The following is a 113,451-nucleotide window of genomic DNA, read 5'->3' as shown; positions in this document are numbered from 1 at the left end:
AGTTGGCCGGGCAATATTCGCGAGCTGGAAAACGTGATTCACCACACCTTGCTGATCTGCCGCAACAGCGTGATCGAGCGCGACGATCTGCGCCTGTCCAACCTGCGTATCGAGCGCCAGGACGACAGCCAGCACGGCATCGACAACAGCGCCGAAGCGTTGCTGGCGCGGGCCTTTCAGAAGCTGTTCGAGGAACAGGCCGGTGCCCTGCATGAAAAGGTCGAGGATGCGCTGTTACGCGCCGCTTACCGCTTCAGCCATTACAACCAGGTGCACACCGCCAGCCTGCTGGGCTTGAGCCGCAACGTCACGCGCACGCGCCTGATCAAGATCGGTGAGCTGGCGGTCAACAAGCGTCGACCAGGGGGTAACCTGCAGGGCGAGCGGATGCTGCACCTATCCATTTAAACGGCAGTGCAAGGCATCGTCATGGCTGCGCTCAAAGCTGCGCAGCACCTGGAACGAATCAAAAGTCACCGCCCTGGCCTGGTGCACCCGGATCAGCGTCCAGAACTCCTCGCCGCCTTGCTCGAAGCGCCTGAAGGCCGCCTCGCCATCTTCACGAGATTGCCATTGCAGGTAGTTGAGCACCCGTCGCCCATCGTCGCTGACCTGTACGCTTGCACGCACAAAGCCGGCGTGGCTCTCGGCCAGTCGCTCGCTCCGGACGGTCAAGGCCGCCACCAGGGCAGATTGCTGGCGAGGGTCGATCTGGAATTCGATCAATTGCGTGAAGCTGCGATTCTTCTCTGATACCTGCATGAACAATCCCCTTTCTCTGTAGGCAGAATCTTGCGATCCAGTGCCACGCAGGGTAAAACCTCTACTTAAGTCAAGGTCAAGCGATGAATCGGAGTTTGTATGCTCAACAAGGAACTCACGGTTGGCCAATTGGCGGCCCGTAGCGGCGTGGCCGTCACCGCCCTGCATTTCTACGAGACCAAGGGGCTGATCAAAAGCAATCGCAACGCCGGCAATCAACGACGCTATCCACGGGATGTGTTGCGGCGGGTCGTGGTGATCAAGATCGCTCAACGCCTGGGCATTCCGTTGGCAACCATCGGCGAGGCGTTGCAGGCATTGCCCGATGGCCGTACGCCCACGGCGAAGGATTGGGCGCGGCTATCGGCACGCTGGCGGGAAGACCTGGATGAGCGGATCAACAAATTAATACTGCTGCGCGACAAGCTCAACGGCTGTATCGGCTGCGGGTGCTTGTCGATGGATGCCTGCCCCTTGCGCAACCAGGATGACCAGCTCGGTGAGCGCGGGCCCGGGGCGCAGTTGCTCGAGCCCAGTTGAGTCTGCTCGTCGGAACGCGCGCAGCCCTTGATTGACGTGGCCTATAGTGAAACAGCCGTACCTCCATAACCACAATCAAGGAGATCGTGATGAGCGTAAAAGCTATTCCCGAGGGCTATCACAGCGTGACGCCGTACCTGGGCATCGACAAAGCGGGCGAAGCCATCGATTTCTACAAGAACGCCTTTGGCGCTACCCAGGTCATGCGCCTGGACATGCCTGACGGCCGCGTCGGCCATGCCGAACTGCGCATCGGTGACGCGGCGATCATGCTGGGCTCTCCCTGTGAGCAGATGGCCCTGCGTAGTCCGAGTGAACACGCCAGCGTCGGATTGCACCTGTATGTGGACGACGTCGACGCGCAGTTCAAACAGGCCGTGGCGGCGGGCGCAACGGTGCTGTCCGAGCCGAGTGACCAGTTCTATGGCGACCGCTCCGCGAGCGTAAAGGACCCCTTCGGCCACCTCTGGTTCCTGGCCACGCACAAGGAGGACCTGACCGAGGAACAGATCCGTCAGCGTGCGATGGAGATGTTCGCACAAGGCTGAGCAGCCGTGGGTGGTACAACTTAATGCGGGAGGGAGCTGCTCCCTCCCCCAGGTGGCGATCAATGTGAGGGCGGTGTGCCTGACACATTTTGCCGAACTCGGTAAGCCGTGCACGCAAGCCACAGCGTCATCACCACCAAGGCCGTCAGCGGTAGCCCATGGAACAGCACGATTACTTGGGCCGGCGTCCAGGTTAGATAGAACGGCCCGACCACCAGCATGCCCACGCCGAAGCCCGCCATCTGGATCAGGGTCAACAAGCTGAACAGCGGCAGGCGCAAGCTATCCGGTTCACTTTGCGCCCGGGAGACCAGCGCCACCTCGGACAGCCCGTCCCCCAGCCCCGCCCACACCACCAACAGCAGCGCCAGCCACAACTCGGTTTGCTGGAAGGTCAGGATAAAGCCACTGGACATCAGCGCGACGCCGAACATGAACAGGCGCTCCATGCTGCAAGTGCCCCGGCCTTTCAACAGCGCACTGGCCAGGCGTGCCCCGATAAATTTGCCGCAGGCCCAGACCGCCAGCAGATAACCCATCACCGTTTTGGCTGTATCTGGCGAAATGTACTGCGACAGCACCGGCCAACCGACGTTATGCGCCGCGCTGCCGAGGGTGTCGAGCATGCTGATCAGCAACATGGCGGCCAACACCGGCGCGCCTCGCACCCCCTTGGTCAACTCATGCCATTCGGCCGACAGTCCGCGATGCGCGGCCACGGCTACGCTGTACAACGCACGCAATGGCAGCACCAGGCACGCGGCTATCACATAGGTGCCGATGTTCACCGCGAACACCGCCTCAAAGCCCCCGGTGGCAATCAGCAAGCCCGACAGCAAACTGCCGAACACGGCGCCGGTGGCGGCCGCCGAGGTGATCCAGGCATTGGTGTTCACCCGCTGTTCCAGGGCAACCCAGGTGGGCAATTGACTGTTGAGGCCGATGGCAAACAGCGAATTGCACAAGCCGATACCAAAGGCGATAAATGGCAACAGGCTGAGTTGCTGCGTAGGGATCAGCAACAGGAGCGGCGTGAGCAGCAGCGCGCGCGCCAAGTCCAGTCCCGCCAAGGTGCCGCGCCCGGCGAAACGCCGGAAAAACGGGATGCCGAACAGGCTGGCGACAATGCCGCCGGTTACGCGGCACGCCAGGAAGATACTGACGAACACCACACTTTGGCTGAGCCAGTAGACATAGGTGGACAATGCCACCAGGTTGAGAAAGGCGCCAAAGTCGGAAACGCCCCGTGCAAAAATGATCAGCCGGGCGTTGCGGGTCGACAGGCGCAACGGTTGGTCGTGGCTCATGCAGTCTGTGCCTCGTCATTCGAGGGCACCCTGCGCAAGCTGACCAACAGCATATCGCGCCAGGCCGGTGTCGAACCGACCTTGGGCCGTACATCCCCGGCGCGATGGTAGAGCTCCCGGTCGTTGAGCATGATCGTTTCCAGGAACCGTTCCATGGGCACATTCAGCACCTGACTCTGCTCCGTTTCATGGGTGAATACTTGCGAAACCACCGGCACGGTGTTGTGCTCGCCGATAAAATGCATGAACACCCAATCCAGGCCATCCTGATGAATCCCCGACGTGGTGGGGCTGCACGCGTGCGCATCCGCACGCACGCGGAACTGGTGGATATCGATGGTGTAGCTGTGTTCGCCCAAGTGCGGGTCGATCACCGCCAGGTCAGCGGCCAGCAGCTTGCGCATCAGCGGATGCGCGATAAAGCCTTCCTCGCTATAGCTCAAGTGATTCACCCCCTGGCGATAGTTGACGGCGTAAATGACCGGCGACTCGAACGCGGTGTTCCTGTCGATCTGCAGTTGCCGTGAAGCGGACAAACGATAGCGCAGGATACGTCGCTCGCGATGGGTGTACGCCTTGAACGCCTCGTCCCGAACCAGGTTGGCCCAGTAAGCGCGGAAGCTTTGCTCCTCTGCGGCCTCGACCTTGACCACGTCGGCGAAGTCACGGCGATGGCAGTAATGATGCTCGCGCAGATGCGCCGAAATCTGTGGGATGTCCATATCGCTATCCTGTCACTGGGTTGTCGATGACAACGCGCAAATGCTTAATGACCGCATCATGCAATGCCCGCGCATGGGCAGCATCTTCCACTTCGGCCCAGCACTTGAGTAGATAGTGTTCCTCGATATCCGCATCAATCAGGTGCCCCGGCGCCTGCTGGGCATACTCCAGCACCGCGGCGTTACGGTCGAGGAACTCCACGCCTTCAATGCCCTGGAACCGGCCGCTGTGCTGCGGGTAAATCGCCAGCATCGCGTAATGTTGCCCGGCCTGCGCAACCTTGCGCGCGCCCGCTTCCAATTGCGCAGTGACACCCGGCTCGCCCATCAATAACGAAAGATACAGTTGATAGGGATCGATACCGGCCAGATCCCGAAACGCCGCGTTCACATAGAGCCCGCCCACGCGCGGGTTGATCTCGATCACCACCGGCCCCTCCTCGGTCATGCGGAACTCGAAATGCACCACCGCGTTGGTCAGGCCGACCGTGTGCAGGCACGCCACGGCGTACTCGCGGATCTGCTCGCACTGGCTGTCGGTAAACGAGGTAGGAGGGGAAATCAGCAGGTTTTCCAGGACCGTGCCACTGCGCTCGGTCAACAGCAGCTTTTCATTGATCAGCAACGGATAGACGCGCTCACCGGCCACCACACATTCCACACTGCCTTCGATACCGGGGATGTAGCCCTCCAACAAGATACTGCGCCCCGGAATGTAGTCATGCCGTTGGCCGTCGTGTTCGGGCAATGTGTGGGCGCAGCCATAGAAGTCCGCATACGCCGCCGCGGCGTGGTTCGCCACGAACAGCGCATAGTGGCCCTGCAGTTGCGCCCAGTTGGAGCACTTCTTGATAAACGCCGAAGCACCGCCAAACGGTGGTTTGGCGATCAGCGGGTAGCCCAACCGCTCAGCTTCCTGCTGCAGTTGCTGTTCGTTATTGCACAGTGCAAACGGCACGGAGCGAATGCCGTGCTGTTTCAGCACCCTGCGCATCAGCAACTTGTTGTTGCATGCGGCAACTGCCTCGGGATTGCTGTACACCAGGCCCAGGCGCTGGCAAGCCCGCGCGACGATGCAGCCGACTTCGCCTTGAGCAGACGGATGACCGGCCTGGCAGAAAATCCCGCAAATCTGATAGCGCTCATCGAGCTGGCCGACTAGATCGAGGATGGCTTGCTCGCTGAGTGCATCGAGCAGGAACACGCCATCACTGTCGTCCTTGAGCCGTTGCAGATGCCTGCGCCCTGCTACGGCGGCCGTCAAACACAGCAGGCCACGGGTGCGAGCCACCGCAAAATGCGGCTCTCGGTAGTTATAACGAACGGAGCTACTGTCATCGACATCAATAAAAAGAATGGCGTCTTGCTTCATAATCGATACCGCCTCAGTCCATAAGGTATTCAGGCATCCTGCCAACTGCACCACTGCCCTTCCCAGTTACGGAAACGGTAATGGCGCTGCCCATCACGCACTTCGAAGTGCGGCAAATTCTCGGGCGTTTCAAAGTCCAACAGTGGCACGGTAAACTTGCCTTGCGCATGCGGTAGCACATATTCAGGCAGGGCAATATTGGATACCCGCCGTTTAAGACGGTCCATGATCGCAATGGCCTGGCTGATCGAAGCCTTATATTCCGACGCGCCGGGTGAAAACGGCATGAAGTGATACAAGTAATAAGGCTTTACACCCAGACGATAAAGATCAATGAACAGTTTGTGCAGCGTCGCTTCATCGTCGTTGACGCCGCGTAACAACGGCATATTGGAAAACACAATCGGCACCACGCCCTGGATACGTTTGACCGCCGCCGCAAAGTCGGGGCTCAGTTCGAGCGGATGGCACACGTGCACGCCGAACGCATTGACCTTGTACTTTTCCAGCATCGCGATCAGCTCGTCGGTGACGCGAAACGGGTTGAAGCTCAGGGCGCGCGAGTGAATACGGATCAGCAGGTCGTCACTGATGCCGCGCAGCGCCGCCAGGTTCTCTTCGAGCTTGCGGTCGGCCAGCATCAACGGATCACCGCCGCTGAGAATCACCTCTTCGATGGCCGGGTTGCCGCGGATGTACTCCACCGATTCCATGAAGGAATCCCGGCTGGCGTTGGCCTTTTCAGTCCCCACCTGCAAGGTACGCAGCGCTTCGAAGCAAAATTGGCAGTAGGCATTGCAGGTATTGGTGGTGCGCAGGATGACGCGGTTGTCGTACTTGTGCTGGCAGATGGGTGTTTTCATTTCATGGCCCAACTCCCAATTCTCGGAAGTGCCATCGTAGTCACCCTCCACCTGCTCGCTCCAATACGGCACCACTTGGCGCCACAGCGGGTGGTCCGTGATTGCGCCAGAGGTCAGCGAACGCTTGATCAGATCGATGTAGTAAGGCGTGATCTGCATCTTGCGCCCTTGCAGGTTGTGCTCAATATGCGCGGTTGTTTCCTCACCCCAACCACCGCAGGCATCGCGAAGTGTCGGTTCATCACGCAGGGCATTCTTCTGCTGCCAGCGCCAGTCTTGCCACTGTACCGAGCGGTGAATTGCTTGATCAAACATCGACATGAGTAGGTACTCTCTGTTCAGGCATATGAATGCGTGCACTTCCCTGGCGGGAACAGCGATATTCGCGACTATGAAAATCGACTTGAAATGGCTGATTCATTCAGCCTCGCTGGAGAGGCATAAATACTTATTAATGGGGGATGCGGATAAACCACTGAAACCATCATGCAATAAACTTCCCTGTTTAGAATTTTTTGACTTTCAGGCCGGCATCTACTTAAGCGAATGATCTCTACGCCGTCAATACACGAGTCCTGATTTTTTCCAGAACTAAATCACTGCAGCGCTTAAACATCCGTAATCACAGGTGTTTTTCTGTTCGCATTCGTTCATTTAAAAAGTAAATAACACGGCCAATCTCATTATCCGATTTTCGCCCTTGCGCTATAAATACTTATACAACTACGTAGCCCGCCAAGTGCAACTTGGCTTGCGGCGTACGCTTCACCTGGGACACAAACCCCGAAGCCCCCCTGGACGACCATCCCCCGCGCCTGGGCAACTGAAACATTTTCTTTCATTTTCCCCTTAGGAATTTCTCATTCTCATTCGTCTTAACTTAGATACAGCCCGTCGCGTCAGCAAAAGCTACGACTGGCCTTTTCCGGGCTTTCATCGCCCCTCCGATCAAGACCCTCATCCACATGTCGAAGAAGTCACGCTCAAAACTCTGGTTTCTCGTACACAGCTGGCTGGCACTGCCCATCTGGTTCTTTGTACTGATCGTCTGCGTCACTGGCACCCTGGCGGTGGTCAGCCAGGAAATCGTCTGGCTCGCCAACCCGGATATCCGCGCGAGCAAGCCGTCGGATGATGCCCAGCCGCTGAGCTTCGACCAGGTAATCGCCGCCATCCAGCGTGACGAGCCCCAGGTCATCGTGCGCTCGATCATCCGCCCAGACGAATCACACTTCGCATTGACGGTCGGCCTCAGCTATCCGGACGGGCGTTCGGTCGAGGCCTATGCCAACCCCTACACGGGCGCCCTCCAGGGCATCAGCCCGTCGTTCGACTTCCAGCAATTTACCCGCGCCCTGCACGGCTGGTGGCTGGTGCCATTCACCAACGGTTACAGCTGGGGCTGGTACCTGGTGTCACTGCTCGGCCTGCCCCTGCTGGCTTCGTTGATTACCGGGCTGGTGGTGTACAAGCGTTTCTGGAAAGGTTTCCTGCGCCCCACCCTGCGCATCCGCCACGGCGCACGCATCTTCTGGGGTGACTTCCACCGCCTGAGCGGTATCTGGTCGATCTGGTTCATCGCCGTCATTTCCATCACCGGCACCTGGTTCCTGATCGAGGCGACGCTGGCCGACAATCAGATCTCCATCTCCAGCGAGCCCATCGTGCCGGTGATTGCCCGGGAGAAGGTGCCGCTGTCCGCACCCGGCGTGCCGGCCCCAATGATCAGCCTGGACGAAGCAATCAAGATCGCCACCCAGCGCATTCCGGGGCTGGAGGCCACGTTTGCGTTCCTGCCGCTCAATGCCTACAGCCACCTGCAGATCGGCGGGCGCGGCTGGTACCCGCTGATGTTCCAGACCGCACAACTGAACCCCTACAGCGGTGAAATCGCTGTTTCGCACCTGCTGTCCGATCGCACCCCCCTGGAGTTCGTCACCGAGTCCATGCGCCCACTGCACACCGGTGACTTTGGCGGCCTGTGGATCAAGCTGATCTGGGCCTTCTTCGGCCTGGTGCTGAGCATGATGGTGTTGAGCGGCTTGCTGATCTGGACCAAGCGCACCGCCCTGGCCACGCTCAACGCCCTCAAGCGCGAGGCCAAGACCCAGCGCACGCCGGTACCCCTCCCGGCCCTGCAGGCTGAAACCTCGGAGACGCACTGATGAGCAAGGTCGCGACCCAACCCTCTTCACCCCTGCGGGCCTGGTGGCTGAAGTGGCGTTTCCATCTCAACATTCTGCTGGTGCTGGTGCCGCTGGGATTCATGCCCAAATATTTTGCCGATGCCGCACTGTTTCGCGGCGATGCCGGGATCGGCGAGCGGGTCGCCGGGGACGTCCAGGTCGGCCCCTGGAGCCTGACCCTCGCGGAGTTTCGCAACGAAGGCCCAAGCCCGGACCCGGCCGGCCCGATGAAAGCCTTTAACGCCGCCCTGTGCGCCGCCTGCGCCGAACAGGTCAAGGCCACTTACCTGCGCATCGGCAAACCCCGCAGCCTGCGGGCCGCCGGGGTGATTTTCTTTGGCACGCCCTACCGCATGGGCGCCGTGCTGCCGGTGCCGGAGCGCACGCCGCCCGACGCCGAACTGTGGGTCACCATGGAAGGCTGGGACGGCAGCATGCACCAGGGTTCCATTCCGCTGAGCCAGGCCTCGCCTGCCACCATTGCCTGGCTGAACAAGCAAGGAGTCAAACCATGATGTTCAAACGCCTGACGCGCGCCGGTTGCGTGCTATTGCTCGGTGTCGGTTTCAGTCACGTCGCCCTCGCCCACAACCCGATGTGCGAATGCAAGGAAATCGCCGGCGAGCAGATCCAGTGCAAAGGCGGCTTCTCCGACGGCAGCGGCGCGCCGGGGGTGACCCTGGATGTGATCGGCTACGACGAAACCATCCTGGTGCCGGGCAAGCTTGGTGCCGATTCGACCCTGACCTTCAAGAAACCGGCGTCCGAATTCTATGTACTGTTCGATGCCGGCCCCGGTCACGTGGTGGAAATCGACCAAGCGGATATCCAGGCGCAATGAGTACCGTAAACGTCGTGCGCCCGGCCGGCGCGGGTCATGAAACCCTCTATGTGTTGTTGCTGTGCCTGATCATCCTTGCGGTGGCGGGAACGGTGGTTGCCTTGCACGGTGAAACCCAGGAAGTGGCGGCGCTGCCCAGCCACCAGTTGGATGCGCGACGCGACCTGAGCGCCGCCGAACAAGGCCTCTACGCCGACCTGCGGGTGACCCTGGATGAAATTCATCTACTGCAGCAGGAGCAGCGCGCCCTGCCGACGCCGGACCAGCTGGCAGAAGAAGGCTTTGCGCCGTTCGCCCAGGACGCCAGCTCCGTCAGCCGTGGCGATCATCGCTGGCAGCTGCTCGCCCCCGCGACCTACCTGGGGCTGAGCCAGGCAACAAGCACCAGCGGCTCGCTGTTGATGCGCGTGCACGGCACCGAGCCGGATATCTGGCTCAACCGTGGCAAAGACCTGGCCGCCCCCGCGGACCTTTCTGACCAGGCGCTGATCGCCGCCGGCTGGCAGCAAGTGGTCGCGCAATTCGATGCTGGCGTCACGCGCCAGCACCGCCACTGAACGAGAAGACCGATTGCCCATGTCCATTTCATCTCCCCTGTTGCGCCTGTTGCTGATTGGCCTGTTCAGCCTGATGCTCGCTCCCCTGGCGAACGCCGAGGCGGGTAAACGCCTGCGCATCGGCATCACCTTGCACCCTTACTACAGCTATGTGGCCAACATCGTCGGCGACAAGGCCGACGTGGTGCCGCTGATTCCGGCCGGGTTCAACCCCCATGCCTACGAGCCGCGCGCCGAAGATATCAAGCGCATCAGCACCCTGGACGTGATCGTGCTCAACGGCGTCGGCCATGACGACTTCGCCGACCGCATGATCGCCACCAGCGAGCGCCCGGACATCCCGGTGATCGAAGCCAACCAGAACGTGCCCCTGCTGGCCGCCACCGGCAATGCCGCGCGCGGTGCGGGCAAGGTGGTCAACCCGCACACGTTCCTGTCGATCAGTGCGTCGATTGCCCAGGTCAACAACATCGCCCGCGAGCTGGGCAAGCTCGACCCGGACAACGCCCGCGCCTACACCCAGAACGCCCGCGCTTACGGCAAGCGCCTGCGCCAGATGCGCGCCGATGCTCTGGCCAAGCTGACCAGCGCGCCCAACCCGGACCTGCGCGTGGCCACGGTGCACGCGGCTTACGACTACCTGCTGCGCGAGTTCGGCCTGGAAGTCACCGCCGTGGTCGAACCGGCCCACGGCATCGAACCCAGCCCCAGCCAGCTGAAGAAAACCATCGATGAGCTGCGCGCCCTGGACGTGAAAGTGATCTTCTCGGAAATGGATTTCCCGTCCACCTATGTCGATACGATCCAACGTGAATCCGGGGTCAAGCTGTACCCGCTGTCGCATATTTCCTACGGCGAATACAGCGCGCAAAAGTATGAGGTGGAGATGACCGGCAACCTCAATACCGTGGTGCGCGCGATCCAGGAGTCGGGAACATGACGGCGGCGCAGCAACTGACCGTGGCCTGTGGCCCGACCCTCGACTTTACCCAGGTCTCGCTGACCCTGGGCCGCACCGTAATTCTCGATGGGGTGAGCTTCCAGGTACGCCCCGGCAGTATTCATGCGCTGGTCGGCCCGAATGGCGGTGGCAAAAGCTCGCTGATCAAGACCCTGCTCGGGCAAACACCGCACCAGGGCCGGTTGAGCCTGGAGTGGCCGACCACGCCCGGCACCATTGGCTATGTACCCCAGGCCCTGGAGTTCGATCGGGGTTTGCCGATGACCGTGGATGATTTCATGGCCGCCATGTGCCAGCGACGGCCGGCATTTCTCGGCCTGTCCCGGCACTACGCCGGCGTGATTGGCGAGGCGCTGGAGCGGGTCGGCATGCAGGACAAGCGCAAACGTCGTATGGGGGCGCTGTCGGGCGGTGAGCGCCAGCGCGTGTTGCTGGCCCAGGGCCTGATTCCCGCGCCGCAATTGCTGGTGCTGGATGAGCCGATGTCGGCCCTTGATGAGGCCGGCATCCAGGTGTTCGAGCGGCTGCTCAATGACTGGCGCCTGGCCGGAATTACCGTGCTGTGGATCGAGCACGACCTGGAAGCCGTCGCTCGCCTGGCCGACCACGTGACCGGCCTGAACCGCCGCGTACTGTTCGACGCCACGCCGAAACAGGCACTCACCCCCGACCGCCTGCTGACCCTCTTCTCCACTCACCCTCGGAGCCTGGCGCAATGAATTATGAAGCGTTTCGCCTGTTGGTCCAGGGCTGGGCCTCGTCCGGTTATCTGCCCGAGGCACTGGCCTACGGCTTTGTGGTTAATGCCCTGCTCGCCGGCTTGTTGATTGGCCCGGTGCTGGGCGGGCTGGGCACGCTGGTGGTGGTCAAGCGCTTCGCGTTTTTCTCCGAAGCGGTCGGCCATGCCGCGCTGACCGGCGTCGCCGTGGGCATTCTACTGGGCGAACCCTATACCGGCCCCTACGGCAGCCTGTTCGGCTACTGCCTGCTGTTCGGCATCCTGCTCAATTACCTGCGCAACCGTACCGGCCTGGCGCCGGATACGCTGATCGGTGTGTTCCTGTCGGTGTCCCTGGCACTGGGTGCGAGCCTGCTGCTGATCCTGGCCGGCAAGATCAATGTGCACATCCTGGAAAACGTCCTGTTTGGTTCGGTGTTGACGGTCAACGGCAACGACTTGCTGGTGCTGGCGGTGGTCGGCTCACTGGTGATGGCCCTGGCGCTGCCGCTGTACAACCGCATCATGCTCGCCAGCTTCAACCCGCAGTTGGCGGCGGTGCGCGGGGTGGCGGTGAAGACCCTGGACTATCTGTTCGTGATTCTGGTGACGCTGATCACCGTCGCGGCGGTCAAGGTGATCGGCGCCATCCTGGTCGGTGCGCTGCTGGTGATTCCGGCGGCGGCGGCGCGGCTGCTGAGCCAGTCGCTCAAAGGGTTCTTCTGGGTTTCGGTGGCGATTGCGACCATTAGCACCCTATGCGGCATCCTGCTGCCGATCATCTTCGACCTGCCTGTTCCGTCCGGCGCCGCGATTATTCTGGTCGCCGGCATTGCCTTCGCCCTCGCGGCAATCGCCCGCGGTACGGTGCCCAGCCTCAAAGGGAATCTTGGATAATGTGCGCTGACTTTCGCCCACTGGCCCTAACCATTGCCTGCTTGATCAGCACGTCGGCCCTCGCCGCCGTGGATGGCTTTCAAACCAGGGACTTCGTCGCCAACCATGGCCTTGGCCATGCGGCGCTGAGCAAGGCCCACGCGGTAAAACCGGTCAAGGTGCTGGCCTCGTTGCCGATCACCTACGGCCTCGCCGAAGTGTTGCTCAAGGGCTGCGATGTGCAGCTCGAACGCGCGGCGCCGGCCAACCTGCCCGGTTCGCGGCAAGTGTCCTATTTCACTGGGCGCGGCGCGCCGGCGCTGAGCCAACTGGCCCGGGATGCGGACGCCGCGATCGGCTTGCGCTCGCTGTGGGCGGATGACCCGCTCTACCCCGTGGCGCGGCGCAGCAATATCCGCATTGTCGAAGTCGACGCCGCGCGCCCGGTGGACGGCGGCTTGCCGGGTATCGCAGTGCAGCCGGGCGTGAGTGATGGCTTGAACAGCCAACCGTGGCAGTCGAGCAACAATATGGGGCGCATGGCCGATGTGCTGGCAGCCGATCTGAGCCGACTGGCACCGGGCGCCAAACCGCAGATCGACGCCAACCTGGCCGCGCTCAAACAGCGCCTGCTCAAACTTGCCGCCGACAGCGAAGCACGCCTGGCCAAGGCCGAGAACCTGACGGTTGTGAGCCTGAGTGATCACTTCGCCTATCTGGTCAGCGGTTTGAACCTGGAGGTGCTGGGCAACGATGCGCGGCCAGACGCCGACTGGACGCCCGAGGCGCTGCAAAAACTCAGCGCCGACCTGAAGGACAACGATGTCGCCGTGGTCCTGCACCATCGTCAGCCGAGTGACGCAGTGAAGGCTGCAGTCACCGCGGGGGGTTCACAGCTGGTGGTGTTGAATGTCGACGGTGCCGATCCGGTGACGGAGCTGGAAACCAATGTGGATCAAGTGATCAAGGCACTCACGCCTTAAGTCTCTCGCCTAGCCTCAAACCACGTCCACGCCCACATGAATCGCATCATGCCGCCAGAACTCCAGGTCGCAGTCGATCAAGCGCTGGTGCTGGTCATAATTGACCCGGGCGATCCGCAAGCCCGGGCTGCCCGCTGATACGCGCAACGCAGCGGCGGCTTCCACCGGCAGTGAGGTCGGTACGATCTCGAAACGCACCCGCCCATAGTGCAAGTCGTACTTGCGCGCATACAGTTCGGTCATCGACTGATTCAGGTCGCACGCCAGAATCTCTGGAAAATACTGGGGGTTCAGGTAGTGCTCGACGTACAGCACCAGCCGCCCATCGATCCGCCGCCCACGGCAAATCTGGATCACGCTGGACAGCGCCGGCAGCTGTAACCAGGCACACACCGCCGCCGACGCCGGCTGCAGGCGCGCGGAAATCACCTGGGTCGATGCAACCCGCCCCTGATCACTGACCATCGCGTGAAAGTGGCTGCGCTGCATCAGGTTGTAGGCCAACCGAGGCGGCGAGACGAACCAGCCTCGGCGCTCCTCGCGATAGATCTGTCCCTGGGACTCGAGCTGTAACAAGGCTTCCCGCACGGTAATCCGAGTGGTACCAAACAACTCGCTGAGTTTGCGCTCGGCAGGCAGCTTGCTGGCCGGCGGCAACAAGCCATGGTCGATCTGCTCCTGCAGCGCCAGCCCGATGGAGGTTACCGCTTTGATTGCCTCATCACGCATCAACGTTACCTATCTGGACTAGACCAGCACCATTCAAGTGCACATAAAGCTGCATAAACGCCCCACCTCACTACTGCGCCAGCCTAGGCAGTACAGATGACCGACAGATGACAGCCGCGCCGCCCTCGTGCAGCACACCCTGCAATACGTCGGCCAAGTCCCGGTGCTACGGGCACTTGGGCATGGTCTACGCTCAGTCTGCGCCGAACGACATCTGCGCTTCAAAAACGACATCGACATGAAACTGTCATCCATCGCGTCTAGATTGGCTCAGGTATTGCTCTGACCTAGACCAACCACACCGCCCGCATAAAAAAGCCGCGTTGAAAACGCCCATAGGAGCTTCGGATGAAACAGCTTTTCCTGGCATCACTGTTAGGCTCGACCATTGCCATGTGCACCGCAGCCATGGCCGCTGATACCGATCTAAAAACCCTGGAAGCCGCCGCCAAGTCCGAGGGCGCCGTGAACAGCGTCGGCATGCCCGATGACTGGGCCAACTGGAAAGGCACCTGGGAAGACCTGGCCAAGACCTATGGCCTCAAGCACATCGATACCGACATGAGTTCGGCCCAGGAAATCGCCAAGTTCAAAGCCGAAAAAGACAATGCCAGCGCCGATATCGGCGACGTGGGCGCGGCTTTCGGCCCCATTGCGGTGAAGCAGGAAGTGACCCAGCCTTACAAACCGTCCACCTGGGCCCAGGTGCCGGATTGGGCGAAAGACAAAGACGGCCACTGGGCCCTGGCCTACACCGGCACCATCGCGTTTATCGTGAACAAGAAGCTGCTGCACGGCTCCGAAGTGCCCACCACCTGGGCCGACCTGCAAACCGGCAAGTACAAGGTCTCGGTGGGTGACGTGAGCACCGCGGCCCAGGCTTCCAACGCCGTGCTGGCAGCCGCCATCGCCAATAAAGGCGACGAGAAGAATATCGCGCCGGGCCTGCAATTCTTCACCAAGATCGCCCAGCAAGGTCGTCTCTCACTGTCCAACCCGACCATCGCCACCATGGAAAAGGGCGAAGTCGAAGTGGGTATCGTCTGGGACTTCAACGGCCTGAGCTACAAAGCCAAGATGGCCAACCCGGATGACTATGTGGTGCTGATCCCCTCCGATGGCTCGGTGAAATCCGGCTACACCACCATCATCAACAAGTACGCCAAACACCCGAACGCCGCCAAGCTGACCCGCGAATACATCTTCAGCGACGCGGGCCAGATCAACCTGGCCAAAGGCAATGCACGCCCGATCCGCGCCGAAACCGACTTGAAACTGCCGGCTGACATCGCCAAGAACCTGATCCCGAGCGAGCAATACACCAAGGCCAACCCGCAGCCGATCAAGGACGCCGATGCGTGGGAAGCGACGTCCAAGAAGCTGCCGCAGCTGTGGAACGAGCAGGTCATCGTAGAGATGAAGTAAGCCTTTTGCCCACATTGGAAATCCACTCGAGATCCAATGTGGGAGGGTGCTTGCCCCCGATAGCGGTGGTTCAGTTACAGATCTGACACTGACACACCGCAATCGGGGGCAAGCCCCCTCCCACACTTTGGACCTCGTTCCTCCTGGGGAATTGAGTCAAGTCTATTGCTGCGGAGCGCTCTCGCCCATGAAGCACCCTGTCATCCTTGTCGTGCTCGACGGCCTGAACTTCGAGGTGGCCCGGCACGCCATGGGGCACTTGCAGGCCTATGTCGGCGCAGGACGCGCAGCCCTCTACACACTGGAATGTGAACTGCCCGCCCTGTCCCGTCCGCTGTATGAATGCATCCTGACCGGCATTGCGCCGATCCAGAGTGGCATCGTCCATAACAACGTCTCGCGCCTGTCCACCCAGCGCAGCATTTTTCAGTACGCCACCGAGGCCGGCTTGACCACCGCGGCAGCGGCTTACCATTGGGTCAGCGAGTTGTATAACCGCTCCCCTTTTATCGCTGCCCGTGACCGTCATACCGACGACAAGACGCTGGCAATCCAGCATGGGCATTTCTACTGGAACGACCATTACCCGGACTCCCATCTGTTCGCCGACGCCGAAAACCTGCGCCTCAAATGCGCGCCGGACTTTCTGCTGGTGCACCCCATGAACATCGACGACGCCGGCCACAAGCACGGCCTCGACAGCGCTCAATACCGCAACAGCGCACGCTCGGCCGACATCATCCTTGCCGACTACCTGCAAGGCTGGCTCGACGCCGGTTACCAGGTGCTGGTCACCGCCGACCACGGCATGAACAACGACCGCTCCCACAACGGCCTGCTGCCGGAGGAGCGCGAAGTGCCGCTGTTTGTCCTGGGTAATGCCTTCAGCCTGGACGCCAATGCCGCACCGAAACAGACCGATCTGTGCGGCACTGTCTGCGAGCTGCTCGGCGTGCCCCACGACAAACCCGTCTGCCGGGGGCTGCTCAAGTGAATGCCATGAATCGCGGCAAATGGCTGGCCTTGCTGTGCCTGGTGCCCTTCGCGCTGTTCTTTATCGTGTTCGAAATCGCGCCGCTGGTGTGGGTGCTGATCAACAGCCTGCAAACCGAAGACGCCGGTTGGAGCCTGGAAAACTTCACGCGCATCTTCAGTTCGAAGTTCTACCTGCAGGCGATCCAGTTCAGCCTCGAGATCAGCTTCTACTCCAGCGTGTTCGGCATCATCATCGCCACGCTGGGCAGTTACTCCCTGCGCCGGGTCGATTCGCCGCTGCGCAATTTCGTCACCGCCTTCGCCAACATGACCAGCAACTTCGCCGGCGTGCCCCTGGCCTTCGCGTTCATCATCCTGCTGGGGTTCAACGGCAGCATTACTATCATGCTCAAGCAGGCGGGGATCATTCAGGACTTCAACCTGTACTCCAAGACCGGCTTGATCATTCTCTATACCTACTTTCAGATTCCCCTCGGCGTGCTGCTGCTCTACCCGGCCTTTGACGCGTTGCGCGAAGACTGGCGGGAGTCGGCGGCCCTGCTTGGCGCCAATGGCTGGCAGTTCTGGCGGCATATCGGCTTGCCGGTGTTGACGCCTGCACTGCTTGGCACGTTCGTCATCCTGCTGGCCAACGCCCTGGGCGCCTACGCCACGGTGTACGCACTCACCACCGGCAACTTCAACGTGCTGCCGATCCGCATCGCGGGGCTGGTCTCCGGTGATGTGTCACTGGACCCGAACATGGCCAGCGCCCTGGCCGTGGTGCTGGTGGCGCTGATGACCGTGGTCACGGTGGTCCATCAACTGCTGCTCAAGAGGAGCTACCATGTCTCGCGCTGACGCCGGCCCGGCATCCCTCTACCATCGAGTGGTGGTATACCTGCTGTTCCTGATCCTGGTCCTGCCACTGGTAGGCACCTTTGTCTACTCCATCTCCAGCAGTTGGTCAGCCACCATCCTGCCCGCCGGCTTCAGCCTGAAATGGTACACGCAGCTATGGAGCGACCCGCGCTTCCTGATGGCCTTCGCGCAATCGCTGCTGGTGTGCGTGGGCGCGCTGGCGCTCTCGGTGGTGTTGATCCTGCCGCTGCTGTTTGTGGTGCACTACCACTTCCCCAAACTGGATGCGCTGATGAACATCCTGATCCTGCTGCCGTTCGCGGTGCCGCCGGTGGTGTCGTCAGTGGGCCTGCTGCAGCTGTATGGCTCCGGGCCGCTGGCGATGGTGGGTACCCCTTGGATCCTGATCGGCTGCTACTTCACCGTGGCGTTGCCGTTCATGTACCGAGCGATCACCAACAACCTGCAGGCGATCAACCTGCGCGACCTCATGGACGCCTCGCAACTGCTCGGCGCCAGCACCTGGCAGGCCGCGATCCTGGTCGTGCTGCCCAACCTGCGCAAAGGCCTGATGGTGGCGTTGCTGCTGTCGTTCTCCTTCCTGTTCGGTGAGTTCGTGTTCGCCAACATCCTGGTCGGCACACGCTACGAAACCCTGCAGGTGTACCTGAACAACATGCGCAACAGCAGCGGACACTTCACCAGCGCGGTCGTGATCTCCTATTTCTTCTTTGTGCTGGTGCTGACCTGGGCCGCCAACATCTTGAACAAGGACAAAAGCCAATGAGCTTCGTCAGCGTCCAACATCTGCAAAAGAGCTACACCGGCACTCCGGTGTTCAGCGATATCAACTGCGAAATCGCCAAGGGCGAGTTTGTCACCCTGCTCGGCCCGTCCGGCTGCGGCAAGTCGACCCTGCTGCGCTGCATCGCCGGGCTGACCTCGGTGGACAGCGGCAAGATCCTGCTGGATGGCCAGGACATCGTCCCCCTGAGCCCGCAGAAGCGTCATATCGGCATGGTGTTCCAGAGCTATGCGCTGTTCCCCAACATGACCGTGGAGCAGAACGTCGCCTTCGGCCTGCGCATGCAAAAGGTCAACGCCGACGACAGCCACAAGCGGGTGCAGGATGTGCTGCAACTGGTGGAACTCAAGGACCTGGCTGGCCGCTACCCGCACCAGATGTCCGGCGGCCAGTGCCAACGCGTAGCCCTCGCCCGCTCCCTGGTGACCCGTCCGCGCCTATTGCTGCTGGATGAGCCGCTGTCGGCGCTGGACGCACGCATCCGCAAGCACCTGCGCGAGCAGATCCGCCAGATCCAGCGCGAACTGGGGCTGACCACGATTTTCGTGACCCATGACCAGGAAGAGGCGCTGACCATGTCGGATCGCATCTTCCTGATGAACCAGGGCAAGATCGTTCAGAGCGGCGATGCCGAGACCCTCTACACGGCGCCGGTGGATGTGTTCGCCGCCGGTTTTATCGGCAACTACAACCTGCTCGATGCCGACAAGGCCAGCAAACTGCTGCAACGTCCGATCAGCGGGCGCATCGCGATCCGTCCCGAAGCCATCGAACTGAGCCGCAGCGGCGAGCTCGACGCGCTGGTGCGCAGCCACAGCCTGCTGGGCAATGTGATTCGCTATCGAATCGAGGCGCGCGGCGTGGAGTTGGTGGTGGATGTACTCAACCGCTCCGCTGACGACCTGCATCCTGACGGCCAACGCCTGGCACTTTCCATCGACCCCAGCGCACTGTGTGAAGTAGCCTGACGGGCAACGACCGACTGAGAGAGCATGAACGGATGGCATTGGTAATTTTTGATCTGGACGACACCCTGATCCACGGCGACTGCGCCACGTTGTGGAGCGCCCAGATGGGCCGTCTGGGCTGGGTCGACCCTGAATCCTTCATGCGCAGGAACGACGAACTGATGGCCGCCTACAGCCGAGGCGAGTTGCGCATGGAAGACTTCATGGATTTCAGCCTGGAGCCGATGATCGGCCGCACCCCGGAAGAAATCGAGCATTTGGTGGAACCCTGGGTCGAGGACGTGATCGAGCCGCTGATCTACAGCGACGCGACCAAGACCATCGCCCGGCACCGCGCCAATGGCGACCGGATCCTGGTGATTTCCGCATCGGGCACGCACCTGGTCACGCCGATTGCGGCGCGCATCGGCATCGACGAAGTGCTGGGCATCGACCTGGAAGTCAGCCATGGGGTGTACAGCGGCCGTACCGTCGGCGTGCTGACCTACCGCGAAGGCAAGATCACCCGGCTGCTGGCATGGCTGGAGCAGGAAGGCGAAAGCCTGGAGGGTGCTTATTTCTATTCGGATTCGCGCAATGACCTGCCGTTATTGCGCAAGGTGGACCATCCGCAGGTGGTCAACCCGGACCCGGTACTGCACGAACACGCAAAAAAGGCCGGCTGGCCGATCCACCATTGGGTCTGAACCCACCAAGATCTCCCTGTGGGAGATCCCATGTGTGTGGGCTTGCCCCCGATGGCGGTGGATCAGATGAAACATTTTTCACTGACATACCCCTATCGGGGGCAAGCCCCTCCCACATGGGTACTGTTACAACTCTGCGATGAGAGCCCGCTTCCACCCCGCGAATGCGAACTGGGACTACATTGCAGGTAGGACCGAACTGTTACACCACTCGACATGACTCTCAACGCCTTGCAATGCTTTCACAGTGCCTCCATAGTGAGTCTGGACTGAGCCCGTAGCAGTAGCGCCGGGCTTTTTGCATTATGCGACCGGACCATATGGAACCGGCTCCCTCAAAGACGGCCTAATATGCGTTATCAATTGCCCCCGCGTCGAATCAGCATGAAGCATCTGTTCCCCAGCACCGCCCTCGCTCTTTTCATTGGTCTCGGCTTCGCGTCGATGTCGACCAATACGTTCGCAGCCAACAGCTGGGACAACCTTCAGCCTGATCGCGATGAGGTGATTGCCAGCCTTAACGTCGTCGAGTTGCTCAAGCGCCATCACTACAGCAAGCCGCCGCTGGACGACGCACGCTCGGTGATCATCTACGACAGCTACCTCAAGCTGCTGGATCCGTCGCGCAGCTACTTCCTGGCCAGTGACATCACTGAGTTCGACAAGTGGAAGACCCAGTTCGACGACTTCCTCAAGAGCGGCGACCTGCAGCCCGGCTTCACCATCTACAAGCGTTACCTGGACCGCGTCAAAGCGCGTCTGGACTTCGCCCTGGGTGAGTTGAACAAAGGCGTCGACAAGCTCGACTTCACCGAGAAGGAAACCCTTCTGGTGGATCGCAAGGACGCCCCTTGGCTGACCAGCACCGCCGCGCTCGACGACCTGTGGCGCAAACGCGTCAAGGACGAGGTGCTGCGCCTGAAGATCGCCGGCAAAGAGCCCAAGGCGATCCAGGAGCTGTTGACCAAGCGCTACAAGAATCAACTGGCGCGCCTGGACCAGACCCGTGCCGAAGACATCTTCCAGGCTTATATCAATACTTTTGCGATGTCCTACGATCCGCACACCAATTATCTGTCGCCGGATAACGCGGAAAACTTTGATATCAACATGAGTCTGTCGCTGGAAGGCATCGGTGCCGTCCTGCAAAGCGACAATGACCAGGTCAAGATCGTGCGCCTGGTACCGGCAGGTCCGGCGGACAAGACCAAGCAGGTCGCCCCGGCCGACAAGATCATCGGCGTGGCCCAGGCCGACAAAGAGATGGTCGATGTGGTCGGCTGGCGCCTGGACGAAGTGGTCAAGCTGATCCGCGGGCCGAAAGGCAGCGTGGTGCGCCTGGAAGTGATTCCGCACACCAACGCACCGAACGACCAGACCAGCAAGATCGTGTCCATCACCCGTGAAGCGGTGAAGCTCGAAGACCAGGCCGTGCAGAAGAAAGTCCTCAACCTCAAGCAGGATGGCAAGGACTACAAGCTGGGGGTGATTGAAATCCCGGCCTTCTACCTGGACTTCAAGGCCTTCCGCGCTGGTGACCCGGACTACAAGTCCACCACCCGCGACGTGAAGAAAATCCTGACGGAATTGCAGAAAGAAAAAGTCGACGGCGTGGTCATCGACCTGCGTAACAACGGCGGCGGTTCCCTGCAGGAAGCCACCGAGCTGACCAGCCTGTTCATCGACAAAGGTCCGACCGTGTTGGTGCGCAATGCTGACGGTCGTGTCGACGTGCTGGAAGACGAGAACCCGGGCGCCTTCTACAAGGGGCCGATGGCGTTGCTGGTCAACCGTCTCTCGGCCTCCGCCTCGGAGATCTTCGCCGGCGCCATGCAGGACTACCACCGTGCGCTGATCATCGGTGGCCAGACCTTCGGCAAAGGCACCGTGCAGACCATCCAGCCGCTGAACCACGGCGAGCTCAAGCTGACGCTGGCCAAGTTCTACCGGGTTTCCGGGCAGAGCACGCAGCATCAGGGCGTGCTGCCGGACATCGACTTCCCGTCGATCATCGACACCAAGGAAATCGGCGAGAGTGCCCTGCCCGAAGCCATGCCGTGGGACACCATCCGTCCAGCGATCAAGCCGGCATCGGACCCGTTCAAGCCGTTCCTGACCCAACTGAAAGCTGACCACGACACTCGCTCCGCCAAGGACGCCGAGTTCGTATTCATCCGCGACAAGCTGGCCCTGGCCAAGAAGTTGATGGAAGAGAAAACCGTCAGCCTCAACGAAGCGGATCGTCGCAAGCAGCACGCCGACATTGAAAATCAACAGCTGGTCCTGGAAAACGTGCGTCGCAAGGCCAAGGGCGAAGAGCCGCTCAAAGAGCTGAAGAAAGAAGATGAAGACGCGCTGCCGACCGAGGCCGATAAAACCAAGCCGGAAGACGACGCCTATCTGGCCGAGACCGGTCGCATCCTGCTGGACTACCTGAAAATCACCAAGCAGGTGGCCAAGCAGTAAATGATGGCGATTTAATGTGAACGCTCCCAAGAGTGTCATCATATAGACATCATTCTGTCGTGAAATAAAGGACCGCAGGTTTCAAGCCTGCGGTCCTTTTTTTTCGATCGAGATCGCCATGACCATGACCGAACAGCTGGATGCACTGGGCTCTATCCTGGCTCAAGGCAGTTTGCACAGCCTGTTCCAACCCATCATTTGCCTGTCTGAACGACGCATTCTGGGCTACGAGGCCCTCAGTCGCGGCCCGTCCAACAGCCCGCTGCACTCCCCCGTCGCCCTGTTTTCCATCGCCAGCCATGCCGGGCGCCTGAGCGAACTGGAGATGGCCTGCCGTGAGAGCGCATGCCGGCGCTTCAGCGAGCAGAAGCTGCCGGGCAAGCTGTTTCTCAATATCTCGCCGGAATCCTTGATGGAGACGGCGCACCAACCAGGGCGCACGTTGCAGCTGCTGCGCGACTTCGGTATTCCACCCAGCCAGGTGGTGATCGAACTCACCGAGCAGACGCCCACCGATGATTTCCAGCTGTTGCAGACCGCGTTGCATCACTATCGCCACATGGGTTTTGCCATTGCCCTGGATGACCTGGGTGCCGGTTACTCCAGCCTGCGCTTGTGGTCGGAGCTGCGCCCGGATTATGTGAAGATCGACCGACACTTTATCGACGGCATTCACCAGGACGCCCTCAAGCGCGAATTCGTCGGCTCGATCCTGCAGATCGCCAAGGCATCCCGCGCCCAGGTGATCGCCGAAGGGATTGAGTTGCCGGAGGAATTGGCGGTGTTGACGGAAATGGGTGTCGACCTGGTCCAGGGCTACCTGCTTTGCCGCCCCCAGGAACAGCCGCCGCAGGAAGCACGTTTGATGCTGCCCAAGCCGGATAACGCCAATATCGCCCTCAGTGAAGAAAACAGTGACCTTAGCGCCCTGCTCAATGAACAGCCGGCGGTGGATCAGGACACGGCAACCGCCCAGGTGCTCGAATCATTCCGTCGCCAGGCCAACCTCAACTCACTGGCGGTGCTCGATAGCCGCGGCCACCCCGTTGGCATCGTGCATCGACACTCGCTGTCGGACGCGCTGCTCAAACCGTTCGCCACCGACCTGTTCGCACGCAAACCCATCAGCCGCCTGATGAGCGATGACTTTCTGGCAGTCGAGTTGAGCCAATCCCTGCAGCAAGTCAGCCGCTTGCTGACCAGCCGCGCACGGCAACGCATTGAAGAAGACTTCATCATCACCTTGAACGGCGACTATCTGGGCCTCGGCCGGGTCATCGATGTGCTCAAGCTGATCACCGAACTGAAAATCCAGCAGGCGCGCTATGCCAACCCGCTCACTCTGCTGCCGGGCAACGTGCCGATCCAGCAGTGCCTGACGCGTCTGCTGCAACAACAGCGTGAATCAGTGATCTGCTACGTGGATATCGATAGCTTCAAGCCATTCAACGATATCTACGGGTATGGGCGCGGGGATGAAGTGCTGCTGTGCCTGGCGCAGTGCCTGAATGACCGGGTCGATCCCAGCCGCGACTTTGTCGGGCACATCGGTGGTGATGACTTTCTGTTGGTGCTGGGCCCGCAGGACTGGCGCAAACGGCTCAATCAACTGCTGGATGATTTTCACACCCAATGCCGGCGCTTCTACCGCGCCGAGCACCTTGATGCCGGCTGCTTCGTCGCGCTCAACCGCCAGGGCGTACGCCAAGAGTTCGCTTTGCTTTCCCTGTCGATTGGCGTGGTGCATTTGTATCCACAGGCCTGTGCACAACTCGATGCCAGCCAGTTGGCGGAACTGGCGTCGCAGGCCAAGCACCATGCCAAGGATATAGCCGGCTACAGCATTCATGTGATCGACAGCCTGGACCTGCTGCCCGCTTAAGCCTCGGCGGATTCCGGGTACTCATACTCGAACACCCGTACCACCTCCGAAGCGTGCCAGGAGGCGGCGGCCACACCGTCAGAAGGCCCGCTGAAACGGCCCAGGCGCTCCACACATTCAAAGAACCCGGTGCGCGGCAGGCGGCTGGCCCCCTGGCTGATCACCAGGGAACTGCGCAGCGGCTGCTCGGCCTTGGCGTCCAGCGCCGCCAGGTGCTCCAGCGCCGCAGCCAGGGTCTGCATCGCCGGCGTCGGGAATTGCAGGCGTTCGAGCAGCGCACGGTAGGTCAGCAGGTGGCGTTGGCGGCGCGCCTGGTTCAGTTCGTTGAGTAACCCATCCCAATGTTGACGGCTGATACGTAGGCTCAAGATTCATCCCTCCAACCTGCAACGCCCAATTCACAGGCCAGGCTGCGGCGAATGGCGGCATCCGGCTGGCGTTCACCACGTTCAATCAATCCAAGATACGAGGGGCTGATACCGACCGTGCGCGCCAGGGCTTCGATAGCCAGCCCCTTGGCTTCACGCAGGCCGCGCAGGTCTGCGAGCGGGCGCAGGTCCTGGTCGGTGGCAATCGGTGCGGCAGGGGAAGAAGCAAGTGAGGGTGGCTGCTGACCGGCCGCTTTTAGTAGCGCCTGGTACTGGTCCCATGGCAACACCGCATATTCGGGTTCGCCATTGCGTGAAATGATCTGAATATCCATGACTGCCCCGTAGGATAAAAACACTTACTAAGTAAGTTCTTTCCTTAGAAGTGTAATCCTAACAGCCACAGAGGTCGCAGGGGGATAGTCGACAGCATTAGTTTTTTTGCGGATTTTCCTGGGCGAGCAGTTCAGGTGTTGCAGGCAGGCGCTCAACCACGGCGAGCTTTTCCGGGCGCTGCGCATCACGCCAGGCGCGGAACGCGCTCAGCTCGCCGCTCAGGGTTTTCATGACCCACGCCAGTACGGCGATGTCGTCGAGCATACCGAACATGGGGATGAAGTCCGGGATCGCATCGATCGGGCTGAGGAAGTACATCAGCCCCGCCACCACCGAGATCAGCGCCTTGGGGCTGATGGCCCGATACTCGCCACGCCAGTAGGCCAGGCACAGGGCCTGGAGCAGCTTGAGATCATCCTTGAGCTGGCCCAGGCGGTTGCCCTGGCTCGAGCCTTTGGCAGCGACCGCAAACAGCAGGGTCGGCAAACGGCCTCGTCCGAGCAGGCGCGCGGCCATAGGCAGGAAACGGGTGAAATTGAACGGTGGTTTCATGTGTCACTCCAGTTCCATACGACAGAAAGGTTATCCACACAAATTGTGGATAACCTTGTGAACAGAGCCTTTTTTCATGGCTGAAAGCCACGGACTGCAAGGCTTGCAGTCAGATCGGGCGTTTTTTGCGCACATCAATAAAAGCCAAGATTTCATTGACTTGGCAGGCATGTGCGGCTACCCGTGCTCGAGTTTTATATCAGACTGCTACAGGTTGTGGACGTTCGTTTGGATTTAAGCGGGCTTCGCGTCGCTTCTTAAATCCCATAAACAACGACGCCCCGTCGAGACGGGGCGTTGTGTGTGCAAGTGCCGATTACTTCTTGGTGGCAGATGCAGCAGGTGCGTCAGCGGCTTCAGCCTTGGCTGGGTCCTTGATGGCCAGCAGCTCCAGGTCGAATACCAGCACGGAGTTGGCTGGAATCGCCGGGCTCGGGCTCTGAGCGCCGTAAGCCAGGTCGGACGGAATGTACAACTCGACCTTCTCGCCTACGTGCATCAGTTGCAGGCCTTCGACCCAACCTGGAATCACACCGCTGACCGGCAGGTCAATCGGGCTGCCACGGTCCACGGAGCTGTCAAAGGTGGTGCCGTTGGTGAGCTTGCCGGTGTAGTGAACAGTCACGACGTCGGTCGGCTTGGGCTGGGCGCCATCGGCTTTCTTGACGATCTTGTACTGCAGACCGGAAGCGGTGGTGACGACGCCGTCTTTCTTGGCGTTGTCTTCGAGGAATTTCTTGCCGGCCGTTGCCGACTCTTCGCTCATTTTGGTCATGCGTTCTTCGGCACGCTTTTGCAGTGCGGCGAAGGCTTCAACCAACTCGTCGTCCTTGAGCTTCTGCTCTTTCTTGCCGACAGCGTCTTCGATGCCTTGGGCTACCGCTTTGGAGTCCAGGTCATCCATGCCTTCTTGAGCCAGGCTTTTGCCCATGTTCAGGCCGATGCCGTAGGAAGCTTTCTGCGCCGGGGTTTTCAGCTCTACGCTGGTCTGCGAATCACAACCCGCAAGTACCAGGCTAACCAGGGCCACCGCCGCCGCCAACCGATGCTGTTTCATGCTATTTCCTTGTTCATGCGCCAAAAGGGCATTCGAATAAAGTCGCGAGCTTATCAGGCGGCCACGACCAATGGCTACCGGCATGTGAGCAGGAAACTTCTGATAAGTTCACGTGTTTAAAAGCATTTTCATCCATGATGGGCCCCCGCGAAGGATCGTGGGGCCGGCCATTACCAGGCTCATGGCCACTTGCCGCCCCCTTGGCGTAGTGGCATAACAACGCAACAACTCGACAAGGATAGTTAACTTGCGCATTTTTTCCCGCGTTTTCCTCCTGATCCTCATCGCCCTGGGCCTGATGCTGGCCGTGGTGCTCTACTATATCGTCAACCCGAAGCTGCCCGATTACGTGCCCGTGGAGCAGGTGCACTACCAGGACCAATGGAGCGCCGCCGACCGCCAGACCTATTACTACACGCCCCAGGGCACCCAAGTAAAAGGCCTGCACTACGACTGGTTCACTGCCCTGGAGCTGCCGTTTTCCGAGCGCCGTTTTGCCACCCCAGCGTACCTGGCCCGTTTCGGTTTCCTGGTGGACCCCAAGCAGGTGCCTACTGCGCAAAACCCAGGCAACCTGCCCGTGGGTTTCGCCCGGCATAAAAATGCGGGCAGTAACATCGAATACCTGGATATCACCTGCGCCGCCTGCCATACCGGCGAGCTGCACTTCAAAGGCCAAGCCCTGCGCATCGACGGCGGCTCGGCCCAGCACGTGCTGCCGTCAAGTGTGCCGACCCTGCGCGGCGGCAGTTTCGGCCAAGCCCTGGTCGCCAGCCTTGCGGCCACTTATTACAACCCGTGGAAGTTCGAGCGCTTCGCCCGCCAGGTCCTGGGTGACCGCTACGACGCCGAGCACAGCCAACTGCGCCAGGATTTCAAACAGTCGTTGAACACATTCCTCAAGGTCGCCTGGAACGATACCCACCGTGGCCTCTACCCCACCGAAGAAGGGCCGGGGCGCACTGACGCCTTCGGCCGCATCGCCAATGCCAGCTTTGGCGATGCCATTTCCCCGGAAAACTATCGTATCGCCAACGCACCCGTGGATTACCCGCAGTTGTGGGACATCTGGACCTTCGACTGGGTGCAATGGAACGGTTCGGCCCAGCAACCGATGGCACGCAATATCGGTGAAGCCCTCGGCGTGGGCGCGACCCTGGACTTCTTCGACAGTGCCGGCCAGCCCCTGCAGGGCGATGCGCGTTACCCTTCCAGCGTAAGGGTGCGCGACCTGAACCTGATCGAAGAGACCCTGCAGCGCCTTAAGCCACCCACCTGGCCGGAAGACCTGTTCGGCGCCGTCGACAAGCCGCTTGCCGCTCGAGGCCGCGCGCTGTTCGCGCAAAACTGCGCCGGTTGCCATGTGCCCACCGTGACTCTGGAACAGGGGCGCCCGGTGCGGCAACTGAAGATGCTTGCAGTGGACTACATCGGCACCGACCCCGGCACCGCCAACAACATTGCCGACCAGCGCTACGACCTCAGCGCCCTGCAATGGGACCCGAAGGAGCTGGCCGGGCTGAATGTACAATTGCACCCTGCGCCCACCCAGCCACTGGACCCGAAACGCATGTCGGTGGCCCAGGGCCTGGCGTATGTCACCGCGTTTGTCGAGGAACATGCCTACCGCGCCGCAGGCGTCACCCCAGCCGAGCGCCCCGCCATGGACGGATTCGGCCTGCCCATCGGGGTACGGGAACTGCGTGCCTACAAAGCGCGGCCACTGGCGGGCGTTTGGGCCACCCCGCCTTTCCTGCACAACGGTTCGGTGCCGACGATTTACCAGCTGCTTTCACCCCAGGATGAACGCAGCAGTACCTTCTATAAAGGCACCTTCAACTACGACGCACGTCACCTGGGCTTTGAAACCGCTGCATTCAACAACGCCTTCCTGTTCGACACCAAGGTGACCGGCAACCATAACAGCGGCCACGAATTCCGTGCCGGCAAGCGTGGCAACGGCGTCATCGGCCGCGGTTTGTTGCCTGAGGAACGCTGGGCACTGCTGGAATACCTCAAGGTTCTCGGCGGGCCACTGGAGCAACAACTGCCATGATGATCCGATCACAACACAAGGAACCCTCCATGCTTGCGCGTCTCTGGCTGCGCCTCGGCGCCTTTGTCGGCAAAACACTGCTGTGGCTGGTGGGCCTGGGATTATTGGCATGGCTGGTTGCCAGCCTGTGGTTCGCCTGGCAGCACAGCGGCCCGGTGTCGCCGGACGAACAGATCCCGCCGGGTGAAGCCGCCATGACCCAAGGCATCATCCAGACGGCGGTACGCATCGTCGACCAGCACCGCGAAGGCACGCGCTACCTGCGCGATGCCCACGCCAAGGCGCACGGTTGTGTAAAAGCCGAAGTCAGCGTGCTGGCCGACCTGGACCCGGCCTTGCGCCAGGGCGTGTTCACCGAACCGGGCAAGACCTGGCAAGCGATGATGCGCTTGTCCAACGGCAACGCCTATCCGCAATTCGACAGCATCCGCGACGCTCGCGGCATGGCCATCAAGCTGCTGGACGTGCCCGGCAAGCAGCTGATGGCCGACCAGCAGGCCCGTACCGAACAGGACTTCGTGATGTTCAGCCATCCGAACTTCTTTGTCAGCGATGTGGCGGAATACGCGCAAAACATCGGCGCCCAGGCGGACGGCAAAAAAGTCCTGGCGTTCTTCCCCACGCTCGACCCGCGCAGTTGGCAGGTACGTCATCTGTTCATTGCACTGGCGACACTGGCGCCCGCCCCCGCCAGCCCGACGCAGGCCACCTACTTTTCCGTATCGCCCTACAAGTTCGGTGCAGCGAACGCCAAGTTCCGTGTCACGCCAGACCCGCAAAGCTGCCCGGAATACCTGCTGCCCAAGCAGAATCAGGACCTGCCGAACTTCCTGCGCAGCGCGCTCAACCAACAACTGTCCACCGACCGGGTGCCGGCGTGTTTCGTGTTGCAGATCCAGCGACAGAGCCCGCAAAAATTCATGCCCATCGAAGACACCAGCATCGAGTGGAAGGAAAGTGATGCGCCTTATGAGACCGTGGCCAAAGTGCGAATTCCGGCGCAGGACTTCGACACGCCTGCGCTGAACCTGGCGTGCGACAACCAGTCGTTCAACCCCTGGTTTGGCGTGGAAGCACATCGCCCCATCGGTGGCATCAATCGGCTGCGCAAGGCGGTGTACGAAGCCGTCAGCGATTACCGCCACAGCCGCAACGCGCCGTAAAAACGGCGTAAGAATGGGCCCGGCGCCGTAAGGATTGCGTCGGGTCTATTGAGCCGCTCACACCTCGCGACTACGGTGATGGCCTATCCCTTCACCGCGTAGGAAACCAGCGTGGAAAGCTCAACCCTCGGCATGATCGTACTCACCCTCATCGCGGTGTTCGGCACCGCGTCCTTTTGCTTCGAGCATCTGGCGACGCGTCAATCACGCAAGAAAAAACCAAATGGTTAAATCGAAGACGAAAAAAAGCCCGCTCAATGAGCGGGCTTCTTGTGGTGACCTGGCGTTCAGCGTTCCAGATTACCGAATATGGCGCAGCGGACGGGACTCGAACCCGCGACCCCCGGCGTGACAGGCCGGTATTCTAACCGACTGAACTACCGCTGCGCGTAACACGTGAAGCGAATGGTGGGTGATGACGGGATCGAACCGCCGACCCTCTGCTTGTAAGGCAGATGCTCTCCCAGCTGAGCTAATCACCCTTCGTTTCGGTGTGGGCGCATCATACACCAAAAAATCGTAATGTCTTGATTTAAATGCACTTTATTTAAAAAAAGTTTACCGCGCGATTTTTTGCCATATTTCGGACAATAAAAAGCCCGCTCGATGAGCGGGCTTTCCGTGGTGACCTGGCGTTCAGCGTTCCAGATGACCGAATATGGCGCAGCGGACGGGACTCGAACCCGCGACCCCCGGCGTGACAGGCCGGTATTCTAACCGACTGAACTACCGCTGCGCGTAACACTTGAAGCGAATGGTGGGTGATGACGGGATCGAACCGCCGACCCTCTGCTTGTAAGGCAGATGCTCTCCCAGCTGAGCTAATCACCCTTCGTTTCGGTGTGGCGCGCATTCTACGGAGCGCCCTTAGGTCTGGCAAGCACTTTCTTAAATCTTTTTTTTGAGCCCTTCCAATGGCTTACGCAGGGTTGGCCTGCGGCGTGATCAAGAGAATAATGCCCCCCTTTGTATAGAGGAGAGACTCACCCCATGTGGTTCAAGAACCTGCTTATCTATCGCCTGACCCAAGATCTGCCTGTTGATGCCGAGGCGTTGGAAGCGGCCATGGCCACCAAACTGGCGCGCCCGTGCGCAAGCCAGGAGTTGACGACTTACGGTTTCGTCGCGCCTTTCGGGAAAGGTGAAGACGCGCCCCTGGTTCACGTCAGCGGTGATTTCCTGCTGATCGCCGCGCGCAAGGAAGAACGCATCCTGCCGGGCAGCGTGGTGCGCGATGCGGTTAAAGAGAAGGTCGAGGAGATCGAGGCCGAGCAAATGCGCAAGGTCTATAAAAAGGAACGCGACCAGATCAAGGATGAAATCATCCAGGCTTTCCTGCCGCGCGCCTTTATTCGTCGCTCGTCGACCTTCGCCGCCATCGCGCCGAAGCAGGGCCTGATCCTGGTGAACTCGGCCAGCCCGAAACGCGCCGAAGACCTGCTCTCCACCCTGCGCGAAGTGATCGGCACCCTGCCCGTGCGCCCACTGACCGTGAAAACCGCACCGACGGCGATCATGACCGACTGGGTCACCACCCAGAAACCAGCTGACGACTTCTTCGTTCTCGATGAGTGCGAACTGCGCGATACCCACGAAGACGGTGGGATCGTACGTTGCAAGCGCCAGGACCTGACCAGCGAAGAGATTCAACTGCACCTGACTACCGGCAAAGTCGTGACTCAATTGTCCCTGGCCTGGCAGGACAAACTGTCCTTCATGCTCGACGACAAAATGACTGTCAAGCGCCTGAAGTTCGAGGACCTGCTGCAAGACCAGGCCGAACAGGACGGCGGCGACGAAGCCCTGGGTCAGTTGGATGCCAGCTTTACCCTGATGATGCTGACCTTCGGCGAGTTCCTGCCGGCGTTGATCGAAGCACTGGGCGGCGAAGAGACGCCACAGGGCATCTAAGCCATGTGAAGATCAAACTCTGGGAGGGGGCTTGCCCCCGATGGCGGTGGTTCAGTCAAATCAGCGCTGGCTGACACTTCGCCATCGGGAGCAAGCCCCCTCCCACATTCGACCGCATTGACACCTATCTATAACAAGGACTTCCCCATGCGCGCACTCGCCGCCCTGAGCCGCTTCGTTGGCAATACCTTCGCCTACTGGGTGCTGGTATTTGCCGTGCTCGCGTTCCTCGAACCCAGCTGGTTCATCGGCCTGAAAAGCGCCATCGTACCGTTGCTGGGCCTGGTGATGTTCGGCATGGGCCTGACCTTGAAACTTGAAGATTTCGCTGAGGTTGCCCGCCATCCGTGGCGCGTCGCCCTCGGCGTAGTCGCGCATTTTGTGATCATGCCAGGCGTGGCGTGGTTGCTATGCCAGGTCTTTCACCTGCCGCCGGAAATCGCCGTCGGCGTGATACTGGTCGGCTGCTGCCCAAGCGGCACCTCGTCCAACGTGATGACTTGGCTGGCCCGTGGCGACCTGGCCCTCTCGGTGGCCATCGCCGCCGTTACCACCCTCCTCGCCCCGCTGCTCACGCCGGCGCTGATCTGGCTGCTGGCCTCGGCGTGGCTGCCGGTGTCGTTCATGGAGTTGTTCTGGTCGATCCTGCAAGTTGTGCTGCTGCCCATCGTGCTCGGGGTGGTCGCGCAGCGGTTGCTGGGCAGCCGGGTACGGCATGCGGTTGAGGTATTGCCGCTGGTTTCGGTGGTCAGCATCGTGATCATCGTCGCCGCAGTGGTTGCTGCCAGCCAGGCGAAGATTGCCGAGTCGGGCCTGTTGATCATGGCCGTGGTGATGTTGCACAACAGCTTCGGCTACCTGCTCGGCTACTTCACCGGGCGCCTGTTCAAGTTGCCGTTGGCGCAGCGCAAGTCATTGGCGCTGGAAGTGGGCATGCAGAACTCCGGGCTCGGCGCCGCGTTGGCCAGTGCGCATTTCTCGCCACTGGCGGCGGTGCCCAGTGCCCTGTTCAGCGTCTGGCACAATATTTCCGGGGCGTTGCTCTCCACCTACTTTCGACGCATGAGCGAAAAGCAAGACCGCCGCGCGCTGGAGAATACCCCGCAAACTTGATCGTGCGGTCCATGTTCGGCACTCTAGGCCCCTCGCGGGGACGACCCCGCGACGCCGTTGAGCGTTGAATCCGGGGACGACCCCGCCTGAAGAAGCGAGGTCAGCATGTCCTGGATCATTCTGTTTTTTGCCGGGTTGTTCGAAGTCGGCTGGGCCGTCGGCCTGAAGTACACCGACGGTTTCAGCAAGCCCCTGCCTACCGCCCTGACTATTGTCGCCATGGCTATCAGCCTTGGCCTGCTGGGGCTGGCCGTGAAGGAACTGCCGCTGGGTACGGCCTACGCCGTATGGACGGGCGTCGGTGCCGTGGGAACGGTGATCGCCGGGATTATCCTGTTTGGCGAATCCATGGCGTTGTTTCGGTTGGCCAGTGTGGCGTTGATCATTTGCGGGCTTATTGGCCTTAAGATCTCCACTTAGGCCACTACCGCCATCGGGGGCAAGCCCCCTCCCACATTCGGAACAACCTGGTCAAATGTGGGAGGGGGCTTGCCCCGATGAGGCCGGCACATCCAGCACAGTCCTACCTGACACTCCCCCGCAGCACACCAACTACAGCCTGTAACTGCGCAGGCGTGGCCGCCTCAGGCGACACCGGCTCCCCCGCCACCAGCACCACCCGCGACCAGATCCGATGGAAGAACCCCTTGTTCGGATCGCGGCTGAAAAAACTCCCCCACAACCCCTGCAATGCCAGCGGAATCACCGGCACTGGCGTCTCTTCCAGAATTCGCGTGACACCGCCGCGAAACTCGTTCATCTGGCCATCGCCGGTCAACTTGCCTTCCGGGAAGATGCACACCAACTCGCCTTCCTTCAGGTACTGGGCAATACGCGTGAAGGCCTTTTCGTAGATCTGGATATCTTCGTTACGCCCGGCAATCGGAATCGCCCCGGCGGTGCGGAAGATAAAGTTGAGCACCGGCAAGCGGTAGATCTTGTAGTACATGACAAACCGAATCGGCCGACGCACTGCGCCACCAATCAACAGCGCATCGACGAACGACACGTGGTTGCACACCAGCAAGGCTGCGCCTTCATCCGGAATCTGCTCCAGGTTGCGGTGCTCGACGCGGTACATGGAATGGCTGAGCAGCCAGATCATGAAACGCATGGTGAACTCGGGCACGATCCTGAAGATGTAGGTGTTGACGGCAATGTTGAGCAGCGACACCACCAGGAACAACTCGGGAATCGACAGCTTGGCCACGCTCAGCAGCAGGATCGACACAATCGCCGATACCACCATGAACAGCGCATTGAGGATGTTGTTGGCCGCGATCACGCGGGCACGCTCGTTTTCGGCGGTGCGCGACTGGATCAGCGCATACAGCGGCACGATGTAAAAGCCGCCGAACACACCCAGGCCGAGGATATCGAACAACATCCACCAGGCTTGCCCATAGCTGAGCACCGCAAGCCAGTCGTTGGCCTGGACATTCTGGGGGAAGCCGCCGGAATGCCACCACAGCAGCAGGCCAAACACCGTCAAGCCGAACGAACCAAACGGTACCAGGCCGATTTCCACCTTACGCCCGGAGAGCTTTTCGCAGAGCATCGAACCCAGGGCGATGCCCACCGAGAACACGGTGAGGATCAGCGTGACGACGGTTTCGTCGCCGTACAACCACTCCTTGGCGTAGGCCGGGATCTGCGTCAGGTAGATCGCGCCGACGAACCAGAACCATGAGTTGCCGACGATCGAACGTGACACTGCCGGGGTCTGCCCCAGGCCCATGCGCAACGTGGCCCAGGACTGGGTGAAGATATTCCAGTCCAGGCGCAATTGCGGTGTGGAAGCCGCCGCCCGTGGGATGCTGCGGCTGGCGAGGTACCCCAGCACCGCCACGCCGACGATCGCAACGGCCACCACTGGCGCGTAATGGGTGGAAGACATCATGATGCCCGCGCCAATGGTGCCGGCGAGGATCGCCAGGAAGGTGCCCATTTCCACCAGGCCATTGCCGCCGACCAGTTCATCGTCGTGCAGCGCCTGGGGCATGATCGAGTATTTCACCGGGCCGAACAGCGCCGAGTGGGTGCCCATGGCGAACAGCGCCAACAGCATCAATTCCAGATGATTGAACAGAAAGCCGGTGGCGCCCACGGCCATGATCGCGATCTCGCCGAGCTTGATCGCGCGGATCAACGCGTCCTTGTTGAATTTCTCGCCGAACTGCCCGGCCAACGCCGAGAACAGGAAGAACGGCAAGATGAACAGCAAGGCGCACAGGTTGACCCAGATCGAACGGTCACCTTCGATGGCGAGCTTGTAGAGAATCGCCAGAATCAACGATTGCTTGAAGATGTTGTCGTTGAAGGCGCCCAGCAGCTGGGTGATGAAGAACGGCAGGAAGCGCCGTGTGCGCAGCAAGGTGAATTGTGAGGGGTGGCTCATCGTCCGTGTTCCTGCGTGGCCTGTTATTGATCAGGCCACGACTTTACCTAATCCCGCTTACTTATTCGCTAACACCGCAATGCAAGGTGAAACAAAAAGCTCGCCTTTATAAGCGCCCTGCACCGTGCGCCTGGCCACGATCAGCCACATCAACGCCAAGGCCATCACCAGCACGCTGCCCAATACGCTGAAGAACTGCAGACTCAATACGCTCGCCAGTTTCAGCGTCGCCAGGGCATATACCCCCAGCGGGAAGGTAAAGCCCCACCAGCCGAGGTTGAAAGGGATACCGGCGCGCAGGTAGCGCAGGGTGATCAACACCGCGATCAACATCCACCACAAGCCAAAACCCCACAGGGTAATGCCGGCCACCAGACCGAGCCCATTGGCCATTTCACCGACCCCCGGCAGGCCATTGGCTGCGAAAATCGCCGGCGCATCGCCGCCGAGCAGCAACATGCCCAGGGCACCGGTGCCGATGGGCCCCAGCGCCAGCCAGCTGGATGCGGCCATGTTGGCGTGGGGCAGTTTGTGCAGCGCCATGCGCAGCATCAGGATGGTAAGAATGCTGAAGGCCACCGGCAGGGAGAACGCCCAGAGTACGTAGCTGGTCACCAGCATCACCAGTTGCGAGTGGGCATCCACCAAATGCGGTGCCAGCAGGCCACCGCTGGCGGCGGCGACTTCGGCGGCCACCACTGGCAGCAGCCATACCGCCGTCATCTGGTCGATGCTGTGTTCCTGGCGGGTGAACATCATGAACGGAATCAACACACCGCAGGCCAACGCCATGGCCACATCCAGCCACCACAGGGCTTCGGCCAAAGGGATCACAGCGTTGCCCCAGCGTGGCAGGCCAAACAGCAGCAAACCATTCAAAATGGTGGCCAAGCCCATGGGGATGGTGCCGAAAAACATCGAGACGGTGGAGTGCCCGAAAATCCGCCGCGCCTCGTGGAAAAACATCACCCAGCGTGCGGCATACAGGGCGCTGAACAGCACGAACAGGCCGATGGTGAACATCCACAGCCCTTCGGCGATGGCAGGCAAGCCGGGCAGATTGACCGGCAGTTGCGCCAGGGCAAGCGCCAGCACGCCGGTGCCCATAGTCGCGGCAAACCAGTTCGGGGTGAACTGGCGAATCACTTCCCGCGGACGGGCCAGGTGACTGAAGGGTTTGTAGCTGATGGTGGTCGAGCAGGTCATGATGGCAATCCTCGTCCTCGCATGAGGTTGAGATCATCATAGAACCCGTTCGAATATCTATATAACGGGTAATATCTCTATATATTATCGGTTATGCAGATATAGCGAGCGCTGCGAGAGCATTCCGGCCAAGGCGCTCAGGGCAAGCAGAATCAGCAGCGCGCCGTACGCATCGGTGGTGGCGATCAACCCGAACTCTCGGCTCAAGTTACCCGCCAGCAGCGCCGGCAAGCAGAACGCCAGGTAGCTCAACACGTAGAACGCCGACATCAACCCCGCCCGCTCATGGGGCAATGCCAACCCCACGATACTGCGCACACTGCCCATAAAACCGCCGCCGAACCCCAGGCCGGCCACCACACTCGCGACAAAGAACAGCCACAGGCTGGCGCTTTGCACGGCCGTCAGCAACAACGCCACGCCCGCCGCCAGCAACATTGCCGACAGCCGCATGACCTTATCTGCCGGGTGCTCACGCAGGGTGTAGATCATCACCGCGCCACTCAACGTAATCACCGCCACCAGCCCGCCGCCGATCAGGTGCGACGTTGAACCGGTTGCGGCCCGCACCAGAGACGGCGCCAGGGATGAATAGAAACCACCCAACGCCCATACCGCCACATTCAGCGGCATCGCCAACCACAGCGCCCGGCGCGCCTGCTTCGGCACATGCAGGGTCGGCGCCAGGGATTTCAAGGCGCCCGGTAGGCGGCTGACGGTTTCCGACATGCGCCAGACATACAGCGCCTGAAGCCCCATCAATCCGAGCAGGGCGAAGTAGATCAATCGGGTCGGCCATGGCGCGTACTCCACCAGCAAACCACTGCCCAGCCCGCCACTGGCCATGCCCAACATCGGCGCGAGACTATTGAGCATCGGGCCGCGCAGACGGTCGGTGTCGAGTAACGTCGCACTCAATACCGCTGTCGCCGTCCCCGTGGCGAAACCTTGCAGCGCCCGGGCGGCAATCAGATAGGCCGTGCTGCCGGCATTGATAAACAACAGCATCGCCATGATATTCAGGATCAACGCGACGAAAATCACCGGCTTGCGCCCGACATAATCGGAAAGCGATCCCACCGTCAACAGCGCCGCCAGTAGACTCACGGCGTACACGCCAAAGATCAGCGTCAGCATTGCCGCCGAGAAATGCAGGTTGTCCTGATACACCTGATACAACGGCGTCGGCGCGCTGGAGGCGGCGAGAAAGGTCAGCAGCGTGATCACCAGAAATGTCAGGCTGGACCGTTGAGAAAGGTTGCTGGGCATAGGCACGCTCCGCTAAAGCTAATATTTTGCTTTTGTGGAGTGTGCTACTCGTCAGCGCTTAAAGCAAATTCTTTGTGTTAAGGTTTTAGGCATGGCAATCAAAGAAGGCCTTCGCCCGGGGGGCCGTAGTGCCCGGGTACAAGAATCCGTACATTCAGCCGTGCGTGATCTGCTGACAACCCACGAGCGCGCCAGTATCACCGTGCCGATGATTGCGACGCGCGCGGGCGTCACGCCGTCGACCATCTATCGGCGCTGGGGTGACCTGTCCGCACTGCTGGCCGATGTGGCCCTGGCGCGCCTGCGGCCGGACACCGAGCCGGCCAATACCGGCAGCCTGCGCGGCGACCTGCTGGCCTGGGCTGAACAGTACCTGGATGAAATGAGCTCGGAGCCTGGGCGTAACATGATGCGCGACGTGCAATGCAGCCTGACGCCGGGGTATTGCGTGAGCATTCTGAGCGGGCAGTTGCAGGTGATCGTTGATCGTTACCCGGACGAGGCGGCACCCAGTGTGGATCGCTTGATCAACCTGCTCGCAGCGCCGACGGTGTTTCGTATTCTGTTTTCGACGCAGCCGTTGGCCGTTGAAGAGCTGCATACCTTGATCGACTTGGCGCTGAAGAACTAAGCCTTACACAGACCAATGTGGGAGGGGGCTTGCCCCCGATAGCTCTGGATCAGTCAGTACAAGGGTGACTGACCGATTGCTATCGGGGGCAAGCCCCCTCCCACATTTTTTACCGCGTATTCGTCAGCGGTTACGTACGCATCCCGCGGCCGCTTACCAGCAACCGCGCACAGCCGACGTACAACACCACCGTGGCCACCAACATGAACGTAATCGCCACGCTGATCTTGATATCCGACACGCCCAGAATGCCGTAGCGAAAGGCATTGACCATGTGCAGCACCGGGTTGGCCAGGGATACGGTCTGCCAGAACGGCGGCAGCAAGGTGATTGAATAGAACACCCCGCCCAGGTAGGTCAATGGCGTCAGCACAAACGTCGGGATAATCGAAATATCATCGAAGTTGCGCGCAAACACCGCGTTGATAAACCCCAGCAGCGAGAAGATCGTCGCGGTGAGCACCACCACCAGAATGGTGACGCCCAGGTGATGCACCTGCAGGTGGGTGAAGAACAACGACAGCAAGGTCACGATCACCCCCACCATCAAGCCACGCAGCACGCCGCCCAGGGTGTAGCCGATCAGGATGGTGTGCGGCGACACCGGTGAGACCATCAGCTCTTCAATGGACCGCTGGAATTTGCTGCCAAAGAAACTCGACACCACGTTGCCGTAGGAGTTGGTGATCACCGACATCATGATCAGGCCCGGCACGATGTACTCCATGTAGGTGAAGCCACCCATATCGCCGATCTGCCGGCCGATCAGGTTACCGAAGATCACGAAATACAAGACCATGGTGATGGCCGGCGGCAGCAGGGTCTGCGGCCAGATCCGGGTAAAGCGCTTCACTTCGCGGTAGACGATGGTCTGCAGCGCGACGAGGTTGGGTTGCAGTTCGGAACTCATACCGCCACCTTCGCCAGATTTTTCTCGACCAGGGACACGAACAACTCCTCAAGGCGATTGGTTTTGTTACGCAGGCTTAACACTTCAATATTCTGGGTCGCCAACTGGCTGAACAGCGCGGTGATGCCCATGGCTTTGTCCACCTGGACTTCCAGCGTGTGGCTGTCCACCAGACGGCTCGGGTAGCCCAACAGTTGCGGCGGCGCCGACAGGTTGTTTTTCAGGTCGAGCACGAAGGTTTCCACATGCAACTGGCCCAGCAGGTTACGCATGCTGGTGTTCTCGACAATGGTGCCGTGGTCGATGATGCCGATGTTACGGCACAGCTGCTCGGCCTCTTCCAGATAGTGCGTGGTGAGGATGATGGTGATGCCCTTCTCGTTCAGCTCGGTGAGAAAGGTCCACATCGAACGACGCAACTCGATGTCCACGCCAGCGGTGGGTTCGTCGAGAATCAGCAGGCGCGGTTCATGCACCAGCGCGCGGGCGATCATCAGGCGCCGCTTCATGCCCCCGGACAACGAGCGCGAAGGCACATCGCGCTTGTCCCACAGGCCCAGTTGGGTCAGGTACTGCTCGGCGCGCTCCTTGGCGATTTTCGCCGGGATGCCGTAGTAGCCGGCTTGGGTCACGACAATATCGAAGGTCTTTTCGAACTGGTTGAAGTTGAATTCCTGGGGCACCACGCCGATAGAGCGCTTGAGCGCCGCCGGGGATTTGTCCAGGTCATGACCAAAGATATTCACCGAGCCGCTGGTCTTGTTGACCAGGGTCGAAAGAATCCCGATGGTGGTGGATTTGCCGGCACCGTTGGGGCCGAGCAAGGCGAAGAAATCACCTTCGGCGACGTCCAGATCGATACCACTCAGGGCCTGGAAACCGTTGCCGTAGGTTTTGGTTAGCTGCCGGATGGACAGAGCGGAACTCATATCGGATTACGCACCAAAGAAAAGAATAGAAACAATAGATGAGGGCACAGCGCAGGTAGTTCAACCTGCGATGGGTGCCAGCATGGTGCGTGCCCGCACCACACAAGTACAGTCACGCGTATTAATAGTGTGTATCAGGTCAACGCGGTCATCACCGCCTTGCGGTAGGCTGGGCGTTGCTTCAGACGCTGGTACCAGGCCTCCAGGTTGGGCATCGCCGGGCGCTCGATGGGCATCTCGAACCACGCATAGGCAAAGCAGCCCAGGGGAATATCACCGATGCCGAAGGCTTTTCCTGAAAGGTAAGGTTGCTCGGCAAGGGCCTGGTCGACCGTCTTGAGTGCATCGATGCAGGCTTGGCGCCCGGCATTGATGCTGTCCCAGTTTCGTTGTTCGGCCGGTGTGCGCACGATGCCCCAGAACACCGCCTTGAACGGATCAGCCAGTGTGGACGTGGTCCAGTCCATCCACTTCTCGGCACTGGCGCGAGCTTGCAGGTCGCTTGGGTAAAAATCCGACGCGTGCTTGGCGCACAAGTAACGCACGATGGTGTTGGATTCCCACAGTACGAAGTCGCCGTCTTCGATCATCGGCACCCGGCCGTTGGGGTTCAAGGCCCGGTATTGCGGCGTGTCGACCACACCAAAAGCCCCGCCCGCATCAATTGCCTCATAGTCCAGGCCGAGTTCCTCGGCGCACCACAGTGCTTTCCTGACGTTTGACGAATTCTTACGACCCCAGATCTTCAGCATGACCGCGCCTTATTGTTGGTGAACATGGCTTGATGAACGTCGCAGCATACGCCGGATCACGCGCGGCTTGAATCATTCTGCCTGTCGCCGGCAGGCCTGGGTGTTCAACCTGCAGGGTTGCGGCGCACCGCCCGACTGACTGCCCGGTCACATAAATCCGCGCGGGTTCCGCGATGTTTCCCCGCGAACTCCACCACCGCAGGGTGGTCACTATCGATGAAGCGGCTGGGACTCAGGTATCCCCAGTACACCTTGTAACACCCGGATCACCCCGCTTGGCCGGACGCCGACTAAGCTCCCTGGTGGTTTCGCCCCTGGTTTCACGGAGGATTGAATATGCTGTTGTTGTGGATACTGGTTCTGGTGCTCGGCATTGCCTACCTGGCACACCGCCGCACCGCGCCCCTGCCCGCCCTGGGTGTGGTCGCCGTTTACCTGTTGGCGATGGGCGCCTGGAGCCATGCACCGGGTTGGCTGCTGCTGATTTTCTGGGTATTGATCGCCGTCGTGGCCGTACCTTTACTGCTGCCCGACTTGCGCCGCCAGTACTTCACCAAGCCGCTGTTCAGCTGGTTCCAGAAAGTGTTGCCGCCGATGTCCGAAACCGAGCGCGATGCCATCGACGCGGGCACCGTGTGGTGGGACGGCGAACTGTTCAGCGGGCGTCCAGACTGGGACAAATTGCTGGCCTATCCCAAGGCACAATTGACCGAAGAAGAACAAGCGTTCATCGATGGCCCCACCGAAGAACTCTGCGCCATGGTCAGTGATTGGGAAATCGGCCAGGCCATGGACCTGCCGCCTGCTGCCTGGGAACACATCAAGACCCACGGTTTCTTTGCGCTGATCATTCCCAAGGAATACGGCGGCAAGGGCTTCTCCGCCTATGCCCACTCCCAGGTCGCGATGAAACTGGCGACCCGCAGCGGCGACCTGGCGTCCACCGTCATGGTGCCCAACTCCCTGGGCCCCGCCGAGCTGCTGTTGCACTACGGCACCGACGAACAACGCAACCACTACCTGCCGCGCCTGGCGCGTGGCGACGATATTCCGTGTTTCGCCCTGACCGGCCCGCTGGCCGGCTCCGATGCCGGCGCCATGCCCGACACCGGCGTGATCTGCAAAGGTGAATGGGAAGGCAAGGAAACCCTCGGCCTGCGCCTGAACTGGGAAAAGCGCTACATCACCCTCGGCCCGGTCGCGACCTTGCTCGGCCTGGCGTTCAAGGCTTATGACCCGGACCACCTGCTGGGCGATGAAGAAGACCTGGGCATCAGCCTCGCGCTGATCCCCACCGACACCCCCGGCGTCGAAATCGGCCGCCGCCACCTGCCCTTGGGCGCTGCGTTCATGAATGGCCCCAACTCGGGCAAGGACGTCTTCATTCCGCTGCAATTCCTCATCGGCGGCCAGGAGATGCTCGGCAAGGGCTGGATGATGCTGATGAACTGCCTGTCCGTGGGCCGTTCGATTTCCCTGCCTGCGGTGGGCACCGGCGCCGCCAAATTCACCAGCCTGGTGACCGGCCAATACGCGCAGGTACGTGAACAGTTCAACGTGCCGCTGTCGGCGTTCGAAGGTATCCAGGAAGCCCTGGCGCGCATCGGTGGCAACGCCTGGCTGATGGACAGCGCGCGCATGCTCACCGCCAATGCCGTGGACATGGGGGAGAAGCCCTCGGTGCTGTCGGCGATCCTCAAGTACCACCTGACCGAACGTGGCCGCGAGTGCATCAGCCACGCCATGGACGTGCACGGTGGCAAGGGCATCATCATGGGCCCGAACAACTATCTGGGCCGCAGCTGGCAAGGCGCGCCGATCTTCATCACCGTGGAAGGCGCGAATATCCTGTCGCGCAACCTGATGATCTTCGGCCAGGGTGCGATCCGCTGCCATCCGTTCGTGCTCAAGGAAATGGCCCTGGCCGGTCGCGAGGACCATGACCAAGCCTTGAAGGAGTTCGATGGCCTGCTGATGCAGCACATCGGGTTCGCCGTGAGCAACGCCGCCAGTACGCTGGTGCTGAACCTGGGCTTCGGGCACTTCGAAAAAGCCCCCGGCAATCGTTTGAGCCAGGGTTATTTCCGTGCGCTGAACCGCCAGGCCGCCGCGTTCGCCCTGCTCGCCGACCTGAGCATGATGCTGCTGGGTGGCGAGTTGAAACGCCGTGAACGGTTGTCGGCGCGCCTGGGTGACGTGCTGAGCCACATGTACCTGGCCTCGGCGGCGCTCAAGCGCTACCACGACCTGGATTCGCCGGATCACCTGGAACCGCTGTTCGCCTGGGCCATGGAAGAAAGCCTTGGCCAGTCCGAACGCGCATTGGATGAGTTGCTCGGCAACTTCCCGAACAAGGTGCTCGGCTGCCTGCTGCGGGTGATCGTGTTCCCGTTCGGGCGCCGGCACACCGGGCCGTCCGATGCCCTGGATGCCGAGGTTGCGGCCGTAATCGGCCGCGCCAAAGGCGACCCGACCCTGGAAGAGCTGCTGGCGGGCTGCTATCGCCCACAATCGGCGGACGACCCGGTCGGCGCACTGCAACATGCCTACGACCTGCTCGGCACCAGCCATCCGCTGCAGAAAAAGCTGCACACCGCGCTCAAGAGCGGGCAAGTCAAACCGACTGCCGGTGAACACGCCATCGACGCCGCGCTGCATGCCGGCGTGCTGCAACCGGCCGAAGCGCAAACCCTGCGTGACGCCGAAGCGGCTCGTCGCAAGGTGATCGACGTGGATGATTTCAGCAAGGAAGAGCTGATGCAGGCTGAGGGCAAAGTCCGCTGATACCAGCGGTCATATAAATACGGGCGCGAGAGGCATATACTCTCGCGCCCGTTTTTGCTTTAGAGGACTTATCTCGTGTCCAACGTCGTTGCCGATCATCTCGTCTTGCTCGACCACCTGCGTAGCATCCTGGTTGCCGTCGGCGAAGCCGAACAGGTACCCGAGGAAAGCCATACGCTGTTTCTGGAACGTTTTGACGAACTGCGCGCCCTGCTGCCGATCGACCCGATCGAAAGCCAGTATCTGGGCCAGGACCTGATGAGTCAGGTCATCCTGCGCTATCCACAAATCGCCCACCTGGTGCCCCGCGACCTGCTGTGGTTCTTTGGCGGCGATTGCCTGCACTTCATGCCCGACGAAGAACTGGACCTGTACCAGGCCCTGGAAGAACGTCGCTATGAAGCCGAGCAGAACGACGAGCCGTTTGACTGGAACCAGGAAAAACAGCTGCTGGCCATGCCGGACGACCAGAGCAAGCACTGATTAAGATGTGGGAGGGGGCTTGCCCCCGATAGCGATGTGTCAGCGGCTTACCTGTCACTGTTACACCGCCATCGGGGGCAAGCCCCCTCCCACATTTTTAACCACATTTCTAACGGCGGCGCAGTGTCGGCTCCTTCGCCATGCACTCCACCAGATAATCGATAAACACCCGCAACTTCGGTGGCAAATACCGCGTAGGCGAATGCAGCAACCACGCTTCACCGTGGTACGACGCGATAAAATCCCACGCCGGCAACACCTGCACCAACCGCCCTTCCTCCAGTGCATGCCGCGCCGTGAAATACGGCAAACTGCCAATCCCCACATGCTGCAGCACGGCATCCAGGCGCACGCCCGTGTGGTTCGCCGCATACCGCCCGCGTACGCCGACCGTCACCGACTTGCCGCCCTGGCGAAACTTCCAGCGTGAATCACCAGGGGTTTCGCCCAGGTAGATGCAGCTGTGCTCCTGCAAATCATGGGGATGACTCGGGGTGCCGTGCTCGGCCAGGTACTGCGGCGTTGCGCACAGCAAATGCTCGATCGGCAACAACTGGCGCCCGACCAGACCTGGCGGCGGGCTGTCGGTGATGCGGATGCTCAGGTCGACGTTATCGTCGATCAGGTCCACGTGCCGGTCCTCGAGGATCAGTTGCACATCCACTTTGGGATAGCGCCGCAAGAACGCCGGCATGTGCGGATGCACCACAAAGCGCCCCACCGCCTTCGGCACGCTGACCCGCACCAGGCCTTCGGCTTCATGGGTGAATTGCCCACTGATTTCCATCACCGAACGCGCCGCGTTGACCATCTCCTGGCACCGCTTGAACACCTCTTCGCCGCCCTCGCTAAGGCGCAGCTTGCGCGTGGTGCGTTGCAACAAGCGGGTTGCCAGGGCCTGCTCCAGGCGCGAAATACTGCGGCTCACCGCTGAAGGTGAAACGCTCAGTTGCCGCGCCGCTTCGGAGAAACTGCCGGTCTCCACCACCTTGACGAAAATCGCCATTTCACCCAGCAGCGGCAAAGGAAGATTGATGCTCATGACGCACAGGTCCATTGACAGTTGAATGGATTATCACTCATCTGCGCACTATTTATACTGCGCGCACAACCTGATTGCGGATTTAGACGATGACCGAGCGCCTGTTTTTCACTCATGATCACCTGACTGCCGAGCTGGAAGTGCTCCGTTGCACACCGCACGAAGACCAATTCGCGGTGATTCTGCAGTCGACTATTTTCCATCCCCAAGGCGGTGGCCAGCCATTCGACACCGGATGGCTCGGCGGCAGCCAGGTACTGCGCGTCATGCAGCAAGCCGAGCAGGTGGTGCACTACGTTGATCAACCTGTGGAGCCTGGTCCGATCAATGCGCGGATCGATGCGCAACGCCGCACGCTGCACACGCGCCTTCATTCAGCGGGGCATTTGATTGGCAATGCCGGCGAACGCCTGGGCTGGATGCCGATCAAGGCTCACCATTGGCCGGGTGAAGGCAAGATCACTTTTATCCGTGGCGAAGCCGCGCAAACCATGGAGGCTGAGGCGCTCCAACAGCAGGTCAACCGTTGGATCGCCGCTGACTATCCACGGCATATGAAGCTGGAGGAAGGCACTCGCGAGGTCGGCTTCGGCGAGCTGCCGGCCTATGCCTGTGGCGGCACACATGTTCAAGCGCTGGGAGAAGTGGGCCAAGTGACGATCCTGGCCCTGTCGGAGAAAAAAGGCGCGTTGTCGGTGCGCTACGAAATCAACTGACACGCCGAGCATCAAAATGTGGGAGGGGGCTTGCCCCCTCCCACATTACACCGCCACCGCTCCCGCCCTGCCCGGCTCGACAACAAATGACTGCAGCGTTGACACCGTGGCCGCAGGATCCCGTGGATCACTGATCACACGAAAATGCGTGAGCATTTTCTGCGCGTCCACTTCCACCGACACATACCCACGCTGACGACTGTCAAAAAACCTCACATGGGGATTGAGCGGCAGAATCTTCATGAACGCCTCATAAGGCGGGCCATCGGAGGTCACCGAAGAGCCGACGAACTCGGTCGCGACAATCGGTGAGTCGAGGTCATCGCCATCCACGTGCAGATCCGTGGCCCAGAACGAGTGGATATCCCCACCCCAGAACACTGGATTGCGCACACGATTACGCTGGATAGACGCCAGCATCCGCGTGCGGTTGGCCATATAACCATCCCAGCCATCGGTCCAGCGGCCGACCTTGTGCTGGGTCAGGTCACGCTGTATCAGTGGCGCGACCAGCAGGTCCTGGGCGATCACGTTCCACTGTGCTCGGGATTGGGCAAACCCCTGGTCCAGCCAGGCCTCTTGTTGCCATCCAAGCAGGGTGCGGCCTGGATCGCGCAAGTCGCTGCAGGGGTTGATGGCAACATGCCCTTGATGGCTGCCGTTGGCCTGGATGCACGGTTGCTCGGAGCGATACTGTCGACCGTCGAGCACGTGGAAGCGCACCAACTGGCCGTAGTCGAGGCGTCGATAAATGCGCATGTCCGGGCCCTGTGGCCGGCTGCTCGCGCGCAACGGCATGTGCTCGTAAAACGCCTGATAGGCCGCCGCCCGCTGCTGGAGAAACTGCGTCGCGGGGATCTTCGGGTCCTGAGACCAGCGGTTGGCATAGTCGTTCTGCACTTCGTGATCGTCCCAGGTCGCTACGCTGGGCGCAGCGGCGTGCAGGGCCTGCAAATCCGGGTCGGTCTTGTACAGCGCATAACGGTTGCGGTAATCGCCCAAGTTCACCGCATTTGCGCTGCCGTGGGCGCGAAAGACTTTGCCGGAATCCGCCGCATAGGAGCTGTCGTAGATATAGTCACCGAGGAAAAACACCAGGTCGGGGCGCTCGGCTGCGAGGTGACGGTAGGCACTGAAATACCCACGTTCCCAATGCGAGCAGGAAACGAACCCGAGCCGGGCCGACGCCATCTCGTGCCACGCCGGCGTGGTGCGCGCCTGCCCGACCGGGCTCTGCGCGCCCAAGCCCTCGAACTGATACCAATACGGCCGGCCCGCCGCCAGCCCCGCCACCTCCACATGCACCGAATGGGCAAAATGCCCGGTCGCCATCACCTCGCCCTGCTTGACGATGCGGGTCATCGCCGCATCGCTGGCCACCCGCCAGCGCACCGGCACCGCACGCTGCAAGCCACCGCGTCCATCTTCGGCATTGAAGCAGGGCGCCAGGCGCGTCCAGATCACAAACCCGTCCGGCAGCGGGTCACCCGACGCCACACCCAGGGTGAATGGATAATCGACCCCGGCGCTGCGCGCAAAGGGACTCAGGATGGAAAATGCGGTCGCGACGGCAATCCCAGTGAGGACTCGGCGGCGTTCGAAGTCTACTGCGCCGCTCACACCCGGCGTTCCCAGTCGTCACGCACCATGGCGAACCCCAACAGGTCCTCGTACGCGCCGTTTTTAAGGAACGCCTCGCGTGTACATCCTTCATAGCGCAGGCCGATTTTCTGCATGACCCGCGCCGATTCCTTGTTGCGGCCGAAGCACTGGCTGCCCACGCGCTGCAACCCCAGCTCAGCGAACCCGAAGTCCATCACCGCCCTCGCCGCCTCGGCCGCATAACCTTGATTGCGACAGTGCCCCGCTACCCAACCACCCAGGTGCCCATAATTGTGGCGGGCGTTTAGACGCAGGCTGACAATGCCGACCAGCTCGCCGCTTTCTCGCACATGCATACCTAGGCTCAGCAGCTCGCCGGCACGGTACTTCACCTGCATCCCATCGATAAAAGCCTGCGCCGTTTCCAACGTATAGGGCGACGGAATATTCGCCGTGTTGTCGGCGATGTTCGGCCCGTTGGCAAGTCTGAACAGCGTCTCGGCCTGCTCCGTTTCCAGCGCCTGCAACAGCAGACGCGGGGTTAGCAAATGCGGCAACGAACGACTCATGGCTGGCACCTCCCGATATAAATTTTTCGAGCATGTATCGCCAGCGTGTCAGTTTCATGACTGCAGAAATCATCCAGCCAAGGGTCTGTAAGACGCTTCCTAGAGCCTTCAAAACGTAAATTAAAGTTAACCGTTCGGTCATTTTTGCTTGCTAGCGTGTTGCCCCTAATTCAATAACGGGGTAACGGAATGAGAACCTGGGATGAACCCAAGAAGCGCAAGGCGCACATCGAACTGATCCCGATGATCGATGTGATGATGTTCCTCCTGGTGTTTTTCGTACTGGTGAGTTTGAACGTGATTCCGGCCCTGGGCATGAAGACTCAGCTGCCCAGCGCCAGCAGTTCGCAGCAGCTCAAACCGCAGAACAAGTTCATCTTGACCCTGGGCCTGGAAGGCCAGCTGCAACTGGATGGCAAGGACCTCACGGTGGATGCCCTGGTGCCGACGCTGAAGGCGGCGCAAACGCCCGATACCCGGTCGACGATCATCGTCAACAGCGACAAAGGCGTTGAAGTCTCGCGCCTGGTGGAAGTGATGGACACCCTGCGCCTGGGTGGCTTCACCTCCGTGTCCATTGCCACGCGCAAGTCCTGATCATGTACGCCCTGTTTCGCGCACGTCAGCTGCTGGGCAGTGTCCCGGCCCTGATCGCCCTGGTGCTGATTGCACTGGGGATCCAGTCGCAGACCTTGAAGGTCGAGCCGGTGTACGACGAGTCGGCGGTCGAGTTGGCGTTGGTCGAGCCAGAGCCGGAAGTGGTCCCCGAGCCCATGGTGGAGCAAGCGCCGCCACCGCCCGTCATCGAGGAGGATGACGCCGAGCCCGCTCCACCACCACCGCCCAAACCTGTACCCAAACCCGACCCCAAGCCCAAGCCAAAACCTGTGCCCAAGCCTGCGCCCGTAATCGCCAAGCCCACGCTGGCGCCGCCACCGATGGCCGCCAAACCAGCAGCCGCGCCGCCCACTCAGGCCGCCCCAACACCGGCGCCGCCCGCGCCGCCGAAGGTCGACAGCCAGGCGCTGGAAGGCGGCTACCTCAAGGGCTTGCGCAACGAGTTGGACACCTACAAGCAGTACCCCACCGGGCGTCAGGCATCCCTCGAACGCCCCAGTGGCGAAGTGGTGGTGTGGCTGCTGGTGGACCGCCAAGGCCGCGTGCTGGATTCAGGCCTGCAAACCCAGGCCTCGAGCATGTTGCTCAACCGGGCCGCCACCAACAGCTTGCGTCGCATCAAGCAGGTCAAGCCGTTCCCCGAGCAAGCCTTCGGGGGCCGCAACGAGCAGCGCTTCACCGCCACCTTCAACTACAGCGTGCAATAAGCACCCGACACCAGGACGACCGTGATGAAGTTCACCCGCATGCATCTGGCACTCGTTGCCGCGACCAGCATGACCCAGGCCGTGGTCATGGCAGACACGAGCGACAGTGACGTCGGCACCATTGGGGTACAGGGCAAGGCCAGCGCCGGCGGCGGCTACATGGTGCCGGAAGAAAGCATCAAGGGCCGCTCCACCGTGACCAAGGAAGCGCTGGACAAGCAGGCCGCGACCGGCAACGCCATCGACAAGCTCAAGTACACCCCAGGCTTGAATATTTCCAGCGAAGACAACACCGGCCTCTCGGGCTTTCGCTTCACGATGCGCGGCATGAACTCCGATCAGGTGGGCATGTCGGTGGACGGCATGCCGATCAACGATTCCGGTAATTACGCGCTGTACTCCAACCTGCTGGGCGATCCGGAAAACATCGACCAGATCTTCGTCACCCAAGGCGCGTCGGAAGCCGATGGTCCGCACATCGGCTCCAGCGGCGGCAACATCGGCATCGTGACCATTCGACCAACCAAGGAGACGGGCGCCTTCGTCAAACAGGTCGTCGGCAGCAACGCCACCCGCAAGACCTTCGCCCGCCTCAACACCGGCGAGGTCAACGGCCTGAGCAACTGGTTATCGGTGTCCCATACCGAAGGGGACATGTGGCGCGGCTCGGGGGCCGTGCGTGCGGACAAGGTGGAGTGGAACAGCTTTTTCGACGCCGGCAACGGCAACACCGCCAACCTGATCCTCAAGTACCACGAGCAGGACAACAACAGTTACAGCCAACTGACCAAGGCCCAATTCCAGCAGTACGGGCGCAAGTACGACCCCTACCCGGCGACGCCGACCGTGGGCAGCAACGGCAAGTACAACAGCTACTACGCCCTGGCGCAGAACCCGTTCCAGACCTTCACCGCCGTGCTCAATACTCAGTTCAAACTGGCCGACAACCTGGCCCTGTCGGTGATCCCGTATTACTACTGGGGCAATGGCAGTGGCGTCGGCGCGTCCAGTTATGCGCTGAACCGAGGCTCCAACCAGGGGGGTGTGTTCGATCTGGGCAACCTGCCGACCGCCGCCCAATACACCGCCGACGGCACGCCGAACAGCAGCGTGTACTATCGCCCTTCGCGCACGCAAACCTGGCGTCCGGGGATCACCACCAAACTGACCTGGGATCTGGGCGACCACAGCCTGCAATTCGGTTACTGGTACGAGCGTGCGCGCCAGAGCCAGACGCAGCCATTCATTCCACTGAAGAGCAATGGCAAGCCGGTCGACACCTGGCCGGATTCAAACAGCGCCATCGTCGATGCCAACGGCAACACCGTGCAGGGCCGCGACCGTTTCACCGTGACCCCGGCGCAAAAAGTCTGGGCCCAGGACACCTGGTACATCAACTCGGACTGGACCTTCATCGCAGGCCTGGCCTACATGAACGTCGAGCGTGACGGCACCAACCACGGCAGCCTCAACGAGCAGCCGGAAAAACGTAACCAGACCTACAACAAACTGCTGCCCAACGTCGGCCTCAAATACCAGCTGGACGAGCGCGACGAGCTGTTCTACAGCCTGTCACGCAACATGCGCGTACCGCAGAACTATGCGCTCTACGATAAAGGCGTCGATTCCATCAACCTCGAGCCGGAAACCAGCTGGAACCACGAATTGGGCTGGCGCTTGCGCGGCGACGACATGACCCTGGCCGCGACCCTGTTCTACATGGACTTCAAGAATCGCCAGGTGTCTTCCAAAGACATCAACGGCGACGCTGCCGACATCAACGTCGGCGCCGTCACCAACAAAGGCCTGGAGCTGGAGTGGAGCGGCCTGCTGCCCAACCACTTCAACTACTACACCTCCTACACCTACACCAAGGCCGAGCAGCAAGACGACATGACCGTCTATAACGCCGGCCAGGCCATCCTGTTGACCACCAGCGGCAAGCAATTTGCCAACGTGCCGAAGAACATGCTGGCGGCCAACATCGGCTACGACGATGGGCGTTTCTACGGCACCTTCGGCGGCAAGTACACCAGCAAGCTCTACGGCGACCTGACCAACGACGAAGCCATCTCCGGGCGCACCGTGTTCAACCTCGGCGCCGGTATCTACCTGCCGGTGGACAAAAAAGTGGTCAAGGACGCGACCCTGCGCTTGAACGTCGACAACCTGTTCGACAAGCAATACCTGGACGGCGTGTACACCACCAAGACCAACGCCGCCAGCTACAGCGGCTTTCGCGACGGCGACCCGGCGTACATCGTCGGCCTGGACCGCACCGTCACGGTTTCGCTGGAAGCCAATTTCTAAGACTGACCCAAGAGGATCGCAAGCATGGATATGAACCTGCTCCACGACGTCACCTTCTATGTGATGTATGCCGCGATGGCCATCGCCATCTTCATCGCCATCGAGCGTGGCATCTACTTCGCCTATGTCCGCCGCCAGGCCCGCGCCCTGATCGACGCTCTCGGCGCCAACGTGCACAGCGAACGCGACTTGCCGCAAAGCCTGGCCGCTCGTCACAGCCTGCCGCTGGACATGATCCTGCCGGTGCTGGCGCAGAAGGCATCCCACGGTTCGCGCAAGGATCTGGACGACGAAATCGACACCCAGTACCTCAAGACCCGCGCCCCGCTGGCCCGCAGCCTGTGGATCATCGAGACCATCACCACCGCGGCCCCGCTGCTCGGCTTGCTGGGGACCATCTTGGGCATCATCGACACCTTCAAGGCGCTGGCCACGGCAGGCGTGTCGGACCCAGGGCAGATTTCCGGTGGTATCGGCACGGCCTTGTTCGCCACCGGGCTGGGTATCGCCATCGCGCTGTTTTGCGTGGTATTTCACAACTTCTTCCAGGACAGCCTGGAGCGCATCAACGACCAACTGAAAATCCTGCTGATCCGCGCCGCCAGCGGCGCTCGCGCACAGGATGAAGTGCCGCAGCGCATGCCCACCCCGCTGCATAGCCGTACAGCCTGACCTGCAGGGCGGGCGCATGAAGGGCCCGCCTTTTCTCTTGGCGCGATGAGACGCTTATGTCCCTTTCGACGAAGTTGTGTATCGCTGGCCTCGCCGGCTTGCTCCTCAGTCCGCTGGCCCACGCGGATTTTTCAATTCCGGGCTTTGAACTGGTGCACACCGCGCCGGTGGACACCTCACTGGGCACTGCCGATTTACGCCAGCCGGGCCCGGTGTGGATCGAGTTGTTCGATGGCGCAAAACAGCGCATCGATATCGGCCAGTTCTACGCGGCCGACCATCCCGGCTCGGTGATGGACAAGGTGATCGAACACCTGGAAGCCGCCGGCAAACGCGGCGTGAAGATTCGTTTTCTGCTTGAGGAAAAAGGCCTCAAGCTGTCGGACGCGGCCACCCTGGAACGCTTGCGCGCCATCCCCAACCTGAGCTTCCGGGTACTGCCCTTCGGGCAAGTGAGCGGCGGGATCATCCATGCCAAATACATGGTGGTGGACGGCCAGCAGACGTTTGTCGGCAGCCAGAATTTCGACTGGCGCTCCCTGGAACATATCCACGAGACCGGGCTGCGCATCAGCGATGCAACGGTCGTCGGGCAGGTCCAGGCGATCTTCGACCAGGATTGGCAAGCCCAACAGGCCCTCGCCGAAAACCGGCCGGTGCCACTGCCGGCCGCCGGCCAGGAACCAGTGCGTACCGGCAACTACCTGGTGGCGAGCCCACACCGCTACAACCCGCCCGGCGTGGGTGATTCACAGCTGGAGTTGCCGCGCCTGCTAGGCGAAGCGAAGAAGGAGGTGCGCGTGCAGTTGCTCGATTACGCACCGCTGTCCTACGGGCCGGACAGAACTCGCCCGTATTACGCGGTGATCGACAACGCCGTACGCGCCGCCGCTGCGCGTGGGGTGTCGATCAAGCTGATGGTGTCCAACTGGAACACCGACCCGCTGGAACTGCCCTACCTCAAGAGCCTCGCGGTACTGCCCAACGTGCAAGTCAAGATCGTCACCCTGCCCGAAGCCAAGCAAGGGTTTATCCCCTATGCACGGGTGATCCATAGCAAGACCCTGGAGATCGACGGGCAGGTGGCGTGGGTCGGCACCAGCAACTGGTTGGGAAGCTACCTGGATAATTCACGCAACTTGGAAGTGGTGATGCGCAGCGAGGCGATGGCCAAGCGTTTGGGCGAACTGCATGAGCAGTTGTGGGACGGGCCCTATGCCAGAGCCCTGAACGTGACTGAAGAGTACCCTGCGCCCCACCCTGGCCAGCATTGACCTCCTACACCTGGGTGATGGTAGTGTGTGGAAATGTTTCTGACTAATCCGTCAGAAACCTCCTACTTATTACCTGCAAAGGAGTGCTTTTCAACCATGTACTTTCCACTCAAGCAATTGGCGGCTGCCACCCTGCTCGCCGCGGGTCTTTCGGCAGTCGCCAGCCCCGCTTTCGCTAACATCACTGCCGACCAAAGCGCCGCTATCCTGAAGAGTTTCAGCGAAACACCCGTCACCGATTTCCGCAGTTTCCTCGGCACCCTGGCCAAGGGCGAGCCGGGCAAGAGCGCTGACGTCGGCCCGGCGATCACCGCGTTCCTCGACAACAAGGCCCTGAGCGTCGACCAGCAAGACGAGATCAATCGCCTGCTGGGCATTTATACGCGGGTGAAGTACGGCAAGGCCGCGCTCGAAAGCCTGCGCGAGCTGGTGGAAATCCCGACGTTCAACGTAGACGGCTTGCCCCAGTACAAAAACCCGGAATTCCTCAAGATCGCTGACAAGATCCAGGCCCTGGCCAAGTCATTCAACCTGAACTTCCGTAACGTGGATAACCGCGTGTATGAAATTTCGCTGGAAGGCAGCAGCGATGAAGTGGTGGGCATCCACGCTCACGCCGATGTGGTGCCGGTGACGCCGGAGAACTGGGTGCTCAAGGATGGCACCAAGTTGGACCCGTTCAAGGTCACGCTGATCGGCGACCGCATGTACGGCCGTGGCACCGAGGATGACAAGAACGCCATCGTCGTGGCGATGTACGCCATGAAGGTGATCAAGGAAGAAAAGTTGCCGCTGGCACGCACGTTCAAGCTGCTGGTGGACACCACCGAAGAAACCGCCGGTGACGCCATTCCTTACTATTTCGAACGTAATCCCACGCCGCAGTACAACCTGGCGCTGGATGGCGGTTACCCGGTAGTGATTGCCGAGAAAGGCTCGGGCACGGTCATGGCCACCTTCCCGGTGCGCAAGGGTGAAGGCACGGGCGCGGAAATTATCGCGTTGACCGGCGGCAAGGCCACCAACCAGATTCCATCGGTTTCGGTCGCGACCCTGATCAGCGAGAAACCGGCTGAATTGGCGGCCAGCCTGCAGCAGGCCGGGGATGACTACGCCAAGCGCAACGGTGGCAATTTCCAGGTCAGCAGCAAGGTCGACGGCAAGGACGTCAAACTCACTGTCACCGGTGTGTCTGCCCACTCTTCCGAACCCGAATCCGGGGTCAACCCGGTTGCCCGTATGCTGGAATTGATCCACAGCGTCGATGGCAAGATTGCCCTCAAGCACAACCACATCACCGATGCTGCGAAGTATGCGGCGGACAACTGGGGCCTGGATTACCTGGGCGGCAAATTGGGCGTGGGCTATTCGGATGATTTCATGGGGCCGCTGACCACCTCGCCAACCTTTGTCGGCCTGGATGACAAAGCCCTTAAGCTGGCCGTGAACCTGCGGGCACCGAAGGGTAAAACCCCAGAAGCACTCAAGGCACAGATCGAGCAGAAGCTGAACGTGTGGGACCAGCAAGCCAAGGTCAAGGTGAACTTCACCTATTCGCTGGATGCGCCGATGTACCGCAACCCCGAGGGCGAATGGGTAAAAGCCCTGCTGGCGGTGGCCACTGAAAACCTGGGCATGCAGCATAAATTCGGCACCTCCGCCGGCGCCACCTCGGTGCACGACCTGCCCAACGGCGTGCAATTCGGCCTGGCCCGCCCGGAGGAGAAATACACCGGGCATACCGACGGCGAGTTCAAGACCGTCTCGCAATTTTTGCTGGACCTGCAGATCGTCACCGAAATGATGGGACGCGTCGGCCAGTTGCCCAAGCTCTGAGCCTCCCCTGTGGGAGGCCCGATCTGCAAGGCAACACCGCTTAAATGTGGGAGGGGGCTTGCCCTGATGCCAATCAGTTGAGGCAAACACCAAACCTGTGGCGAGGGAGCTTGCTCCCGCTGGACTGCGCAGCAGACCCATTGTTTGGGGCCGCTTCGCGGCCCAGCGGGAGCAAGCTCCCTCGCCACAGGTTCAGGGCCATGCCAAGTTGTGTAGTACTTGACTGGCCCACCGCTATCGGGAGCAAGCCCCCTCCCACATTGGGCGCGGGTGCGTTCTGCAGATCGGGTTTTCAGATCTGCAACATTAGCATGTCTTCAAAGAACCCACCGACCGGCTCCGTGGGATGGCACAGCTGGATCTCCAGTACCCAGGCCATTTCACTTGGCGCGATTTCCAGGTCGGCCAGTTGCTTGCTCTCGAACAATGCATGGGGAAAATCCGCGAGGCGATGCCCGGCCAGGTTGCGCGCCAGTCTCCAGCCCTTGGCCACGGCGCTCCGTTCGGCGAAATCGTAGAGTTCGCGCCCGGTCAGGCCGCGCAGCCACGCCTGGCGCGTTTCATCAAACACCTCATGCAGCGCGGTGGTACAGGCCAGGTGCAGAGGTGAGGTGCCGAATACAAAGGTGTCGCCGTAGTCGCCTTCATAACCGTCCCACACCGGGCCAAGGTCGACCACGACGATATCCGAGGCGCGCAGCCTGCGCTGGCGGTCGATGCCTTCGCGGGGCGGGCGCACCGTGTCGGCGCCAAAACGGATGTAGGTGGGGTGCCAGGTGTGCGAAGCACCCATGGCCTGCAATTGCTCGGCGGCCATCTCAAGCGCTTCGCCGGTGGTCATGCCGACTTTCAACTGGCTGGCGATCGCCGCCAAGGCGCGTATGGATTTCTCTCGCGCCGCCAGCATGCCATCCAGGGAGTAACGCGGGCCGACTTTTTCCCAGACTGGGTCGAACCCCAGAGAAACTGTTCCAACACTTGACCGACCACTGGCGACAAAAGCCTCCGCCACAAACCGATGGCTCGGCAACCCCGCCTCAAGGCACTGGGCCCGTACCTGGCTGAGCATAGTGGCGTTACCGCACGCATAGACCTGGGCCACTTCCCACTGGTGCCCATGACTCAACGCAACCTCGTGCACCCTGCCCTCGGATGAGCGGACGGGATGCCAGCGAAACCTTGGATGCTCAAGCATCGATTGGTCGAGAAAGGCGCTGTCATAAAAATCCGCAGAGTGCGCCCCGCCCCAATACAAGGTCACCTCGCGATTACGTGTGAGCGCGCTCAGCAGGATCGGCTTGATACCCGCATAGCCGGTGCCCGTGGCGAACAGGACAACGGCGGCATCATCCTCTTGCCAGGTGCAGGCGCCGAACGGCCCCTCCAATTGCAAGCGCTCACCCGCGGCCAAGCCATCCAGAATACCCTCGGAAAAGTACCCGCCGCTGACCCGACGAATGTGGAAGACCAGACGCCCGTCGTCCTGCACAGGCAGGTTGGCAATCGAGAAACAGCGCGTGTCCCCGTCTGCCAGGCAGAATTTGAGGTATTGGCCGGGCCGGACCAGCAGCGGCGTATCCGGCTTCAGTACCAACTCGATGACATCGGGCGCGAGTGCGCGTTTGTCGAGTACACAGGCCTCGATCACCAGAGCGGGGGTATCCAGCGACCAGCCAGGAATTTCCAGGCGCATGTCGGTGCATGCGTGGCTCTGGCACAACAACATCTCATTGGCCGCCAGGGGGAAACAGGGCGCGGGGGCATCCGGCGCCAGGCGCTTGGGCTGATACTCGCCTGCGGCGACCACCACCTTGCACGAACCACAGGCGCCACGACGGCAGGAGAATGGCACGGCCATGCCGCTGGCAAGCATGGCGTCAAGCAACAGCTCGTCGCCGGCCTCAAAGGTTTTCCCCGAGGGGGACAGTTCGATGACATGCCGCATGTTCGTGGGACCTAAAAATGAGTGATGCTGGATTGTTGCGCTAGACTAGGCCCATTAGAACCCCCAGTTTTGGATATTTCATATGGTCCAGATGCGCAAATGGCGCCCTTTGCTCAAGCTCGACGAACACTCACCACAAGCGTCCTATCGCAAGATTGCCGAAGGCCTGGTGACTGCAATTGTCGAAGGGCGCCTGCCGCCAGGCACCTTGCTGCCCGGTACGCGGGAAATGGCGCAGTTGCTCGACGTCAACCGCAAGACGGTGATCCTGGCCTACGAAGAAGCCGCTACCAAAGGCTGGCTTATCAGCGAGCCGCGCCGCGGGACGTTCGTCAATGCCCAACTGACGCCCACCCAACTGCCCGGTCGTGCGCCGCAGTCCTTCGCGCCACCCATCCTGGCGCAGCCGGTGCTGCCGTATTTCAGCCATAACGCGCAGGTCACCGCGCTGCGCCATCGGCATGACGCGCTGTTTTTCGACAACGGCACCAGCGACCACCGCCTGCTGCCCCAAGCCGTGTTGCACCGCTACTACCGCAACGCCCTGCGCAACAGCTTTGCCTCCAACACCGTGCGCTACGGCAGCGAGGGCACTGGCTATCACCTGCGCTGCGCCCTCGCCGATATGCTGCGCAGCGAGCGCGGCCTGGCGGTCAACGCCGAGAACATCTGCCTGACCCAGGGCACGCAGATGTCGCTGTACCTGAGCGCCAGCCTGCTGATCAAACCGGGAGACGTGGTGTTGGTGGAGCGCCTGAGTTACCCGCCGGCGTGGGAAATTTTTCGTCAACTGGGCGCGCAACTGGTCACGGTGGATATCGACGAAGAAGGTTGCCGTACGGACCAGATCGATCACTTATGCCAGACCCACAACGTGCGCATGATTTATCTCACCCCGCACCACCAGTTCCCCACCACCGTCAGCCTGCACGCCGCGCGGCGCCAACAGCTGTTGGCGCTCGCCGCGCTGCACGACTTCTGCATCATCGAAGAAGACTATGACCACGAATTCCACTTCAACGGTCGCCCTTACCTGCCGCTTGCCAGTGACCGCGCTCAGCGCCATGTGATCTATGTCGGTTCGTTATCCAAAGCACTTGGCTCGACGTTTCGCTGCAGTTATGTGGTGGCCCCCGCCCAAGTGGTGGAGGCCCTGCACCGCAATGCGGCGCTGATGCTGGGAGACGCCGATGCCATCGCCCAGAAGATGCTGGCCGACCTGATCAATGCCGGTGAACTGAAAAAGCATCTGCGCCGCGTGTCGAAAGAATATCGGATGCGCCGAGAGACGTTGCAAAGCTGTCTGCATGAGTCGCTGGGCAATCGCATTCAGATGCGCGAGCCGGAAGGCGGCCTGGCGCTGTGGGTGCGTTTCGAGAATGAAATAGACGTTGATCAGATGGTAAAAACAGCCTTGGACCACGGGCTGGTGGTGCGCAGCGGCCGGCAATTCTCACCGATGGACCAGCCGGAGAACGCGCTGCGGCTGGGCTTTGCGTCGCTCAACCAGGAAGAAATCCGTCAAGCCACGTTGCGTCTGGCCCAAGCGGCGAACAGCCTTTAGTGCCCTGGGTGTCGTAGGGCGGCAGTTTTTCGCAGGCAAAAAAAAGCCACTCGATTGAGTGGCTTTTTCTTTGAATTGGAGCGGGAAACGAGACTCGAACTCGCGACCCCGACCTTGGCAAGGTCGTGCTCTACCAACTGAGCTATTCCCGCAAATGGCGTCCCCTAGGGGACTCGAACCCCTGTTACCGCCGTGAAAGGGCGGTGTCCTAGGCCACTAGACGAAGGGGACACGCTACTGAAACACATGGTGTGTATTTCAGTGCCCAGAGGCCTCACCCGAAGATGGGGTCCTGGTTTCACTCAGTGCCGCCCGAAAGCCACACTGCTTGTAAATTGGAGCGGGAAACGAGACTCGAACTCGCGACCCCGACCTTGGCAAGGTCGTGCTCTACCAACTGAGCTATTCCCGCATATGGCGTCCCCTAGGGGACTCGAACCCCTGTTACCGCCGTGAAAGGGCGGTGTCCTAGGCCACTAGACGAAGGGGACACACGTACAACATTCACTCCCTACCTCGTTTCGCTGTGTGCTTTACGCTGTAAGTGGCGCGCATTCTATGGATGGATTGAAAGGTCGTCAACCCCCATGGATAAATTTATTTAAATCAATGACTTCGCCACCGTTTACGGGCCCTCACGGGCATTCTGCCCGCCCAAGCCTTGGCGCCTATATTCTGGCGCGTGACAAGGCGTTATAGTTGCCCCAGGCAAATGATGGCAATGTGCACCCATTCACGGAAGACTTACCTATATAGAAGAAACTACCTGGGCAACTGGTCGAACAGCCCTATCCGCCGGATAGCTCAGTCACTACACTCACAGCAAACCCTATAAAGAGGTCACACCGGTGACACCACTCATGATCACCCTGCTGGTAATAGCCGGGATCGCAATACTGATCGCCATTGGCTACATGAACCATGTGGTGGAAAACAATAAGCTGGAAAAGAAGCGTACCGAGATCGAGCTCAATGATCGGCTGCGTCGCTGTGGTGAAATCACCGAGACCTTTCCCGGCCAATTCATGACCCCAGCGCTCAAGCGGTTGCTGACCCGCCTGGAACTCAACGTCAACCAGCGCCTGTTGAACCTCAACAAAGCCAGCGCCCCCCTTAAGGCGCGGGTTGCCGAGCTCAATGCACTGATCGCCCAGGGCGAGTCGATTCCGGTGGCCAACCCACCCGCGCCGATCCAGACCGAAGCCAAGGCCAAGGATGTGCGCTTTTTGCTTGAAGCGCTGCATGGCCAAGTCACCCGCGCAGCCCAGGACGGTTTCCTGCCGGCCAACGAGGCCAAGCACTGGATCAAGGAAATCCGCCATATCCTGGTGCTGCTGCACATCGAGTTCTTCAACAACCTTGGCCAGCATGCCCTGCAGCAAGGTCAACCGGGCCAGGCACGCCTGGCATTCGAGCGTGGCGTGCAGTACTTGCGCAAACAACCGGAACCTGTGGTGTACAGCGCACAGCTGCAATTGCTGGAGTCGCAACTGGCACGCGCCAACTCCACGGTGTTGACCAACAGCCAGCCGGCCGAAGACGAAGTCAACGAGCTGACCGAAGGCCTGAAAGTCGTCGACGCCGATGCCGAATGGAAAAAGAAAGCCATCTACGATTGAGCGCCATTGGCCCGCAATGGGCTGGCTGTTCCTGTGCAGGAGCGAGCTTACTCGCTCCTGCACCCGCCCTGCATAAGGGTGCCATCAGTTTGCATCTATCGCCCCGCCCCCGACTAGCGTAAAAAAGTGCCCCTCACTCCGTGAAGTTAGAGGCCTGCTATGCCTGTCGCCGTGATTGATGGACAACCGCTGCACTATATCGACCAGGGCACCGGCCCGGTCGTTTTGTTGGGTTCAAGCTACCTGTGGGACCGTCACATGTGGGCACCACAGATCGAAGCGCTGTCGCAGCAATACCGGGTGATCGTCCCTGAGCTGTGGGGCCATGGTGAGTCAGGCGCACTGCCCGCGCAGACCACCTCCCTTGACGACCTGGCCCGTCAGAACCTGGCATTGCTGGACCATCTGGACATTCCACAGGTCAACCTGGTGGGCCTGTCGGTCGGCGGCATGTGGGGCGCCCGCCTCGCCCTGCTGGCACCTGAACGCGTCAACAGCCTGGTGCTGATGGACACTCACCTCGGCGCCGAGCCGGTCCCCACGCGCCAGTATTACTTCTCGCTGTTCAAGATGATCGAAGACGCCGGCGCCATCCCGCAGACGCTGCTGGACGTGATCGCGCCGATCTTCTTCCGTGCGAACATCGACCGCGAATCAGCGCTGTATCAGGACTTTCGCCAATCGCTGCAGGGTTTCTCCAGAGAGCGCCTGCTGGACAGCGTCGTGCCCCTGGGCCGCCTGATTTTCAGCCGCGCAGACATCCTCGATCAGCTTTCTCGCCTGGATCGCGATACCACCCTGGTGATGTGCGGTGAGCAGGACAAGCCGCGGCCACCCGCAGAGTCCCAAGAGATGGCCGAACTGATCGGCTGCGCCCTGACATTGATTCCCGACGCCGGGCATATCTCCAGCCGAGAGAATCCGGACTTCGTCAATGAAGCGCTGCTGACGTTCCTCGCCAACAACGCCTGATCCCCTTCCCCACTGGTCGCAGCGCCCGGCTGCGATCAAAGGCGAAAGTGCCCGACCATGCCCTTGAGTTCAGCGCCCAATTGCGCAAGCTCTATGCTCGACGCCGCATTGCCCTGCATGCTCAACGCCGACTGATCGGCACTCGCCCGGATGCTGGTGACACTGCGATTGATCTCTTCGGCCACCGAGCTTTGCTCTTCAGCCGCAGCGGCTATCTGCTGGTTCATCTGCTGGATCAGTGACACCGCCGCTGCAATGCTGCCCAGGGCGCTTTCGGTTTCCAGCGCGTCACTGACGGCCAGTTTCACCAGTTCGCCACTGTGCTGAATCTGCTGCACCGATGACTGTGCCGCGCTGCGCAAGGTGCTGACCAGGCGTTCGATTTCTTCGGTCGACTGCTGGGTGCGCTTGGCCAGGGCGCGTACCTCATCGGCGACCACCGCAAAGCCGCGCCCCTGTTCCCCTGCACGAGCCGCCTCAATCGCGGCGTTCAGGGCAAGCAGGTTGGTTTGCTCGGCGACACTCTTGATCACACTCAAGACCGTGCCAATGTTCTGAATCTCGGCGCTGAGGCTTTCGATACTGGCGCTGGCACTGTTGCTGGATGTCGCCAGCAATTCGATGCGCCGCAAACTCTGGCGCACCACCTGCTGGCCGCTGTCGACCTTGTCATCCGCCGTCTGCGCGGCTTGCGCAGCCTCTTCGGCGTTACGCGCCACGTCGTGCACCGTGGCGGTCATCTGGTTCATCGCCGTGGCCACCTGTTCGGTTTCTTCCTTCTGGCTGCTGACCTCGACGTTGGTCTGCTCGGTGACGCTGGACAAGGAATGTGCCGAGCTGGCCAGTTGCTCGATACCGGCCTGCAACCCGCTGACCATATGGCTCAGACCATTGCCCATCTGCTGCATGGCCTGCATCAGCTGGCCGATCTCATCGCGGCGGCTGACCTCCATGCGCCCGCTCAGGTCACCGGCGGCAATTTGCTGTGCTACCGCAATCACACTGCGCAGCGGCGCCACGATCAAGCGCGTGATCACCCATGCCGCAATCAGCCCCACCAGCAACGCCAGTGCGGATGAACCGATGATCAGCAGCGTGCTTTTGGCCAGTTGCGCCTGCATCGACTGGTCTTCGGCGTCATAGGCCTGGTTGACCCGGCTGACCACCTGATCGGCGCGATCATGCAGTTGTTTGTAAACCACCTTTTCCTGAGCCAGCAGACCGGTGTACTCGCCGAGCTTCTCGCTGAACGAGGCGATGTGCCCGGACACTTCATTGAGCACGGTCTGGTAGCCGGCATCCTTGACCGAGGTTTTCAGTTGCTCGGCCTGAGCCAGCGCCTGGTCGGCCTGTTCGATCTTGCCCTGCTCGGCCTCGTCCGCGTCGGCCTTGCGGCTCTGATCCAGGCGCAGCCGCGCTTCGTTCATCGCCTGCAGCATCAGCCGCGACACCTGGCTCACCTGCCCCGCCTGCTCGATAAACTCGGCGCCTTCCTTGCCCTGGCTTTCCTTCAGGCCATAGGCGCCATCGTCGGCCAGGCCGGCCTGCAACACATCGAGGTTATTGGCCACGCTGGACACCGACCAACTGGCCATCTCCAGGGCCAGATCCTTGGCCTGGGTCAGTTCGACAAACTCGTCGAACGCCTTGCGGTAGGCGCCCAGGGCTTGTTCCACATCGGTCATTACCGGCACGTTGGCAGCGGACTGTGCCTTGAGACTGACCGCCAGCGCGGCCAGCGCGTCGACGCTTTCGTGCAGCGCGTCAACGGACTTGGGGTCGGCATGCAGGGCGTAATCCTGTTCGATCAGGCGCACCTTGAGCAGGCCGCTGTTGAGCGAAGACATCTGCTTGAGGCCGTCGAAGCGCTGGCCAACGGTTTGCAGGGACCATACGCCAATGGCCGCTACCACTGCCGTCAGCAGCAGCACCAGGGTAAAACCCAAGCCCAGTTTTTTTGCCATACCGAGGTTGGCGAAACGTCGTTGCGCGGCCGAAATCATTGCACTTGAGTCCTCTTGCAATGGCAGATGCCATAAACCCGCTTAACCAGCAGCGAGATTCGCAACCGCGGGGCATTGAACACAAGTCGTTGGCGCCACAATAATGGCAAAAAGCTACATGCCCGTCGTTTTCAGAATGGTGGAGGTCGATCTGGCCGGCCCCAGGGCACGAAATAGCGCCAATGCGCGCTGATCCGCCGCATAGGCCACGTTGATGCGCAGCCAATCGCTGCCTTCACCCGTCGGGTGGAACAACGCTCCCGGCGACAACAACACGCCAAGCCTGCGGGCACACGCCTGCACGCGCGAAGCGTTTTGCGCACCAGGTCGCGCCCACACGAACATGCCACCGGCAGGTACCGCGAACACTTGCCATTCTTCATCCTCCAGCACCTGCAGGGTGGCGGCCATCTGCATATTCAGGCGCTTGCGCAGGCGCTGCACCCACTTGCGGTAGGTGCCGTTGGCCAGCAAGGTCGCCATCATCGCTTCGGCAAACCGCGAGGTACCGATGCCCGTCAGGGTCTTGAGGTGAACCAGCTGCGCGATGATCGCTGCGCCGGCGCTCAGGTAGCCTACGCGCAAGGCGCTGCTCAGCGTCTTGGAGAAACTGGAGACATAGATGACGCGGTCATCGTGGGGCAACGCCGATAACCGCGTGCAACTGGCATGTTGCAGGTCACCGTAGACGTCCTCTTCGATAATCAGAAAATCCTGGCTGCATGCCAGCGCCAGCAAACGCTCGGCCACCGCGCGGCACAGGCTGGTGCCGGTAGGGTTGTGATAGAGGCTGTTGATGAATAGGCATTTGGGACGATGGCAACGCAGGTGCGCCTCCAGCACTTCGATATCCGGGCCGCTACGCGTGCGAGGCACTTCCAGCAACGTGACGCCATGAAACGCCAATTGCCGATAGAGGTTGCCGTACCCAGGAGTCTCGACCACCACTGTATCGCCCGCCTTGAGCAGCGTGCGTATGAGCAGGTCCAGGGCATGGCTGGCGCCGTGGGTGGTGAGGATGCATTCCAGACTGCTGGGCACGTGAATCTGGGTCAGGCGCTTGAGCACTTGTTCACGCAGGGCCGGCAGCCCCATAGGCGTGCTGTAGTTGAACAGGCCCGCGGTGTCGGTGCGGCTGACTTCGCGGATCGCGTAGCTGATGTCATCGCTCTCGCGCCAGGCGTCCGGCAGCCAGCCACAGCCGAGCTTGAGCTCGCCCAACGGACTGTCGGTAAAACTGCCCCACCCTTGCTCGGCGCCTTCATACCAGGGGTTTTCCTGAGTGATCGCGGGCTGTGCCACCACGAACCCCGAGCCTTTTTTCGAGGCTAACAGACCCTGGGCCACCATCCGCTCGAATGCCTCGATCACGCTGGACTGGCTCAGCAGGTTGTCGAGGGCCACTTGCCGGACGGACGGTAAGCGCGTGCCGGGGCTCACCCCGTTTTCGCGAATCCATCCCGCGACTGCGCTGATGATTTGCTGCACCACCGGTACTGGGGCTTGTCGATCAATCCCTAAATCCATGAGCCACTCACTTCAACTGTTTGTTATTCAACCCAAACAGTTAAGCACAGAAGCCCGATAAAACCCGTCTTCAACTTTTATTAAAGTGTTGATTTTATTGGGTTTTTTACCTAATGACACACATTCGGTCGCGGCTTTTTGCCAGCTATGGAAACACCCCACAACCCCCCAGTCCTTTTCGAGCGGGTTGCAGTGTGAAGTCTTAAATCGCCGTTGCACCGCCGTCCACCGCCAGGGCCTGGCCGGTCGTGAAGGCCGCACCGTCGCTGCACAGATACAAAACAGCACTGGCGATTTCCTCGACCTTGCCAATACGCCCCACCGGGTGCATCGCCGCCGCAAATTCGGCCTTGCGCGGGTCAGCTTCATAGGCACGGCGGAACATATCGGTATCGATCACCGCCGGGCAGACGGCGTTGACGCGAATTTTCTTTTTCGCATACTCGATGGCTGCCGACTTCGTCAGGCCTATCACCGCGTGCTTGGACGCCGCATAAATACTCATTTTCGGCGCCGCGCCCAAACCTGCTACCGAAGCCGTGTTGACGATGGCTCCCCCGCCCTGGGCCAGCAACACCGGCAGTTGGTACTTCATGCACAACCACACACCTTTGACGTTGACGCCCATGATGGCATCGAACTCATCCAGACTGCCGTCAGCCAGCTTGCCCTTCTCGATCTCGATCCCGGCATTGTTGAAGGCATAGTCCAGGCGCCCGTAGGCAGCGACGGTCTGCGCCATCAACTGCTGCACATCCGCCTCCAGGGTGACGTTGCAGCGCACGAACAACGCTTCGCCACCGGCTTGCTGAATCAGCGCAACAGTGCCTTCGCCGCCCGCCATATCCAGATCAGCCACCACCACTTTCAAGCCTTCGGCGGCAAACGCCAGCGCGGTAGCGCGGCCAATACCGGCAGCGGCGCCGGTCACCAGGGCGACCTGGCCGGAAAACGTCATGCTCATGGGGAATGTCCTGTGGGTTAATAGCCGTCGAGCGAGTCTAGCCAAGGACGGGAGCGACGCGTCAGCATTATCAGAAGGCCGGTTGGCGCTGCATGAGTCTGGGTGATAAAGCACACCGGCAGACTATCAAGGCTGTCTATCGGCAAGCATTCGCGTAGAGCGAACAAACTTGCTCACAGGCCGTTCCTTGTCTATCACTCCTAGTTCATTTCTAAAGAGTTGCCGCCATGACTGCCCACACCAACCGCCAGTTCCTGCTTGCCAAACGCCCGGTCGGAGCGGCCACGCGGGAAACCTTCACCTATCAGGAAGTGCCGGTGGGCACGCCACAGGACGGGCAAGTGCTGGTGCGCAACGAGTACCTGTCCCTGGACCCCGCCATGCGCGGCTGGATGAATGAGGGCAAATCCTACATTCCACCTGTGGGCCTTGGCGAAGTGATGCGGGCATTGGGCGTGGGCAAGGTGATTGCGTCCAACCACCCGAACTTTGCGGTCGGCGACTACGTCAACGGCGCCTTGGGCGTGCAGGATTACTTCCTGGGCGAGCCGCGCGGTTTCTACAAGGTCGACCCGAAGCTGGCGCCCCTGCCCCGCTACCTGTCCGCGCTGGGCATGACCGGCATGACCGCCTACTTTGCGCTGCTGGAAACGGGCGCGCCCAAGCCTGGCGAGACCGTGGTGATCTCCGGCGCGGCCGGTGCGGTAGGCAGCATTGCCGGGCAGATCGCCAAGCTCAAGGGCTGCCGCGTGGTGGGCATCGCCGGCGGCGCCGACAAGTGCAAATTCCTGGTGGACGAATTGGGCTTCGATGCCGCCATCGACTACAAACACGAAGATGTACCCGCCGCCCTCAAGCGTGAGTGCCCCAAAGGCGTGGATGTGTATTTCGATAACGTAGGCGGCGATATTCTCGACGCAGTGCTCAGTCGCCTGGCGCTGAAGGCGCGAGTGGTGATTTGCGGGGCCATCAGCCAGTACAACAACAAAGAAGCCGTGAAAGGTCCGGCCAATTATTTGTCACTACTGGTCAACCGGGCACGCATGGAAGGCTTTGTGGTGATGGATCACGCGGCAAACTTTGCCGCGGCCGGACAGGAGATGGCCGGCTGGATGGCGCAGGGCAAGCTCAAGAGCAAGGAAGATATCGTCGAGGGGCTGGAGACGTTTCCAGAGACGTTGATGAAGCTGTTCAACGGTGAGAACTTTGGCAAGCTGGTGCTGAAGGTCAGTTGATACGCGACAGATAAATGTGGGAGGGGGCTTGCTCCCCGATCGCGGTGTGACAGTCAGCACATGTATTGGCTGGTCCACCGTCATCGGGGGCAAGCCCCCTCCTACATTCAGTATCAGGCGATTTCGGCAACCACTGCTGCCAACGCCTTGGCCGGATCGGCCGCCTGGCTGATCGGGCGGCCAATCACCAGGTAGTCGGAGCCCGCATCGAGCGCCTGGCGTGGCGTCAAAATACGGCGCTGGTCGTCCTGGGCACTGCCCGCCGGGCGGATGCCTGGGGTCACCAGTTGCAGCGCCGGATGCGCGGTCTTGAGCGCCTGGGCTTCCAGTGCCGAGCAGACCAGGCCATCAAGGCCGGCTTTCTGCGCCAGGGCGGCCAGGCGCAATACCTGCTCCTGTGGCTCGATATCCAGGCCGATGCCGGCCAGGTCTTCGCGCTCCATGCTGGTCAGCACGGTCACGCCGATCAGCAGCGGTTTGGGCCCGCTGCGCTGTTCCAGCACTTCACGGCAGGCATTCATCATGCGCAGGCCACCGGAGCAGTGCACGTTGACCATCCACACACCCATCTCGGCCGCCGCCTTGACCGCCATGGCGGTGGTGTTGGGAATATCGTGGAATTTCAGGTCCAGGAACACTTCGAAGCCTTTGTCACGCAGAGTGCCGACGATTTCCGCCGCGCAACTGGTGAACAATTCCTTGCCGACCTTGACCCGGCACAGCGCGGGGTCCAACTGGTCAGCCAGCTTCAGTGCGGCGTCACGGGTAGGGTAATCCAGGGCGACGATGATAGGAGTCTGGCAGACGGGCATTAGAATGGGCTCTCAGGCAAGTCGAAATCGGCGCGGATTGTAGCGCAAGCGACGCCGTTGCGGGATCCGATGATCGGTAAATGCTGATTTCGGCGTGGATTGGCGCGGGTTTACGGCCATTGTTTCAAAGCCGATACATTCATGACATGCGCCCAACACGCCCCACCGCTAGCCTCGCCAGCATGACCGACCGGCCAGCACTTCCAGCCATGGGGCTGGGCGCCTATGCTGACCGTAACAATCAGGCAGATGACCGCACTATGCATACTCCTTCCGTCCCGGTAAATGACGAGCACACAGGCGCGGTGATCGCCGACGACAAGCGCTGGAACACCCGCGCGCTGATCGTCGATGATGATGTGCCGATTCGTGAACTGCTGATCGACTACCTGGCGCGCTTCAATATTCTCGCCACGGGCGTCACCGACGGCGCAGCGATGCGCCTGGCCATGCAAGCCGAAACCTTCGATGTGGTGGTGCTCGACCTGATGCTGCCGGGCGAAGACGGCCTTACCTTGTGCCGCTGGCTGCGGGCTGAATCGGACATTCCAATCCTGATGCTCACCGCCCGCTGCGAACCCACCGACCGCATCATCGGCCTGGAACTGGGCGCCGACGACTATATGTCCAAACCCTTTGAGCCGCGCGAACTGGTGGCACGTATCCAGACCATCCTGCGTCGGGTGCGCGACGACCGCACCGAGCAGCGCGCCAACATCCGCTTCGACAACTGGCGCCTCAACAGCGTGTTGCGTCAGTTGGTGGCCGACAACGGCCTGGTGGTGCCGCTGTCCAACGCCGAGTTCCGCCTGCTCTGGGTATTCATCGAACGTCCGCGCCGGGTGTTGAGTCGCGAGCAATTGCTGGATGCCGCCCGCGGCCGCTCCATCGAAGCTTTTGATCGCAGCATCGACCTACTCGTGTCGCGCCTGCGCCAGAAACTGGGCGACGACCCCAAGGCTCCCCAACTGATCAAGACCGTACGCGGCGAAGGCTACCTGTTCGACGCGCGGGATATCGGTTGATGCGTGCCCCCGTCAATACGTTGTTCGGGCGGCTGTTCGGCGTGTTGCTGGTGGCCATCGTGCTGGCGCATCTGCTGGCGTTCTTCTGGTTCCATCATTACGGCCCACCGCCACCGCCGCCGCCGCAGGAAACCTTCGTCGAGCAGCCGGACGGCTCGATGAAGCCCCTGGTCAAGCACCATCGCCCCTGGTTCGGTGGCCCGGTGGTGCCGCTGACGTTTCAGTTCATCTCGCTGATCATCGCCGCGTGGTACGGCGCCAAGCTGTTGAGCCGGCCGATCCAGCGCCTCAGCGCGGCGGCCGAGCGCTTGAGTGTCGACCTCGACAGCCCGCCGCTGGACGAATCCGGGCCTCGCGAAGCGCGCCAGGCCGCGTCCACCTTCAACCTGATGCAAAGGCGCATCCGCGAACAGGTCAGCCAACGCGCACGCATGCTCGGGGCGGTCTCTCATGACCTGCGCACCCCCCTCTCGCGGCTGAAACTGCGCCTGGAACAGATCGAAGACACCAGGCTGCAGGGGCAAATGCGCCAGGACCTGGACGACATGATCGGCATGCTCGATGCCACCCTGAGCTACCTGCACGAACAGCGCACCAGTGAGACCCGCCATTGGCTCGACGTGCAGGCGCTGGTGGAATCCCTCAGCGAAAACGCCCAGGACCAAGGCAGCGACGTGCAGTTTGGCGGCACCTGCGCGCCGTTGCAGGTGCAGCCGATGGCGTTGCGCTCGTGCCTCAACAACCTGATCGACAATGCCCTGCGCTATGCCGGCTCGGCGCGCGTGGAACTGGCGGACAGTCGCGGGGCCTTGGTGATCCGCGTAATCGATCACGGCCCCGGCATCGCAGCTGAGAAGCGCGAAGCGGTGTTCGAACCGTTCTTTCGCCTGGAGGGCTCGCGCAACCGTAATTCCGGCGGCGTCGGCCTGGGCATGACGATTGCCCGGGAAGCGGTCGAGCGCCTCGGCGGCCACCTGAGCCTGGAAGATACGCCAGGCGGCGGTTTGACCGCAGTGATGTGGCTGCCGAGGGCTTAAAGCGGCTTGTCTTCGCGCCGCGCCTGGGCCTGGGTCGCGCTCCAGTCGGTCAACAGGCTGTAGGCCACCGCGAGTAAGGTCGGCCCGATAAACAGGCCGATAAAGCCGAACGCGATCAAGCCGCCGAACACCCCCAGTAGCACGATCACCAGCGGCAGGTTGCCGCCACGGCTGATCAGGTAGGGCTTGAGCACGTTGTCCACGCCACTGATGATGAAGGTGCCCCATACGCCGAGGAACACGGCGTAGGTGTAGTCACCCTTCCAGGCCAACCAGGCCGTGGCCGGGATCCACACCAGCGGCGGGCCCATGGGAATCAGGCTGAGCAGGAAGGTGACGCCCCCCAGCAGTAAAGCGCCAGGCACGCCGGCGATCAGGAAGCCGATCAGCGCCAGCACGGCCTGGGCGGCGGCCGTGCCGATCACGCCATTGACCACCCGCTGCACCGTACCGGCCACCAGTTCGATGTAATAACCGGCGCGGTCGCCGATCAGACGCTCGAGCAGACGGTGCACGAACATCGCCAGGCGCGGCCCGTCGCGGTAGAAAAAGAACACGAAAACCAGGCTCAAGGTCAGCTCGAGAATGCCACCGCCGATTTGCGCGCTGCGCGCCAGCAACCAATTGCCGACCTGGCCAAGGTAAGGCTTGATGCTGAGCATCAGCGCCGCGCCCTGTTGGTCGATGCTGTCCCAGGTCGCCACCAGCCGCTCACCGATAAACGGAATCGAGCCGAGCCAGGCGGGCGCATCGGGCAAACCGTCGACCTGGATGTCCTTGATCAGCAACACGGCGTCGCGCACATGGTCCGCCAGGTTGAACCCCAGCCACACCAGCGGCAGCGCTACCAGCAACATCCAGCCCAACGTCAGGATGCCGGCCGCCAGCGATTCGCGACCGCCCAACCCACGTGTCAGCAGTACCATCAGCGGCCAGCTGGCGAACGCCAGCACCGCGCCCCAGAACAGCGCCGACCAGAACGGCGCCATGACCCAGAAGCTGGCGCCAAACAGCACCAGCAGCAGGATTTGCACCAGCAGGCGATCGTTATTGAGCATCAGGTATCTCGAAAAAGAGTCTGTAGGAAGAGAGCTTAGGCGAACGGCGCAGGTCCGTTCGCCCTGTGGCACCTAGCGTATCAGATGCACGTGCAGGCCTTCAGCGGTGCCGGTGCCGGTTTCCAGGCGCGCGGCGCGAACACCATTGTCGATCAGGCCCTGGCGCCAGGCTTCGGGATTGGCTCCGCTCAGGCTGACGCGCAACGTGGTGTCGAGGTTCAGCCCGCGGGAAATCAAGGTCAGCCAGGTGGTATCGGGCTCGGCGCCCAGCGCAGGAAAGTCCAGCTCGCCGGTGCTTTTCAACTCTCGCAACAGCGTTGCCGAAGTGGGCAAAAGATTGCCCAGTGGCGTGCTGGTGTCCAGTTGTTCGACATGCAGATAGGCGCGGCGATTGCCACGGGTGATGCCATACAGCGCCACCAGCGAGTTGTCCTGCGGAGCCGCCAGACGCAACAGCAGATACTCCTGCTGGCCATCGGCCCCCACCAGCTTGGCGTTGCCGAACACTTCGTTGGCCCACAGGCTGCTTTCGCCACAATCGCGGGCCTGGCACCAGAACAACAGCTGCGCGCCCTTGGCCTGCAGGGCTTCGCGGGTGGCGGTAAAGGCGGCGCTGGAGCTGTGCTCGGCAGGCAGTTCGTAGGTGATCGCGGTGGCTTGGCCACGGGCGGTGGCCTGGCCTTCGGAGCGCAATTGGCCGCTGATCTTGCGGATCGCGCCCATGGGGTAGATGCGCTCCCTTTCCTCAGCGGGGCGATAGTCGACGATCTGCGCGTCCACCTGGCGGGCAATGCCTGGTAAATCCTGGCTTCCCGGCACATCGGCGGCGAACACGAGCGGGCTGAAACAGCACAGCCCAAGGGCACGGATACAGCCTTTAGCCAGGCTCATCGGATCAGTGAGTTCCGGCCATGGAGGTTCGCAGCGGTTTTAACATGGTTCATGGTTGACTCCCTTTCAATCCGCCCAGCCTCGGCAGTTGACCGCGCCAAGTCAAGGCGCGGAGAAGAACCGATTGAAACAGTCTGCAACAAGAACCGCGCCGGCCTCGTCATTCAGGTGCAAATGATGACCACCCGGCAGCGTCGTTACGCTAAAGGGTAGCTGTGAAAGCAATTCGGGATGTTTCGCCAACATGCCGTCAGCCGCCACCACCAACTGCGTCGGGCAAGCCACTCGTCGTACGAAAGACATGGCTTGTTCATCGGTCAGACGCACCGGCGACGCCAAGGTCAAGCGACTGTCGCTGCGCCAGGTATAGCCACCCGGCACCGGCATCAAACCGCGCTGGGCCAGCAGTTCGGCGGCTTCGCGACTGACCGCGACGAGGCCATGCATCCGCGCCTCGACCGCTCGATCCAGGCTGGCGTAGACCGGCTTGCGCTTGCCCCGCAGGCTCAACTGCTCCTGCAATGCCCTGCCCATGCGCTCGGCCGCGTTCTCGCCGCTGGCGGTCGGCGGGATCAAACCGTCGATCAAGCCCAGGTGCGTCACGCGCTCGGGTAATGCTCCGGCGAGCACCAGGGAGACGATCGCGCCCATGGAATGGCCAAGTAATGCAAAACGTTGCCAGCCAAGTTGCTCGGCCACTTGCAAGACATCGTGCACGTAATCCCACACGGCATAACCCGCCCCCGTCGGACGATGCGCCGAATGCCCGTGCCCGGCCATGTCCAGCGCGACGATACGCAACCCGTGCAGCTTTGGCGCCAGGCGCGCAAAGCTGTTGGCGTTGTCCAGCCAACCATGCAGGGCAATGACCGGCAGACCGTCTTCAGGCCCAAACAGATGCGCGGCCAACTCGATATGCGGCAGGCTCAGGCGCACTTCTTCCACGGGCGCGCTCATGCGCAACTGCGCTCATGGGCTTGCCAGCGGGCAAACAGATTCTTGATCAAGGTGGCGGTGTCCTGGGGTCGCTCTAGGGGGAACATATGGCCGCCGGGCATGGTGAGCAGTTCACCCATGGGCAGGCGACCGACGCCGCTGGCATGGTGACGCATCACCACACGGCTCTGACGACCGCGCACCACCGCCAGCGGTACTTTCAACTGGCGCACCTGGCCGGGGCTGGTGTGGGGCACGCCCCGATAGATGCTGATTTCCGTTGCCGGGTCGAAGCGCAAACGCAGGCGGTCGCCCACTTGCAGCAGGCCATGTTGCAGATACGCGTCAAAGCACTCGGGATCGAAACCACGAAACAGGGTCTTGCCGGCGAAGTAAGCGCGCGCGGCCGCAAGGTCAGTGAATTCTTCACGACGGCCCAGGGTGCGGCCGGCTGGGGTCAGCCGGTCGATGAAGCCCAGGCGCTTGGCGGCGCGGATCACCCAGCGATCGGCACGGGTCAACACGGGAGAGTCCAGCATGACTACCCCGCGGTACAGCTGCGGGCAGCGCATGGCGGCATGCAAATGCAACACACCGCCCAGGGAGTGACCGACGCCCCACACCGGCTCCGGCTGCTGTTGCAGATGATGGATCAGTTCGTCCACCAGGTTCTGCCAGTTATCGTCCACCGGAAACCTGGGGTCGTGACCGTGCTGTGGCAGATGCGCCACGGCATATTCGGGAGCCAGGGCGGCAAACAACTTGCCGTAGGTGGCCGACGGGAAACCATTGGCGTGGGCGAAAAACACGTGCTGCGACATACCGGATCGCTCTACAAAGACAGACGTCGATTGTCACCATGCCTGGCGGTTACGGCAATGACCGTAACCGCCAGGAATGATGACACTCACGCCACGCCTATCGCGCCGGTGGCTGCTCGCCCAAGGGCACCACGGCCATGGTCAAGCGCGATATGCAGCTGGCCTTGCCCTCGTCGCTGGTCAAGCGGATGTCCCACACCTGGGTCGTGCGCCCGATATGAATGGCCTTGGCCACCGCCGTTACTCGGCCGCTGCGCACACCGCGCAGGTGATTGGCGTTGACCTCCAGGCCCACGCAATAGAACTTGCTGGCATCGATGCACAGGTAGGCCGCCATGGAGCCCACGCTTTCGGCCAGCACCACGGAGGCGCCGCCATGCAACAGGCCGTAGGGCTGATGGGTGCGGTGATCCACCACCATGCTGGCGGTGAGGGATTCGTCGTCGAAGCTTTCGAAGCGAATGTCCAGCAATTCACCGATGGTGTTTTTCTGGATCGCATTGAGGTGTTCGATATTCGGTTGCGTGCGCCACAGGCTCATATGGGGTGTCCTTGTTGGTTTTATTACGGCCCTAATCCTGCCATAGATATAGCACACGCACCGTATCGATATAGCCTATGGATTGTGCACCCTGACCAGGCTCATAAGCCCCGCCAACGGGAAATCCCCTTCCAGTTCCGCCAGGCTGGCGGTGTACATCGGCTGCGGCTGACGCGGGTGCCCGTGCTGTAAAAAGCTGATCAGGCTGCCCACCAAAGGTTGATGACTGACCAGCAGCACGTTGTCATCAGTATCGAGTTTTTCCAGCACCTGCGCCGGATTGCCCTCAGGCGTCAGCCACGGCACCGTGCGAATCTCTGGCGCGAAGCCCAGGACTTCGCGAACCAGATTCGCCGTCTGCTGTGCCCGCGCATACGGGCTCACGATGATGGCACTGAGCGGCTCGCCGATCAGGTGCGCAGCGCTGCGTAACACTTCGTCCCGACCGTGCTCGGTGAGGTTGCGCTCGGCGTCGGTGCGGGCATGCGCTTGGGCTTCACCATGGCGCAGGATCCACAGCTTCATAGCTTGGGCTCTTCATCGCGCACCGGGTGCGGCGCTGGCGGCACGCTATGGGCGGCTTCGCCTTCCGGTGCACGCGGGGTAGGCCAATCGGCGAACGGCCAGGGTTTTTGTTCGGTGTGGAAGCTGCCGAAGCGTCCGATCTGCGCCAGGAACTGGCTGAGGCTGTCGCCGAAGTTCATCAGGCCCAGGTTCGGCGCGCCGTAGATCAGCCGGTAAATCAACTGCACCACTACCAGGGCGCCGAGCAGGAACTGCGCCACCTGCCACACCAGCGCAAACACCAGCATCCACAGGATGCGCAGCACAATGGACTCATACTTGGGGGCTGCTTTCGAATCGTTCATGCCGCGTTCCTCAGTTGAAACCGCTGGTGGAAATAAAGTCGACATCGGTTTTGGGCTCGGCGCGCATCAACAGCTCGATGACCTGGCTCAAGGTGCGCCCTTCAAACAGGATCGCGTGCAGCCCGGCGACCAGCGGCATGTACACACCGACCTCCTGGGCCTTGGCCTTCAGCACTTTGAGGGTGTTGACCCCTTCGGCCACTTCGCCCAGGCGTGTCACGGCCTCTTCCAGGCTCAGGCCCTGGCCCAGCGCGAAACCGACCTGATAGTTACGGCTTTTGGGCGACGAGCAGGTGACGATCAGATCGCCGACGCCCGCCAGGCCCAGGAACGTCATCGGGTTGGCGCCCTGGTTCACGGCAAAACGGGTCATTTCCGCCAGGGCGCGGGTAATCAGCATGCTCTTGGTGTTTTCGCCCATCCCCAAGGCCACGGCCATGCCGGCGATAATGGCATAGACGTTCTTCAACGCCCCGCCCAGCTCGACGCCAAAGCGATCGGCACTGGCGTAGACGCGGAAGGTGCGGCCATGCAGCACTGCCTGGACGCGCTCGCACAGGGCCTCGTCTTCACTGGCGACCACCGTGGCGGTGAGCGCATGCTCGGCCACCTCCCGCGCCAGGTTCGGCCCCGACAGCACGCCAATGCGCGCCTGAGGTGCGATTTCTTCGAGGATTTCGCTCATCAGCTTGAACGTCTGCGCCTCGATGCCCTTGGTCAGGCTGACCAGCAGCTTGCCCGCCAGGCGTTCGGCGTGGGGTGCCAGCACCGAGCGCAAGGCGCTGGAGGGCAGCGCGACAAAGCACAGGTCGCAGGCCGTGAGGGTTGCCAGCAGGTCGGTAACGGGCTCGACCGCCGGATGAATCTTGATGCCTTTAAGGTAACGCGGGTTTTCCCGGTGCACGCGGATGGCCTCGGCCTGCTCGGGATCACGCATCCACTGGCGCACCGCATGGCCGTTCTCGGCCAGCAGGTTAGCCACGGCGGTACCAAAACTTCCGCCTCCCAGGACCGCAATAGGGCGCTGTTCAGTCATATGCAATCCGTTAATCCATACCAGTGGCGATGGCGGCATTATACGGGGCGACCCGCTTGCGGCCAGCCCCCGCGTAAATTCGTGCGCTTGTCGGAAAATGCCACACTTGAGCGAAGTAATTGCAAGGCTGACGACTGGCAAAAGGCCTCACCTCAGTTAACATGGGCGGCTATCCGTAATTATCAAGGCCGTGCCGTGTATCTGGGCCCTCCTCCCCGCTCGTTCCTGCTGTTGTTGCTGGCCTGCAGCGCCAGTGCGTCGGCCGACGACCTGTTTCTCGACAGCCAACCGCTGCCGCAGGTACTGACCGCCACCCGCCTCAAGCAATCGGCCGCTGCGGTGCCCGGCAGCATGACCGTGATCGACAGCGAGTTGATCAAGGCCAGCGGCGCGCGTGACATTGCCGAGCTGTTGCGCCTGGTACCCGGGATGATGGTCGGCTACACCACCGGCAACCAGGCGGCGGTGAACTACCACGGCACCAGTGCCAGCGATGCCCGGCGCATGCAAGTCTTGATCGATGGGCGCTCGGTGTACCGCGCAGGCCTGGCCACGGTGGACTGGAGCGATATTCCGGTTGCCATGGAAGACATCGAGCGCATCGAGGTGTTCCGTGGCCCCAACACCGTCAGCTACGGCGCCAACGCGCTGATGGCGGTGGTCAATATCCTCACCCGCTCGCCGGCCAACAGCCACGGCACGCGGGTGAAGGTTATCCGGGGTGAACGCGGGATCAACGATGTCTATGCCAGCCAGGGCGTGGGCTGGGAAACCGGTGATCTGCGCCTGTCGCTGTCCGGGCAGGAAGACGATGGTTTTGACAGCGACGCCGCCGGCGCCGACCGCCGTGACGGCCGCCGTCTCAGCCGGTTCAGCCTGGCGGTCAGCCAGACGTTGAATGCGCAACAGAGCATCGACTGGCAACTGGATGCCAAGGAAGGGACCAATCAGCGCCCCTATACCTACGCTCCAGTATTCGCCGGGATTACCGAGGGCGGCACCAATTCCGACGCCACCGCCAAGGATTATGCGGGCTCGATGCGCTGGAACTTCGACTTCAGCCCCGAGCACAGCCTGTACATCCAGGGGTCGGCTCAGCAATGGGACCGTCGGCAGATCTGGAAAGCCTGTGACGCCAAGGTATCGTTCAGTCCCGAATTGACCCAGTTGTGGCAGCTCAACCCCAACTACGCCGAACGGCTGGCGCGGCACATGGATCAATTCAGCCAGGGCAGCGCCCCACCCGGAAGCGCCGCCGAGCAAGCGTTGGGCAACCAGGTACTGGACCAGTGGCGCAACGGCGCCAACCAGAGCGTGTGCGGCGATATCGACCAGAGCGCCAAGGAAAGCCGCTACGACCTGGAGGTGCAAGACACCTTCAGCCTTTCCGACAGCCTGCGCCTGGTCAGCGGCATGAATTACCGCTACGACCGCGCCGACTCCGACACCTACTTCAACGGGACGCTGGACGACACCACGTGGCGCCTGTTCGGCCACCTGGAATGGCGGGCCAGCGAACACTGGCTGCTGCAAGGCGGCGCGATGTACGAAGACACCCACTTGAGCGGTAATTCGCTGACGCCTCGCGTGGCGGTCAACTACCTGATCAACCCGCGTCATGGCCTGCGGGCGGTGTACTCCGAGGCGATCCGCTCACCGGACATGTTCGAGAACAACGTCAACTGGAGCTACCGCGTCACCAACCTCAGCTCACCCACCTATGGGCAGAACTCCGGGCAATATTTTGTGGTGACACGCGGGCCGGGCAACCTCGATAAAGAGTTGATGCGCTCGCGAGAACTGGGCTACAACGGCTTCTTTGCCGACCTCGGGTTGAATGTCGACGTGAAGCTGTTCTATGACGAAATCACCGACATGATCAGCTCGCCGTTGCGCAACAACCAATATATCGCCAGCAACGCCAACAGCGCGCGCTTTACCGGTGCAGAATCACAGTTCGACTGGCGCGTGAGCAACGCCGACCGCCTGCGCCTGACCTACGCTTACGTCGACGCGAGTTCCAGCAACCCACTGGACAAAGCGCAGACCGCGCGCAACAGCGGCTCGGCCGGCTGGCTGCGTGAATGGGGCCACGGCTGGTCCAGCGCCTTGTTCTATTATGGTGATGACGCACTCAATGAGTATCGCTTCGAACGGGTCGACCTGCGGGTGGCCAAGCGCATTGCCCTGGGCAAGGCCAACGTGGAGCTGGCCGGCATGCTGCAGCAACGCCTGGATAACCAGCCAACCACCTGGCCCGACAACAACTATGACCATCGCCATGTGCTCTACTTCAGCGCGCAGTTAGAGTTCTGACATGGGCGACCCGTCACGGATGACCTTCCCTGTTGTTTCGCGGCTGTGGCGGCGCGGCCTGCTGCTGGCGTGCCTGCTGCTCGCGAGGCCCGTGTGGAGCGCCGACATTCTGTTGACCGCTGCCGAGGACGGTGCCGGTGTCCAAGCCTTTACCCAGGCCCTTATCGAGCAGCGCCCCGAAGACCATGTCTCCTTCACCCTGCTGAAAAACCTGCCCGCACCAAGCCAGTTGCCCGCCAATACCCGCCTGATTCTGCTGGACCTGCCCGGCCTTGACTGGCGCTTGCAGGATACGCAGGGCCCACCGACCCTGGTGCTGCGCATCAGCCGCCTGCAGGCCCACCAACGCCTGGGTGGCGCCCACCCGGCTAAAATCAGCCTGTTGTGGAGCGACCCGCCGCTGGCGCGCCAGTTGCGCCTGATCGCCAGCATCTTGCCCCAGGCCCGGCGTATTGGCGTGTTGTACGGTGCCGACAGCGAATTCCTGCTGCCCGAGCTTGACCAGTATGCCGCGCCGCTGGGCCTGGAAATCGTGTCCCAACGCTGGGACAACACCAGTGACAGCCGCCCCCTGCAAGCCCTGTTCAAGAACAGTGATGTGCTGCTGGGCCTGGACGACCCGCAACTATACAACCCTAAAACCGCAAAGAACCTGCTGTTGAGCAGCTATGCCCAACAACTGCCGCTGGTGGGCCCCAATGCCGGGTTCGTGCGGGCCGGCAGCCTGGCCAGCACCTACAGCGACCAGTCCGACTGGCTCGCCGTGCTCGATCGCCTGCTGGACCATCCGCCGGCCAGCTGGCCGCGCACGCTCTACCCGGAACACTTCAAAGTCGTGGGCAACCCGCAAGTTGCGCGCTCACTGGGCATCGAACAGGTCGACGAAGCTGCCGTCGCCACCCGCTTGGCCGAAGGAGATCAACGCCCATGACCTTGCGCCGTCGCTGGGACATCAATACCCGCACCCAGCTCATCACCCTGGGTCCCGCGCTGTTGCTGACCTTGCTGTTGATCAGCTTCTTTACCTTCGTGCGCATCCAGGACTTGCGCCAGGAACTGGACCACACCGGGCAGTTGATCGCCAACCAACTGGCGCCTGCCACTGAGTACGGGGTTATTTCCGGTAACAACGATGTGCTCGACACCCTGCTGCGCGCGACCCTGGCCACCCCCCACGTGCGTTTCCTGGAGATTCAGGACAGCGCCGAAAATATTCTGGTGTACGTCGAGCAGCCGTCGGAGAAACATGACCGCTCACTGTCGGTGAAGGTGTTCCAGGCTCCGATCCGCTTGCAGCACATCCAGCTGGGCAATGACTTTTTCCAGGACAACCTCAACGAATCCAAGGCGCCACGCGCGGACTACCTGGGCCGGGTGATCGTCGGCATGTCCAACGACGCGTTCAGCCAACGCCAGCAGGAAATCCTGTTCAAGGCCGGCATTCTGGCGCTGTTCGCACTCTTGTTTACCTTCCTGCTGGCGCGACGCCTGGCCGCCAGCCTGTCGCAGCCAATCAGCGCCATGGGGCACGCGGTAAAAGCCATCCAGCAGGGCGATTACACGACACCGCTGCCGATTGTCGACGACTCCGAACTGGGCGACCTGTCGCGGCACATCAACAACCTGGCCGCAGGCCTCAACCAGGCCAGCCGAGAACAGCAGCAGGCCATGGCGCAGTTGATCCAGACCCGCGAGGAAGCCGAGCGCGCGAACAATGCCAAGTCGGACTTCCTGGCGATGATGAGCCATGAGCTGCGCACGCCCATGAATGGCGTGCTGGGCATGCTGCAGTTGTTGGAAACCACCGAAATGACCGAAGAGCAGACCGAGTACGCGGCGTTGGCCTCCGAGTCCACCGAGCACCTGCTCAAGGTGATCAACGACATCCTCGACTTCTCGCGCATCGAACGCGCCGCGCTGGAGCTGGAACATATTTCCTTCAACCTGGCGGACCTGATCAGCAGTTGCGCCCAGGCGTTCCAGCACAGTGCGCAGCAGCGCGGGCTGGCTCTGGAGCTGCCGATTCCATCGGGCATGGAAGCCCTGCGGGTGCGTGGCGACCCGACGCGTATCCGGCAAATTCTGGTGAACCTGATCGGCAATGCCTTGAAGTTCACCGAGCACGGTACCGTGCATGTGGAGCCCCACTGGCAAACCCTGGACCATGAACTGCTGTGGTTTACCTGCACCGTGCGCGACAGTGGTATCGGTATTTCCGCCGAGCGCCTGGAATTGATGTTCGATGCGTTCCAGCAGGCCGACAGTTCCATTTCAAGACGTTACGGCGGTACCGGCCTCGGCCTGCCGATCGCCCGTACCCTGGCCGAACGCATGGGCGGCACCCTGCGCGCCCAAAGCGAAGAAGGCCGGGGTTCGGTGTTCACCCTGGAAATTCCGTTGGCTCTCGACCAACAAAGCTTGCCTGCCATCACCCCGGACGCCGCAGGCAAAACCAGTGCGGGCGACGGACGGCACATACTCTTGGTGGAAGACAACCCGGTTAACCGCACCGTGGTCGAAGCCATGTTGCGCAGCCTGGGCTTTGAAGTCAGCCTGGCCACCGATGGCTCCGAGGCGATCCGCAGCGCCGAAAGCCTGATCTTCACGGCCATCCTGATGGACTGCCGCCTGCCAGTGATCGACGGCTACGAGGCCACCCGGCAAATCCGCCAACTGCCCGGCTGCGCCGATCTGCCGATTATTGCCCTGACGGCCAACGCCTTGCAGGGCGATCGCGAGGCCTGTCTGACCGCTGGAATGAACGATTACCTGGCCAAACCGTTCAAACGCACGGATTTGCAGCAAATCCTCGAGCGCTGGGTGCATTAGCTGTCGTGGCTAAGCCAAGTCCGACTGGCGTGGAAGACGAAAGTGCGGCAGTCTTAGGCACCCAAACGGGCTGATAAACAGGTCCGGTTTAACATTTCAGTGAACAAGTGTACATTGAGTACCTTGACGCTGTGACTTTCACTACAACGCAATAGTCTATGTGTAGGCTACCGCTATGAGGCATGAACGCTTCATTCGGTTCGGGAAGATTTGCCCTGCCCTGCCGCATGGGATTATTGAGGAGCTCGCATGACCAAACAAAACGCCTTTACTCGGGAAGACCTGCTGCGCTGCAGTCGCGGTGAGCTGTTCGGCCCAGGTAACGCGCAACTGCCCGCCCCGAACATGCTGATGGTGGATCGCATCACCCATATCAGCGAAGAAGGTGGCAAGTACGGCAAAGGTGAATTGGTCGCCGAGCTGGATATCACCCCTGACCTGTGGTTCTTCGCCTGCCACTTCGAAGGAGACCCGGTGATGCCGGGCTGCCTGGGCCTCGATGCCATGTGGCAACTGGTCGGCTTCTACCTGGGCTGGCAAGGCCTGCCGGGTCGCGGTCGCGCCCTGGGTTCGGGCGAAGTGAAGTTCTTTGGCCAGGTCCTGCCGACCGCCAAGAAAGTCACCTACAACATTCAAATCAAGCGCGTCCTCAAGGGCAAGCTGAACCTGGCCATTGCCGACGGTTCGGTGACTGTCGACGGTCGCGAGATCTATACTGCCGAAGGCCTTCGGGTCGGCGTATTCACTTCCACTGACAACTTTTAAGGGTTATCCGCATGCGCCGCGTCGTTATCACTGGTCTGGGCATCGTTTCTTGCCTGGGCAATGACAAAGAGACCGTCACCGCTAACCTGCGTGCAAGTCGCCCTGGCATCCGCTTCAACCCGGAATATGCCGAAATGGGTCTGCGTAGCCAGGTTTCCGGCTCCATCGACCTGCCCCTCGAAGAACTGATCGATCGCAAGATCTATCGCTTCGTCGGCCACGCTGCCGCCTATGCCTACCTGGCCATGAAAGACGCGATCGCCGACTCCGGCCTGAGCGAAGACCAGGTATCGAACGTACGCACCGGCCTGATCGCCGGCTCCGGCGGCGCATCTACCCTGAACCAGATGGAAGCGCTGGACATCCTGCGCGAAAAAGGCGTGAAACGCGTCGGCCCGTACCGTGTAACGCGGACCATGGGCAGCACCGTTTCGGCTTGCCTGGCCACGCCGTTCCAGATCAAGGGTGTGAACTACTCGATCTCCTCGGCCTGCGCCACCAGCGCCCACTGCATCGGGACTGCCGTTGAGCAGATCCAGCTGGGCAAGCAGGACATCGTATTCGCCGGCGGCGGCGAAGAAGAGCATTGGAGCCAGTCGTTCCTGTTCGACGCCATGGGCGCGCTGTCCACCCAGTACAACGAAACCCCGGAAAAGGCCTCCCGTGCCTACGACGCCAAGCGTGACGGTTTCGTCATCGCCGGCGGTGGCGGCATGGTGGTGGTCGAGGAGCTGGAACATGCCCTGGCCCGTGGCGCGAAGATCTACGCCGAAATCGTCGGCTACGGCGCGACGTCCGACGGCTACGACATGGTTGCCCCAAGCGGTGAAGGCGCCATCCGCTGCATGCAGATGGCGATGTCCACCGTGGATACCCCGATCGACTACCTGAACACCCACGGCACCTCGACCCCGGTCGGCGACGCCAAGGAAATGGAAGGTGTGCGTGCGGTATTCGGTGACAAGGCGCCGAAAATCAGCTCCACCAAGAGCCTGTCGGGTCACTCCCTGGGCGCCGCCGGCGTTCACGAAGCGATCTACTGCCTGCTGATGATGGAAGGCAACTTCATGGCCGGCTCGGCCAACATCGACGAGATCGACCCGGTCGTCGCCGATATGCCGATCCTGACCAAGACCGTCGAAGATGTAAAAATCGACACCGTGATGAGCAACAGCTTCGGCTTCGGTGGCACTAACGCCACCCTGGTGCTGAAACGCTGGCAGGGTAAGTAATCCTGTAGCTTGATCCAATGAAAAGCCCCGACTGGTTCGGGGCTTTTTGCTTTCAGAGCAATCAGTTTCAAGCGGCAAGCTGCAAGAGCAGCGCATTCCAACCACTTTCAGCTTGCAGCTCAAGGCTTGCAGCTGCTTCTACCCTACACCGAAAACCGCGCCACCATCGAATTCAAGTCCACCGCCAGCCGCGACAATTCCTGGCTGGCCGCGCTGGTCTGATTGGCCCCGGTCGACGTCTGGTGCGCCAGGTCGCGAATATTCGTCAGGTTGCGATCCACCTCCCGCGCCACCGCCGCCTGCTGCTCCGAAGCACTGGCGATCACCAGGTTGCGCTCGTTGATCAAGGTGAACGCCGAAGCTATCTCCTCCAACGCCATCCCCGCCGACTTGGCGATCTCCAACGTCGACCGCGCCCGCGTGTTGCTGTGCTGCATCGAGCTGACAGCTTGATCGGTGCCCTGCTGAATACCACTGATCATCTGCTCGATTTCCTGGGTCGACTGCTGGGTGCGATGGGCCAGGGCGCGCACCTCATCAGCCACCACGGCAAATCCGCGCCCGGCATCGCCTGCCCGCGCCGCTTCAATCGCCGCGTTCAGCGCCAACAGGTTGGTTTGTTCGGCGATCGAACGAATCACGTCGAGCACTTTGCTGATGCCATACACCTTCTGCGCGAGGTCCCCAACCTGGGTCGCATTGGCGGTCACGTCGGTGGCCAGGGCCTCGATCGATACCACCGTCTGCCGCACTTGCTCACGCCCTTGTTGGGCAATGCGGTCCGACTCACGGGACGCGTGGGACGTGGCTACCGCATTGCTGGCCACCTCTTCCACCGCCGCCGTCATCTGGTTGACCGCCGTGGCCGCCTGTTCGATTTCCTGGTTCTGCTGCTGCAGGCCGCGCGTGGCATCCTCGGTCACGCAACTGAGCTCCTCAGAGGCTGATGCCAGTTGGTTCGAGGACTGGGCAATCCGTCGGATGGTGTCACGCAGATTTTCCTGCATGCCCTTGAGCGCCCGCTGCAGCCGCGCAGGTTCGTCGTTGCCGCTCACGTGGATCTCACCGGTCAGGTCGCCACCGGCCACACCTTGGGCGAGCTTCAGCGATTGCGCCAGCGGCAACACGATGCTGCGCGTCAGCCACACCGCCAAACCGATGGTGACCAGGGCGGTCAGCAGGATCATCCCGATCACCCAGTTGCGTGATTGGTTGAATACCCGCTGGGCCAGGCTCGCTGCCTGGTTGGCACTGGCTTTGTTCAGGGCGACCAAGTCGCGCAAGCTCATGGCCATGTCATCGGCCAACTGATTCATTTCGCCGTTGACCACGTTGACCGCCGCATCTAGCTGACCCGCCTTGGAAAACGCCATCACCTGTTCCTGACGCTGCAGGTATTGCTGCTCCTGGCTCTTGAAGCGCTCAAACAGCGTGCGCTCCTGCGCCAGCACGATCAGCGCTTCATACAGGGTTTGCCCGTGCTGCAGGCCACTCTTGAGGTCGATGAGTTTCTGCTCGTTCTGCGCCAGCGCCTGGGGGTCGCGATTGACCAGCAGGCGCAGCGTCAGGGCGCGAATGCGCAGCAAGTCCTGGCTCATATCCCCTACGGCCATCACGCTGGGCAGCCAGTTGTTCTCCACCTGGTCCGACTGCTCGCGCATATTGGCCATTTGCAGCAGGGCAAAACCGCCCAAGGCGCACACCATCAGTGCCAGCACGCCAAAGCCCAAGCCAGCGCGTGGCGCGATATTCAAACTACGGATACTCATTGCCAGGATTCCTTCCAAAAGTGCTGCATCTACCTGCAGCGGGACTCTTGGACGTTATCGGCACCTCAGACCATTTACATAAGACACAAACGCGATATCAAGGCGCCCGTTCATCGCGACGCGGCTTGGGCAGGACGGCGAGAAAGTTATCTCGCGCGACCTTGTGGGCAACGTCTTCGGGCAATGCATCGAGGAAAGGATCGAAACGGCGCATTTCCTTACCCAGCTTGTTGAAGCGCCCTACCACGTCGGAGCCCAGCATGAAGCGATCAGGGAAACGCACCACCAGTTTGACCCACTCTGGTCGTGGCTTGCCCGCGTCATCCAGCAGGTACGGGGTGAGCATGCTCCAGGACAGATCGATGTAGAGGTTGGGGTAAGCCTCCAGCAGGCGATTCAAGGTGGGCAGCAAGAACTTCATTTGCACCTGATGGCGGTGGATTTCCTTGCTGGTACCGGCGTGAGCCCAGATAAAGCGCGTGTGCGGGTGGTTGCGCAGCGGCTGCTCGACTTCGGCGAGGTACAACGGGTTGCGCTCGCGCTTGGAGGTGATGTTGGAGTGCAGCATCACCGGCAGGTCGTTCTCCGCCGCCAAGTGATAGATACGCGTCATGGCTTCGTTATTGGCGCGCGGTGTATCGCCCGAGGTCAGCGCGGTGAGATCATCGTGACGAGTAAACACTTCACCGATGCCCTGCCACAGCCCCGGGTTGAGGTCGAGCATGCGCTGAATATGGGCAGCAGAATTCTTGTCGTTGGGATTGAAACCGGCCAGGAACGGATGAAAGCGCTGGCGCTGCTCAGGGGTCAGTTTATTGACCGCGGCGGCGACGATGACATCAGTGGCGCTGTACCAATAGGCATCGGCGTCGTCACCCGCGTAATAGCGCGGGCGCTTGGGTTCGTCTTCATGCCATTTCTTGGCCACCGGAATACCGGAAATCATCACATGTTCGACGCGATTGTCCGCCATGGCCTTGAGCAGCGCGTCCATGCCCGCGGTTTCCTGGAAAAAGTCCACGTAATGCAGGTGCGCATCGCTGTAGGCATACTCGCGGGCCTGCACGGCAAGGCTGCTGGCGGCGAGCAACAGGGCAAAACTCACACGGGTCCAGAACACGGCGGGATACCTCGATAGCGACTGATACGGGTAGACCCTGCGCCATGCATCGCGGTTCAGCAGGGACAAAAACCTGGAACACCCGCTGCCAGCATGTTCTATTACTGCATGACCGTCATCCACAGCCTTGTGAGGTTCGCCATGCCTGTTACCGTCAATACGCTGAATGCTGAAAACTTCCGCCACAGCGTCAATATCAACAACCATGAGCTGTTTACCGACCTGCCCAAGAGCCTCGGGGGCGACGATTCAGCGCCCTCTCCCCACGACTATTTCGATGCTGCGCTGGCTTCGTGCAAAGCTTTGACCGTCAGGCTCTACGCGCAGAAAAAGAACATTCCCCTCACCGGGGTAACCGTAGAAGTCACCCACGACGCTGCCGAAGAGACAAAAGGCAAATACAAGCTCAACGTCACACTGACCCTCAAGGGCGTACTCACCGACGCACAGCGCGATGAACTGCACCGCGTCGCCGACAAGTGCCCGGTGCACAAACTGATGACCACCGCCGAAGTCAGCATCGAGACAACACTGTCGGAAGGCGCCTTCAGCCAGTAACACCCATTTCCGGTCGAGCGGGTTATGCTCAGCGTCATCGAACCCGCTCAGACAGGGATGCCCCTCATGACCACCCTCACCGTGATCCGCCCTCGCCCCGAAGACGTGGAAGGCCAGCCCATCCTGCGCCCGCTGCCATCGCGTGAATGCCGCAGCGTCGGGCCTTTCGTATTTTTCGACCATATGCTGTCTACACGGTATGCGCCGGGCAGTGGGATGAATATCCGTCAGCATCCGCATATCGGGCTGTCTACCCTCACCTATCTGTTCGAAGGCGCGCTGCAGCACAAAGACAGCCTGGGTTCGGACCAGGTGGTGCAGGCTGGCGATGTCAGCTGGATGACGGCCGGCAGTGCCATTGCCCACGTCGAGCGCACACCCGAAGCGGTCAAGGCCATCGGTTTTACGCTGCATGGCCTGCAAGTGTGGCTGGCATCGCCCAGGGACCATGAAACCGGGCCTGGCCACTACAGCCATCATCCGGCGGCAAGTTTGCCGGCCAGCGACAACCTGGGCGTGCAGGTGCGCCTGATCGCCGGCAGCGGGTTCTGCCTCAAATCGCCCGTACCGGTGCTGTCGCCCACGCTGTATGCCGAGGTGCGGATGCAGACCGCCACTACCCTGCTGATCCCCGATGAGCATGAAGAACGCGCGGTGTATGTGCTGGACGGTGACGCGCAACTGGACGGGGAGGCTCTAGAGGTGCATAGCCTGGTGGTTTTACCGACCGGGCAGGCGATGACCCTGTATGCCGAGAGTGACTGCCACTTGGTAATAGTGGGCGGCGCGCCGCTGGATGGACCACGGCGGATCAACTGGAACTTTGTGGCGAGCGATCCGGCGGTGATCGAACAGGCGCGGCAGCGCTGGGCAGCTGGGGATTGGCCGACGGTGCCGGGGGAGTCTGAAAGGATTGAGTTGCCTGTGAAATAGCTATCGGGGGCAAGCGCCCCTCCCACACTTGAACTGCGAATACTTTCAAAATGTGGGAGGGGGCTTGCCCCCGATAAGGCCATGACTGACGCTGAAAAATCAGCCCTTGAACACTTCATCCAGCAAGTTATGCATCGACTGGAAAGCCCGTGCAGCGGTCTTGGCGTCGTACATCATCTTGCCTGGCACATTGGCATGGGGGTCGGTAAACGAATGCACCGCGCCACCATAGCTGAGCAACTGCCAATCCACGCCCGCTGCGTTCATTTCATCTTCGAATGCCGGCAGTTGTTCTTTGGGTACCAGCGGGTCCGAGGCGCCATGCAGTACCAGGACTGAGCCCTTGATGTTCTTCGCATCCGCAGGATTGGGCGTGTCGAGGGTGCCATGAAACGATACGGCCGCTTTCAGCGGTGCACCGGTACGGGCCAATTCCAGCGAGCAGCAACCGCCAAAGCAGAAGCCGAAGGTCGCCAGCTTCGAGGTATCGACTGCCGCCTCAGTCTGGCCTTGCAGCTGTTCGAAGGCAGCCTGCATGCGCTTGTTCAGCAATGGACGGTCGTTCTTCAACGGCATCATCGCCGCGCCCGCCTCATCGCCGTTCGAAGGACGCACGGTTTGCCCGTAGAGGTCGGCGATCAATACCACGTAGCCTTTGCCGGCAACGCTCTTGGCGATCTCTTCGGCCCCCGCGCTCACGCCCATCCAGTTCGGGGCCATCAGCAGGCCCGGCAGCGGGCCTTGGTGGCTGGCATCGAACGCCAGGCGGCTTTCGTAAGACTGGCCATCAATCTGATAGACCACGGAACGTACTGTGACTTGGCTCATGATTCACTCCAGTTGAGGTGTGCTAAAACGAAAAAACCCGCCGAAGCGGGTTTTTCTACAACGGTGTTAAACCGACAGTTCAACCAACAGCTTGTTCAGTCGGCGCACGTAAGCGGCCGGGTCCTTGAGGCTGTCGCCAGCGGCCAGGGCCGCCTGGTCGAAGAGGATGTGCGACAGGTCGCCAAACCGCTCTTCGCTCTGCTCACCGTCGAGCTTCTCGATCAGCGGGTGAGCCGGGTTGAATTCGAAGATCGGCTTGGAATCCGGCACCTTCTGCCCGCTGGCTTCGAGGATCTGACGCATCTGCATGCCCAGGTCCTGCTCGCCAATGGCCAGAATCGCTGGAGAATCGGTCAGTCGATGGGAAACCCGCACTTCGCTGACCGCGTCGCCCAGCGACGCCTTGATCCGCTCGACCAGGCCTTCCTTGGATTTGGCCACTTCTTCAGCGGCTTTCTTGTCCTCCTCGGAATCCAGGTTGCCCAGGTCCAGGTCACCACGCGCCACGTCCACAAAGGACTTGCCGTCGAACTCGGTGAGGTAGCTCATCAGCCACTCATCGATGCGGTCGGTCAGCAGCAGCACTTCGATGCCTTTTTTGCGGAAGACTTCCAGGTGCGGGCTGTTTTTGACCTGAGCGTAGGTTTCGCCGGTGAGGTAGTAGATCTTGTCCTGACCTTCCTTGGCGCGAGCCAGGTAGTCGGCCAGCGACACAACCTGCTCGCCGTCTTCACCTTGAGTCGAGGCAAAACGCAGCAGGCCGGCGATTTTTTCCTTGTTGGCGAAATCTTCTGCCGGGCCTTCCTTGATGACCTGACCGAAGTTTTTCCAGAAGCCCTTGTATTTCTCAGGCTCGTTCTTCGCCAGTTTTTCCAGCATGTCGAGTACACGCTTGGTCAACGCCGACTTCATGGAGTCGATGATCGGGTCTTTTTGCAGGATTTCCCGCGACACGTTCAGCGACAGGTCGTTAGAGTCGACTACACCCTTGATGAAACGCAGGTACAGCGGCAGGAACGATTCGGCCTGGTCCATCACGAACACACGCTGTACGTAAAGCTTCAGGCCCTTCGGCGCCTCGCGCTGGTACAGGTCGAACGGCGCACGGGCCGGCACGTACAGCAGCGAGCTGTATTCCAGCTTGCCTTCGACCTTGTTATGGCTCCAGCTCAGCGGGTTCTCGTAGTCGTGGCCGATGTGCTTGTAGAACTCCTGGTATTCCTCGTCCTTGATCTCGGTACGCGGACGGGTCCACAGGGCGCTGGCGCGGTTGACGGTTTCCCATTCAAGCGCCGGTGTCTCCTCGCCTTCGGCAGCCGTTTGTTCTTTCGGCAACTCGATCGGCAAGGCGATGTGGTCGGAGTATTTCTTGATGATGTTGCGCAGGCGCCAGCCATCGGCGAATTCGTCTTCGCCCTCTTTCAGGTGCAGCACGATACGGGTGCCGCGGTCAGGCTTGTCGAGGGTGGCGATTTCAAACTCGCCCTCGCCTTTCGACGCCCAATGCACACCCTCGCTGGCGTCGAGGCCGGCACGACGGCTGAACACTTCAACCTTGTCGGCAACGATAAAGGCCGAGTAGAAGCCCACGCCGAACTGGCCGATCAGGTGAGAATCTTTTTTCTGGTCGCCCGACAGGTTTTTCATGAAGTCGGCGGTGCCGGATTTGGCGATGGTCCCCAGGTGGGTGATCGCATCGTCACGGCTCATGCCGATACCGTTGTCTTCGAGGGTGACGGTCTTGGCGTCTTTGTCGTAGCTCACACGGATTTTCAGTTCCGCGCCACCTTCCAGCAACTCGGGCTTGGACAGGGCTTCGAAACGTAATTTGTCGACAGCGTCAGAGGCGTTCGAGATCAATTCGCGAAGGAAAATTTCCTTGTTGGAATACAGCGAATGGATCATGAGGTGCAGCAGTTGCTTCACCTCGGTCTGGAAGCCCAGGGTTTCCTTTTGAGTTTCCACACTCATGGTCATCAAACTCCAATTGGATGGCAGTGGCCGCGCCCGAAAGGGTTAGCAGCGGGTTGTCATCAAAGTTGGGGGCTCCAACCTGGATTTCAAGGGCGCGGTAATTCCTCGATCTTGAAATGTGCGCGAGCGGTGGCAATCGGCTCGGTTTGGGCGGTTTGCCAGGCGGTGATCGCCACATTGGCTACACGCCGCCCCTGGCGGCATACCTGGCATGTGGCGTAGGTGTCGCGGAACTGGCCGGCGCGCAGGTAATCCAGGGAAAAATCGATGATCTTCGGCAGGCCCGGCGCGCCAGTGGATACCAACAGGTGCAACGCCGCTGACAACTCCATGAACCCGGCGATTACCCCGCCGTGCAACGCCGGCAATATAGGGTTACCAATATTGTCCTTGTTGGCCGGCAGGCGAAACAGCAGGTCGTTTCCTGAGCGTGTGCATTCAACACCAATCAGCTTCGCGTAGGGCACCAGATCAAGCAGGGCCTCGTAATGACCGCGCTCAAGCGCTTGCTCCAGGCGGGTCTTGAATCGATGGGTCATACGTGTTCTCCCTTGATCGCGCTGCCCAGTCCTTGCGTACCCTTGAGGCGCTTGCCCATGCGCATGAAGGTGCCCACCACGTGGGCGATGGGTTGCTGCGGATCGTCCTGATAGGCAAAGCCGCGGGTGAAGATCACGTCGCTGGTCACGCGGTAGCATTGGGCGAAGCCGTACACGGGTTTATGCGGCTCGGCCGGATGCATGTAGTCGATGCGCAAATCCAGGGTCGGACATACCTCGAACTCGGGCAATACGCACAGCGTGGCCATGCCGCAGGCGGTGTCCATCAAGGACGTCAGCGCGCCACCGTGGATGACGCCGGTTTGGGGATCACCAACGATATGCGGGCCGTAAGGCAAAACCAGCGTCATGCCCTCCTGCGTCGCAGCATGCACAGTCATCCCCAGTACCTGGCAATGGCGAAGCGCCGAAACAAAGCGAGTGGCGCGGTCTAACAAAGGGGTTTGGCTCATTGTTTTTAAATTCTTATTAGTGTGGATGGGCCGGATAGGGAATAATTTGGAAAGTTCCTGGCGAAAAGCTTTATATATCTTTGGAACAAAAGGAACTAATGCTGGCCCCTTGAGTTCGAAAGGCCAGTAGATATCTTCAATAAGGAGAAACACCATGCGCAAGACATTAGCTATTTCCATGATGCTGGCCGCTGCACTCGGTCTGGCTGCCTGCGACAAGAAATCCGAAGACAAAGCGCAAGACGCCGCTGCACATTCTGAGCAAGCTCAGCAAGACATGGCGAAGGCACAGGATAAAGTGAACGACGCTGCGAAAGAAAATGCCGATGCTGCCAAAGCTCAGGCTGAATCGAACGCTGCCGCCGCTAAAGAAGCTGCACCTGCCGCACCTGCAGAACCTGCCAAGCAGTAATTGCACGGTGTAGTGCTGTAGTGCTGCAAAAGAAAGCCCGCTTATAGAGCGGGCTTTTCTTTGTCTGCTGTTTTTATCCAGGCGTTTAAGACGCGTTCTCTTTTGCAGCATCTGCAGGCTGCATATTCGTCGGCGTATACACCATTACCTGCAATACGTCGGAATGAAACTCACGGCGGTAAAGCACTAATACCACCCCGCTGCTCATCAACATGAACAACCATGGGCTGACAAACCAGGCCAGCATGGTCATGCCGAAGTAATAAGCGCGCAGGCCAAAGTTGAACTGGTTGGCCGCCATCGAAATCACCCGCGCCGCCCGCAAGGCAAATGCATTGCGCTCCTGTTCCGACACATGCCGCTCACCAATCATCGGTGCAGAGCCCACCAGCACTGCGGCAAAGTTGTACTGGCGCATGCACCAACTGAAGGTGAAGAAGGCGTAGACGAACACCAGTGCCAGGCACAGCAACTTGATCTCCGACATGCCCTGGGAGGCCTGCTGCACCATCGGGATATCCGCCAGCAACGACACGGCTCGCTCGGAAGCACCCAGTACGGTCAGGATGCCGGCGAGAATGATCAACGTGCTGGAGGCGAAGAACGAGGCATTACGCTCCAGGTTGCCGATCACGCTGGCGTCGGCAATGCGGTTATCACGCAGCAGCATACGGCGCATCCAGTCTTCGCGGTACAGGTGCAGCACGCTGGCCAGGCAAGCCGTGTCGCGGGCCTTCCAAGTGGCGTAGCGGGTATAGCCGCCCCAACACAGGATGAACCAGAAGGCGGCAAGCAGATGGACTTGATTGGTTTCGACAAACGACATGTGGGCCCTTGTTCACAGTTTCCATTTGAGAAATGAGTCATCTGTTCGACGCTAGCTCAAACAAAAAGACACTGCATGACGCCCATAAAAAATGCCCCGTATCGATTGATACGGGGCATTTCAGTGACGCGTGAAACCGTTGTTACGCGATAGCTTCGCTGCGCTTGCCCAGCATGCGATCGATCACCACCGCCACGACCAGGATCATCACTGACGGCACCAGCCACGCCAGGCCCTGCTCGCTCAACGGTAAGTGAGTCAGTTGCGCCGGCATCCAATCCGCCAGGCCCGCCCCCTTGAGCGCGTCAATGCAGCCGAAGATAAACGAAACCAGCATCACCGGGCCGACGATACGGCCCTGCTCCTGCCAGAAGCCCTTACAGAAGCTCAGCGCCACCAACACGATGCAGGGCGGGTAGATGGCGGTGAGCACCGGAATGGAGAACGCGATCAGCTTGGTCAGGCCCAGGTTGGACACGAACAGCGAGAACAGCGCAAGGATCACCACCAGGGTCTTGTACGACAGCGGCAACACACGGCTGAAATACTCGGCGCAGGCGCAGGTCAGGCCCACGGCAGTGACCAGGCAGGCCAGGGAGATCAGCACCGCCAGGAAACCGCTGCCCAGGGAGCCGAAGGTATGTTGCACATAGGCATGCAGCACCGCAGCACCGTTACTGGCGCCTGCGGCCACGGCATGGCTGCCCGAACCCAGGCGGAACAGGCTGATATACACCAGTGCCAGGCCGACGCCGGCAATCAGTCCGGCAATGATCGCGTAACGGGTGATCAACTTGGGCGATTCAACGCCACGGGAGCGAATCGCGTTGACGATGACGATGCCGAATACCAGCGCGCCGAGGGTATCCATGGTCAGGTAGCCATTGATAAAGCCCTGGGAGAACGGCGCAGCGACGTATTCCGGCGTGGCGACACCGACATCACCGGCCGGCAAGGCAAACGCGGCAATGCCGAGGATAGCCAGCGCGATGATCTTCAGCGGCGCGAGAAAACGCCCAACGGTGTCCAGCAGGCGCCCCGGGTAAAGGGACACGAAAAACACCACCAGGAAATACACCGAGCTGTAGAGGAACAGCGCCAGCGGGCTTTCTCCGGTCAGTGGCGCCAGGCCCACTTCGAACGATACCGTCGCGGTACGCGGCGTGGCGAACAGCGGCCCTACCGCCAGGTACGCCGCCGCCGCGAGCAGGCCGCCGGCGATCTTGCCGATCGGGCTGCTCAACGCATCCATACCGCCGCCGACCTTGGCCAGCGCGATCACGGTAACGACCGGCAGGCCGACCGCGGTAATCAGGAAACCCAGGGCCGCCATCCAGACATGAGGCCCGGACTGCAAGCCAACGATCGGCGGGAAGATGATGTTGCCGGCGCCCACGAACAGGGCGAAGGTCATAAAGCCCAACGCCAGGATATCCTGGCTTTTCAACACTTTCATTTGAGGAAATACCACACTACTGAATCGGAATTTAGAGAGGGCTTCCCTATGGATGAGGGAAATGCTGCCGGTCCTGATCGGGACCGACCGGTCCAGCGCGGGGCTTCCTTTTGGGAGGCGCACGCATAAAGAGGCGGCTAGGTTACAGAATTGGGCTGACAAACGCACTGTTGCGGGGCGGACTGTCCGATAAGCGACATCTTGATGTCGCATTTTCATACTTAATTTGGCAATGCAGACAAAATGTGGGAGGGGCTTGCCCCCGATTGCAGTGTGTCAGTCACTTGGTTGTGAACTGGAGCACCGCTATCGGGGGCAAGCCCCCTCCCACATCGGTTAGCGCAATTCCCAGAAAGCACAAAGGCCACCCGAAGGTGGCCTTTGTGTGGAGGGAGCGTCAGTTAAGCGCGAGGCTTACTTGACGGCCCAACCGGTCAGCTCGGCCAGGGCCTTGCCGATGTCTGCCAGCGAACGCACGGTTTTGACGCCTGCGTCTTGCAGTGCAGCGAATTTCTCGTCTGCAGTGCCTTTGCCGCCAGAGATGATTGCGCCAGCATGGCCCATGCGCTTGCCCGCAGGGGCAGTCACACCAGCGATGTAGGAAACAACCGGCTTGGTCACGTGTGCCTTGATGTAGGCAGCGGCTTCTTCTTCAGCCGAACCGCCGATCTCACCGATCATCACGATCGCTTCGGTCTTCGGGTCTTCCTGGAACAGCTTCAGGATGTCGATGAAGTTGGAGCCCGGGATCGGGTCACCGCCGATGCCGACGCAAGTCGACTGACCGAAACCGGCGTCAGTGGTCTGCTTCACAGCTTCGTAGGTCAGGGTGCCGGAACGGGAAACGATACCGACCTTGCCTGGCAAGTGAATGTGACCTGGCATGATGCCGATCTTGCATTCGCCTGGGGTGATCACGCCTGGGCAGTTAGGGCCGATCAGGACTACGCCCAGCTCGTCGCACTTAACTTTAGCGTCCAGCATGTCCAGGGTAGGAATGCCTTCGGTGATGCACACGATCAGCTTGATGCCGCCGAATGCCGCTTCCAGGATCGAGTCCTTGCAGAAAGGAGCTGGAACGTAGATAACGCTGGCGGTGGCACCAGTTTTTTCTACAGCATCTTTCACGGTGTTGAACACTGGCAGGCCCAGGTGCTCGGTGCCGCCTTTGCCTGGCGTTACACCGCCAACCATCTTGGTGCCGTATTCGATGGCTTGCTGGGTGTGGAAACTACCTTGCGAACCGGTAATACCCTGGCAGATAACTTTGGTGTCTTTATTGATCAGGACGCTCATTATTTGCCCTCCGCAGCTTTGACAACTTGTTGAGCAGCGTCGGTCAGGCTGGTAGCCGCGATGATGTTCAAACCGCTTTCTGCCAGTACTTTAGCGCCCAGTTCAGCGTTGTTACCTTCAAGGCGGACAACAACCGGGATTTTAACGCCAACTTCTTTCACTGCACCGATGATGCCTTCGGCAATCATGTCGCAACGAACGATGCCGCCGAAGATGTTGACCAGTACCGCCGCGACGTTGGAGTCGGACAGGATGATCTTGAACGCTTCGGTAACGCGTTCCTTGGTAGCGCCACCACCTACGTCGAGGAAGTTGGCTGGTTTGCCGCCATGCAGGTTGACGATGTCCATGGTACCCATGGCCAGGCCGGCACCGTTGACCATGCAGCCGATGTTACCTTCCAGGGCTACGTAGTTCAGTTCGAACTTGGCAGCGTGCGCTTCGCGCGGATCGTCCTGGGACGGATCGTGGAACGTCTTCAGCTTGGGCTGACGGTACATGGCATTGGCGTCGATGTTGATCTTGGCGTCGAGGCAGTGCAGATCGCCGTCAGCCTTGATCACCAGCGGGTTCACTTCCAGCAGGGCCAGATCGTGATCCTGGAACAGTTTGGCCAGGCCTACGAAGATCTTGGCGAACTGGGCAACCTGCTTGCCTTCCAGACCCAGCTGGAAAGCCAGCTCGCGACCCTGGAATGGCTGAGCGCCAACCAGTGGATCGATAGTGGCCTTCAGAATTTTTTCTGGGGTTTCGTGAGCGATCTTCTCGATGTCCACGCCACCTTCGGTGGAAGCCATGAACACGATGCGACGGCTCGAACGGTCAACGACAGCGCCCAGGTACAGCTCTTTAGCGATATCAGTGCACGATTCAACCAGGATCTTGGTGACTGGCTGGCCATTGGCATCAGTCTGGTAAGTCACCAGACGCTTGCCCAGCCACTGCTGTGCGAAGGCCTTGGCGTCTTCTTTGCTGCGAACCAGCTTAACGCCGCCCGCTTTACCGCGACCACCGGCGTGGACCTGGGCTTTGACAACCCACTCGCTGCCGCCGATTTTGTCGCAAGCTTCTGCTGCTGCTTCCGGGGTGTCTACTGCGTAGCCCTTGGAAACTGGCAGGCCGTATTCAGCGAACAGCTGCTTACCCTGATACTCGTGAAGATTCATGCTTTTTACCGTCTTCGTTAGGTACTGCGCATTCGGCGCTGCGCTCATTATGAGTGCCGCGCCACCTGTGACTGCTGCTTGCGCAACTTGCGGGGCTTATCGCCCGTAAAGCTGCGCAAGGCTGCGTCCAGCGGATATTCCGCGGTGAGTCTTGCGCGCAAGGCTCACGACGGGCAACTCCGCCGTGGTTTCTTATTATCTCGCTTAACGCTTTTTCTTGTTGGCGATGTGGATGGCGCCGCCATTCACTGCCAACGCGGCTTCGTGCAATGCTTCGGACAGGGTCGGATGGGAGAAGACCATCATGCCCAGGTCTTCGGCACTGGTGCCGAATTCCATACCGATCGCGCCTTGCTGAACCAGTTCTGCAGCGCTTGGGCCAATCACGTGGACGCCCAATACGCGGTCGGTCTTGGCATCAGCGATGACTTTGACAAAACCACCGGTGTCGTTGGCTGCCATGGCACGGCCAGAAGCGGCGAACGGGAAGGTGCCGACGTTAACTTCAACGCCTTCAGCTTTCAACTGCTGTTCGTTCTTGCCGACCCATGCAATTTCCGGGTGGGTGTAGATAACCGATGGAATCAGGTCGTAGTTCATCTGGGTCTTGTGACCCTTGATGCGCTCGACAACCATGATGCCTTCTTCGGAAGCCTTGTGGGCCAGCATCATGCCACGAACCACGTCGCCGATCGCGTAAACGCCCGGTACGGTGGTGGCGCAATGATCGTCAACGTGGATGAAACCACGCTCGTCGATGCTCACGCCGCTGTCGGAGGCCAGCAGGTCGGTGGTCACTGGACGGCGACCAACGGCTACGATCAGCTTGTCGAAGGTGATGGTCTGCTCGCCTTCTTTATCGGTGTAGGTCACGACCACTTCTTCGCCGTTGACCTTGGAACCGGTAACACGGGCGCCCAGCTTGATGTCCAGACCCTGCTTGGTCAGGGTTTTCAGTGCTTCCTTGGACACCGCGGTATCGGCAGCCAGCAGGAACGTGTCCAGGGCTTCCAGAACCGTGACTTCAGAACCCAGGCGGGACCATACCGAACCCAGCTCCAGGCCAATGACGCCAGCGCCGATCACGCCCAGGCGCTTAGGTACGGCCTGGAATTCCAGGGCGCCGGTCGAATCAACGATCACGTTCTGGTCAACTGGAGCAGGCGGAATGTCGATTGGACGCGAGCCTGGGGCCAGGATCACGTTTTCGGCTTCGATGATTTCTACCGAGCCATCCGGCTTGGTGATTTCGACTTTCTTGCCGGCCAGCAATTTGCCGTGACCTTGCAGGGAAGTCACGCCGTTGGCCTTGAACAAGGTGGCAACGCCGGAAGTCAGGCCTTTGACGATGTTGGCTTTACGGCCGACCATCGCTGGCACGTCCATGGTCACGCCGGCATGGTTGATACCGTGGATCGCGAAGCCATCTTTGGCTTCGTGGAATTTCCAGGAGCTGTCCAGCAGCGCCTTGGAAGGAATGCAACCGACGTTCAGGCAGGTACCGCCCAGCGCCAGTTTGCCTTCCTTGTCGGTGTACTTTTCGATGCAAGCAGTCGAAAGGCCCAGCTGTGCGGCCTTGATGGCGGCCACATAGCCGCCAGGGCCTGCACCGATCACTACAACGTCAAATTTCTGTGTCATGAAAATAGATCCTCTATTCAGCGACAAGCTTCAAGCGACAAGTTGCAAGCCAAGCTGATTGTTCCTACAGCTTGCAGCTCGCAACTTGTAGCTGCTTTTATCAGATATCCAGAAGCAGACGAGCCGGATCTTCCAGCAGGTTCTTGATGGTCACCAGGAACGTCACGGCTTCTTTACCATCGATCAGGCGGTGATCGTAAGACAGTGCCAGGTACATCATTGGACGGATCACGACCTGGCCGTTGATGGCCATCGGACGCTGGATGATGTTGTGCATGCCCAGGATCGCAGCTTGCGGCGGGTTGACGATCGGCGTCGACATCATCGAACCGAAGGTACCACCGTTGGTGATGGTGAAGGTACCGCCGGTCATCTCGTCGATGGTCAGCTTGCCGTCACGGGCTTTCTTGCCGAAGCCGGCGATGCCGCCTTCGATTTCAGCCAGGCTCATCAGCTCGGCGTTACGCAGAACCGGAACCACCAGGCCACGGTCGCTGGACACGGCAACGCCGATGTCTGCGTAGCCATGGTAAACGATGTCGGCGCCGTCGATGGAAGCGTTGACCGCCGGGAAGCGCTTCAGCGCTTCGGTAGCCGCTTTCACGAAGAACGACATGAAGCCCAGGCGCACGCCGTTGTGGGACTTCTCGAACAGGTCCTTGTACTTCGAACGCAGGGCCATGACTTCGGTCATGTCGACTTCGTTGAACGTGGTCAGCATCGCCATGTTCGACTGTGCTTCAACCAGGCGCTTGGCCACGGTGGCACGTACGCGGGTCATCGGTACGCGCTTCTCGGTGCGGTCGCCAGCAGCGAACACAGGCGCGGCGGCAGCTGGAGCAGCGGCCTTGGCCGGTGCGGCAGCCGGAGCGTTTTTCTTGGCTTCAACAGCCGCAACCACGTCTTCCTTGGTGACACGGCCGTCTTTGCCGGTGCCCTTGATGGAAGCCAGGTTGATACCGTTCTCTTCAGCCAGCTGACGCGCAGCCGGTGCAGCGATTGGATCTTCGCCACCCGCAGCCGGGGCTGCGGCAGGAGCGGCCGCGGCAGCCGGTGCGGCGGCAGCAGGAGCAGCAGCAGCAGCGCTGCCCTCTTCGATCGAGCCCAGGACCTGGTTCGACAGAACGGTAGCGCCCTCTTCTGCCACGATTGCGCCCAGCACGCCGTCGGCTTCGGCCAGCACTTCCAGCACGACCTTGTCGGTCTCGATGTCGACGATCAGGTCGTCACGCTTGACGGCCTCGCCTGGTTTCTTGTGCCAGGTGGCAACGGTGCCATCGGCAACCGATTCCGGGAATGACGGGGCTTTGATTTCGATAGCCATTATCTGTAGGTCCTTAAAATTCGGTTTCAGTCAGCGCGAAGGCGTTAAACAGTGAAAGCATCTTGCAGCAGTTTTTCCTGCTGCTCGGCGTGCATCGACGCATAACCACAAGCAGGTGCAGCAGACGCATCACGACCGGCATACTCCAGGCCAAGTGCCTTTTTGTGGTTGCCGATGCTGCGACGCAGGTGATGCTGGCTGCTGTACCACGCGCCCTGGTTCATCGGTTCTTCCTGACACCACACGACATTCGTGAGGTTGGTGTAAGGCGCGATGATCTCCATGAGGTCATCTTCCGGGAACGGGTAAAGCTGCTCGATACGCACGATGGCGATGTCTTCGCGGCCTTCGGCACGGCGTTTTTCCAGCAGATCGTAGTAGACCTTGCCGCTGCACAGGATCAGGCGAGTGACCTTGGCGGCGTCCAGCGTATCGATCTCTGGAATCACGGTCTGGAACGAACCTTCGGCCAGGTCTTCCAGGGTCGAAACGGCCAATTTGTGACGCAACAGCGATTTCGGAGTCAACACGACCAACGGCTTGCGCAGCGGGCGGATCACCTGGCGGCGCAGCAAGTGGTAGATCTGCGCCGGGGTAGTCGGTACGCACACCTGGATGTTGTGCTCGGCGCACAGCTGCAGGTAACGCTCCAGACGGGCCGAGGAGTGCTCGGGGCCCTGGCCTTCATAACCGTGTGGCAGCAGCATGGTCAGACCGCACAGACGGCCCCACTTGTGCTCGCCGCTGGTGATGAACTGGTCGATAACCACCTGGGCACCGTTGGCGAAGTCGCCGAACTGGGCTTCCCAGATCACCAGCGCGTTAGGCGTGGTGGTGGAGTAGCCGTATTCGAACGCCAGTACGGCTTCTTCGGACAGGAACGAATCGTAAAGGTCGAAACGTGGCTGGCCTTCGTACAGGTTCTGCAACGGGATGTAGGTGCCCGCGTCTTTCTGGTTGTGCAACACAGCATGACGGTGCGAGAACGTACCGCGGCCGATGTCCTGGCCGGTCATGCGGATCGGGTGACCTTCGAACGCCAGGGTCGCGTACGCCATGGTTTCGGCGTAACCCCAGTTGATCGGCAGGCCACCGGCTTGCATCTTCTGACGGTCTTCGTAGATCTTCGCAACCTGGCGCTGAACCACAAAGCCTTCAGGAATTTCCAGCAACTTGGCGGACAATTCCTGCAAGGTCTTCAAGTCGAAGCTGGTGTCATGGCGCGCAGTCCAGGTGTGACCCAGGTACGGACGCCAGTCAACGAACAACTCTTTGTTCGGCTCCTTGACCAGGCTTTTCACTACATGCAGACCGTTATCCAGCGCGTTGCGGTATTCATCGATCTTCGCCTGAACACGCGCATCGTCCAATACGCCGGCCTTGGTCAGGCTTTCGGCGTACAGCTCACGGGTGGTGCGCTGCTTGGTGATCTGCTGGTACATCAACGGCTGGGTGCCGCTTGGCTCGTCCGCTTCGTTGTGACCGCGACGGCGGTAGCAAACCAGGTCGATCACCACGTCACGCTTGAATTGCATGCGGTAGTCGACAGCCAGTTGCGTCACGAACAGTACGGCTTCCGGGTCATCGCCATTCACATGGAGAATTGGCGCCTGGATCATCTTGGCAACGTCGGTGGCGTACTCGGTGGAGCGCGCATCCAGCGGGTTGCTGATGGTGAAGCCAACCTGGTTGTTGATGACGATGTGAACGGTACCGCCGGTCTTGAAGCCGCGGGTCTGCGACATCTGGAACGTTTCCAGGACCACGCCTTGACCGGCGAACGCCGCGTCACCGTGGATGGAAATCGGCAGAACTTTTTCGCCAGTGGTGTCGTTACGACGATCCTGGCGAGCACGCACCGAACCCTCGACCACTGGAGAAACGATTTCCAGGTGGGATGGGTTGAAGGCCATGGCCAGGTGAACTTCACCGCCGGTGGTCATCACGTTGGACGAGAAGCCCTGGTGGTATTTAACGTCACCGGAACCCAACTCGACCTTCTTCTTGCCTTCGAACTCGTCGAACAGCTCGCGCGGGTTCTTGCCGAAGGTGTTGACCAACACGTTCAGGCGACCACGGTGAGCCATGCCGATCACGATTTCCTTGGTGCCATAGGAACCGGAACGCTGGATCAGCTCGTCGAGCATCGGAATCAGGCTTTCGCCGCCTTCCAGGCCGAAACGCTTGGTGCCCGGGTATTTGGTACCCAGGTATTTTTCGAGACCTTCAGCTGCGGTCACGCGCTCGAGCAGGTGGCTGCGCACATCGGCGGACAATACCGGGCGGCCACGCACGCCTTCCAGGCGGTGCTGGAACCACTGGCGTTGCTCGGAATCGGTGATGTGCGTGAATTCAGCGCCGATGGTGCGGCAATATGTCTGCTGCAACGCTTCGTGAATTTCGCGTAGGCTCGCTTCCTCTTTGCCGATGAACAGGTCGCCGGCACGGAAGGTCGTATCAAGATCGGCATTGGTCAAGCCGTAATGATTGATCGACAGGTCAGCAGGTGCAGGACGCTGCCAGAGCCCCAGCGGGTCAAGCTGGGCCGCCTGGTGGCCACGCATCCGGTAAGCCTGGATCAGTCGCAGTACTTCAACTTGCTTCTTCTCGTGCTCACTGCTCACGCTGCCGGCGGAAACCGGTTGGGCGCGGCGCTGGTTCTTTGCCAGCAGCACGAAATGATCGCGAATCGCAGCGTGCGATACATCGGTGGCAGCGTTGCCGTCTGAAGACAACGTCTGAAATTTGGTGCGCCATTCTTCTGGCACAGCGTTAGGGTCGTGCAGGTAGAGCTCATAAAGCTCTTCCACATAGGCAGCGTTACCACCTGAAAGATAGCCGCTGTTCCACATGCGCTGCATCACGCTTTCTTGCATGCTTGGTCACCCTCGATTTGGGGACACCACCGGCGAAAACACCGAGTTTGCTTGCAAAAGGCCAAGTGCAGCGACCAAAACAAGCCACTTAGGATCACGCTGATAGTTCGGGTACCAACCCGAATGCCCCTGCTTGTCTCATTTCTTCAAAATAAGAGCTGCGGCTTTGTAAGTCGCTGCTCAAGTTAAAACTACGGCGCCGGTTGAAGCCTGCGCCGCAGCATTTACGGGCACAACGGTCCTGCTTTTACGTCAGTTACACGCCGCTTTGCAGCAGCATGTTACGGATGTGACCAATGGCCTTAGTCGGGTTCAGGCCTTTGGGGCATACGTTGACGCAGTTCATGATCCCGCGGCAGCGGAATACGCTGAACGGGTCATCCAGTGAAGCCAGACGCTCGGACGTCTTGGTGTCACGGCTGTCTGCCAGGAAGCGGTAGGCTTGCAGCAGCGCAGCTGGACCCAGGAACTTGTCCGGGTTCCACCAGAAGGACGGGCACGACGTCGAGCAGCAAGCGCACAGGATGCACTCGTACAGACCGTCGAGCTTTTCACGCTCTTCCGGGGACTGCAGACGCTCGATGGCCGGAGCCGGCGTGTCGTTCTGCAGGAACGGCTTAACTTTCTCGTATTGCTTGTAGAAGATGCTCATATCGACAACCAGGTCACGGATAACCGGCAAACCTGGCAGTGGACGAACGATCAGCTTGTTGCCTTTGACCACGGCCGACAGCGGCGTGATGCACGCGAGGCCGTTTTTGCCGTTGATGTTCATGCCGTCGGAACCGCACACACCTTCACGGCAAGAGCGACGATAGGAGAAACCTTCGTCCTGCTCTTTGATCAGCGCCAGTACATCCAGCACCATCAGGTCTTTACCGCCGGTATCGACCTGGAATTCCTGCATGAACGGCGCAGCGTCCTGATCAGGGTTGTAGCGATAAACACTGACTTTCAACATGGCAGCCACCCTTAGTAAGTCCGAATCTTCGGTTCAAACGTCGGCACCGTCTTCGGCGAGAAGTTCACGGCACGCTTGGTTACGCGCTTGTCACCCGGGAAGTACAGGGTGTGGCACAACCAGTTCTCGTCGTCGCGGTCTTCAAAGTCTTCACGAGCGTGAGCACCACGGGATTCTTTACGAACCTCGGCGGCGATCGCAGTCGCTTCAGCCACTTCCAGCAGGTTTTGCAACTCAAGGGCTTCGATACGAGCAGTGTTGAACGCCTGGCTCTTATCGTTGATCTTGACGTTGGCGATACGCGTGCGCAGGTCCGCCAGCTGGGCAATGCCCTTCTGCATGTATTCGCCGGTACGGAACACACCGAAGTAGTTCTGCATGCAGCTTTGCAGCTCGCGACGCAGGGTTGCCACGTCTTCGCCATCCGTGCGCTCGTTCAGAGCATTCAGACGCGCCAGGGCAGCTTCGATATTGGCGTCGGTGGCGTCATCGTATTCGATGCCGTCGGTCAGGGCTTTTTCCAGGTGCAGGCCGGCAGCGCGGCCGAATACCACCAGGTCGAGCAGCGAGTTGCCGCCCAGGCGGTTGGCACCGTGAACCGATACGCAGGCCACTTCGCCTACCGCGAACAGACCATGAATGATCTCGTCCACGCCTTCGGCATTCTGGGTGATCGCCTGGCCATGAATGTTGGTCGGCACGCCGCCCATCATATAGTGGCAGGTCGGAACCACTGGAACCGGCGCAACCACCGGATCAACGTGAGCAAAGGTCTTGGACAGCTCGCAGATACCTGGCAGACGGCTGTGCAGCACTTCTTCGCCCAGGTGATCGAGCTTGAGCAGTACGTGGTCGCCGTTCGGGCCACAGCCGTTGCCGGCGATGATTTCTTTAACCATCGAACGGGCCACGACGTCACGACCAGCAAGGTCTTTGGCGTTCGGAGCATAACGCTCCATGAAACGCTCGCCGTGCTTGTTGATCAGGTAGCCACCTTCACCACGGCAACCTTCGGTCACCAGTACACCGGCGCCGGCGATGCCAGTCGGGTGGAACTGCCACATCTCGATGTCCTGTACCGGCACGCCGGCACGCAGCGCCATGCCAACGCCGTCACCGGTATTGATCAGGGCGTTGGTGGTCGAGGCGTAGATACGGCCTGCACCGCCGGTCGCCAGCACGGTCGCCTTGGCGCGGATGTAAGTGGTTTCACCGGTTTCGATGCAGATGGCGATCACACCGACGAATTCGCCCTTACCGTTCTTCACCAGATCGACAGCGTAGTACTCGTTCAGGAACGTGGTACCGGCTTTCAGGTTGCCCTGATAAAGGGTGTGCAGCAGTGCGTGACCGGTACGGTCGGACGCAGCGCAGGTACGGGCAGCCTGGCCACCTTTACCGTAATCCTTCGATTGACCGCCGAATGGACGCTGATAGATACGACCTTGTTCGGTACGGGAGAACGGCAGACCCATGTGGTCCAGTTCGAACACTGCGGCCGGGCCTTCCTGACACATGTATTCGATAGCGTCCTGGTCACCGATATAGTCGGAACCCTTGACGGTATCGTACATGTGCCAACGCCAGTCGTCGTTCGGGTCGGCGGAGGCGATCGCGCAGGTAATGCCACCCTGCGCCGACACGGTGTGCGAACGCGTCGGGAACACCTTGGTGATCACGGCGGTCTTGTGGCCACCCTGGGCCAGCTGCAGCGCAGCGCGCATGCCGGCACCGCCGCCACCAATAATGATGGCGTCGAATGAAATAGTAGGAATGTTAGCCATGAATCAGATACCCCAAAGAATCTGCACACCCCAGACGAAGTAAGCGAACATCGCGATGCCGCATACTGCCTGGAAGAGGAAACGTACTGCGGTCGCGGACTTGCCCAGCGCCATTGGCGTCAGGTAGTCGGTCGCGATGGTCCACATGCCGACCCAGGCGTGAGCGCCCAGGGCCACCAGGGCCAGCAGACTGAAGATTCGCATCGCATTGTGGGCGAACAGGCCGTGCCATTGCTCATAGCCGATGCCCGGGTTTGCGACGAGGTATCCGATCAGGAAAATGAAATAAGCCGCGAGAACGACCGCAGACACACGCTGTGCCATCCAGTCATAGAGGCCCGAACGCGACAGATTCGTTACGCTGGTTACCATATCCAAACTCCTGCCAGAACGATCAGCACCACGGAAATGGCGATGATGATTTTCGAGCCCAGGCGGCCGCCTTCCAGCGTCTCACCGATACCCGCATCCATGATCAAGTGGCGCACACCGGCTACCAGGTGATACAGCAGAGCGGACAGGAGGCCCCATGCTACGAACTTGGCCAGTGGGCTGGTCAAGGTTGCCTTCACCTCGGCGTAACCTTCCGCGGAACCCAGGGATTTGCTCAATGCATAAAGCATGATGCCCAGGCCCAGGAACAGGATAATGCCGGAAACACGGTGCAGGAACGACGTAACGCCGGTGATGGGGAGTTTGATGGTCCTTAGGTCTAGGTTTACAGGTCGTTGGCTATTCACGGCTTTTTTTCACACTGAAGAGCCCCTAACAATCAGGGCAAAGTTGTTGGGGAGTGCGACTGGTCAGGTAAGCACCACCCAGGGAGTGCGACCCCCAATGAAAGCAAGCCCAAAAGCCCTTGGCGGTCGGTGGCCGAGTATAGACAGTTAGGTTACTAATGACAACGCGCACACCTCACCCTAATAGCGGATTGCGCTGACGGGATAAAAGGCGTAAATGGCAGGCAATTTCGACGAAAAAGTACGGTTAAAGCCTTCTGGAGCAAGACTTTAGGCAAATTGACATCTGAATTTATCTCACTATAGTGGTGCGGGCCCTGCGTGGGGGGTCTGTCTGATGATTTGAAGCATAAATAGGAGGCCACATGGCTGACAAAAAAGCGCAGTTGATCATCGAGGGCGCAGCCCCCGTCGAGCTGCCCATTTTAACCGGCACCGTTGGTCCCGATGTTATCGACGTACGGGGCCTGACGGCCACGGGCCGTTTCACATTCGACCCAGGCTTCATGTCGACCGCCTCTTGCGAGTCGAAGATCACCTATATCGATGGCGATAATGGCATTCTGCTTCACCGCGGCTACCCGATCGAGCAACTGGCCGAGCAGTCGGACTACCTGGAAACCTGCTACCTGCTGCTAAATGGCGAACTGCCAACAGCCGAGCAGAAAGCCCAGTTCGTCAGCACCGTAAAGAACCACACCATGGTTCACGAGCAGTTGAAGACCTTCTTCAACGGCTTCCGTCGCGACGCCCACCCGATGGCCGTCATGTGCGGCGTGGTCGGCGCCCTGTCGGCCTTCTATCACGACTCCCTGGACATCAATAACCCGCAGCATCGCGAAATCTCCGCGATCCGCCTGGTTGCCAAGATGCCGACCCTGGCCGCAATGGTTTACAAGTACTCCATGGGCCAACCCATGATGTACCCGCGCAACGACCTGACGTACGCGGAAAACTTCCTGCACATGATGTTCAACACGCCCTGCGAGATCAAACCGATCAGCCCGACGCTTGCCAAGGCCATGGACCGGATCTTCATCCTCCACGCCGACCACGAACAGAACGCCTCCACCTCTACCGTGCGTCTGGCGGGTTCTTCGGGTGCCAACCCGTTCGCCTGTATCGCCGCCGGTATCGCCGCACTGTGGGGCCCTGCTCACGGCGGCGCGAACGAAGCCGTGTTGACCATGCTCGATGAAATCGGCGACGTGTCGAACATCGACAAGTTCATCGCCAAGGCCAAGGACAAGAACGATCCGTTCAAGCTGATGGGCTTCGGTCACCGGGTCTACAAGAACCGCGATCCGCGTGCCACGGTGATGAAGCAGACCTGCGACGAAGTGTTGAAGGAACTGGGCATCAAGAACGATCCGCAACTCGAACTGGCCATGCGCCTGGAAGAGATCGCCCTGACCGACCCGTACTTCATCGAACGCTCGCTGTACCCGAACGTCGACTTCTACTCGGGGATCATCCTCAAGGCGATCGGCATTCCAACCAGCATGTTCACCGTGATCTTCGCCCTGGCGCGGACCGTGGGCTGGATCTCCCACTGGAAAGAAATGCTCTCCAGCCCGTACAAGATTGGCCGCCCGCGCCAGCTGTACACCGGCTACGAGTCGCGTGACATTACCAAGCTGGAAGATCGTAAGTAAGCATTTAGCTGCAAGCTGTACTGAGAACGGCCTCCCTTAGTGGAGGCCGTTTTTATTTGTGTCGCCTGAGCTGGCCTCATCGGGGGCAAGCCCCCTCCCACACTGGATTGGGTTCACACATCTGAACGTGTGAATACAGTCAAATGTGGGAGGGGGCTTGCCCCCGATGAGGCCAGACCAGGCACCACAAATCTGCAGGCAAAAAAATACCCCGGCCTTTCGACCGGGGCATTCTTTATCCAGTTACAGGCTTAGTGATTAACCGCCCCACTCGCCCCCAGGCCAGTCTGCGAACGCACGAACTGCGGGAAGTACAGCGCACGCTCTTTCTCTGCCGCCGCCGACTTGTCGGTGATGGAGAAGAACCAGATACCCACGAACGCGATGATCATCGAGAACAGCGCCGGGTATTCATACGGGAAGATCGCCTTCTCATGGTGCAGGATCGACACCCAGATGGTCGGGCCAAGAATCATCAGGCCAACGGCACTGATCAAGCCCAGCCAGCCGCCAATCATGGCGCCACGGGTGGTGAGGTTTTTCCAGTACATGGAAAGCAGCAGCACCGGGAAGTTGCAGCTGGCGGCAATCGAGAAGGCCAGGCCAACCATGAACGCGATGTTCTGGCTCTCGAACAGGATACCCAGGCCGATCGCCAATACACCCAAGGCCACCGTGGTGATCTTCGACACGCGAATCTCATCTTTTTCGTTGGCCTTGCCCTTCTTGATCACGCTGGCGTACAGGTCGTGGGACACCGCCGAAGCACCGGCCAGGGTCAGGCCGGCAACCACCGCGAGGATGGTGGCAAAGGCCACGGCCGAGATGAAGCCCAGGAAGATACTGCCGCCCACCGCGTTGGCCAGGTGCACCGCCGCCATGTTGTTGCCGCCGAGCAAGGCGCCTGCGGCATCCTTGAACGCCGGGTTGGTGCTGACCAGCAGGATCGCGCCAAAGCCGATGATGAACGTCAGGATATAGAAGTAGCCGATAAAGCCGGTGGCATACAGCACGCTCTTGCGCGCTTCCTTGGCGTCGCTCACGGTGAAGAAGCGCATCAGGATGTGCGGCAAGCCAGCGGTACCGAACATCAGCGCCAGGCCCAGGGAGAAGGCCGAGATCGGATCCTTCACCAGGCCGCCAGGGCTCATGATCGCTTCACCTTTAGGGTGAACCTTGATCGCCTCGGAAAACAGCGTGTTGAAGTCGAAGTTGACGTGCTTCATGACCATCAGCGCCATGAATGAAGCACCGGACAGCAGCAGCACTGCCTTGATGATCTGCACCCAGGTGGTCGCCAGCATGCCGCCGAACAGCACGTACATGCACATCAGGATGCCCACCAGGATCACCGCAACATGGTAATCGAGGCCGAACAGCAGCTGGATCAGCTTGCCCGCGCCCACCATCTGCGCGATCAGGTAGAACGCCACCACCACCAGCGAGCCACAGGCCGACAGGCTGCGAATCTGGGTTTGCCCGAGGCGATAGGACGCCACGTCGGCAAAGGTGTACTTGCCCAGGTTACGCAGGCGCTCGGCGATCAAAAACAGAATGATCGGCCAGCCCACCAGGAAGCCGATCGAGTAGATCAGGCCGTCATAACCGGAGGTGAACACCAGCGCGGAAATCCCCAGGAAGGACGCCGCCGACATGTAGTCACCGGCAATCGCCAGGCCGTTCTGGAACCCGGTGATCTTGCCGCCGGCTGCATAGTAGTCGGCCGCCGACTTGTTGCGCTTGGACGCCCAGTAGGTGATGCACAGGGTGGCGCCGACGAACGCGACAAACATCACGATGGCCGATACGTTGAGCGGTTGCTTGTGCACTTCGCCGGTCAACGCGTCGGCCGCCCAAAGGGCCGGAGCGAACAGCGAGGCGCCGAATAGAGCCAATAGACGCCGGATCATTGCGCAGCCTCCTTGAGAATCGCATTGTTCAGGTCGTCAAATTCGCCATTGGCGCGGCGCACGTAGATAGCGGTCAGGATGAAAGCGGACACAATCAGCCCGACGCCCAGCGGAATGCCCCAGGTGATCGAAGAACCGGGGCTGAGCTTGGCCCCCAGCACTTGCGGCCCATAGGCGATCAACAGGATGAAAGCGGAGTAAAGCCCTAGCATGATCGCCGAGAGAATCCAGGCGAACCTTTCCCTTTTTCTTACCAGCTCCTTGAAACGGGGGCTGTTTTGAATCGAGAGGTAAATGCTGTCGTTCATTGTTTTTATCCTCGCAGCACAGCTTTTTTATTATTGGAACGTATCCACTGTATGCAGCTATGGAAAGGGTTCCAGACGACCTTAGTAGTAGATCGAGTGTAGCGAGGGATTTTGCGGACGCAGAAAGATTTGCGGGTGCCAAAAAATAATGTGGGAGGGGGCTTGCCCCCGATGGCGGTGGTCCAGTCAATTCATTAACGACTGACACATCGCCATCGGGGGCAAGCCCCCTCCCACAGGGTATTGCATCAACAGGGAGAGTTACTTAGCGGTCCACTCAGCGACACGCTCTGGGTGCTTGGCGACCCAATCCTTGGCCGCGGCATCGGGCTTGGCACCTTCCTGGATAGCGAGCATGACTTCACCGATTTCATCCTTGGAGGCCCACTGGAATTTTTTCAGGAAGGCCGCGACTTCCGGCGCTTTCTTCTCCAGGCCCTTGCTGCCGATGCTGTTGACGGTTTCAGCAGCACCATAAATCCCTTTTGGGTCGTCCAGGAAACGCAGTTTCCACTTGGCGAACATCCAGTGCGGCACCCAACCGGTGACGGCGATGGACTCCTGCTTGTCTTCGGCACGGGTCAGTTCGGCGATCATCGCGGCGCCCGAGCTGGCTTGCAGCTTGTAGTCCAGGCCGTATTGCTTGATGGCTTCGTCGGTCTTGAGCATCACGCCTGAACCGGCGTCGATGCCGACGATCTTGTTTTTGAAGGTGGTGTCGGTCTTGAGGTCTTCGATGGACTTGGCCTTGACGTACTCCGGCACGATCAAGCCAATTTTCGCGTCCTTGAAGTTGGGGCCGTAGTCGACCACCTTGTCCTTGTTCTTGGTCCAGTATTCGCCGTGGGTTACCGGCAGCCAGGCGGACAGCATGGCGTCGAGCTTGCCGGTGGCGACGCCCTGCCACATGATGCCGGTGGCGACCGCTTGCAGTTTCACGTCATAGCCGAGCTTTTGCTTGATCACTTCTGCCGCCACATGGGTGGTGGCAACACTGTCCGACCAGCCATCGACGTAGCCGATGCTCAGGGTTTTGCTGTCGGCACTGGCCAGTGTGGAGCCCATCGCAACTACCAGAGTGGCAGCTGCGCCCAAGAGTCGTCGCATCTTCATAATACTTCCCCGAAAGTGCTGCGCCCGACGGATGCCGAGCGACGTCAACCTGTTGTTATACGGTGCACCGCGCCCCCTTCACGCGCATCGATCCGGTTGCTGAGGCATCAGTGGAGTGCTGACCGTTTTATCATCAACCTGCGTAGGCCTTTACCCTGCTCTGCCAGCGACCTTGGTTGAGCAAGAAACGACATCACATCGCCAGCAGGACGTTTTGTAGGATTTGCCGACACAATCCCGCCCGAACTTTGCATGTCAAAATCATGCAGCCCCACTGGAACGCGGCAATTACGGGTAAGATGCGCGCCTTTGCTCCCCCAGATAAGCCGACCATGCCCGCGACTGCCCGCTTCCCTGCCCTGCCCTATTGCTTTGCCCTCATCCTCGGCCTGCTCGCCCTCGTCGGCTACTGGTATGGCCTCGGCCGGCCAGTGGTGCTGCCGGATGTGGCGAGCGCCAGCCACAAGCTGCAATGTGCATCCTATACGCCCTTCGACAAGGACCAGTCGCCGTTCGACCAGCCGTTCACGCTGCGCCCCGAGCGCATGGACGCCGACCTGGCCCTGCTGGCCACGCGTTTCGAATGCATTCGGACCTACTCCATGACCGGCCTGGAAGCCCTGCCGGACATGGCGCGCAAGCATGGCTTGAAGGTAATGGCCGGCGCCTGGGTCAGCAGCGACCCGGTGGCGACCCAAAAGGAAATCGGCGAGCTGATCACGGCCGCCAATGCCAACCCGGACGTGGTGACCTCGGTGATCGTCGGCAACGAAGCGCTGCTGCGCAAGGAAGTCACCGCCAAACAACTGGTGACGCTGATCCAGACGGTCAAAAGCCAGATCAAGCAGCCGGTCACCTACGCCGATGTGTGGGAGTTCTGGCTGCAGCACCCGGAAATTGCCCCGGCGGTGGACTTCCTGACCATTCACCTGCTGCCGTACTGGGAAGACGAACCGTCGGGCATCGACCAGGCGCTCAAGCACGTCGGCGATGTACGCCAGACGTTCGGCAACAGGTTCGCGCCCAAGGACATACTGATCGGCGAAACCGGCTGGCCCAGTGAAGGCCGCCAGCGCGAAACCGCCGTGCCGAGCCGGGTCAACGAAGCCAAGTTCATGCGTGGTTTCGTGGCGATGGCCGAAGCCAACGGCTGGCGCTACAACCTGATTGAAGCCTTTGACCAGCCCTGGAAACGCGCCAGTGAGGGCGCCGTGGGCGGTTACTGGGGCCTGTTCGATGCCGATCGCCAGGACAAGGGCACCCTCGCCGGGCCGGTGACCAATGTGCCGTATTGGCCGCTGTGGCTGGGCGTCGGCGGCATCATTGTGCTGGCGACGTTGGCGCTGGGTGGCCGCGTACGCAGTACACGCAACGCCATTGCGCTGCCGCTGCTGGGTGTCGTCGCCGCGTGTTCCATCGGCACCTGGGCTGAACTCACCCGCGTCACCGCACGTTTTAATGATGAGTGGGTGTGGGCAGGCTTGCTGGTGGTGCTGAACCTGCTGGTACTGGCGCACGCTGCGCTGGCGCTCGGCGCGAGAGACGGCTGGCGTGAAAGGGCGTTCAACTGGCTGCAGCAACGTGCAGGCTGGCTGGTGGCGACCGCCGGGTTTGCCGGCGCGGTGATGATGCTGGCGCTGGTGTTCGACCCGCGTTATCGCAGCTTCCCGAGCGCGGCACTGCTGTTGCCGGCCCTGGTGTACCTGGTTCGCCCGGTGAGCGGGCCGCGTCGGGAGATTGCGTTGCTGGCCTTCATTATCGGTGCCGGTGTTGCGCCGCAGCTGTTTCGGGAAGGTCTGTTGAATCAGCAGGCGTGGGGTTGGGCGCTGGTGAGCGTGCTCATGGTTGCAGCTTTATGGCGTTGCCTGCGGGTGCGCAAGCCCTGACACCGCCATCGGGGGCAAGCCCCCTCCCACACTTGATTGGGTTCACATTTCTTTTTGTGAATACGGTCAAATGTGGGAGGGGGCTTGCCCCGATTGGCCCTATCAGGCGACGCGCGGCTTCCTGACCAACCGCAACCCGGCAATCACCACCGCAAACACCGCAAACGTTGTGTTGTAGAGCGCCAACGCCGGCAACCCGAACACCATCCCCAGCACCGCCAAGGCCCAACCCGCACGGCCCGGCACGAAAAACGCCAGCACCGACGTGATCAACGCCGCCCAACCCAGTACCTTGAAGTGAATCATCAGCCCCAGGTTCGAACGCACCTGGCATTCCCAGCGACCGGCCTCATCCGCACAAATGCCGACCCACTGACCATCCTCCATAAAGCCATAACGTGCGGCGTAACTGGCCGCCAACCATAATGGCAGGGCGATAAGCAGCAGGATCAACGGCAAGCGACGGGACATGGGGCACTCCGATAGGCAAAAACGGCGCTCAGCTTAATCCCACGGCGGCCGTTAGCAAGGTGTCTGCGCAGATATCTGTTCATCAATGCGTGGCAAAGTGTATCTTCTGGCAGCTATTACTCCGATTTCGACGTTTTT

The 113,451-nt window shown here is 60.7% G+C and carries 103 protein-coding genes, 8 tRNA genes and 3 pseudogenes (1 of these 114 only partly in view); 50 read left to right on the top strand and 64 right to left on the bottom strand.

Annotation, left to right across the window (positions count from 1 at the left end; all coding sequences use genetic code 11):
• Positions 1-408, top strand: partial view of a sigma-54-dependent Fis family transcriptional regulator gene (locus tag C4J94_RS09530; protein WP_124385915.1) — the 3' portion only. It extends 696 nt beyond the left edge of the window; the window shows 408 of its 1,104 coding nt (coding positions 697-1,104); its start codon lies off the left edge, out of view; its stop codon occupies positions 406-408.
• Here C4J94_RS09530 and C4J94_RS09525 read toward each other — a convergent pair.
• Positions 397-762 (bottom strand): antibiotic biosynthesis monooxygenase, encoded by a 366-nt coding sequence (locus C4J94_RS09525; RefSeq protein WP_124385914.1) that lies wholly within the window; start codon positions 760-762, stop codon positions 397-399. The genes C4J94_RS09530 and C4J94_RS09525 overlap by 12 nt on opposite strands.
• A gap of 99 nt (positions 763-861) precedes the next feature.
• Between C4J94_RS09525 and soxR the strand changes: the two genes are divergently transcribed.
• Both soxR and C4J94_RS09515 read left to right on the top strand, forming a co-directional pair.
• Positions 862-1,302, top strand: coding sequence for a redox-sensitive transcriptional activator SoxR (gene soxR, locus C4J94_RS09520; protein WP_124385913.1), 441 nt, complete (start codon positions 862-864; stop codon positions 1,300-1,302).
• Between the two features lie 89 nt (positions 1,303-1,391).
• On the top strand, positions 1,392-1,850 hold the full coding sequence (locus C4J94_RS09515) for a VOC family protein (protein ID WP_124385912.1): 459 nt from the start codon (positions 1,392-1,394) through the stop codon (positions 1,848-1,850).
• Between the two features lie 59 nt (positions 1,851-1,909).
• On the opposite strand, the gene C4J94_RS09510 is transcribed toward C4J94_RS09515, so the two are convergent.
• From C4J94_RS09510 to C4J94_RS09495, 4 genes are read right to left on the bottom strand one after another with little or no spacing between them, the layout of a single operon-like run.
• A complete protein-coding gene (locus tag C4J94_RS09510) occupies positions 1,910-3,157 on the bottom strand; it encodes an MFS transporter (protein ID WP_124385911.1) in 1,248 nt (415 codons plus the stop codon).
• Positions 3,154-3,879 (bottom strand): 2OG-Fe dioxygenase family protein, encoded by a 726-nt coding sequence (locus tag C4J94_RS09505; protein WP_124385910.1) that lies wholly within the window; start codon positions 3,877-3,879, stop codon positions 3,154-3,156. The genes C4J94_RS09510 and C4J94_RS09505 overlap by 4 nt, the downstream gene beginning before the upstream one ends.
• Positions 3,880-3,883: 4 nt before the next feature.
• Positions 3,884-5,251 (bottom strand): ATP-grasp domain-containing protein, encoded by a 1,368-nt coding sequence (locus C4J94_RS09500; protein ID WP_124385909.1) that lies wholly within the window; start codon positions 5,249-5,251, stop codon positions 3,884-3,886.
• 29 nt (positions 5,252-5,280) lie between these two features.
• Positions 5,281-6,435: a KamA family radical SAM protein gene (locus tag C4J94_RS09495; RefSeq protein ID WP_124385908.1), complete on the bottom strand. Its 1,155-nt coding sequence runs from the start codon at positions 6,433-6,435 to the stop codon at positions 5,281-5,283.
• A gap of 644 nt (positions 6,436-7,079) precedes the next feature.
• Between C4J94_RS09495 and C4J94_RS09490 the strand changes: the two genes are divergently transcribed.
• From C4J94_RS09490 to C4J94_RS09455, 8 genes are read left to right on the top strand one after another with little or no spacing between them, the layout of a single operon-like run.
• Positions 7,080-8,279 carry a PepSY domain-containing protein gene (locus tag C4J94_RS09490; RefSeq protein WP_124385907.1) on the top strand — a complete coding sequence of 400 codons (1,200 nt, stop codon included), beginning with the start codon at positions 7,080-7,082 and terminating at the stop codon, positions 8,277-8,279.
• A complete protein-coding gene (locus tag C4J94_RS09485) occupies positions 8,279-8,815 on the top strand; it encodes a thiamine pyrophosphate-binding protein (protein WP_124385906.1) in 537 nt (178 codons plus the stop codon). Before C4J94_RS09490 ends, C4J94_RS09485 begins: the two co-directional genes overlap by 1 nt.
• Positions 8,812-9,141, top strand: coding sequence for a hypothetical protein (locus tag C4J94_RS09480; RefSeq protein ID WP_124385905.1), 330 nt, complete (start codon positions 8,812-8,814; stop codon positions 9,139-9,141). The genes C4J94_RS09485 and C4J94_RS09480 overlap by 4 nt, the downstream gene beginning before the upstream one ends.
• Positions 9,138-9,698: a DUF6162 family protein gene (locus tag C4J94_RS09475; protein ID WP_124385904.1), complete on the top strand. Its 561-nt coding sequence runs from the start codon at positions 9,138-9,140 to the stop codon at positions 9,696-9,698. Before C4J94_RS09480 ends, C4J94_RS09475 begins: the two co-directional genes overlap by 4 nt.
• A gap of 19 nt (positions 9,699-9,717) precedes the next feature.
• The gene (locus C4J94_RS09470; RefSeq protein WP_124385903.1) at positions 9,718-10,638 is read left to right on the top strand and encodes a metal ABC transporter substrate-binding protein; all 921 of its coding nucleotides are present in this window, start codon (positions 9,718-9,720) and stop codon (positions 10,636-10,638) included.
• The gene (locus C4J94_RS09465) at positions 10,635-11,378 is read left to right on the top strand and encodes a metal ABC transporter ATP-binding protein (protein ID WP_124385902.1); all 744 of its coding nucleotides are present in this window, start codon (positions 10,635-10,637) and stop codon (positions 11,376-11,378) included. Before C4J94_RS09470 ends, C4J94_RS09465 begins: the two co-directional genes overlap by 4 nt.
• Complete coding sequence (locus C4J94_RS09460; protein ID WP_124385901.1) at positions 11,375-12,274, top strand: metal ABC transporter permease; 900 nt, start codon at positions 11,375-11,377, stop codon at positions 12,272-12,274. The genes C4J94_RS09465 and C4J94_RS09460 overlap by 4 nt, the downstream gene beginning before the upstream one ends.
• Positions 12,274-13,236: a metal ABC transporter solute-binding protein, Zn/Mn family gene (locus C4J94_RS09455; RefSeq protein ID WP_124385900.1), complete on the top strand. Its 963-nt coding sequence runs from the start codon at positions 12,274-12,276 to the stop codon at positions 13,234-13,236. Before C4J94_RS09460 ends, C4J94_RS09455 begins: the two co-directional genes overlap by 1 nt.
• 15 nt (positions 13,237-13,251) lie before the next feature.
• On the opposite strand, the gene C4J94_RS09450 is transcribed toward C4J94_RS09455, so the two are convergent.
• Entirely contained in the window at positions 13,252-13,965 is a 714-nt protein-coding gene (locus C4J94_RS09450) for a UTRA domain-containing protein (RefSeq protein ID WP_124385899.1), read from the bottom strand.
• 348 nt (positions 13,966-14,313) lie between these two features.
• Between C4J94_RS09450 and C4J94_RS09445 the strand changes: the two genes are divergently transcribed.
• The 8 genes from C4J94_RS09445 to C4J94_RS09410 all read left to right on the top strand — a co-directional run bounded on the left by C4J94_RS09445 (position 14,314) and on the right by C4J94_RS09410 (position 24,033).
• Positions 14,314-15,390 carry an ABC transporter substrate-binding protein gene (locus C4J94_RS09445; protein ID WP_124385898.1) on the top strand — a complete coding sequence of 359 codons (1,077 nt, stop codon included), beginning with the start codon at positions 14,314-14,316 and terminating at the stop codon, positions 15,388-15,390.
• A gap of 187 nt (positions 15,391-15,577) precedes the next feature.
• Positions 15,578-16,384: an alkaline phosphatase family protein gene (locus C4J94_RS09440; protein ID WP_124385897.1), complete on the top strand. Its 807-nt coding sequence runs from the start codon at positions 15,578-15,580 to the stop codon at positions 16,382-16,384.
• 5 nt (positions 16,385-16,389) lie between these two features.
• Positions 16,390-17,226, top strand: coding sequence for an ABC transporter permease subunit (locus tag C4J94_RS09435; RefSeq protein WP_164485565.1), 837 nt, complete (start codon positions 16,390-16,392; stop codon positions 17,224-17,226).
• Positions 17,213-18,013 carry an ABC transporter permease gene (locus tag C4J94_RS09430; protein ID WP_124385895.1) on the top strand — a complete coding sequence of 267 codons (801 nt, stop codon included), beginning with the start codon at positions 17,213-17,215 and terminating at the stop codon, positions 18,011-18,013. The genes C4J94_RS09435 and C4J94_RS09430 overlap by 14 nt, the downstream gene beginning before the upstream one ends.
• Positions 18,010-18,999 carry an ABC transporter ATP-binding protein gene (locus tag C4J94_RS09425; RefSeq protein WP_124385894.1) on the top strand — a complete coding sequence of 330 codons (990 nt, stop codon included), beginning with the start codon at positions 18,010-18,012 and terminating at the stop codon, positions 18,997-18,999. The genes C4J94_RS09430 and C4J94_RS09425 overlap by 4 nt, the downstream gene beginning before the upstream one ends.
• A gap of 32 nt (positions 19,000-19,031) precedes the next feature.
• Positions 19,032-19,685: an HAD family phosphatase gene (locus C4J94_RS09420; protein ID WP_124385893.1), complete on the top strand. Its 654-nt coding sequence runs from the start codon at positions 19,032-19,034 to the stop codon at positions 19,683-19,685.
• A gap of 384 nt (positions 19,686-20,069) precedes the next feature.
• Positions 20,070-22,151, top strand: coding sequence for a carboxy terminal-processing peptidase (locus C4J94_RS09415; RefSeq protein WP_177413447.1), 2,082 nt, complete (start codon positions 20,070-20,072; stop codon positions 22,149-22,151).
• A 118-nt stretch (positions 22,152-22,269) separates the two neighbouring features.
• Positions 22,270-24,033 (top strand): bifunctional diguanylate cyclase/phosphodiesterase, encoded by a 1,764-nt coding sequence (locus C4J94_RS09410; protein WP_124385891.1) that lies wholly within the window; start codon positions 22,270-22,272, stop codon positions 24,031-24,033.
• Here C4J94_RS09410 and C4J94_RS09405 read toward each other — a convergent pair.
• The 4 genes from C4J94_RS09405 to C4J94_RS09390 form a co-directional block, all read right to left on the bottom strand.
• A complete protein-coding gene (locus C4J94_RS09405) occupies positions 24,030-24,401 on the bottom strand; it encodes a hypothetical protein (RefSeq protein ID WP_057725996.1) in 372 nt (123 codons plus the stop codon). The genes C4J94_RS09410 and C4J94_RS09405 overlap by 4 nt on opposite strands.
• Entirely contained in the window at positions 24,398-24,736 is a 339-nt protein-coding gene (locus C4J94_RS09400) for a helix-turn-helix domain-containing protein (protein ID WP_124385890.1), read from the bottom strand. The genes C4J94_RS09405 and C4J94_RS09400 overlap by 4 nt, the downstream gene beginning before the upstream one ends.
• Positions 24,737-24,833: 97 nt before the next feature.
• Entirely contained in the window at positions 24,834-25,289 is a 456-nt protein-coding gene (locus C4J94_RS09395) for a YkvA family protein (RefSeq protein WP_034116849.1), read from the bottom strand.
• Positions 25,290-25,605: 316 nt separating this feature from the next.
• Complete coding sequence (locus tag C4J94_RS09390; RefSeq protein ID WP_124385889.1) at positions 25,606-26,346, bottom strand: FKBP-type peptidyl-prolyl cis-trans isomerase; 741 nt, start codon at positions 26,344-26,346, stop codon at positions 25,606-25,608.
• A 247-nt stretch (positions 26,347-26,593) separates the two neighbouring features.
• On the opposite strand from C4J94_RS09390, the gene C4J94_RS09385 reads away from it, so the two are divergent.
• Positions 26,594-28,402 (top strand): cytochrome c, encoded by a 1,809-nt coding sequence (locus tag C4J94_RS09385; RefSeq protein WP_124385888.1) that lies wholly within the window; start codon positions 26,594-26,596, stop codon positions 28,400-28,402.
• 29 nt (positions 28,403-28,431) lie between these two features.
• A complete protein-coding gene (locus C4J94_RS09380) occupies positions 28,432-29,565 on the top strand; it encodes a catalase family protein (RefSeq protein ID WP_124385887.1) in 1,134 nt (377 codons plus the stop codon).
• 310 nt (positions 29,566-29,875) lie between these two features.
• On the opposite strand, the gene C4J94_RS09375 is transcribed toward C4J94_RS09380, so the two are convergent.
• From C4J94_RS09375 to C4J94_RS09360, 4 genes are all read right to left on the bottom strand, one after another.
• Positions 29,876-29,952, bottom strand: a tRNA-Asp gene (locus C4J94_RS09375).
• Positions 29,953-29,971: 19 nt separating this feature from the next.
• A tRNA-Val gene (locus C4J94_RS09370) sits at positions 29,972-30,047 on the bottom strand.
• Between the two features lie 177 nt (positions 30,048-30,224).
• Positions 30,225-30,301, bottom strand: a tRNA-Asp gene (locus tag C4J94_RS09365).
• Positions 30,302-30,320: 19 nt separating this feature from the next.
• Positions 30,321-30,396 (bottom strand) — tRNA-Val (locus C4J94_RS09360).
• A 159-nt stretch (positions 30,397-30,555) separates the two neighbouring features.
• Between C4J94_RS09360 and rdgC the strand changes: the two genes are divergently transcribed.
• The 3 genes from rdgC (at position 30,556) to sugE (ending at position 33,009) form a co-directional block, all read left to right on the top strand.
• Positions 30,556-31,476, top strand: a complete 921-nt coding sequence (gene rdgC, locus C4J94_RS09355; RefSeq protein ID WP_124385886.1) for a recombination-associated protein RdgC — start codon at positions 30,556-30,558, stop codon at positions 31,474-31,476.
• Between the two features lie 147 nt (positions 31,477-31,623).
• Complete coding sequence (locus C4J94_RS09350; protein WP_124385885.1) at positions 31,624-32,589, top strand: bile acid:sodium symporter family protein; 966 nt, start codon at positions 31,624-31,626, stop codon at positions 32,587-32,589.
• Between the two features lie 105 nt (positions 32,590-32,694).
• Positions 32,695-33,009: a quaternary ammonium compound efflux SMR transporter SugE gene (gene sugE, locus C4J94_RS09345; RefSeq protein ID WP_105524638.1), complete on the top strand. Its 315-nt coding sequence runs from the start codon at positions 32,695-32,697 to the stop codon at positions 33,007-33,009.
• 103 nt (positions 33,010-33,112) lie between these two features.
• Here the strand turns inward: sugE and C4J94_RS09340 are convergent, their stop codons facing one another.
• The 3 genes from C4J94_RS09340 to C4J94_RS09330 all read right to left on the bottom strand — a co-directional run bounded on the left by C4J94_RS09340 (position 33,113) and on the right by C4J94_RS09330 (position 37,462).
• Complete coding sequence (locus tag C4J94_RS09340) at positions 33,113-34,987, bottom strand: MFS transporter (RefSeq protein WP_124385884.1); 1,875 nt, start codon at positions 34,985-34,987, stop codon at positions 33,113-33,115.
• 57 nt (positions 34,988-35,044) lie between these two features.
• Complete coding sequence (locus C4J94_RS09335; protein ID WP_124385883.1) at positions 35,045-36,193, bottom strand: TDT family transporter; 1,149 nt, start codon at positions 36,191-36,193, stop codon at positions 35,045-35,047.
• Between the two features lie 84 nt (positions 36,194-36,277).
• Complete coding sequence (locus tag C4J94_RS09330) at positions 36,278-37,462, bottom strand: MFS transporter (RefSeq protein WP_124385882.1); 1,185 nt, start codon at positions 37,460-37,462, stop codon at positions 36,278-36,280.
• Between the two features lie 91 nt (positions 37,463-37,553).
• On the opposite strand from C4J94_RS09330, the gene C4J94_RS09325 reads away from it, so the two are divergent.
• Positions 37,554-38,093, top strand: coding sequence for a TetR/AcrR family transcriptional regulator (locus C4J94_RS09325; RefSeq protein ID WP_124385881.1), 540 nt, complete (start codon positions 37,554-37,556; stop codon positions 38,091-38,093).
• A gap of 130 nt (positions 38,094-38,223) precedes the next feature.
• Here C4J94_RS09325 and C4J94_RS09320 read toward each other — a convergent pair whose 3' ends face one another.
• The 4 genes and pseudogenes from C4J94_RS09320 to C4J94_RS28105 all read right to left on the bottom strand — a co-directional run.
• Positions 38,224-39,003 (bottom strand): ABC transporter permease, encoded by a 780-nt coding sequence (locus tag C4J94_RS09320; protein WP_058420148.1) that lies wholly within the window; start codon positions 39,001-39,003, stop codon positions 38,224-38,226.
• A complete protein-coding gene (locus C4J94_RS09315) occupies positions 39,000-39,932 on the bottom strand; it encodes an ABC transporter ATP-binding protein (RefSeq protein WP_124385880.1) in 933 nt (310 codons plus the stop codon). The genes C4J94_RS09320 and C4J94_RS09315 overlap by 4 nt, the downstream gene beginning before the upstream one ends.
• A 134-nt stretch (positions 39,933-40,066) precedes the next feature.
• Positions 40,067-40,684 (bottom strand): glutathione S-transferase family protein, encoded by a 618-nt coding sequence (locus C4J94_RS09310; protein WP_124385879.1) that lies wholly within the window; start codon positions 40,682-40,684, stop codon positions 40,067-40,069.
• A 113-nt stretch (positions 40,685-40,797) separates the two neighbouring features.
• A pseudogene (locus tag C4J94_RS28105) lies at positions 40,798-40,935 on the bottom strand (cysteine protease); the annotation flags it as partial.
• An 85-nt stretch (positions 40,936-41,020) separates the two neighbouring features.
• Here C4J94_RS28105 and C4J94_RS09305 point away from each other — a divergent pair.
• Both C4J94_RS09305 and C4J94_RS09300 read left to right on the top strand, forming a co-directional pair.
• On the top strand, positions 41,021-43,468 hold the full coding sequence (locus C4J94_RS09305) for an acyl-CoA dehydrogenase (protein ID WP_124385878.1): 2,448 nt from the start codon (positions 41,021-41,023) through the stop codon (positions 43,466-43,468).
• A gap of 75 nt (positions 43,469-43,543) precedes the next feature.
• Positions 43,544-43,951, top strand: a complete 408-nt coding sequence (locus C4J94_RS09300) for a PA2817 family protein (protein WP_124385877.1) — start codon at positions 43,544-43,546, stop codon at positions 43,949-43,951.
• Positions 43,952-44,060: 109 nt separating this feature from the next.
• On the opposite strand, the gene C4J94_RS09295 is transcribed toward C4J94_RS09300, so the two are convergent.
• The gene (locus tag C4J94_RS09295; protein ID WP_124385876.1) at positions 44,061-44,993 is read right to left on the bottom strand and encodes a LysR family transcriptional regulator; all 933 of its coding nucleotides are present in this window, start codon (positions 44,991-44,993) and stop codon (positions 44,061-44,063) included.
• Positions 44,994-45,082: 89 nt separating this feature from the next.
• Between C4J94_RS09295 and C4J94_RS09290 the strand changes: the two genes are divergently transcribed.
• The gene (locus C4J94_RS09290) at positions 45,083-45,709 is read left to right on the top strand and encodes an alanyl-tRNA editing protein (protein ID WP_124385875.1); all 627 of its coding nucleotides are present in this window, start codon (positions 45,083-45,085) and stop codon (positions 45,707-45,709) included.
• Between the two features lie 45 nt (positions 45,710-45,754).
• On the opposite strand, the gene C4J94_RS09285 is transcribed toward C4J94_RS09290, so the two are convergent.
• Positions 45,755-47,329, bottom strand: coding sequence for an alkaline phosphatase (locus C4J94_RS09285; RefSeq protein WP_124385874.1), 1,575 nt, complete (start codon positions 47,327-47,329; stop codon positions 45,755-45,757).
• Positions 47,326-47,880, bottom strand: coding sequence for a GNAT family N-acetyltransferase (locus C4J94_RS09280; RefSeq protein ID WP_124385873.1), 555 nt, complete (start codon positions 47,878-47,880; stop codon positions 47,326-47,328). The genes C4J94_RS09285 and C4J94_RS09280 overlap by 4 nt, the downstream gene beginning before the upstream one ends.
• A gap of 189 nt (positions 47,881-48,069) precedes the next feature.
• Between C4J94_RS09280 and C4J94_RS09275 the strand changes: the two genes are divergently transcribed.
• The 6 genes from C4J94_RS09275 (at position 48,070) to C4J94_RS09250 (ending at position 55,297) form a co-directional block, all read left to right on the top strand.
• Positions 48,070-48,477: a biopolymer transporter ExbD gene (locus C4J94_RS09275; protein ID WP_124385872.1), complete on the top strand. Its 408-nt coding sequence runs from the start codon at positions 48,070-48,072 to the stop codon at positions 48,475-48,477.
• Between the two features lie 2 nt (positions 48,478-48,479).
• On the top strand, positions 48,480-49,205 hold the full coding sequence (locus tag C4J94_RS09270; RefSeq protein ID WP_124385871.1) for an energy transducer TonB: 726 nt from the start codon (positions 48,480-48,482) through the stop codon (positions 49,203-49,205).
• A gap of 24 nt (positions 49,206-49,229) precedes the next feature.
• A complete protein-coding gene (locus tag C4J94_RS09265) occupies positions 49,230-51,515 on the top strand; it encodes a TonB-dependent receptor (RefSeq protein WP_124385870.1) in 2,286 nt (761 codons plus the stop codon).
• Positions 51,516-51,539: 24 nt separating this feature from the next.
• Positions 51,540-52,187, top strand: coding sequence for a MotA/TolQ/ExbB proton channel family protein (locus tag C4J94_RS09260; protein ID WP_124385869.1), 648 nt, complete (start codon positions 51,540-51,542; stop codon positions 52,185-52,187).
• Positions 52,188-52,243: 56 nt separating this feature from the next.
• Positions 52,244-53,461 carry a phospholipase D-like domain-containing protein gene (locus C4J94_RS09255; RefSeq protein ID WP_124385868.1) on the top strand — a complete coding sequence of 406 codons (1,218 nt, stop codon included), beginning with the start codon at positions 52,244-52,246 and terminating at the stop codon, positions 53,459-53,461.
• Positions 53,462-53,557: 96 nt separating this feature from the next.
• Complete coding sequence (locus C4J94_RS09250) at positions 53,558-55,297, top strand: dipeptidase (protein ID WP_124385867.1); 1,740 nt, start codon at positions 53,558-53,560, stop codon at positions 55,295-55,297.
• A 292-nt stretch (positions 55,298-55,589) separates the two neighbouring features.
• Here the strand turns inward: C4J94_RS09250 and C4J94_RS09245 are convergent, their stop codons facing one another.
• Positions 55,590-57,242 (bottom strand): M24 family metallopeptidase, encoded by a 1,653-nt coding sequence (locus C4J94_RS09245; protein ID WP_124385866.1) that lies wholly within the window; start codon positions 57,240-57,242, stop codon positions 55,590-55,592.
• Positions 57,243-57,324: 82 nt separating this feature from the next.
• On the opposite strand from C4J94_RS09245, the gene C4J94_RS09240 reads away from it, so the two are divergent.
• The gene (locus C4J94_RS09240) at positions 57,325-58,806 is read left to right on the top strand and encodes a PLP-dependent aminotransferase family protein (RefSeq protein ID WP_124385865.1); all 1,482 of its coding nucleotides are present in this window, start codon (positions 57,325-57,327) and stop codon (positions 58,804-58,806) included.
• A 76-nt stretch (positions 58,807-58,882) separates the two neighbouring features.
• On the opposite strand, the gene C4J94_RS09235 is transcribed toward C4J94_RS09240, so the two are convergent.
• The 4 genes from C4J94_RS09235 to C4J94_RS09220 all read right to left on the bottom strand — a co-directional run bounded on the left by C4J94_RS09235 (position 58,883) and on the right by C4J94_RS09220 (position 59,297).
• A tRNA-Gly gene (locus C4J94_RS09235) sits at positions 58,883-58,958 on the bottom strand.
• A gap of 3 nt (positions 58,959-58,961) precedes the next feature.
• Positions 58,962-59,037, bottom strand: a tRNA-Glu gene (locus C4J94_RS09230).
• Between the two features lie 105 nt (positions 59,038-59,142).
• A tRNA-Gly gene (locus tag C4J94_RS09225) sits at positions 59,143-59,218 on the bottom strand.
• A gap of 3 nt (positions 59,219-59,221) precedes the next feature.
• A tRNA-Glu gene (locus C4J94_RS09220) sits at positions 59,222-59,297 on the bottom strand.
• A 357-nt stretch (positions 59,298-59,654) separates the two neighbouring features.
• Between C4J94_RS09220 and C4J94_RS09215 the strand changes: the two genes are divergently transcribed.
• Positions 59,655-60,425 (top strand): hypothetical protein, encoded by a 771-nt coding sequence (locus C4J94_RS09215; protein ID WP_124385864.1) that lies wholly within the window; start codon positions 59,655-59,657, stop codon positions 60,423-60,425.
• A gap of 159 nt (positions 60,426-60,584) precedes the next feature.
• Complete coding sequence (locus C4J94_RS09210; RefSeq protein WP_124385863.1) at positions 60,585-61,397, top strand: alpha/beta fold hydrolase; 813 nt, start codon at positions 60,585-60,587, stop codon at positions 61,395-61,397.
• Between the two features lie 35 nt (positions 61,398-61,432).
• Here the strand turns inward: C4J94_RS09210 and C4J94_RS28100 are convergent, their stop codons facing one another.
• From C4J94_RS28100 to C4J94_RS09195, 4 genes and pseudogenes are all read right to left on the bottom strand, one after another.
• On the bottom strand, positions 61,433-62,275 hold the full coding sequence (locus tag C4J94_RS28100) for a methyl-accepting chemotaxis protein (RefSeq protein ID WP_372240894.1): 843 nt from the start codon (positions 62,273-62,275) through the stop codon (positions 61,433-61,435).
• Positions 62,276-62,293: 18 nt separating this feature from the next.
• A pseudogene (locus tag C4J94_RS28095) lies at positions 62,294-62,518 on the bottom strand (HAMP domain-containing protein); the annotation flags it as partial.
• A 996-nt stretch (positions 62,519-63,514) separates the two neighbouring features.
• A complete protein-coding gene (locus tag C4J94_RS09200) occupies positions 63,515-64,927 on the bottom strand; it encodes a PLP-dependent aminotransferase family protein (protein ID WP_124385861.1) in 1,413 nt (470 codons plus the stop codon).
• Positions 64,928-65,129: 202 nt separating this feature from the next.
• Positions 65,130-65,891 carry an SDR family oxidoreductase gene (locus C4J94_RS09195; protein ID WP_124385860.1) on the bottom strand — a complete coding sequence of 254 codons (762 nt, stop codon included), beginning with the start codon at positions 65,889-65,891 and terminating at the stop codon, positions 65,130-65,132.
• Positions 65,892-66,118: 227 nt separating this feature from the next.
• Here C4J94_RS09195 and C4J94_RS09190 point away from each other — a divergent pair, with 227 nt between their 5' ends.
• A complete protein-coding gene (locus C4J94_RS09190) occupies positions 66,119-67,126 on the top strand; it encodes an NADP-dependent oxidoreductase (RefSeq protein WP_124385859.1) in 1,008 nt (335 codons plus the stop codon).
• Between the two features lie 113 nt (positions 67,127-67,239).
• On the opposite strand, the gene pyrF is transcribed toward C4J94_RS09190, so the two are convergent.
• A complete protein-coding gene (gene pyrF / locus C4J94_RS09185; protein ID WP_124385858.1) occupies positions 67,240-67,938 on the bottom strand; it encodes an orotidine-5'-phosphate decarboxylase in 699 nt (232 codons plus the stop codon).
• Between the two features lie 209 nt (positions 67,939-68,147).
• Here pyrF and C4J94_RS09180 point away from each other — a divergent pair, with 209 nt between their 5' ends.
• Both C4J94_RS09180 and C4J94_RS09175 read left to right on the top strand, forming a co-directional pair.
• The gene (locus C4J94_RS09180; protein WP_372240893.1) at positions 68,148-68,963 is read left to right on the top strand and encodes a response regulator; all 816 of its coding nucleotides are present in this window, start codon (positions 68,148-68,150) and stop codon (positions 68,961-68,963) included.
• The gene (locus C4J94_RS09175) at positions 68,963-70,000 is read left to right on the top strand and encodes a HAMP domain-containing sensor histidine kinase (protein WP_124385856.1); all 1,038 of its coding nucleotides are present in this window, start codon (positions 68,963-68,965) and stop codon (positions 69,998-70,000) included. The genes C4J94_RS09180 and C4J94_RS09175 overlap by 1 nt, the downstream gene beginning before the upstream one ends.
• On the opposite strand, the gene C4J94_RS09170 is transcribed toward C4J94_RS09175, so the two are convergent.
• The 8 genes from C4J94_RS09170 to C4J94_RS09135 all read right to left on the bottom strand — a co-directional run bounded on the left by C4J94_RS09170 (position 69,997) and on the right by C4J94_RS09135 (position 76,152).
• Complete coding sequence (locus tag C4J94_RS09170; protein ID WP_124385855.1) at positions 69,997-71,058, bottom strand: AI-2E family transporter; 1,062 nt, start codon at positions 71,056-71,058, stop codon at positions 69,997-69,999. The two genes, C4J94_RS09175 and C4J94_RS09170, sit on opposite strands and share 4 nt — an antisense overlap.
• Positions 71,059-71,130: 72 nt before the next feature.
• A complete protein-coding gene (locus tag C4J94_RS09165; protein ID WP_124385854.1) occupies positions 71,131-71,949 on the bottom strand; it encodes a DUF4892 domain-containing protein in 819 nt (272 codons plus the stop codon).
• Positions 71,950-72,051: 102 nt separating this feature from the next.
• A complete protein-coding gene (locus tag C4J94_RS09160; RefSeq protein ID WP_124385853.1) occupies positions 72,052-72,906 on the bottom strand; it encodes an alpha/beta hydrolase in 855 nt (284 codons plus the stop codon).
• Positions 72,903-73,706 carry an alpha/beta fold hydrolase gene (locus C4J94_RS09155; RefSeq protein ID WP_124385852.1) on the bottom strand — a complete coding sequence of 268 codons (804 nt, stop codon included), beginning with the start codon at positions 73,704-73,706 and terminating at the stop codon, positions 72,903-72,905. Before C4J94_RS09155 ends, C4J94_RS09160 begins: the two co-directional genes overlap by 4 nt.
• Before the next feature lie 97 nt (positions 73,707-73,803).
• Positions 73,804-74,247 (bottom strand): hotdog fold thioesterase, encoded by a 444-nt coding sequence (locus C4J94_RS09150; protein WP_124385851.1) that lies wholly within the window; start codon positions 74,245-74,247, stop codon positions 73,804-73,806.
• A gap of 75 nt (positions 74,248-74,322) precedes the next feature.
• Entirely contained in the window at positions 74,323-74,772 is a 450-nt protein-coding gene (gene sixA, locus C4J94_RS09145) for a phosphohistidine phosphatase SixA (protein ID WP_124385850.1), read from the bottom strand.
• Complete coding sequence (locus C4J94_RS09140) at positions 74,769-75,116, bottom strand: DUF4389 domain-containing protein (RefSeq protein WP_124385849.1); 348 nt, start codon at positions 75,114-75,116, stop codon at positions 74,769-74,771. The genes sixA and C4J94_RS09140 overlap by 4 nt, the downstream gene beginning before the upstream one ends.
• A gap of 10 nt (positions 75,117-75,126) precedes the next feature.
• Positions 75,127-76,152, bottom strand: a complete 1,026-nt coding sequence (locus C4J94_RS09135) for an NAD(P)H-dependent glycerol-3-phosphate dehydrogenase (RefSeq protein WP_124385848.1) — start codon at positions 76,150-76,152, stop codon at positions 75,127-75,129.
• 195 nt (positions 76,153-76,347) lie between these two features.
• Between C4J94_RS09135 and C4J94_RS09130 the strand changes: the two genes are divergently transcribed.
• From C4J94_RS09130 to fabB, 5 genes are all read left to right on the top strand, one after another.
• Entirely contained in the window at positions 76,348-78,468 is a 2,121-nt protein-coding gene (locus C4J94_RS09130; RefSeq protein WP_177413446.1) for a TonB-dependent siderophore receptor, read from the top strand.
• A 1-nt stretch (position 78,469) separates the two neighbouring features.
• Entirely contained in the window at positions 78,470-79,399 is a 930-nt protein-coding gene (locus C4J94_RS09125; RefSeq protein ID WP_124385847.1) for an ABC transporter substrate-binding protein, read from the top strand.
• The gene (locus C4J94_RS09120) at positions 79,396-81,297 is read left to right on the top strand and encodes an ATP-binding protein (protein WP_124385846.1); all 1,902 of its coding nucleotides are present in this window, start codon (positions 79,396-79,398) and stop codon (positions 81,295-81,297) included. Before C4J94_RS09125 ends, C4J94_RS09120 begins: the two co-directional genes overlap by 4 nt.
• A 249-nt stretch (positions 81,298-81,546) precedes the next feature.
• A complete protein-coding gene (gene fabA, locus C4J94_RS09115; protein ID WP_003210552.1) occupies positions 81,547-82,062 on the top strand; it encodes a 3-hydroxyacyl-[acyl-carrier-protein] dehydratase FabA in 516 nt (171 codons plus the stop codon).
• 11 nt (positions 82,063-82,073) lie between these two features.
• Positions 82,074-83,294: a beta-ketoacyl-ACP synthase I gene (gene fabB / locus C4J94_RS09110; RefSeq protein ID WP_124366438.1), complete on the top strand. Its 1,221-nt coding sequence runs from the start codon at positions 82,074-82,076 to the stop codon at positions 83,292-83,294.
• A gap of 143 nt (positions 83,295-83,437) precedes the next feature.
• On the opposite strand, the gene C4J94_RS28090 is transcribed toward fabB, so the two are convergent.
• The 3 genes and pseudogenes from C4J94_RS28090 to C4J94_RS09100 all read right to left on the bottom strand — a co-directional run bounded on the left by C4J94_RS28090 (position 83,438) and on the right by C4J94_RS09100 (position 86,183).
• Complete coding sequence (locus C4J94_RS28090) at positions 83,438-84,301, bottom strand: methyl-accepting chemotaxis protein (RefSeq protein WP_372240892.1); 864 nt, start codon at positions 84,299-84,301, stop codon at positions 83,438-83,440.
• Positions 84,293-85,063, bottom strand: a pseudogene (locus tag C4J94_RS28085) (MCP four helix bundle domain-containing protein); the annotation flags it as partial. The gene C4J94_RS28090 and the pseudogene C4J94_RS28085, both read right to left, overlap by 9 nt.
• 97 nt (positions 85,064-85,160) lie before the next feature.
• Positions 85,161-86,183, bottom strand: a complete 1,023-nt coding sequence (locus C4J94_RS09100; protein WP_124385844.1) for an amidohydrolase family protein — start codon at positions 86,181-86,183, stop codon at positions 85,161-85,163.
• A gap of 141 nt (positions 86,184-86,324) precedes the next feature.
• On the opposite strand from C4J94_RS09100, the gene C4J94_RS09095 reads away from it, so the two are divergent.
• Positions 86,325-86,741 carry an OsmC family protein gene (locus tag C4J94_RS09095; RefSeq protein WP_124385843.1) on the top strand — a complete coding sequence of 139 codons (417 nt, stop codon included), beginning with the start codon at positions 86,325-86,327 and terminating at the stop codon, positions 86,739-86,741.
• A gap of 66 nt (positions 86,742-86,807) precedes the next feature.
• Positions 86,808-87,674, top strand: a complete 867-nt coding sequence (locus C4J94_RS09090; protein WP_124385842.1) for a pirin family protein — start codon at positions 86,808-86,810, stop codon at positions 87,672-87,674.
• A gap of 99 nt (positions 87,675-87,773) precedes the next feature.
• Here C4J94_RS09090 and C4J94_RS09085 read toward each other — a convergent pair whose 3' ends face one another.
• From C4J94_RS09085 to C4J94_RS09070, 4 genes are all read right to left on the bottom strand, one after another.
• Positions 87,774-88,502: a dienelactone hydrolase family protein gene (locus C4J94_RS09085; protein WP_124385841.1), complete on the bottom strand. Its 729-nt coding sequence runs from the start codon at positions 88,500-88,502 to the stop codon at positions 87,774-87,776.
• Between the two features lie 66 nt (positions 88,503-88,568).
• Positions 88,569-90,473, bottom strand: coding sequence for a molecular chaperone HtpG (htpG, locus tag C4J94_RS09080; RefSeq protein WP_124385840.1), 1,905 nt, complete (start codon positions 90,471-90,473; stop codon positions 88,569-88,571).
• An 89-nt stretch (positions 90,474-90,562) separates the two neighbouring features.
• A complete protein-coding gene (locus C4J94_RS09075) occupies positions 90,563-91,015 on the bottom strand; it encodes a PaaI family thioesterase (protein WP_124385839.1) in 453 nt (150 codons plus the stop codon).
• Positions 91,012-91,488 (bottom strand): PaaI family thioesterase, encoded by a 477-nt coding sequence (locus C4J94_RS09070; protein ID WP_124385838.1) that lies wholly within the window; start codon positions 91,486-91,488, stop codon positions 91,012-91,014. The genes C4J94_RS09075 and C4J94_RS09070 overlap by 4 nt, the downstream gene beginning before the upstream one ends.
• Positions 91,489-91,642: 154 nt before the next feature.
• Between C4J94_RS09070 and C4J94_RS09065 the strand changes: the two genes are divergently transcribed.
• Positions 91,643-91,900: a hypothetical protein gene (locus C4J94_RS09065; RefSeq protein ID WP_057722672.1), complete on the top strand. Its 258-nt coding sequence runs from the start codon at positions 91,643-91,645 to the stop codon at positions 91,898-91,900.
• An 85-nt stretch (positions 91,901-91,985) separates the two neighbouring features.
• Here C4J94_RS09065 and C4J94_RS09060 read toward each other — a convergent pair whose 3' ends face one another.
• From C4J94_RS09060 to sdhC, 11 genes are all read right to left on the bottom strand, one after another.
• Positions 91,986-92,726 (bottom strand): DUF599 domain-containing protein, encoded by a 741-nt coding sequence (locus C4J94_RS09060; RefSeq protein ID WP_124385837.1) that lies wholly within the window; start codon positions 92,724-92,726, stop codon positions 91,986-91,988.
• Between the two features lie 142 nt (positions 92,727-92,868).
• Positions 92,869-94,182 carry a branched-chain amino acid transport system II carrier protein gene (gene brnQ / locus C4J94_RS09055; protein WP_124385836.1) on the bottom strand — a complete coding sequence of 438 codons (1,314 nt, stop codon included), beginning with the start codon at positions 94,180-94,182 and terminating at the stop codon, positions 92,869-92,871.
• 414 nt (positions 94,183-94,596) lie between these two features.
• Complete coding sequence (gene sucD, locus C4J94_RS09050) at positions 94,597-95,478, bottom strand: succinate--CoA ligase subunit alpha (RefSeq protein ID WP_003233233.1); 882 nt, start codon at positions 95,476-95,478, stop codon at positions 94,597-94,599.
• Positions 95,478-96,644 carry an ADP-forming succinate--CoA ligase subunit beta gene (sucC, locus tag C4J94_RS09045; protein WP_003190011.1) on the bottom strand — a complete coding sequence of 389 codons (1,167 nt, stop codon included), beginning with the start codon at positions 96,642-96,644 and terminating at the stop codon, positions 95,478-95,480. The genes sucD and sucC overlap by 1 nt, the downstream gene beginning before the upstream one ends.
• 204 nt (positions 96,645-96,848) lie before the next feature.
• A complete protein-coding gene (lpdA, locus tag C4J94_RS09040) occupies positions 96,849-98,285 on the bottom strand; it encodes a dihydrolipoyl dehydrogenase (RefSeq protein ID WP_124385835.1) in 1,437 nt (478 codons plus the stop codon).
• A 100-nt stretch (positions 98,286-98,385) separates the two neighbouring features.
• Positions 98,386-99,609: a 2-oxoglutarate dehydrogenase complex dihydrolipoyllysine-residue succinyltransferase gene (gene odhB / locus C4J94_RS09035; RefSeq protein ID WP_124385834.1), complete on the bottom strand. Its 1,224-nt coding sequence runs from the start codon at positions 99,607-99,609 to the stop codon at positions 98,386-98,388.
• 44 nt (positions 99,610-99,653) lie between these two features.
• On the bottom strand, positions 99,654-102,485 hold the full coding sequence (locus C4J94_RS09030) for a 2-oxoglutarate dehydrogenase E1 component (RefSeq protein WP_124385833.1): 2,832 nt from the start codon (positions 102,483-102,485) through the stop codon (positions 99,654-99,656).
• A 256-nt stretch (positions 102,486-102,741) separates the two neighbouring features.
• Positions 102,742-103,446 (bottom strand): succinate dehydrogenase iron-sulfur subunit, encoded by a 705-nt coding sequence (locus C4J94_RS09025; RefSeq protein WP_003172807.1) that lies wholly within the window; start codon positions 103,444-103,446, stop codon positions 102,742-102,744.
• An 11-nt stretch (positions 103,447-103,457) separates the two neighbouring features.
• The gene (gene sdhA / locus C4J94_RS09020) at positions 103,458-105,230 is read right to left on the bottom strand and encodes a succinate dehydrogenase flavoprotein subunit (protein ID WP_057722685.1); all 1,773 of its coding nucleotides are present in this window, start codon (positions 105,228-105,230) and stop codon (positions 103,458-103,460) included.
• A gap of 3 nt (positions 105,231-105,233) precedes the next feature.
• Positions 105,234-105,602, bottom strand: a complete 369-nt coding sequence (gene sdhD, locus C4J94_RS09015; RefSeq protein ID WP_003233245.1) for a succinate dehydrogenase, hydrophobic membrane anchor protein — start codon at positions 105,600-105,602, stop codon at positions 105,234-105,236.
• The gene (gene sdhC / locus C4J94_RS09010) at positions 105,596-105,970 is read right to left on the bottom strand and encodes a succinate dehydrogenase, cytochrome b556 subunit (RefSeq protein ID WP_124361976.1); all 375 of its coding nucleotides are present in this window, start codon (positions 105,968-105,970) and stop codon (positions 105,596-105,598) included. Before sdhC ends, sdhD begins: the two co-directional genes overlap by 7 nt.
• A gap of 365 nt (positions 105,971-106,335) precedes the next feature.
• On the opposite strand from sdhC, the gene gltA reads away from it, so the two are divergent.
• On the top strand, positions 106,336-107,625 hold the full coding sequence (gene gltA, locus C4J94_RS09005; protein WP_078047629.1) for a citrate synthase: 1,290 nt from the start codon (positions 106,336-106,338) through the stop codon (positions 107,623-107,625).
• Positions 107,626-107,876: 251 nt separating this feature from the next.
• On the opposite strand, the gene C4J94_RS09000 is transcribed toward gltA, so the two are convergent.
• The 3 genes from C4J94_RS09000 to C4J94_RS08990 all read right to left on the bottom strand — a co-directional run bounded on the left by C4J94_RS09000 (position 107,877) and on the right by C4J94_RS08990 (position 110,956).
• Positions 107,877-109,535: a cation acetate symporter gene (locus C4J94_RS09000; protein ID WP_124385832.1), complete on the bottom strand. Its 1,659-nt coding sequence runs from the start codon at positions 109,533-109,535 to the stop codon at positions 107,877-107,879.
• A complete protein-coding gene (locus tag C4J94_RS08995; protein WP_110624991.1) occupies positions 109,532-109,843 on the bottom strand; it encodes a DUF485 domain-containing protein in 312 nt (103 codons plus the stop codon). Before C4J94_RS08995 ends, C4J94_RS09000 begins: the two co-directional genes overlap by 4 nt.
• A 261-nt stretch (positions 109,844-110,104) precedes the next feature.
• Positions 110,105-110,956 carry a glycine betaine ABC transporter substrate-binding protein gene (locus C4J94_RS08990; RefSeq protein ID WP_003233255.1) on the bottom strand — a complete coding sequence of 284 codons (852 nt, stop codon included), beginning with the start codon at positions 110,954-110,956 and terminating at the stop codon, positions 110,105-110,107.
• A 332-nt stretch (positions 110,957-111,288) separates the two neighbouring features.
• Here C4J94_RS08990 and C4J94_RS08980 point away from each other — a divergent pair, with 332 nt between their 5' ends.
• Entirely contained in the window at positions 111,289-112,842 is a 1,554-nt protein-coding gene (locus C4J94_RS08980; RefSeq protein WP_124385831.1) for a glycosyl hydrolase family 17 protein, read from the top strand.
• A 102-nt stretch (positions 112,843-112,944) separates the two neighbouring features.
• On the opposite strand, the gene C4J94_RS08975 is transcribed toward C4J94_RS08980, so the two are convergent.
• Positions 112,945-113,313, bottom strand: coding sequence for a hypothetical protein (locus tag C4J94_RS08975; RefSeq protein ID WP_124385830.1), 369 nt, complete (start codon positions 113,311-113,313; stop codon positions 112,945-112,947).
• Positions 113,314-113,451: the final 138 nt, after the last annotated feature.

The sequence above is a fragment of the Pseudomonas sp. R5-89-07 genome (assembly GCF_003851685.1).
In the GTDB taxonomy this organism is placed as follows: domain Bacteria; phylum Pseudomonadota; class Gammaproteobacteria; order Pseudomonadales; family Pseudomonadaceae; genus Aquipseudomonas.
The sequence above is the reverse complement of the archived record's forward strand: the minus strand, read 5'-3'. Positions and strand labels throughout refer to the sequence as shown.

Bases quoted from the DNA above. Each gene is read 5' to 3' on its own strand.
- C4J94_RS09525 (WP_124385914.1), bottom strand. From the start codon at position 762: ATGCAGGTATCAGAGAAGAATCGCAGCTTCACGCAATTGATCGAATTC.
- soxR (WP_124385913.1), top strand. From the start codon at position 862: ATGCTCAACAAGGAACTCACGGTTGGCCAATTGGCGGCCCGTAGCGGC.
- C4J94_RS09515 (WP_124385912.1), top strand. From the start codon at position 1,392: ATGAGCGTAAAAGCTATTCCCGAGGGCTATCACAGCGTGACGCCGTAC.
- C4J94_RS09510 (WP_124385911.1), bottom strand. From the start codon at position 3,157: ATGAGCCACGACCAACCGTTGCGCCTGTCGACCCGCAACGCCCGGCTG.
- C4J94_RS09505 (WP_124385910.1), bottom strand. From the start codon at position 3,879: ATGGACATCCCACAGATTTCGGCGCATCTGCGCGAGCATCATTACTGC.
- C4J94_RS09500 (WP_124385909.1), bottom strand. From the start codon at position 5,251: ATGAAGCAAGACGCCATTCTTTTTATTGATGTCGATGACAGTAGCTCC.
- C4J94_RS09495 (WP_124385908.1), bottom strand. From the start codon at position 6,435: ATGTCGATGTTTGATCAAGCAATTCACCGCTCGGTACAGTGGCAAGAC.
- C4J94_RS09490 (WP_124385907.1), top strand. From the start codon at position 7,080: ATGTCGAAGAAGTCACGCTCAAAACTCTGGTTTCTCGTACACAGCTGG.
- C4J94_RS09485 (WP_124385906.1), top strand. From the start codon at position 8,279: ATGAGCAAGGTCGCGACCCAACCCTCTTCACCCCTGCGGGCCTGGTGG.
- C4J94_RS09480 (WP_124385905.1), top strand. From the start codon at position 8,812: ATGATGTTCAAACGCCTGACGCGCGCCGGTTGCGTGCTATTGCTCGGT.
- C4J94_RS09475 (WP_124385904.1), top strand. From the start codon at position 9,138: ATGAGTACCGTAAACGTCGTGCGCCCGGCCGGCGCGGGTCATGAAACC.
- C4J94_RS09470 (WP_124385903.1), top strand. From the start codon at position 9,718: ATGTCCATTTCATCTCCCCTGTTGCGCCTGTTGCTGATTGGCCTGTTC.
- C4J94_RS09465 (WP_124385902.1), top strand. From the start codon at position 10,635: ATGACGGCGGCGCAGCAACTGACCGTGGCCTGTGGCCCGACCCTCGAC.
- C4J94_RS09460 (WP_124385901.1), top strand. From the start codon at position 11,375: ATGAATTATGAAGCGTTTCGCCTGTTGGTCCAGGGCTGGGCCTCGTCC.
- C4J94_RS09455 (WP_124385900.1), top strand. From the start codon at position 12,274: ATGTGCGCTGACTTTCGCCCACTGGCCCTAACCATTGCCTGCTTGATC.
- C4J94_RS09450 (WP_124385899.1), bottom strand. From the start codon at position 13,965: ATGCGTGATGAGGCAATCAAAGCGGTAACCTCCATCGGGCTGGCGCTG.
- C4J94_RS09445 (WP_124385898.1), top strand. From the start codon at position 14,314: ATGAAACAGCTTTTCCTGGCATCACTGTTAGGCTCGACCATTGCCATG.
- C4J94_RS09440 (WP_124385897.1), top strand. From the start codon at position 15,578: ATGAAGCACCCTGTCATCCTTGTCGTGCTCGACGGCCTGAACTTCGAG.
- C4J94_RS09435 (WP_164485565.1), top strand. From the start codon at position 16,390: ATGAATCGCGGCAAATGGCTGGCCTTGCTGTGCCTGGTGCCCTTCGCG.
- C4J94_RS09430 (WP_124385895.1), top strand. From the start codon at position 17,213: ATGTCTCGCGCTGACGCCGGCCCGGCATCCCTCTACCATCGAGTGGTG.
- C4J94_RS09425 (WP_124385894.1), top strand. From the start codon at position 18,010: ATGAGCTTCGTCAGCGTCCAACATCTGCAAAAGAGCTACACCGGCACT.
- C4J94_RS09420 (WP_124385893.1), top strand. From the start codon at position 19,032: ATGGCATTGGTAATTTTTGATCTGGACGACACCCTGATCCACGGCGAC.
- C4J94_RS09415 (WP_177413447.1), top strand. From the start codon at position 20,070: ATGAAGCATCTGTTCCCCAGCACCGCCCTCGCTCTTTTCATTGGTCTC.
- C4J94_RS09410 (WP_124385891.1), top strand. From the start codon at position 22,270: ATGACCATGACCGAACAGCTGGATGCACTGGGCTCTATCCTGGCTCAA.
- C4J94_RS09400 (WP_124385890.1), bottom strand. From the start codon at position 24,736: ATGGATATTCAGATCATTTCACGCAATGGCGAACCCGAATATGCGGTG.
- C4J94_RS09395 (WP_034116849.1), bottom strand. From the start codon at position 25,289: ATGAAACCACCGTTCAATTTCACCCGTTTCCTGCCTATGGCCGCGCGC.
- C4J94_RS09390 (WP_124385889.1), bottom strand. From the start codon at position 26,346: ATGAAACAGCATCGGTTGGCGGCGGCGGTGGCCCTGGTTAGCCTGGTA.
- C4J94_RS09380 (WP_124385887.1), top strand. From the start codon at position 28,432: ATGCTTGCGCGTCTCTGGCTGCGCCTCGGCGCCTTTGTCGGCAAAACA.
- rdgC (WP_124385886.1), top strand. From the start codon at position 30,556: ATGTGGTTCAAGAACCTGCTTATCTATCGCCTGACCCAAGATCTGCCT.
- C4J94_RS09350 (WP_124385885.1), top strand. From the start codon at position 31,624: ATGCGCGCACTCGCCGCCCTGAGCCGCTTCGTTGGCAATACCTTCGCC.
- sugE (WP_105524638.1), top strand. From the start codon at position 32,695: ATGTCCTGGATCATTCTGTTTTTTGCCGGGTTGTTCGAAGTCGGCTGG.
- C4J94_RS09340 (WP_124385884.1), bottom strand. From the start codon at position 34,987: ATGAGCCACCCCTCACAATTCACCTTGCTGCGCACACGGCGCTTCCTG.
- C4J94_RS09335 (WP_124385883.1), bottom strand. From the start codon at position 36,193: ATGACCTGCTCGACCACCATCAGCTACAAACCCTTCAGTCACCTGGCC.
- C4J94_RS09330 (WP_124385882.1), bottom strand. From the start codon at position 37,462: ATGCCCAGCAACCTTTCTCAACGGTCCAGCCTGACATTTCTGGTGATC.
- C4J94_RS09325 (WP_124385881.1), top strand. From the start codon at position 37,554: ATGGCAATCAAAGAAGGCCTTCGCCCGGGGGGCCGTAGTGCCCGGGTA.
- C4J94_RS09320 (WP_058420148.1), bottom strand. From the start codon at position 39,003: ATGAGTTCCGAACTGCAACCCAACCTCGTCGCGCTGCAGACCATCGTC.
- C4J94_RS09315 (WP_124385880.1), bottom strand. From the start codon at position 39,932: ATGAGTTCCGCTCTGTCCATCCGGCAGCTAACCAAAACCTACGGCAAC.
- C4J94_RS09310 (WP_124385879.1), bottom strand. From the start codon at position 40,684: ATGCTGAAGATCTGGGGTCGTAAGAATTCGTCAAACGTCAGGAAAGCA.
- C4J94_RS09305 (WP_124385878.1), top strand. From the start codon at position 41,021: ATGCTGTTGTTGTGGATACTGGTTCTGGTGCTCGGCATTGCCTACCTG.
- C4J94_RS09295 (WP_124385876.1), bottom strand. From the start codon at position 44,993: ATGAGCATCAATCTTCCTTTGCCGCTGCTGGGTGAAATGGCGATTTTC.
- C4J94_RS09290 (WP_124385875.1), top strand. From the start codon at position 45,083: ATGACCGAGCGCCTGTTTTTCACTCATGATCACCTGACTGCCGAGCTG.
- C4J94_RS09280 (WP_124385873.1), bottom strand. From the start codon at position 47,880: ATGAGTCGTTCGTTGCCGCATTTGCTAACCCCGCGTCTGCTGTTGCAG.
- C4J94_RS09275 (WP_124385872.1), top strand. From the start codon at position 48,070: ATGAGAACCTGGGATGAACCCAAGAAGCGCAAGGCGCACATCGAACTG.
- C4J94_RS09270 (WP_124385871.1), top strand. From the start codon at position 48,480: ATGTACGCCCTGTTTCGCGCACGTCAGCTGCTGGGCAGTGTCCCGGCC.
- C4J94_RS09265 (WP_124385870.1), top strand. From the start codon at position 49,230: ATGAAGTTCACCCGCATGCATCTGGCACTCGTTGCCGCGACCAGCATG.
- C4J94_RS09260 (WP_124385869.1), top strand. From the start codon at position 51,540: ATGGATATGAACCTGCTCCACGACGTCACCTTCTATGTGATGTATGCC.
- C4J94_RS09255 (WP_124385868.1), top strand. From the start codon at position 52,244: ATGTCCCTTTCGACGAAGTTGTGTATCGCTGGCCTCGCCGGCTTGCTC.
- C4J94_RS09250 (WP_124385867.1), top strand. From the start codon at position 53,558: ATGTACTTTCCACTCAAGCAATTGGCGGCTGCCACCCTGCTCGCCGCG.
- C4J94_RS09245 (WP_124385866.1), bottom strand. From the start codon at position 57,242: ATGCGGCATGTCATCGAACTGTCCCCCTCGGGGAAAACCTTTGAGGCC.
- C4J94_RS09240 (WP_124385865.1), top strand. From the start codon at position 57,325: ATGGTCCAGATGCGCAAATGGCGCCCTTTGCTCAAGCTCGACGAACAC.
- C4J94_RS09210 (WP_124385863.1), top strand. From the start codon at position 60,585: ATGCCTGTCGCCGTGATTGATGGACAACCGCTGCACTATATCGACCAG.
- C4J94_RS28100 (WP_372240894.1), bottom strand. From the start codon at position 62,275: ATGGTCAGCGGGTTGCAGGCCGGTATCGAGCAACTGGCCAGCTCGGCA.
- C4J94_RS09200 (WP_124385861.1), bottom strand. From the start codon at position 64,927: ATGGATTTAGGGATTGATCGACAAGCCCCAGTACCGGTGGTGCAGCAA.
- C4J94_RS09195 (WP_124385860.1), bottom strand. From the start codon at position 65,891: ATGAGCATGACGTTTTCCGGCCAGGTCGCCCTGGTGACCGGCGCCGCT.
- C4J94_RS09190 (WP_124385859.1), top strand. From the start codon at position 66,119: ATGACTGCCCACACCAACCGCCAGTTCCTGCTTGCCAAACGCCCGGTC.
- pyrF (WP_124385858.1), bottom strand. From the start codon at position 67,938: ATGCCCGTCTGCCAGACTCCTATCATCGTCGCCCTGGATTACCCTACC.
- C4J94_RS09180 (WP_372240893.1), top strand. From the start codon at position 68,148: ATGGGGCTGGGCGCCTATGCTGACCGTAACAATCAGGCAGATGACCGC.
- C4J94_RS09175 (WP_124385856.1), top strand. From the start codon at position 68,963: ATGCGTGCCCCCGTCAATACGTTGTTCGGGCGGCTGTTCGGCGTGTTG.
- C4J94_RS09170 (WP_124385855.1), bottom strand. From the start codon at position 71,058: ATGCTCAATAACGATCGCCTGCTGGTGCAAATCCTGCTGCTGGTGCTG.
- C4J94_RS09165 (WP_124385854.1), bottom strand. From the start codon at position 71,949: ATGAGCCTGGCTAAAGGCTGTATCCGTGCCCTTGGGCTGTGCTGTTTC.
- C4J94_RS09160 (WP_124385853.1), bottom strand. From the start codon at position 72,906: ATGAGCGCGCCCGTGGAAGAAGTGCGCCTGAGCCTGCCGCATATCGAG.
- C4J94_RS09155 (WP_124385852.1), bottom strand. From the start codon at position 73,706: ATGTCGCAGCACGTGTTTTTCGCCCACGCCAATGGTTTCCCGTCGGCC.
- C4J94_RS09150 (WP_124385851.1), bottom strand. From the start codon at position 74,247: ATGAGCCTGTGGCGCACGCAACCGAATATCGAACACCTCAATGCGATC.
- sixA (WP_124385850.1), bottom strand. From the start codon at position 74,772: ATGAAGCTGTGGATCCTGCGCCATGGTGAAGCCCAAGCGCATGCCCGC.
- C4J94_RS09140 (WP_124385849.1), bottom strand. From the start codon at position 75,116: ATGAACGATTCGAAAGCAGCCCCCAAGTATGAGTCCATTGTGCTGCGC.
- C4J94_RS09135 (WP_124385848.1), bottom strand. From the start codon at position 76,152: ATGACTGAACAGCGCCCTATTGCGGTCCTGGGAGGCGGAAGTTTTGGT.
- C4J94_RS09125 (WP_124385847.1), top strand. From the start codon at position 78,470: ATGGGCGACCCGTCACGGATGACCTTCCCTGTTGTTTCGCGGCTGTGG.
- C4J94_RS09120 (WP_124385846.1), top strand. From the start codon at position 79,396: ATGACCTTGCGCCGTCGCTGGGACATCAATACCCGCACCCAGCTCATC.
- fabA (WP_003210552.1), top strand. From the start codon at position 81,547: ATGACCAAACAAAACGCCTTTACTCGGGAAGACCTGCTGCGCTGCAGT.
- fabB (WP_124366438.1), top strand. From the start codon at position 82,074: ATGCGCCGCGTCGTTATCACTGGTCTGGGCATCGTTTCTTGCCTGGGC.
- C4J94_RS28090 (WP_372240892.1), bottom strand. From the start codon at position 84,301: ATGCAGGAAAATCTGCGTGACACCATCCGACGGATTGCCCAGTCCTCG.
- C4J94_RS09095 (WP_124385843.1), top strand. From the start codon at position 86,325: ATGCCTGTTACCGTCAATACGCTGAATGCTGAAAACTTCCGCCACAGC.
- C4J94_RS09090 (WP_124385842.1), top strand. From the start codon at position 86,808: ATGACCACCCTCACCGTGATCCGCCCTCGCCCCGAAGACGTGGAAGGC.
- C4J94_RS09085 (WP_124385841.1), bottom strand. From the start codon at position 88,502: ATGAGCCAAGTCACAGTACGTTCCGTGGTCTATCAGATTGATGGCCAG.
- htpG (WP_124385840.1), bottom strand. From the start codon at position 90,473: ATGAGTGTGGAAACTCAAAAGGAAACCCTGGGCTTCCAGACCGAGGTG.
- C4J94_RS09075 (WP_124385839.1), bottom strand. From the start codon at position 91,015: ATGACCCATCGATTCAAGACCCGCCTGGAGCAAGCGCTTGAGCGCGGT.
- C4J94_RS09070 (WP_124385838.1), bottom strand. From the start codon at position 91,488: ATGAGCCAAACCCCTTTGTTAGACCGCGCCACTCGCTTTGTTTCGGCG.
- C4J94_RS09065 (WP_057722672.1), top strand. From the start codon at position 91,643: ATGCGCAAGACATTAGCTATTTCCATGATGCTGGCCGCTGCACTCGGT.
- C4J94_RS09060 (WP_124385837.1), bottom strand. From the start codon at position 92,726: ATGTCGTTTGTCGAAACCAATCAAGTCCATCTGCTTGCCGCCTTCTGG.
- brnQ (WP_124385836.1), bottom strand. From the start codon at position 94,182: ATGAAAGTGTTGAAAAGCCAGGATATCCTGGCGTTGGGCTTTATGACC.
- sucD (WP_003233233.1), bottom strand. From the start codon at position 95,478: ATGAGCGTCCTGATCAATAAAGACACCAAAGTTATCTGCCAGGGTATT.
- sucC (WP_003190011.1), bottom strand. From the start codon at position 96,644: ATGAATCTTCACGAGTATCAGGGTAAGCAGCTGTTCGCTGAATACGGC.
- lpdA (WP_124385835.1), bottom strand. From the start codon at position 98,285: ATGACACAGAAATTTGACGTTGTAGTGATCGGTGCAGGCCCTGGCGGC.
- odhB (WP_124385834.1), bottom strand. From the start codon at position 99,609: ATGGCTATCGAAATCAAAGCCCCGTCATTCCCGGAATCGGTTGCCGAT.
- C4J94_RS09030 (WP_124385833.1), bottom strand. From the start codon at position 102,485: ATGCAAGAAAGCGTGATGCAGCGCATGTGGAACAGCGGCTATCTTTCA.
- C4J94_RS09025 (WP_003172807.1), bottom strand. From the start codon at position 103,446: ATGTTGAAAGTCAGTGTTTATCGCTACAACCCTGATCAGGACGCTGCG.
- sdhA (WP_057722685.1), bottom strand. From the start codon at position 105,230: ATGGCTAACATTCCTACTATTTCATTCGACGCCATCATTATTGGTGGC.
- sdhD (WP_003233245.1), bottom strand. From the start codon at position 105,602: ATGGTAACCAGCGTAACGAATCTGTCGCGTTCGGGCCTCTATGACTGG.
- gltA (WP_078047629.1), top strand. From the start codon at position 106,336: ATGGCTGACAAAAAAGCGCAGTTGATCATCGAGGGCGCAGCCCCCGTC.
- C4J94_RS09000 (WP_124385832.1), bottom strand. From the start codon at position 109,535: ATGATCCGGCGTCTATTGGCTCTATTCGGCGCCTCGCTGTTCGCTCCG.
- C4J94_RS08995 (WP_110624991.1), bottom strand. From the start codon at position 109,843: ATGAACGACAGCATTTACCTCTCGATTCAAAACAGCCCCCGTTTCAAG.
- C4J94_RS08990 (WP_003233255.1), bottom strand. From the start codon at position 110,956: ATGAAGATGCGACGACTCTTGGGCGCAGCTGCCACTCTGGTAGTTGCG.
- C4J94_RS08980 (WP_124385831.1), top strand. From the start codon at position 111,289: ATGCCCGCGACTGCCCGCTTCCCTGCCCTGCCCTATTGCTTTGCCCTC.
- C4J94_RS08975 (WP_124385830.1), bottom strand. From the start codon at position 113,313: ATGTCCCGTCGCTTGCCGTTGATCCTGCTGCTTATCGCCCTGCCATTA.